Origin of the sequence: Bradyrhizobium lupini, from assembly GCF_040939785.1 — a bacterium.
In the GTDB taxonomy this organism is placed as follows: Bacteria; Pseudomonadota; Alphaproteobacteria; order Rhizobiales; family Xanthobacteraceae; genus Bradyrhizobium; species Bradyrhizobium canariense_D.
The window spans coordinates 3808961-3920701 of the sequence record NZ_CP162553.1 but is presented as its reverse complement, the minus strand read 5'-3'; the positions used below and the strand labels follow the sequence as shown (position 1 = coordinate 3920701).

General features: G+C 64.7%; 102 protein-coding genes, 2 tRNA genes and 11 pseudogenes (2 of these 115 only partly in view). 60 read left to right on the top strand and 55 right to left on the bottom strand.

Annotated elements, in window-relative coordinates:
* A pseudogene (locus tag AB3L03_RS18500) lies at positions 1-97 on the bottom strand (GDSL-type esterase/lipase family protein) (it extends 538 nt beyond the left edge of the window).
* A gap of 55 nt (positions 98-152) precedes the next feature.
* Between AB3L03_RS18500 and AB3L03_RS18495 the strand changes: the two are divergent.
* From AB3L03_RS18495 to AB3L03_RS18480, 4 genes are all read left to right on the top strand, one after another.
* Entirely contained in the window at positions 153-875 is a 723-nt protein-coding gene (locus tag AB3L03_RS18495) for an ABC transporter ATP-binding protein (protein WP_018459825.1), read from the top strand.
* A complete protein-coding gene (locus AB3L03_RS18490) occupies positions 872-3442 on the top strand; it encodes an ABC transporter permease (RefSeq protein WP_204512861.1) in 2571 nt (856 codons plus the stop codon). Before AB3L03_RS18495 ends, AB3L03_RS18490 begins: the two co-directional genes overlap by 4 nt.
* A 270-nt stretch (positions 3443-3712) precedes the next feature.
* Positions 3713-4504: a Bax inhibitor-1/YccA family protein gene (locus AB3L03_RS18485; RefSeq protein WP_007598855.1), complete on the top strand. Its 792-nt coding sequence runs from the start codon at positions 3713-3715 to the stop codon at positions 4502-4504.
* Between the two features lie 228 nt (positions 4505-4732).
* A complete protein-coding gene (locus AB3L03_RS18480) occupies positions 4733-5263 on the top strand; it encodes a GNAT family N-acetyltransferase (protein ID WP_018459823.1) in 531 nt (176 codons plus the stop codon).
* 92 nt (positions 5264-5355) lie between these two features.
* Here the strand turns inward: AB3L03_RS18480 and AB3L03_RS18475 are convergent, their stop codons facing one another.
* The 3 genes from AB3L03_RS18475 to acnA all read right to left on the bottom strand — a co-directional run bounded on the left by AB3L03_RS18475 (position 5356) and on the right by acnA (position 10048).
* Positions 5356-5724, bottom strand: coding sequence for a DUF2794 domain-containing protein (locus AB3L03_RS18475; protein ID WP_018459822.1), 369 nt, complete (start codon positions 5722-5724; stop codon positions 5356-5358).
* Between the two features lie 592 nt (positions 5725-6316).
* Positions 6317-7093, bottom strand: a complete 777-nt coding sequence (locus AB3L03_RS18470; RefSeq protein WP_085348698.1) for a thioredoxin family protein — start codon at positions 7091-7093, stop codon at positions 6317-6319.
* Between the two features lie 234 nt (positions 7094-7327).
* Positions 7328-10048, bottom strand: a complete 2721-nt coding sequence (acnA, locus tag AB3L03_RS18465; RefSeq protein ID WP_018459820.1) for an aconitate hydratase AcnA — start codon at positions 10046-10048, stop codon at positions 7328-7330.
* Between the two features lie 242 nt (positions 10049-10290).
* Between acnA and ccmA the strand changes: the two genes are divergently transcribed.
* The 5 genes from ccmA (at position 10291) to AB3L03_RS18440 (ending at position 13500) form a co-directional block, all read left to right on the top strand.
* A complete protein-coding gene (gene ccmA / locus AB3L03_RS18460) occupies positions 10291-10893 on the top strand; it encodes a heme ABC exporter ATP-binding protein CcmA (RefSeq protein WP_204512862.1) in 603 nt (200 codons plus the stop codon).
* Positions 10894-11163: 270 nt separating this feature from the next.
* The gene (ccmB, locus tag AB3L03_RS18455; RefSeq protein WP_204512863.1) at positions 11164-11832 is read left to right on the top strand and encodes a heme exporter protein CcmB; all 669 of its coding nucleotides are present in this window, start codon (positions 11164-11166) and stop codon (positions 11830-11832) included.
* Between the two features lie 76 nt (positions 11833-11908).
* On the top strand, positions 11909-12697 hold the full coding sequence (locus tag AB3L03_RS18450; RefSeq protein ID WP_018459817.1) for a heme ABC transporter permease: 789 nt from the start codon (positions 11909-11911) through the stop codon (positions 12695-12697).
* The gene (gene ccmD, locus AB3L03_RS18445; protein WP_018459816.1) at positions 12694-12879 is read left to right on the top strand and encodes a heme exporter protein CcmD; all 186 of its coding nucleotides are present in this window, start codon (positions 12694-12696) and stop codon (positions 12877-12879) included. The genes AB3L03_RS18450 and ccmD overlap by 4 nt, the downstream gene beginning before the upstream one ends.
* A 24-nt stretch (positions 12880-12903) precedes the next feature.
* On the top strand, positions 12904-13500 hold the full coding sequence (locus AB3L03_RS18440) for a DsbE family thiol:disulfide interchange protein (protein ID WP_204512864.1): 597 nt from the start codon (positions 12904-12906) through the stop codon (positions 13498-13500).
* Positions 13501-13688: 188 nt separating this feature from the next.
* Here the strand turns inward: AB3L03_RS18440 and AB3L03_RS18435 are convergent, their stop codons facing one another.
* Positions 13689-14291, bottom strand: a complete 603-nt coding sequence (locus AB3L03_RS18435; RefSeq protein WP_007598838.1) for a septation protein A — start codon at positions 14289-14291, stop codon at positions 13689-13691.
* Positions 14292-14294: 3 nt separating this feature from the next.
* Positions 14295-15242, bottom strand: coding sequence for a signal recognition particle-docking protein FtsY (ftsY, locus tag AB3L03_RS18430; RefSeq protein WP_204512865.1), 948 nt, complete (start codon positions 15240-15242; stop codon positions 14295-14297).
* Between the two features lie 60 nt (positions 15243-15302).
* Here ftsY and AB3L03_RS18425 point away from each other — a divergent pair, with 60 nt between their 5' ends.
* Positions 15303-16004, top strand: a complete 702-nt coding sequence (locus AB3L03_RS18425; protein WP_204512866.1) for an RluA family pseudouridine synthase — start codon at positions 15303-15305, stop codon at positions 16002-16004.
* Between the two features lie 131 nt (positions 16005-16135).
* Positions 16136-17245 carry a DUF2336 domain-containing protein gene (locus AB3L03_RS18420; RefSeq protein ID WP_204512867.1) on the top strand — a complete coding sequence of 370 codons (1110 nt, stop codon included), beginning with the start codon at positions 16136-16138 and terminating at the stop codon, positions 17243-17245.
* Positions 17246-17407: 162 nt separating this feature from the next.
* Here AB3L03_RS18420 and mtaB read toward each other — a convergent pair whose 3' ends face one another.
* Together mtaB and dapF are read right to left on the bottom strand one after the other, a co-directional pair.
* Entirely contained in the window at positions 17408-18661 is a 1254-nt protein-coding gene (gene mtaB / locus AB3L03_RS18415) for a tRNA (N(6)-L-threonylcarbamoyladenosine(37)-C(2))-methylthiotransferase MtaB (RefSeq protein ID WP_204512868.1), read from the bottom strand.
* A complete protein-coding gene (gene dapF, locus AB3L03_RS18410; protein ID WP_204512869.1) occupies positions 18661-19536 on the bottom strand; it encodes a diaminopimelate epimerase in 876 nt (291 codons plus the stop codon). The genes mtaB and dapF overlap by 1 nt, the downstream gene beginning before the upstream one ends.
* 220 nt (positions 19537-19756) lie before the next feature.
* Between dapF and AB3L03_RS18405 the strand changes: the two genes are divergently transcribed.
* Both AB3L03_RS18405 and AB3L03_RS18400 read left to right on the top strand, forming a co-directional pair.
* Positions 19757-20530, top strand: a complete 774-nt coding sequence (locus AB3L03_RS18405) for a GyrI-like domain-containing protein (protein ID WP_085354312.1) — start codon at positions 19757-19759, stop codon at positions 20528-20530.
* Between the two features lie 5 nt (positions 20531-20535).
* Positions 20536-21254 (top strand): annotated as a pseudogene (locus AB3L03_RS18400) (SIMPL domain-containing protein).
* Between the two features lie 88 nt (positions 21255-21342).
* Here AB3L03_RS18400 and AB3L03_RS18395 read toward each other — a convergent pair.
* Entirely contained in the window at positions 21343-22323 is a 981-nt protein-coding gene (locus tag AB3L03_RS18395; RefSeq protein ID WP_246776101.1) for an MBL fold metallo-hydrolase, read from the bottom strand.
* 412 nt (positions 22324-22735) lie between these two features.
* Between AB3L03_RS18395 and ffh the strand changes: the two genes are divergently transcribed.
* From ffh to AB3L03_RS18360, 7 genes and pseudogenes are all read left to right on the top strand, one after another.
* Positions 22736-24283 (top strand): signal recognition particle protein, encoded by a 1548-nt coding sequence (gene ffh / locus AB3L03_RS18390; RefSeq protein ID WP_018459806.1) that lies wholly within the window; start codon positions 22736-22738, stop codon positions 24281-24283.
* Between the two features lie 86 nt (positions 24284-24369).
* Entirely contained in the window at positions 24370-24702 is a 333-nt protein-coding gene (rpsP, locus tag AB3L03_RS18385; protein ID WP_007598827.1) for a 30S ribosomal protein S16, read from the top strand.
* A gap of 9 nt (positions 24703-24711) precedes the next feature.
* Positions 24712-25258, top strand: a pseudogene (gene rimM, locus AB3L03_RS18380) (ribosome maturation factor RimM).
* 118 nt (positions 25259-25376) lie between these two features.
* Positions 25377-26132, top strand: coding sequence for a tRNA (guanosine(37)-N1)-methyltransferase TrmD (gene trmD, locus AB3L03_RS18375; protein WP_018459804.1), 756 nt, complete (start codon positions 25377-25379; stop codon positions 26130-26132).
* Positions 26133-26242: 110 nt separating this feature from the next.
* On the top strand, positions 26243-26626 hold the full coding sequence (gene rplS / locus AB3L03_RS18370; protein ID WP_018459803.1) for a 50S ribosomal protein L19: 384 nt from the start codon (positions 26243-26245) through the stop codon (positions 26624-26626).
* A 323-nt stretch (positions 26627-26949) separates the two neighbouring features.
* Positions 26950-28356, top strand: coding sequence for a 3-isopropylmalate dehydratase large subunit (gene leuC / locus AB3L03_RS18365; protein WP_026233880.1), 1407 nt, complete (start codon positions 26950-26952; stop codon positions 28354-28356).
* A gap of 95 nt (positions 28357-28451) precedes the next feature.
* Positions 28452-28661, top strand: coding sequence for a hypothetical protein (locus tag AB3L03_RS18360; protein ID WP_368509014.1), 210 nt, complete (start codon positions 28452-28454; stop codon positions 28659-28661).
* Positions 28662-28783: 122 nt separating this feature from the next.
* Here AB3L03_RS18360 and AB3L03_RS18355 read toward each other — a convergent pair whose 3' ends face one another.
* The 3 genes and pseudogenes from AB3L03_RS18355 to AB3L03_RS18345 all read right to left on the bottom strand — a co-directional run bounded on the left by AB3L03_RS18355 (position 28784) and on the right by AB3L03_RS18345 (position 30108).
* Positions 28784-29350: a hypothetical protein gene (locus tag AB3L03_RS18355; protein WP_368509013.1), complete on the bottom strand. Its 567-nt coding sequence runs from the start codon at positions 29348-29350 to the stop codon at positions 28784-28786.
* Positions 29351-29509: 159 nt separating this feature from the next.
* On the bottom strand, positions 29510-29770 hold the full coding sequence (locus AB3L03_RS18350; protein ID WP_368509012.1) for a hypothetical protein: 261 nt from the start codon (positions 29768-29770) through the stop codon (positions 29510-29512).
* Between the two features lie 57 nt (positions 29771-29827).
* Positions 29828-30108, bottom strand: a pseudogene (locus tag AB3L03_RS18345) (hypothetical protein).
* Between the two features lie 154 nt (positions 30109-30262).
* Between AB3L03_RS18345 and AB3L03_RS18340 the strand changes: the two are divergent.
* The 4 genes from AB3L03_RS18340 to AB3L03_RS18325 all read left to right on the top strand — a co-directional run bounded on the left by AB3L03_RS18340 (position 30263) and on the right by AB3L03_RS18325 (position 32887).
* A complete protein-coding gene (locus tag AB3L03_RS18340) occupies positions 30263-30664 on the top strand; it encodes a metallopeptidase family protein (RefSeq protein ID WP_026233877.1) in 402 nt (133 codons plus the stop codon).
* Positions 30665-30771: 107 nt separating this feature from the next.
* Positions 30772-31377: a 3-isopropylmalate dehydratase small subunit gene (gene leuD, locus AB3L03_RS18335; RefSeq protein ID WP_018459795.1), complete on the top strand. Its 606-nt coding sequence runs from the start codon at positions 30772-30774 to the stop codon at positions 31375-31377.
* Between the two features lie 79 nt (positions 31378-31456).
* On the top strand, positions 31457-32242 hold the full coding sequence (locus AB3L03_RS18330) for a hypothetical protein (RefSeq protein ID WP_247475286.1): 786 nt from the start codon (positions 31457-31459) through the stop codon (positions 32240-32242).
* A 225-nt stretch (positions 32243-32467) separates the two neighbouring features.
* Positions 32468-32887 (top strand): hypothetical protein, encoded by a 420-nt coding sequence (locus tag AB3L03_RS18325; protein ID WP_368509011.1) that lies wholly within the window; start codon positions 32468-32470, stop codon positions 32885-32887.
* A 50-nt stretch (positions 32888-32937) separates the two neighbouring features.
* Here AB3L03_RS18325 and AB3L03_RS18320 read toward each other — a convergent pair whose 3' ends face one another.
* Together AB3L03_RS18320 and AB3L03_RS18315 are read right to left on the bottom strand one after the other, a co-directional pair.
* Positions 32938-34632 carry a caspase domain-containing protein gene (locus tag AB3L03_RS18320; RefSeq protein WP_368509010.1) on the bottom strand — a complete coding sequence of 565 codons (1695 nt, stop codon included), beginning with the start codon at positions 34630-34632 and terminating at the stop codon, positions 32938-32940.
* Between the two features lie 108 nt (positions 34633-34740).
* Complete coding sequence (locus AB3L03_RS18315) at positions 34741-35622, bottom strand: CoA ester lyase (protein ID WP_368509009.1); 882 nt, start codon at positions 35620-35622, stop codon at positions 34741-34743.
* Positions 35623-35732: 110 nt separating this feature from the next.
* Here AB3L03_RS18315 and AB3L03_RS18310 point away from each other — a divergent pair, with 110 nt between their 5' ends.
* Entirely contained in the window at positions 35733-36377 is a 645-nt protein-coding gene (locus AB3L03_RS18310) for a carbonic anhydrase (protein ID WP_018459791.1), read from the top strand.
* Positions 36378-36492: 115 nt separating this feature from the next.
* Here the strand turns inward: AB3L03_RS18310 and AB3L03_RS18305 are convergent, their stop codons facing one another.
* Positions 36493-37527 (bottom strand): aspartate-semialdehyde dehydrogenase, encoded by a 1035-nt coding sequence (locus tag AB3L03_RS18305; protein WP_018459790.1) that lies wholly within the window; start codon positions 37525-37527, stop codon positions 36493-36495.
* A gap of 116 nt (positions 37528-37643) precedes the next feature.
* Here AB3L03_RS18305 and AB3L03_RS18300 point away from each other — a divergent pair.
* Positions 37644-38431: pseudogene (locus AB3L03_RS18300) on the top strand (hypothetical protein).
* A 156-nt stretch (positions 38432-38587) separates the two neighbouring features.
* A complete protein-coding gene (locus AB3L03_RS18295; protein WP_368509008.1) occupies positions 38588-38974 on the top strand; it encodes a hypothetical protein in 387 nt (128 codons plus the stop codon).
* A gap of 148 nt (positions 38975-39122) precedes the next feature.
* On the opposite strand, the gene leuB is transcribed toward AB3L03_RS18295, so the two are convergent.
* The gene (gene leuB / locus AB3L03_RS18290; RefSeq protein WP_085348446.1) at positions 39123-40235 is read right to left on the bottom strand and encodes a 3-isopropylmalate dehydrogenase; all 1113 of its coding nucleotides are present in this window, start codon (positions 40233-40235) and stop codon (positions 39123-39125) included.
* Between the two features lie 132 nt (positions 40236-40367).
* On the opposite strand from leuB, the gene AB3L03_RS18285 reads away from it, so the two are divergent.
* Positions 40368-41552: a YbfB/YjiJ family MFS transporter gene (locus AB3L03_RS18285; protein WP_085357594.1), complete on the top strand. Its 1185-nt coding sequence runs from the start codon at positions 40368-40370 to the stop codon at positions 41550-41552.
* Positions 41553-41709: 157 nt separating this feature from the next.
* On the opposite strand, the gene AB3L03_RS18280 is transcribed toward AB3L03_RS18285, so the two are convergent.
* The 4 genes from AB3L03_RS18280 to AB3L03_RS18265 all read right to left on the bottom strand — a co-directional run bounded on the left by AB3L03_RS18280 (position 41710) and on the right by AB3L03_RS18265 (position 44935).
* Entirely contained in the window at positions 41710-42492 is a 783-nt protein-coding gene (locus tag AB3L03_RS18280) for a molybdopterin-dependent oxidoreductase (RefSeq protein WP_368509007.1), read from the bottom strand.
* Positions 42493-42506: 14 nt separating this feature from the next.
* Entirely contained in the window at positions 42507-43136 is a 630-nt protein-coding gene (locus tag AB3L03_RS18275) for a cytochrome b/b6 domain-containing protein (protein WP_018459784.1), read from the bottom strand.
* Between the two features lie 183 nt (positions 43137-43319).
* Complete coding sequence (locus AB3L03_RS18270) at positions 43320-43874, bottom strand: fasciclin domain-containing protein (protein WP_085357596.1); 555 nt, start codon at positions 43872-43874, stop codon at positions 43320-43322.
* Between the two features lie 299 nt (positions 43875-44173).
* A complete protein-coding gene (locus AB3L03_RS18265; protein ID WP_085357598.1) occupies positions 44174-44935 on the bottom strand; it encodes an SDR family oxidoreductase in 762 nt (253 codons plus the stop codon).
* A gap of 110 nt (positions 44936-45045) precedes the next feature.
* Between AB3L03_RS18265 and AB3L03_RS18260 the strand changes: the two genes are divergently transcribed.
* Positions 45046-46575, top strand: coding sequence for a malonyl-CoA synthase (locus AB3L03_RS18260; protein WP_368509006.1), 1530 nt, complete (start codon positions 45046-45048; stop codon positions 46573-46575).
* A gap of 126 nt (positions 46576-46701) precedes the next feature.
* On the opposite strand, the pseudogene AB3L03_RS18255 reads toward AB3L03_RS18260, so the two are convergent.
* Positions 46702-47563: pseudogene (locus tag AB3L03_RS18255) on the bottom strand (sulfite exporter TauE/SafE family protein).
* A 516-nt stretch (positions 47564-48079) separates the two neighbouring features.
* Here AB3L03_RS18255 and sdhC point away from each other — a divergent pair.
* The 10 genes and pseudogenes from sdhC (at position 48080) to AB3L03_RS18205 (ending at position 58085) form a co-directional block, all read left to right on the top strand.
* On the top strand, positions 48080-48478 hold the full coding sequence (gene sdhC / locus AB3L03_RS18250) for a succinate dehydrogenase, cytochrome b556 subunit (protein ID WP_018459778.1): 399 nt from the start codon (positions 48080-48082) through the stop codon (positions 48476-48478).
* The gene (gene sdhD / locus AB3L03_RS18245) at positions 48475-48891 is read left to right on the top strand and encodes a succinate dehydrogenase, hydrophobic membrane anchor protein (protein WP_007598776.1); all 417 of its coding nucleotides are present in this window, start codon (positions 48475-48477) and stop codon (positions 48889-48891) included. Before sdhC ends, sdhD begins: the two co-directional genes overlap by 4 nt.
* 4 nt (positions 48892-48895) lie before the next feature.
* Positions 48896-50730: pseudogene (gene sdhA, locus AB3L03_RS18240) on the top strand (succinate dehydrogenase flavoprotein subunit).
* A 42-nt stretch (positions 50731-50772) separates the two neighbouring features.
* Positions 50773-51555 (top strand): succinate dehydrogenase iron-sulfur subunit, encoded by a 783-nt coding sequence (locus AB3L03_RS18235; protein WP_018459776.1) that lies wholly within the window; start codon positions 50773-50775, stop codon positions 51553-51555.
* A 188-nt stretch (positions 51556-51743) separates the two neighbouring features.
* Positions 51744-53915 (top strand): ATP-binding protein, encoded by a 2172-nt coding sequence (locus AB3L03_RS18230; protein ID WP_368509005.1) that lies wholly within the window; start codon positions 51744-51746, stop codon positions 53913-53915.
* 53 nt (positions 53916-53968) lie between these two features.
* Complete coding sequence (locus AB3L03_RS18225) at positions 53969-55924, top strand: ABC transporter ATP-binding protein/permease (protein WP_368509004.1); 1956 nt, start codon at positions 53969-53971, stop codon at positions 55922-55924.
* A 127-nt stretch (positions 55925-56051) separates the two neighbouring features.
* Positions 56052-56876 carry an FkbM family methyltransferase gene (locus AB3L03_RS18220; protein WP_368509003.1) on the top strand — a complete coding sequence of 275 codons (825 nt, stop codon included), beginning with the start codon at positions 56052-56054 and terminating at the stop codon, positions 56874-56876.
* Positions 56877-56898: 22 nt separating this feature from the next.
* On the top strand, positions 56899-57285 hold the full coding sequence (locus AB3L03_RS18215) for a VOC family protein (protein WP_007598770.1): 387 nt from the start codon (positions 56899-56901) through the stop codon (positions 57283-57285).
* A gap of 72 nt (positions 57286-57357) precedes the next feature.
* The gene (locus tag AB3L03_RS18210) at positions 57358-57843 is read left to right on the top strand and encodes a pyridoxamine 5'-phosphate oxidase family protein (RefSeq protein WP_018459773.1); all 486 of its coding nucleotides are present in this window, start codon (positions 57358-57360) and stop codon (positions 57841-57843) included.
* Positions 57843-58085: a hypothetical protein gene (locus AB3L03_RS18205; RefSeq protein ID WP_018459772.1), complete on the top strand. Its 243-nt coding sequence runs from the start codon at positions 57843-57845 to the stop codon at positions 58083-58085. Before AB3L03_RS18210 ends, AB3L03_RS18205 begins: the two co-directional genes overlap by 1 nt.
* Before the next feature lie 156 nt (positions 58086-58241).
* On the opposite strand, the gene AB3L03_RS18200 is transcribed toward AB3L03_RS18205, so the two are convergent.
* A complete protein-coding gene (locus AB3L03_RS18200) occupies positions 58242-58814 on the bottom strand; it encodes a hypothetical protein (RefSeq protein WP_368509002.1) in 573 nt (190 codons plus the stop codon).
* A 533-nt stretch (positions 58815-59347) separates the two neighbouring features.
* Between AB3L03_RS18200 and AB3L03_RS18195 the strand changes: the two genes are divergently transcribed.
* Positions 59348-60460: an OmpA family protein gene (locus AB3L03_RS18195; RefSeq protein WP_018459770.1), complete on the top strand. Its 1113-nt coding sequence runs from the start codon at positions 59348-59350 to the stop codon at positions 60458-60460.
* Positions 60461-60603: 143 nt separating this feature from the next.
* On the opposite strand, the pseudogene argG reads toward AB3L03_RS18195, so the two are convergent.
* The 6 genes and pseudogenes from argG to AB3L03_RS18165 form a co-directional block, all read right to left on the bottom strand.
* Positions 60604-61940 (bottom strand): annotated as a pseudogene (gene argG, locus AB3L03_RS18190) (argininosuccinate synthase).
* A gap of 93 nt (positions 61941-62033) precedes the next feature.
* The gene (locus AB3L03_RS18185) at positions 62034-62810 is read right to left on the bottom strand and encodes a phosphatase PAP2 family protein (RefSeq protein ID WP_018459768.1); all 777 of its coding nucleotides are present in this window, start codon (positions 62808-62810) and stop codon (positions 62034-62036) included.
* A gap of 56 nt (positions 62811-62866) precedes the next feature.
* Positions 62867-63361 (bottom strand): hypothetical protein, encoded by a 495-nt coding sequence (locus AB3L03_RS18180; RefSeq protein ID WP_018459767.1) that lies wholly within the window; start codon positions 63359-63361, stop codon positions 62867-62869.
* 157 nt (positions 63362-63518) lie between these two features.
* Entirely contained in the window at positions 63519-64721 is a 1203-nt protein-coding gene (rlmN, locus tag AB3L03_RS18175) for a 23S rRNA (adenine(2503)-C(2))-methyltransferase RlmN (protein WP_018459766.1), read from the bottom strand.
* Positions 64722-64890: 169 nt separating this feature from the next.
* Positions 64891-65553: an invasion associated locus B family protein gene (locus AB3L03_RS18170; protein WP_018459765.1), complete on the bottom strand. Its 663-nt coding sequence runs from the start codon at positions 65551-65553 to the stop codon at positions 64891-64893.
* 117 nt (positions 65554-65670) lie between these two features.
* The gene (locus AB3L03_RS18165; protein ID WP_085354310.1) at positions 65671-66510 is read right to left on the bottom strand and encodes an SDR family oxidoreductase; all 840 of its coding nucleotides are present in this window, start codon (positions 66508-66510) and stop codon (positions 65671-65673) included.
* Between the two features lie 214 nt (positions 66511-66724).
* On the opposite strand from AB3L03_RS18165, the gene AB3L03_RS18160 reads away from it, so the two are divergent.
* From AB3L03_RS18160 to AB3L03_RS18150, 3 genes are all read left to right on the top strand, one after another.
* The gene (locus tag AB3L03_RS18160) at positions 66725-67699 is read left to right on the top strand and encodes an NADPH:quinone oxidoreductase family protein (protein ID WP_018459762.1); all 975 of its coding nucleotides are present in this window, start codon (positions 66725-66727) and stop codon (positions 67697-67699) included.
* 407 nt (positions 67700-68106) lie between these two features.
* The gene (locus AB3L03_RS18155) at positions 68107-68949 is read left to right on the top strand and encodes a hypothetical protein (RefSeq protein WP_085348513.1); all 843 of its coding nucleotides are present in this window, start codon (positions 68107-68109) and stop codon (positions 68947-68949) included.
* Between the two features lie 18 nt (positions 68950-68967).
* Positions 68968-70140: a TAXI family TRAP transporter solute-binding subunit gene (locus AB3L03_RS18150; RefSeq protein WP_204512884.1), complete on the top strand. Its 1173-nt coding sequence runs from the start codon at positions 68968-68970 to the stop codon at positions 70138-70140.
* 144 nt (positions 70141-70284) lie between these two features.
* On the opposite strand, the gene AB3L03_RS18145 is transcribed toward AB3L03_RS18150, so the two are convergent.
* Together AB3L03_RS18145 and AB3L03_RS18140 are read right to left on the bottom strand one after the other, a co-directional pair.
* Positions 70285-70674: a YkvA family protein gene (locus tag AB3L03_RS18145; RefSeq protein WP_018459760.1), complete on the bottom strand. Its 390-nt coding sequence runs from the start codon at positions 70672-70674 to the stop codon at positions 70285-70287.
* A 92-nt stretch (positions 70675-70766) separates the two neighbouring features.
* Entirely contained in the window at positions 70767-71069 is a 303-nt protein-coding gene (locus AB3L03_RS18140; protein ID WP_018459759.1) for a 4a-hydroxytetrahydrobiopterin dehydratase, read from the bottom strand.
* A gap of 154 nt (positions 71070-71223) precedes the next feature.
* On the opposite strand from AB3L03_RS18140, the gene AB3L03_RS18135 reads away from it, so the two are divergent.
* A complete protein-coding gene (locus tag AB3L03_RS18135; RefSeq protein ID WP_018459758.1) occupies positions 71224-72669 on the top strand; it encodes a TAXI family TRAP transporter solute-binding subunit in 1446 nt (481 codons plus the stop codon).
* A 103-nt stretch (positions 72670-72772) separates the two neighbouring features.
* Positions 72773-74314, top strand: coding sequence for an alkaline phosphatase (locus AB3L03_RS18130; RefSeq protein WP_368509001.1), 1542 nt, complete (start codon positions 72773-72775; stop codon positions 74312-74314).
* A 10-nt stretch (positions 74315-74324) separates the two neighbouring features.
* Here the strand turns inward: AB3L03_RS18130 and AB3L03_RS18125 are convergent, their stop codons facing one another.
* Complete coding sequence (locus tag AB3L03_RS18125; RefSeq protein WP_085359643.1) at positions 74325-74726, bottom strand: response regulator; 402 nt, start codon at positions 74724-74726, stop codon at positions 74325-74327.
* Positions 74727-74881: 155 nt separating this feature from the next.
* Between AB3L03_RS18125 and AB3L03_RS18120 the strand changes: the two genes are divergently transcribed.
* The 6 genes from AB3L03_RS18120 to AB3L03_RS18095 all read left to right on the top strand — a co-directional run bounded on the left by AB3L03_RS18120 (position 74882) and on the right by AB3L03_RS18095 (position 81573).
* Entirely contained in the window at positions 74882-75646 is a 765-nt protein-coding gene (locus tag AB3L03_RS18120; protein ID WP_085348517.1) for a Crp/Fnr family transcriptional regulator, read from the top strand.
* Positions 75647-75725: 79 nt separating this feature from the next.
* Positions 75726-76442 (top strand): prolipoprotein diacylglyceryl transferase, encoded by a 717-nt coding sequence (locus AB3L03_RS18115; protein ID WP_085348518.1) that lies wholly within the window; start codon positions 75726-75728, stop codon positions 76440-76442.
* Positions 76423-77853 (top strand): radical SAM protein, encoded by a 1431-nt coding sequence (locus AB3L03_RS18110; RefSeq protein WP_368509000.1) that lies wholly within the window; start codon positions 76423-76425, stop codon positions 77851-77853. Before AB3L03_RS18115 ends, AB3L03_RS18110 begins: the two co-directional genes overlap by 20 nt.
* Positions 77850-78119: a hypothetical protein gene (locus AB3L03_RS18105; protein WP_368508999.1), complete on the top strand. Its 270-nt coding sequence runs from the start codon at positions 77850-77852 to the stop codon at positions 78117-78119. The genes AB3L03_RS18110 and AB3L03_RS18105 overlap by 4 nt, the downstream gene beginning before the upstream one ends.
* A gap of 257 nt (positions 78120-78376) precedes the next feature.
* Positions 78377-80203, top strand: coding sequence for a translational GTPase TypA (typA, locus tag AB3L03_RS18100; protein ID WP_085348520.1), 1827 nt, complete (start codon positions 78377-78379; stop codon positions 80201-80203).
* Positions 80204-80328: 125 nt separating this feature from the next.
* Positions 80329-81573, top strand: coding sequence for an NAD(P)/FAD-dependent oxidoreductase (locus AB3L03_RS18095; RefSeq protein ID WP_085348536.1), 1245 nt, complete (start codon positions 80329-80331; stop codon positions 81571-81573).
* Positions 81574-81661: 88 nt separating this feature from the next.
* Here the strand turns inward: AB3L03_RS18095 and AB3L03_RS18090 are convergent, their stop codons facing one another.
* From AB3L03_RS18090 to AB3L03_RS18075, 4 genes are read right to left on the bottom strand one after another with little or no spacing between them, the layout of a single operon-like run.
* On the bottom strand, positions 81662-82069 hold the full coding sequence (locus AB3L03_RS18090) for a thiol-disulfide oxidoreductase DCC family protein (RefSeq protein WP_368508998.1): 408 nt from the start codon (positions 82067-82069) through the stop codon (positions 81662-81664).
* Positions 82069-83388 (bottom strand): SDR family oxidoreductase, encoded by a 1320-nt coding sequence (locus tag AB3L03_RS18085; RefSeq protein ID WP_368508997.1) that lies wholly within the window; start codon positions 83386-83388, stop codon positions 82069-82071. The genes AB3L03_RS18090 and AB3L03_RS18085 overlap by 1 nt, the downstream gene beginning before the upstream one ends.
* 8 nt (positions 83389-83396) lie before the next feature.
* Positions 83397-83864 carry a DUF2269 family protein gene (locus AB3L03_RS18080; RefSeq protein WP_368508996.1) on the bottom strand — a complete coding sequence of 156 codons (468 nt, stop codon included), beginning with the start codon at positions 83862-83864 and terminating at the stop codon, positions 83397-83399.
* Positions 83861-84760 (bottom strand): dienelactone hydrolase family protein, encoded by a 900-nt coding sequence (locus tag AB3L03_RS18075; RefSeq protein ID WP_368508995.1) that lies wholly within the window; start codon positions 84758-84760, stop codon positions 83861-83863. The genes AB3L03_RS18080 and AB3L03_RS18075 overlap by 4 nt, the downstream gene beginning before the upstream one ends.
* A gap of 263 nt (positions 84761-85023) precedes the next feature.
* On the opposite strand from AB3L03_RS18075, the gene AB3L03_RS18070 reads away from it, so the two are divergent.
* Positions 85024-85533, top strand: coding sequence for a GNAT family N-acetyltransferase (locus AB3L03_RS18070; RefSeq protein WP_007598725.1), 510 nt, complete (start codon positions 85024-85026; stop codon positions 85531-85533).
* Between the two features lie 175 nt (positions 85534-85708).
* Positions 85709-86245 carry an inorganic diphosphatase gene (gene ppa / locus AB3L03_RS18065; RefSeq protein WP_007604168.1) on the top strand — a complete coding sequence of 179 codons (537 nt, stop codon included), beginning with the start codon at positions 85709-85711 and terminating at the stop codon, positions 86243-86245.
* Positions 86246-86282: 37 nt separating this feature from the next.
* Here the strand turns inward: ppa and AB3L03_RS18060 are convergent, their stop codons facing one another.
* The 3 genes from AB3L03_RS18060 to AB3L03_RS18050 are packed head-to-tail and all read right to left on the bottom strand — an operon-like array spanning position 86283 to position 87833.
* Positions 86283-87167: a bifunctional methylenetetrahydrofolate dehydrogenase/methenyltetrahydrofolate cyclohydrolase gene (locus AB3L03_RS18060; protein ID WP_368508994.1), complete on the bottom strand. Its 885-nt coding sequence runs from the start codon at positions 87165-87167 to the stop codon at positions 86283-86285.
* A gap of 10 nt (positions 87168-87177) precedes the next feature.
* Positions 87178-87522: a DUF167 domain-containing protein gene (locus AB3L03_RS18055; protein WP_018459744.1), complete on the bottom strand. Its 345-nt coding sequence runs from the start codon at positions 87520-87522 to the stop codon at positions 87178-87180.
* 20 nt (positions 87523-87542) lie between these two features.
* Entirely contained in the window at positions 87543-87833 is a 291-nt protein-coding gene (locus AB3L03_RS18050; protein ID WP_368508993.1) for a YggT family protein, read from the bottom strand.
* Between the two features lie 204 nt (positions 87834-88037).
* Here AB3L03_RS18050 and AB3L03_RS18045 point away from each other — a divergent pair.
* Positions 88038-88113: transfer RNA gene (locus AB3L03_RS18045), tRNA-Ala, on the top strand.
* 108 nt (positions 88114-88221) lie between these two features.
* On the opposite strand, the pseudogene AB3L03_RS18040 reads toward AB3L03_RS18045, so the two are convergent.
* From AB3L03_RS18040 to AB3L03_RS18010, 7 genes and pseudogenes are all read right to left on the bottom strand, one after another.
* Positions 88222-89032 (bottom strand): annotated as a pseudogene (locus AB3L03_RS18040) (enoyl-CoA hydratase).
* 109 nt (positions 89033-89141) lie between these two features.
* A complete protein-coding gene (locus AB3L03_RS18035; protein WP_026233871.1) occupies positions 89142-89936 on the bottom strand; it encodes a glutamine amidotransferase in 795 nt (264 codons plus the stop codon).
* Positions 89937-90063: 127 nt separating this feature from the next.
* Entirely contained in the window at positions 90064-90843 is a 780-nt protein-coding gene (locus AB3L03_RS18030) for an SDR family oxidoreductase (RefSeq protein WP_026233870.1), read from the bottom strand.
* 231 nt (positions 90844-91074) lie between these two features.
* Entirely contained in the window at positions 91075-91563 is a 489-nt protein-coding gene (locus AB3L03_RS18025) for a TerB family tellurite resistance protein (protein WP_204512893.1), read from the bottom strand.
* Between the two features lie 287 nt (positions 91564-91850).
* Entirely contained in the window at positions 91851-93260 is a 1410-nt protein-coding gene (locus AB3L03_RS18020) for an adenylate/guanylate cyclase domain-containing protein (RefSeq protein ID WP_204512894.1), read from the bottom strand.
* A 50-nt stretch (positions 93261-93310) separates the two neighbouring features.
* Positions 93311-94678 (bottom strand): cytochrome P450, encoded by a 1368-nt coding sequence (locus AB3L03_RS18015; RefSeq protein WP_018459738.1) that lies wholly within the window; start codon positions 94676-94678, stop codon positions 93311-93313.
* Between the two features lie 34 nt (positions 94679-94712).
* Complete coding sequence (locus AB3L03_RS18010; protein WP_368508992.1) at positions 94713-96080, bottom strand: hydrolase; 1368 nt, start codon at positions 96078-96080, stop codon at positions 94713-94715.
* A 150-nt stretch (positions 96081-96230) separates the two neighbouring features.
* Here AB3L03_RS18010 and AB3L03_RS18005 point away from each other — a divergent pair, with 150 nt between their 5' ends.
* Complete coding sequence (locus AB3L03_RS18005; RefSeq protein ID WP_018459736.1) at positions 96231-97919, top strand: MFS transporter; 1689 nt, start codon at positions 96231-96233, stop codon at positions 97917-97919.
* Between the two features lie 24 nt (positions 97920-97943).
* On the opposite strand, the gene AB3L03_RS18000 is transcribed toward AB3L03_RS18005, so the two are convergent.
* Together AB3L03_RS18000 and AB3L03_RS17995 are read right to left on the bottom strand one after the other, a co-directional pair.
* Positions 97944-98156: a hypothetical protein gene (locus tag AB3L03_RS18000; RefSeq protein WP_085348531.1), complete on the bottom strand. Its 213-nt coding sequence runs from the start codon at positions 98154-98156 to the stop codon at positions 97944-97946.
* Between the two features lie 180 nt (positions 98157-98336).
* Positions 98337-98648, bottom strand: coding sequence for a hypothetical protein (locus tag AB3L03_RS17995; RefSeq protein WP_018459734.1), 312 nt, complete (start codon positions 98646-98648; stop codon positions 98337-98339).
* A 255-nt stretch (positions 98649-98903) separates the two neighbouring features.
* On the opposite strand from AB3L03_RS17995, the gene AB3L03_RS17990 reads away from it, so the two are divergent.
* Positions 98904-99950: a polysaccharide deacetylase family protein gene (locus AB3L03_RS17990; RefSeq protein ID WP_085348538.1), complete on the top strand. Its 1047-nt coding sequence runs from the start codon at positions 98904-98906 to the stop codon at positions 99948-99950.
* A 75-nt stretch (positions 99951-100025) separates the two neighbouring features.
* On the opposite strand, the gene AB3L03_RS17985 is transcribed toward AB3L03_RS17990, so the two are convergent.
* From AB3L03_RS17985 to AB3L03_RS17960, 6 genes and pseudogenes are all read right to left on the bottom strand, one after another.
* On the bottom strand, positions 100026-100409 hold the full coding sequence (locus AB3L03_RS17985; RefSeq protein WP_085348532.1) for a hypothetical protein: 384 nt from the start codon (positions 100407-100409) through the stop codon (positions 100026-100028).
* A 104-nt stretch (positions 100410-100513) separates the two neighbouring features.
* On the bottom strand, positions 100514-102898 hold the full coding sequence (locus AB3L03_RS17980) for a hypothetical protein (protein WP_368508991.1): 2385 nt from the start codon (positions 102896-102898) through the stop codon (positions 100514-100516).
* Positions 102899-103158: 260 nt separating this feature from the next.
* A tRNA-Thr gene (locus tag AB3L03_RS17975) sits at positions 103159-103234 on the bottom strand.
* 100 nt (positions 103235-103334) lie between these two features.
* Entirely contained in the window at positions 103335-105134 is a 1800-nt protein-coding gene (locus AB3L03_RS17970) for a heme biosynthesis HemY N-terminal domain-containing protein (protein WP_204512897.1), read from the bottom strand.
* Positions 105135-105170: 36 nt separating this feature from the next.
* Positions 105171-106448, bottom strand: coding sequence for a COG4223 family protein (locus AB3L03_RS17965; RefSeq protein WP_368508990.1), 1278 nt, complete (start codon positions 106446-106448; stop codon positions 105171-105173).
* Positions 106449-106517: 69 nt separating this feature from the next.
* Positions 106518-107265 (bottom strand): annotated as a pseudogene (locus tag AB3L03_RS17960) (uroporphyrinogen-III synthase).
* A 162-nt stretch (positions 107266-107427) separates the two neighbouring features.
* On the opposite strand from AB3L03_RS17960, the gene tsaD reads away from it, so the two are divergent.
* The 3 genes and pseudogenes from tsaD (at position 107428) to AB3L03_RS17945 (ending at position 109898) form a co-directional block, all read left to right on the top strand.
* Positions 107428-108501 carry a tRNA (adenosine(37)-N6)-threonylcarbamoyltransferase complex transferase subunit TsaD gene (gene tsaD / locus AB3L03_RS17955; RefSeq protein ID WP_018459700.1) on the top strand — a complete coding sequence of 358 codons (1074 nt, stop codon included), beginning with the start codon at positions 107428-107430 and terminating at the stop codon, positions 108499-108501.
* A gap of 2 nt (positions 108502-108503) precedes the next feature.
* Positions 108504-109482, top strand: a pseudogene (locus AB3L03_RS17950) (NAD(P)H-dependent glycerol-3-phosphate dehydrogenase).
* Positions 109483-109484: 2 nt separating this feature from the next.
* The gene (locus AB3L03_RS17945; protein ID WP_204512900.1) at positions 109485-109898 is read left to right on the top strand and encodes an EVE domain-containing protein; all 414 of its coding nucleotides are present in this window, start codon (positions 109485-109487) and stop codon (positions 109896-109898) included.
* An 81-nt stretch (positions 109899-109979) separates the two neighbouring features.
* Here the strand turns inward: AB3L03_RS17945 and AB3L03_RS17940 are convergent, their stop codons facing one another.
* Positions 109980-111074: an adenylate/guanylate cyclase domain-containing protein gene (locus AB3L03_RS17940; RefSeq protein ID WP_204514029.1), complete on the bottom strand. Its 1095-nt coding sequence runs from the start codon at positions 111072-111074 to the stop codon at positions 109980-109982.
* 101 nt (positions 111075-111175) lie between these two features.
* On the opposite strand from AB3L03_RS17940, the gene AB3L03_RS17935 reads away from it, so the two are divergent.
* Positions 111176-111631, top strand: coding sequence for an SRPBCC domain-containing protein (locus AB3L03_RS17935; protein WP_204512901.1), 456 nt, complete (start codon positions 111176-111178; stop codon positions 111629-111631).
* A gap of 11 nt (positions 111632-111642) precedes the next feature.
* Here AB3L03_RS17935 and AB3L03_RS17930 read toward each other — a convergent pair whose 3' ends face one another.
* Positions 111643-111741 carry the final stretch of a DNA topoisomerase IB gene (locus AB3L03_RS17930; RefSeq protein WP_018459695.1) on the bottom strand. The gene runs 1071 nt beyond the window's last position, so only the last 99 of its 1170 coding nucleotides appear in the window; its start codon lies off the right edge, out of view; it ends in the stop codon at positions 111643-111645.

The following is a 111741-nucleotide window of genomic DNA, read 5'->3' as shown; positions in this document are numbered from 1 at the left end:
AATCGCCGAGAACCACCAGCTTGATCGGTTTCGCCGCCTCAGCCCATGCCGGATTTGCGACGGTCATCAAAGCGAACATCAACACGGCTATGTGCATGAACAATCCGTAACGCCTCTCGACCGCGCGGGCGGAGTTGCCATATGACCGGACCATGGACACTCGCATCTCTTCCTCTTCGCTCGCCGACAGTTCGGCCGACACCATCGCCATCTCCAACGTCAATCTGTCATTGGGTACGGGCGCGGCACGCGTTCACATCCTCAAGGATATCAGCTTGCGCGTGGGCCGGAGCGAGACGATCGGCCTGATCGGCCCGTCAGGTTCGGGCAAATCCACGCTGCTGATGGTGATGGCGGGGCTGGAGCGTCCTGATAGCGGAGAGGTGGTGGTCAACGGCACGCCTTTCAATGCCCTCGACGAGGACGCACTGGCCCGCTTCCGCGGCCGCCAGGTCGGCATCGTCTTCCAGTCCTTCCATCTGATCCCGACCATGACCGCGCTGGAGAATGTCGCGGTGCCGCTCGAGCTTGCGGGCAATCCCGACGCCGCAAAGCGCGCGGCGCAGGAGCTGCAATCGGTCGGGCTCGGCGACCGTCTGCATCATTATCCGACCCAACTCTCCGGCGGCGAGCAGCAGCGCGTGGCGCTGGCCCGCGCACTGGCACCCGATCCAGCGATCCTCGTCGCCGACGAGCCGACCGGCAATCTCGACGAAGCCACGGGACAACAGATCGTCGACCTCCTGTTCAGCAAGCATGCCGAGCGCGGCATGACGCTGGTGCTGGTCACGCACGATTCTTCGCTCGCGCAGCGCTGCGATCGCGTGATCCGCCTCCGTTCGGGGCGCATCGACACGCAGTCGGCGCCGGCATGAGTGCTGCTGCCGCACCGTTTGCGAAGCCCAACGGCGTCGCGCTGTCGCTGCGTTACGCGCTGCGCGAATTGCGCGGCGGCCTGCGCGGCTTCTACGTCTTCATTGCCTGCATCGCGCTCGGCGTGATGGCCATCGCTGGCGTCGGCTCGGTCTCGGCGAGCCTGAGCGACGGCCTCGCCCGCGAAGGCCGTACGCTGCTCGGCGGCGACGTGTCGTTCGTCCTGTTTCAGCGCGAGGCGAAGCCGGAGGAAGTCGCCTTCCTGCGTTCGCGCGGCACCGTCTCGAGCGCCGCCACACTGCGCGGCATGGCGCGCTCGGCCGAGGGCAAGCTGGCCCTGGTCGAGATGAAGGCGGTCGACGACACCTATCCGATGCTGGGCCAGCTGACGCTGGCGCCGCCGCTGCCGATGTCCGAGTTGCTCGCGGAGCGCGACGGCGCGTTCGGCGCGGCCGCCGATCCGACACTGCTGGCGCGGCTGTTGCTCAAGACCGGCGATCGCGTCACCGTCGGGGCTGCGACGTTCCAGATCCGCAGCGCCGTCGAAGCCGAGCCCGACAAGCTCGCAGGCGGCATCGGCTTCGGCCCGCGCTTCCTGATCAGCGAAGCGGGCCTGCGCGCGACAGGGCTCGTCCAACCCGGCAGCCTGGTGCGCTGGGTCTATCGTGTGAAGCTGCCGGAGATCGCCAACAACGAGCGCGCCACCGACGCCTTCATCGCGGACGCCCGCAACGCCGCGCCGCAGGCCGGCTGGGAGGTCCGCAGCCGCTCCAATGCCTCGCCGCAGCTCGAGCGCAACATCAACCGCTTCACGCAGTTCCTGACGCTGGTCGGCCTCGCCGCGCTGCTGGTCGGCGGCGTCGGCGTTGCCAATGCCGTCAAGGCCCATATCGACCACAAGCTCGAGGTGATCGCGGCCTTCAAGGCCGTCGGGGCCACCGGGCGCGACGTGTTCGGCATCTATCTCGCCCAGGTTCTCCTGCTCGCCGCGATCGGCTCAGTGATCGGCCTCGCACTAGGCGCCGCCATGCCGTTCGCGATCGTCGGCCTATTCGGCAAGCTGCTGCCCCTGCCGGTGGTGCCGGCGGTGCATGCCGACGAGCTCGCGCTGTCGTTCGTCTACGGGCTGCTCACGGCGCTTGCCTTCGGCCTGTGGCCGCTCGGCCGGGTGCACGATGTGCCGGTGGCGGCGCTGTTCCGCGACACCATCAGCTCCGAATGGCATCGGCCACGCTGGAGCTATCTCGTCTTCATGGCCGTCGTGATCGCGCTGCTCATCGCGGTCGTGATCGGGCTGTCCTTCGACAAGCGCATCGCCGCGGTGTTCGTGGCCTCCTCCGTGGTCGTGTTCGCGCTGCTCCGCGGCGTTGCCGCCCTGCTGATGACCATCGCGCGGCGGCTGCCGCGCACGCGATGGCCGATGCTGCGACTTGCGATTGCCAACATCCACCGGCCGGGCGCGCTGACGCCCTCGGTCGTGCTGTCGCTCGGGCTCGGGCTCGCCGTGCTCGTCACCATCACCCAGATCGACGGCAATCTGCGCCGGCAGTTCCTGGCGGCGCTGCCCGAGCACGCGCCATCGTTCTTCTTCATCGACATTCCGAGCACGCAGGCCGAGCAGTTCGACACATACCTGCGCCAGATCGCCCCTGGCGCGAAAGTCGACGACGTGCCGATGCTGCGCGGACGGATCGTCGGAGCCCGTGGTGTCCGCGCCGAGGAGCTCAAGCCCAGCACCGATTCCGAGTGGGTGCTGCAGAGCGACCGCGGCCTGACCTATACCGCCGAGCTGCCGAAGGGCTCCAAGGTGGTCGAGGGCGAGTGGTGGAGCGCCGATTATTCCGGCCCGCCGCTGGTTTCGATGGAGAAGAAGATCGCGGACGGACTCGGCCTCAAGGTCGGCGACGAGGTCGTGGTCAATATCCTCGGCCGCGACATCCCCGCGAAGATCAGCAATCTGCGCAGCATCGACTGGCAGGGCCTCGGCATCAATTTCGTCCTCGTGTTCTCGCCGAACGCATTCAAGGGCGCGCCGCACACCCACATCGCGACGCTGACGGAAGCCGGCGGCGATGCGGCCGGCGACGGCAAGATCATCAAGGAGGTCGCTGACGCCTATCCGATGGTGACGAGCGTGCGCGTGCGCGAGGTGATGGAGACGGTCGGCTCGGTCGTGACCAACCTGGCGCTGGCGATCCGCGGCGCCAGCGCGGTGACCCTGATCTCGGCGATCCTGGTGCTCGGCGGCGCGCTCGCCGCCGGCCATCGCCACCGGGTCTACGATGCGGTGATCCTCAAGACCCTGGGCGCGACCCGGCTGCGGCTGCTCGGCGCCTATGCGCTCGAATACCTCCTGATCGGGCTTGCCACCGCGGTCTTCGGCGTTTTCGCCGGCAGCGTCGCGGCCTGGATGATCGTGACCCGGCTGATGACCCTCACTTTCGTCTGGCAGGGCGGCAGCGCAGCCGGCGTGGTCGCGGCTGCCTTGGTCGTCACGGTCGGCCTCGGGCTCGCCGGCACCCTGCTGGCGTTGAACAAAAAGCCCGCCACGGTGTTGCGGAATTTGTGACAAATGGTAGCGGGCGGCGGCACGGGAGCGAAATCGCACGATTCCAGCGATTAACCACGTCCGCTCGTCTGGATTGCAGGTAAGGGCGACATTCAGCCGCGCGTGGACGGTTGCAGCGAATGTGTTAGTTTCCCACATATCGAATGGGTTCGGAGCCCCGATTGTTAGCCAAAATTTAGTCGGCAGACATCGGTATCCGAGATAGAATTTGACGAACCGGCGGCATGGCGACCCTCATGCCGGACCGGACCAACCAACGGGAATTCGACCATGTCGGACCTAGACCGCAATTACGCTTCTCCTTTCGGCAGGGCCGCCGGGCGTGTTGACGCCGCGACGGTCGATGCCGGCCTGCGCGCCTACATGCTGCGCATCTACAACTACATGAGCATCGGCCTGGCCATCACCGGCCTTGCCGCCCTCGGCGTCTACATGGCCGCCGTGACGGACGTTCCGACCCCGGAAGCCGTGCGGGTCGGCAAGCTGTTCCTGACGCCGTTCGGCTACGCGATGTTCGTCAGCCCCCTGAAGTGGCTGTTCATGCTCGCGCCGCTCGCCATGGTGTTCGTGATCTCGGCAGGCATCAACCGGCTCGCTCCTTCGACCGCCCAGATCCTGTTCTGGGTGTTCGCGGCACTGATGGGCGTCTCGCTGTCCTCGATCTTCCTGGTGTTCACGCACACCTCGATCGTCCGGGTGTTCTTCATCACCGCGGCGACTTTCGGCGCGCTCAGCCTCTACGGTTACACCACCAAGCGTGACATGAGCGGAATGGGTTCGTTCCTGTTCATGGGCCTGATCGGCATCGTCATCGCGAGCCTGGTGAACCTGTTCCTGGCGAGCTCGGTGCTGCAGTTCGTCGTGTCGGTGGTCGGCGTGCTGGTGTTCGCGGGCCTCACCGCCTGGGATACCCAGCGGCTGAAGAACGACTACATCTACGGTTACGCTTCGGCCGGCGGTGACATCGCAGAGCGTGCGGCCATCACCGGCGCGCTGTCGCTGTACCTGAACTTCATCAACTTGTTCACGCTGCTCCTGCAGCTCCTCGGCCAGCGCGACTAAGCGCCAGCCCAGAGTGGACGACAGCAACCCCCGGCCGAGAGGCCGGGGTTTTTGTTTGGGGCGAGCCTCTCAACACCCACCGTCATTGCGAGCGCAGCGAAGCAATCCAGAGTCCCTCCGCTGGTGCATTTCTGGATTGCTTCGTCGCAAGGGCTCCTCGCAAGGACGGAGTATGAGGAAGCACGGTTGCCTCTTCCAGCCGCCCCGGGAAGGCTCTAATCTTGCGGCATGTCCGCACCCGATATCAGGCCCACCACCGAGGCCGACCTCCCCGCCATCACGGCCATCTATCGGCAGGCTGTCCGCGAGGGCACCGCGACGTTCGAGCTGGAGCCGCCCGACCTTGCCGAGATGACGCGCCGCTACCGCACGCTGATCGATGGCGGCTACCCCTATTTCGTCGCCATCCTCGACGGGCGCGTCGCCGGCTACGCCTATGCCGGTGCCTACCGGCCCCGCCCGGCCTACCGCTTCACGGTCGAGAACTCGATCTATCTCGATCCATCCTTCCACCGCCGCGGCATCGGGGCGCTCCTGCTGGAGCGGCTGATCGTCGAATGCGAGGCACGCGGCTTCCGTCAGATGATCGCGGTAATCGGGGATTCCACCAATGCCGGCTCGATCGGCGTGCACACCAGGGCCGGCTTCAAAATGATCGGCACGCATCCCAGCGTCGGGCTGAAATTCGGCCGCTGGCTGGACACGGTAATGATGCAGCGGAGCCTCGGCGAGGGCGCCAAGAGCGTGCCGGGGAAGTAAGGCCCGTAGCCCGGGTGAGCGAAGCGATACCCGGGAACGCTGCAAGCAAAGACCCGGATGTCGCTACGCTCGCCCGGGCTACTGGATCCCTGCTACACCACCGCCAATTTGCGATCGATCACCAGGAGCACGCGCTCCAGTTCGTGGCCGCGGCGCAGGATCAAGCCCGTCGCCGAGATCACGCTGTACATGCCCTGCTTGCGCGCGAGGCGCGGATCCTTCTCGATACGATAGATCGGCACTTCCGAGGCGCGGCGAAAGACCGAGAACACAGCGCGATCCCTGAGGAAGTCGATGGCATAGTCGCGCCACTCGCCTTCGGCAACCATCCGGCCGTAGAGATTGAGAATACGGTGCAGCTCGAGCCGGTTGAACGTCACGCGGCTCAGTTGCGCATTCGAAGCGGCGGGGCGCGCTGCCGCACGCTGTTCGCTCGGATCGGTGTCCTCCGACAGACTCATAGGCCGCCTCCTGTCGCATCAGCATGACCGCGTCCGCGAAGACCGTCCCTCGACCGCGGATCATGACGGTTGCATGATCGCGCCAACTGTTCCCCACCGCAAGGGCCCTTAGAAGGACCTTGGAATCGGAGCCAATCCGCCCACACGCAGCGGTGGAACTCTGTCGCGGCAAACCGTCACGGGATCGTTAGCAGGAATCATAGTGTCGCCGCTTTTCCGCCAAGCGACTGCCGCCCTGCGTTGCGAAAAGACCTATGTGCGTTGACCCGGTCCTTTCGGTTCCGGATTCCTCAGCCCCCAGCCCCCGGGGCCGTCAGGATCGGGTCTGTTCGCACGACAAGGAGGGCCAACGCGAGTTGGTCCTTTTTTGTTTGAGTCGATTTGTTTGGGTCGGGATGTTTCTGCCTCGACGGATATCTCAGCATCTCAGCAAAAACCCTTTCCCCTCATCCTGAGGAGCCGCGAAGCGGCGTCTCGAAGGATCGAGGCCGAGCTGCCTCAGCAGGGCCTGCATGGTTCGAGACGGCGCTGACGCGCCTCCTCACCATGAGGATTGAGAGTGTGCTTGAGTCGGACGATCTCGAAGTGCGCGTCAGTGCAGCGACGTGTACGCCGCGCCCAGCATCGGGCCCGGTCTCTCCCGGCTGCCGTCCTGGACATAGACCACGGCACCGTCGACGCCGTCACGCGTGAGGTTCTCGATCGGCACCGTCCAGCTTTCCGGGCGGCCGGTCCAGTCGCCGACCTTCAGCAGGTTGCGCACCACGTTGTGATAGATCACTTGCTGTCCGCGATTTTCGCCGCGGCTGATCGCGATCGGCACCGACTTCGCAATCGAGCAGATCCAGACCTCGCCGTGGGACGCCGTCGGCTCCTTGCTCGCGGCCACCGAGACGTTGATCTGCTTGCCCGCGAGCGACATCGTCACCGGCACGCTCATCACACCAGTGCCCGTCTCGGTTTTGCCGATGGCGCTTTCGATGCCGGTGCGGTCGCTGCCGACGACATGCGTGGAGCCGTTGACCACGACCTGCGGCGTGTAGACTTCGCGGTCGCCGCGCATGCGCGAATAGGCACGCTGCCGTGCAGAGAAGCGCGAATCGGCCAATGTGTCCTTCCAGCCGAGATAGTCCCAATAGTCGATCGGCATGCTCAGCGCGATGATCGAGGGATCGCGGGCGAGGTCGCCGATGATCTTGTCGGCCGGCGGGCAGGAGGAGCAGCCCTGCGAGGTAAACAATTCGACAACGGCGCGAGGATCAGCCTCGGCAGGGCGGATGACGGCGACGATTGCACAGAGACCAAGAGCTCCCGACCAGAGGGCACCGGACCAGCGTGAAACCAGATGAGAAGCCGTCATTGTTGTCATGTCGAACGCCGCACACCATTGCTCGTGAGAGGGAAATCTTACCGCCGGATGGTCACCGTAATCTTACGGGCCTCACACATTTGTTGTCCGTCCAAGAACCGTACAAGGGGAGGTTCTGTGCCGGGCGGGCCCATCTGAAGCCTGCCGCAAACGCGTGAAGGCGGCCTTGTGATAGGCCGCCTTCGTGTAACCTACTACTCACTTCGCAGTGAGCCACCGTTCACAAATCCGCGCTTACGCCGCGAGCTTGCGTAGCACGTAGTGCAGGATGCCGCCGTTGCGGTAGTATTCGAGTTCGTCCAGCGTATCGATGCGGCAGAGCAGCGAAACGCGCTGCAGCGAACCGTCGCCGGAGACAATCTCCGCGGTCAGCTTCTGGCGCGGCTTGAGGTCGCCAACGAGGCCGCGCAGCGTGACCTTCTCGTCGCCCTTCAGACCGAGCGACGACCAGGAGGTGCCGTCCTCGAAGGTCAGGGGCAGCACGCCCATACCGACCAAATTGGAGCGGTGGATGCGCTCGAAGCTCTGGCAGATCACGGCGCGCACGCCGAGCAGACGGGTGCCCTTCGCGGCCCAGTCGCGCGAGGAGCCGTTGCCGTATTCGGCGCCGGCGAACACCACCAGCGGCACCTGCTCCTGCTGGTATTTCATCGCGGCATCGTAGATCGACATCTGCTCGCCGTCGGGCCAGTGCTTGGTGAGACCGCCTTCCGGAATATTGCCGTCGGCGCCCTTCAGCATGAAGTTCTTGATGCGGATATTGGCGAAGGTGCCGCGCATCATGACTTCGTGGTTGCCGCGCCGCGTGCCGTACTGGTTGAAGTCGGCCGGACGCACCTGGTGCTCGCTGAGATATTTGCCGGCGGGCGAGGTGAGCTTGATCGAACCGGCCGGCGAGATGTGGTCGGTGGTGATCTTGTCGCCGAACATGGCGAGGATGCGGGCCTCGACGATGTCGGTGACCGGCTCCGGCTCCTTCTTCATGCCTTCGAAATAGGGCGGGTTCTGCACATAGGTCGAACTCATGTTCCAGCGATAGGTTTCGCTCTCGACCGTCTTGATCTTGCGCCAGTTGGTGTCGCCCTTGAACACGTCGGCATACTTCTTCTTGAAGATCGACGCGGTCACGAACTTCTTCATGAAGGCGTTGATCTCCTTGGTCGTCGGCCAGATGTCCTTGAGGTAAACCGGCTTGCCGTCCTTGCCTTCACCGAGCGGCTCGACGGCGAGGTTCTTGGTGACGGTGCCCGCGAGCGCGTGGGCGACCACGAGCGGCGGCGAAGCCAGATAGTTCGCCTGCACGTCCGGCGAGACGCGGCCTTCGAAGTTGCGATTGCCGGAGAGCACCGCAGCCGCGACGATGCCGTTGTCGTTGATCGACTTCGAGATCTCCTCGGGCAGCGGACCGGAATTACCGATGCAGGTGGTGCAGCCGAAACCGACCAGGTTGAAGCCGACCTTGTCGAGATCGGCCTGGAGACCGGAATCGGCGAGATAGGCCGCCACCACCTGGCTGCCCGGGGCGAGCGAGGTCTTCACCCACGGCTTTGCCTTGAGGCCCTTCGCGGCGGCGTTGCGCGCCAGAAGACCGGCGCCGATCAGCACGCTCGGGTTCGAGGTGTTGGTGCAGGAGGTGATCGCGGCGATCACGACGTCGCCATGGCCGATGTCGAAGTTCTTGCCGTCGACGGCGAAGCGCTTCCCCGGCTCCTCGGCCTTCTTGTATTCGCTGGCGAGCGCGAGCGAAAAGCCCTCGGCCACGGACGGCAGCGCAATGCGGCCTTCGGGGCGCTTCGGGCCGGCCATCGAGGGCACGACATCACCGAGGTCGAGCGTCAGCGTTTCCGTGAACACCGGATCGGGCGACTTGGCGGTACGGAACAGCCCTTGCGCCTTCGCATAGGCCTGCACCAGCGCGACGCGCGCCGAGGCGCGGCCGGAGGTCTTGAGATAATCCAGTGCGGCGGCATCGACCGGGAAGAAGCCGCAGGTCGCGCCATATTCGGGCGCCATGTTGGCGATGGTTGCCTTGTCTGCGACCGAGAGATGGTCGAGGCCGGGGCCGAAGAACTCCACGAACTTGCCGACGACGCCGAGCTTGCGCAGCATCTGCGTCACCGTCAGCACGAGGTCGGTCGCGGTGACGCCTTCCTTCATCGCGCCCTTCAGCTTGAAGCCGACGACGTTGGGCAGCAGCATCGACAGCGGCTGGCCGAGCATGCAGGCTTCCGCCTCGATGCCGCCGACACCCCAGCCGAGCACGGCAAGGCCGTTGACCATGGTGGTGTGGGAATCGGTGCCAACCAGCGAGTCGGGATACGCGACCTCGAAGGTGCCGGTCTTCTTGCCGACCGTCATCTTCTCCTTCTTGGTCCACACCGTCTGGGAGAGATATTCGAGATTGACCTGGTGGCAGATGCCGGTGCCGGGCGGCACGACGGAGAAGTTCGAGAACGCCTTCTGGCCCCATTTCAGGAACTCGTAGCGCTCCTGGTTCTGCTTGTATTCCTCGGTGACGTTCTTGCCGAAGGCCTTGTTGTCCCCGAAGAAGTTCACGATCACGGAGTGGTCGATGACGAGATCGACCGGCACCAGCGGATTGATCTTCTCGGCGTCGCCCCCGAGCTTCTGCATCGCGTTGCGCATCGCGGCGAGATCGACCACGGCGGGCACGCCGGTGAAGTCCTGCATCAGCACGCGCGCGGGGCGGAAGGCGATCTCATGCTCCAGCGACTTCTTGCGCAGCCACTTCGACACCGCGACGATGTCTTCCTTCTTGACCGAGCGGCCGTCCTCGTTGCGGAGCAGGTTCTCGAGCAAAACCTTCATCGAGTAGGGGAGTTTCGAAATTCCCTTCAGACCATTCTTCTCGGCCGTGGGCAGGCTGTAATAGACATAGGTCTTGGCGCCGACCTTGAGGGTCTTTTTGCATTTGAAGCTGTCGAGCGAGGTCATGTAGGAAATCCCAATTGTCAGTTATACCCGGCAGGGTATTTTAACACCGTCGGCGTAGGCAGGCTGAGTCACTTGCAGGGGCAGGTTGAGTTGCTGCATCAAGTAGTTCCGGGCTTATAGAAGCTTTCTAACCGCGCCGCCACAGCCACAATCGTGCCGCGGCAATCCGCGAGCCAAAAATTCCCATACGCTACCCCAAGTTTTCCTGAGGCCCGGCTTTGAGCGGATCGATACGAGGCAAGATGCAGCTTTCCGGACGCGGGGTCAGTTGCGTGCGGGGCGAGCGCGAGGTGTTTTCCGGGCTCGATTTCGAGGCCGGCTCCGGCGAAGCCGTGGCGGTCGTCGGCCGCAACGGATCGGGCAAGACCTCGCTGCTGCGGCTGATCGCGGGCCTGCTCATTCCGGCGGGCGGCACGATCGCGCTGGACGGGGGTGACGCCGAGCTGACGTTGCCGGAGCAATGCCACTATCTGGGTCATCGCGACGCCCTGAAGCCAGCCCTGAGCGTGGCGGAGAATCTGACGTTCTGGGCCGATTTTCTCGGCGGCGAGCGTTTCGACACCGGCAAGGGACTCGCGACCGTCGGGCTCGACCATGCCGCCGATCTGCCCGCCGCCTTCCTGTCCGCCGGCCAGCGCCGCCGGCTGTCGCTGGCCCGCCTGCTCACCGTCCGCCGCCCCGTCTGGCTGTTGGACGAGCCGACCACGGCGCTCGATGTCGCGGGACAGGACATGTTTTCCGGATTGATGCGCGGGCACTTGGCCCGCGGCGGCCTGATCGTCGCCGCCACCCATGCCCCGCTCGGGATCGATTCGCGGGAGCTGCGGATCGGGGGTGCGGCGTGATTCGGGTCGACCCTCAGGTTTCCAAGCGGCCGAACTCCGCCCTCTCCGTTCCCTCCCCCTTGTGGGGGAGGGTCAGGGAGGGGGTGCCACACGGCGCACTCTCTCGGTTCTCGCGTTCGGCAGGCGGGCGCTCCGTTGCTAGCGGCCCGCACCCAAGAACCATCTTCCTCGGGGCTACCCCCCTCCCCCGCCCTCCCCCACAAGGGGAGGGAGCGCAGCTCGCCCGGGGCAACCGGCCGACGCTGCCTCCTCACCTCTGGGAGCAGTGGCATGACCGCCCTGACTGCCCTCATCCGCCGGGATATCCGGATCGCGCTCCGCGTCGGGGGCGGGGCGTTGATTGGCGTGCTGTTCTTTCTGACCGTGGTGGTGCTGATGCCGTTTGCTGTGGGGCCGGACCTGGCACTGCTGTCGCGGCTCGGACCCGCCATCCTGTGGCTGGGGGCGCTGCTGGCGAGCCTGCTCACGCTGGACCGGCTGTTCATGGCCGACCACGAGGACGGCTCGCTCGACCTGATCACGATGAGCCGGACCCCGCTGGAACTCGCCTGCGCGTCGAAAGCGCTGGCGCATTGGCTGGCCGCCGGCCTGCCGCTGATCGTCGCAACCCCCGTGCTCGGCCTGCTGCTCAACCTCGACATGGTCGCAACCGGTGCTGTGGCGCTGACACTGCTCGCTGGCACCCCGGCGCTGACGTTTACGGGAATGATCGGTGCGGCGCTGGCGGTGACGCTGCATCGTGGCGGCTTGCTGATGGCCGTCCTGGTGCTGCCGCTGTCGATACCGGTGCTGATCTTCGGCGTCGCGGCCTCACAGGCGGCGATCGTCGGACCCATGACGTTCGGCGCGCCGTTCTCGATCCTGTGCGCACTATCGCTGGTCAGTCTCGTGATCGGCCCGTTCGCGGCTGCGGCGAGCCTGAAGCATGGATTGGATTGACCTTGACCCCGATCAACTTTCGCTGCGGACTTTCGTGCTGATTGCGTGAGCGCTTACCTGTGATTATCAGGATACCATGACGCTGATCGACCTCGCCAACCCCACACGGTTCCTCGCGCTGACGGCGCGGCTGCTGCCATGGCTTGCGGCCGCGACCATCATCCTGCTCGCGATCGGGCTCTATCAGTCTGCCACCGCACCCGACGACTATCAGCAGGGCGCGACGGTAAAGATCATGTTCATCCACGTGCCTAATGCCTGGCTGTCGATGTTCGTATGGGGCGTGATGAGCATTGCCTCGCTCGGCACGCTGGTGTGGCGGCATCCGCTTGCCGACGTCGCCGCCAAAGCGGCCGCCCCGATCGGCGCCAGCTTCACCTTCCTTGCGCTGCTCACGGGCTCGCTGTGGGGCCGGCCGATGTGGGGCACCTATTGGGAATGGGACGCGCGGCTGACCTCGGTGCTGATCCTGTTCCTGATGTATCTCGGCCTGATGGCGCTGTGGCGCGCGGTCGACGAGCCCTCCCGCGCGGCGCGCGCCGCCGCCGTGCTGACCCTAGTCGGCGCCATCAACCTGCCCATCATCAAGTTCTCGGTCGACTGGTGGAACACGCTGCACCAGCCGGCCTCGGTGATGCGGATGGGCGGCTCGTCGCTCGACAGATCGTTCCTGATTCCGTTGCTGGTGATGGCGGTCGCGTTTACCTTGCTGTTCGTCACGCTGCATCTGGCTGCGATGCGCAACGAGATTTTGCGACGGCGCGTGCGGTCCCTGCAGATGATGCAGGCGAGCCGTGTGGCGTTTGCAGAAGTCGGCACCGGCTCGCGTGAAGGCAGCACGTCAAAAGAAGCTGGGGCTGCATGATCATGTCGCTCGGTCCCTATGCGTCTTTCATCGTGACATCCTATGCCGCGGCGGCCCTTGTGGTCGTGATCCTGATCGGCTGGATCGTGCTCGATCATCGGAGTCAGACACAGCGCCTGCGCGAGCTCGAGCGCAGCGGCGTGACCCGCCGCTCCGGCCGTAGCGCGACGGATCGGCCATGAGAGATCGAGCATGAGAGATCAATCATGAGCGAGCAATCGACGTCCGCTCCGCCGCAGCGCCGCACCTTCCTGATGGTGCTGCCGCTGATCGCCTTCATCGGCTTGGCGTTGCTGTTCTGGTTCCGGCTCGGCAGCGGCGATCCCTCGCGAATCCCTTCCGCGCTGATCGGGCGCCCCGCGCCGCAGACCACGCTGCCGCCGCTCGAGGGATTGCAGGCCGACAACGCGCAGATCCCCGGCCTTGATCCCGCTGCGTTCAAGGGCAAGGTCAGCCTCGTCAATGTCTGGGCGTCCTGGTGCGTGCCGTGCCACGACGAGGCGCCGCTCCTGACCGAATTGGCAAAAGACAAACGCTTCCAGCTCGTCGGCATCAACTACAAGGATGCCGCCGACAATGCGCGGCGCTTCCTGGGGCGCTACGGCAACCCGTTCGGCCACGTCGGCGTCGATGCCAACGGCCGCGCCTCGATCGAATGGGGCGTCTATGGCGTGCCGGAGACCTTTGTCGTCGGTCGCGAAGGCACCATCGTCTACAAGCTGGTGGGACCGATCACGCCGGAGAATTTGCGGACGGTGCTGTTGCCGCAGATGGAGAAGGCGTTGAAGGCGGCGGGGAGCTAGCTCTGTCGTCAGTGTGAGCGAAGGACCCAACCCCAAACACCGCTGTCATGCCCCGGCTTGACCGGGGCATCCAGTACGCCGCGGCCTCTCCGTATCTCACAACCGTCTCTGGAATACTGGATCGCCCGGTCAAGCCGGGCGATGACAGTTGAGTGTGTGGCTGCAACCAGCAATGATGAGTTGAGAGCTCAACCCTTCCTCACGTCCCCCGCCTCGGCCTCGCTCGCTTCCAGCGACGCCGGCTCGAGGTGATAACGCTTGGTCAGCGGCATCTGGGCGATGGCGAAGATCATGGTGATCGGCGTGACGCCGAACACCTTGAAGTTGACCCAGAAGTCGGTGCTCTGGGTGCGCCAAACGATCTCGTTCAACACCGCCATGCCGGCGAAGAACAGCGCCCAGCGTAGCGTCAGGATGCGCCAGCCCTGCGGCGTCAAATTGAACATCTGGTCGAACATGACGGCAATGAAGGAGCGGCCGAACAACAGGCCGCCGCCGAGGATCGCAGCGAACAACGCGTAGATGATGGTCGGCTTGAGCTTGATGAAGGTCTCGTCATGCAGCACCAGGGTCAGCGTGCCGAACACCAGCACGATGACGCCTGTCACGATCGCCATGATCGGGATGTGGCGCGTCACCACATAGGAGGCGATCATCGCCGCAACGATCGCGACCATGAACGCGCCGGTCGCGGCGAACAGATTGAACTTCGCATTGACGAAGAAGAACACGAGCAGCGGGCCAAGCTCGGTGGCAAGCTTGAACAGCGGATGCGGCTGGGTCTTGTCCATTCTTCAGCTTTCGATTCCGGCAATGGCGCGGGCGAAATCACGCGCGGTGAACGGCGCGAGATCGTCGACGCCTTCGCCGACGCCGATGAAATGCACCGGCAGTTTGAATTTCTCCGCGAGCGCCACCAGGATGCCGCCGCGGGCGGTGCCGTCGAGCTTCGTCATCACGAGACCGGTGACCCCGGCGGTGCGATGGAAGGCCTCGACCTGCGACAGCGCGTTCTGGCCGACAGTGGCGTCCAGCACAAGCAGCACCGCATGCGGTGCAGTCGCGTCCACCTTGCGGATGACGCGCACGACCTTTTCGAGCTCGTTCATCAGCTCGGCCTTGTTCTGAAGCCGCCCGGCGGTGTCGATCAGGAGCACGTCGACGGCCTGCTCCTTCGCGGCCGTCAGCGCGTTGAAGGCGAGGCTCGCCGAATCCGAACCTTGCGCACCTGATATGACGGGCGTCCTGGTGCGCTCGCCCCAGACCTTGAGCTGTTCGATCGCCGCTGCGCGAAAGGTGTCGCCGGCCGCCAGCATCACCTTGCGGCCTTCGGATGCGAATTTTTGCGAGAGTTTCCCAATGGTGGTGGTCTTGCCGGAGCCGTTGACGCCGACCACGAGGATAACGAACGGCTTCTTGCCAGCGTCGATCTCCAGCGGCTTTGCCACCGCCGCCAGTACCTTCTCGACCTCGGTCGCGACGACGTCCTTGACCTCGTCCGCTGAGATAGCCTTGTCGTAGCGCCCGGTGCCGACCGCATCCGCGATCCGCACCGCGACGGAGGTGCCGAGGTCGGCGCGGAGCAGCACGTCCTCGATGTCGTCGAGCATGGCGCGGTCGAGCTTGCGCTTGGTGACGAGGTCGGCGACCGCGGTCCCGAGCGAGGACGAGGTGCGCTTCAGCCCGTCGGACAGGCGGCGCCACCAGCTCAGCTTGGGGGTCTCGGGGGTGGTATCGTTCATGGTGGCGGTGTGTTAGCCGTTCCGGCTCGCAAACGAAAGTCTTGACCGAAAGTCCTGCAATTGCTCGATGTTCCCGAATTGACGGCCGACGAAATCCTGGCGCGCGTGCTCCATCGCGACGGATTGATGCTGGTCATCGACAAGCCGGCCGGCCTGCCGGTGCATCGCGGACCCAAGGGCGGTGCCAATCTGGAAACCTCCTTTGAGGCGCTTCGTTTCGGCCTGCCGCGGCCGCCGGTGCTGGCCCACCGGCTGGACAAGGACACCTCCGGTTGCCTGGTGCTCGGCCGCCATCGCAAGGCGACGGCCTCGCTCGGCCTGCTGTTCAAGCATGGCAAGATCGGCAAGACCTACTGGACCATCGTCGAGGGCGGCCCCACCGAGGACGAAGGCACCATCGACATGCCCCTCGGCCGGCTCAATGCCGAGCGCGGCTGGTGGCAGAAGCCCGATCCCGAGGGCCAGAAGGCCATCACCAACTGGAAGGTGATGGGCCGGGGCGACGGCCTGACCTGGCTCGCCATGGAACCAGTGACCGGGCGGACCCATCAATTGCGGGTACATTCGTCCGCGACCGGCTGGCCGATCTTCGGCGATAACATCTACGGCAACGGCCCGCGCTTCGGCGAGCCGAAGCTGCACCTGCATTCCCGCGAGATCGTGGTACCGATCTCCCGCAACAAGGAGCCGGTCCGCGTGGTGGCGCCGGCCCCACCCCACATGCACGAGCGCCTCCGCGCCTGCGGGTGGAACGGGGAGTAGTGCTGTCAGCCCCTCATGGTGAGGAGCGCGAAGCGCTCCCTATAGTTTACGAAACGTTCAGTGCTCGTCTCTAATGATAGCGGTTGCTTAGAACAAGCTTCCGTCAATCTGCTCAGGACGAGCTGCGCGTCATGTCCACGGCCGAGTTATCGATCATCGACGAGGTCGAGTCCGCGCTTCGGACAGGCTCGGCGGAAAAGGGCCTGGCAACCGCCCGCCGCGTCACCGACCTGTTCCTGTCATCCGCCGGCAGTTTCGACAACGAGCAGATCGCACTGTTTGACGACGTGCTCGATCGCCTGATCGGCACCATCGAGCTCCGCGCCATCGGCGACATGGGCGCGCGCGTAGCGCTCGCCGAGATCAGCGCGCAGCTCGCGCCGATCGCGCAGGCGCCGCCATCGGTCATTCGCCGCCTCGCCAACAATGACGAAATCCGCATCGCTGGTCCCGTGCTGCAGGAATCCGCGCGCCTCGACGACGGCGCGCTGGTGCAGATCGCATCATCCAAGTCCGAGCCGCATCTGCTCGCGGTCGCCGGACGCTGGTGGCTGAAGGAGATCGTCACCGATGCATTGCTGGCGCGACGTTATCCCAGCGTCAGCCGGCGGCTCGCCGCCAATCCCGGCGCGCGCGTCTCCGGAAGCGGATTTGCCGTCATCGTCGGACAGGCGGAGGCGGATCCCGAGCTCGCTGTCAGCGTCGGCGTCCGCGTCGATTTGCCGTCAGACCTGCGCCGTCAATTGCTGCGCTCGGCGAGCGAGGCCGTGCGGACCCGCCTGTTGTCGCGCGCGCCGCCGCATCTGTTCGAGGAGATCCAGAGCGCGATCGCCGCAGTCACCGTCGGTGTCGAGCGCGAGATGTCGGGTGTCCGCGATTTCGAAGGCGCCAAGCGCGCCGTCGCAGGTCTCAGGGCGACCGGCCAGCTCAGCGAAGCGACGCTGCTCGGCTTCGCAACACAGCGCCGTTATGAAGAAGCGGTGGCCGCATTGGCGGCATTGTCGGGATCGACTGTCGAAGTCATCCGCCCGCTGATGCAAAGCCTGCGCGAGGACGGCCTGCTGGTGCCGTGCAAGGCGGCGCAGCTCAGCTGGGAAACCACCGCCGCCGTGCTCGAAAGCCGCTTTGCGAGCGGCGCGATGAAGCCGGCCGATATCGCAAGGGCTCAAAGCCATTACGCGCGCATGACCCCGGAGAATGCGCGGCGGACGCTGCGGTTCTGGCAGGTGCGGGCGTTGTAGTTTTTCCCTCTCCCCTTGTGGGAGAGGGTGGCTCGCCGCGCAGCGGCGAGACGGGTGAGGGGTCTCTCTCCGCGAGTCCACATTGAGTTGAGTACGCGGAAGCAACCCCTCATCCGGCGCTTCGCGCCACCTTCTCCCACAAGGGGAGAAGGGAAGGAAGCATCACACCGTCAGCCGCGCGCCATCACGACCGGCGATCCGCAGCGGCACGATGCGGCCCACACGCTCGCCCGCAATCGCCACCGGCAGATAATGCTCCGTCCGTCCCTGACCGTCGCTCTCGATCAGCACCTCACGCGTGGCGCCGATCTCGGCTTGCAGCCGCTGCAGGAGCGCGGTCTCACCGGCCGAGCGCAGCCGCTTCGCACGCTCCTTGATTGCACCGCCCGCCACCTGTGGCATCCGCGCGGCCGGCGTGCCGGGACGCGGCGAATAGGGGAAGACGTGGAGGAACGTCAGGCCGCATTGCTCGACCAGATCGAGCGAGCGCGAGAACATCTCCTCGGTCTCGGTCGGAAAGCCCGCGATGATGTCGGCCCCCAGCGCGATATCCGGCCGCAGCCGGCGGACCTGGTCGCAGAACGCGATGGCGTCGCCGCGCGTATGCCGCCGCTTCATGCGCTTCAAGATCATGTCGTCGCCGGACTGCAGCGACAGGTGCAGATGCGGCATCAGCCGCGAATCCTCAGCAATGGCATCTAACAGATCGCTGTCCGCCTCGATCGAATCGATAGAGGAGATGCGCAGGCGCCTCAGCTCCGGCACATGCCGCAAGATCTGCTTCGTCAGCATGCCGAGTTTTGGCGTGCCCGGCAGGTCAGTGCCGTAGCTGGTGAGGTCGACGCCGGTCAGCACGATCTCGGCATGGCCGCGCTCGGCCAATGCCCGGACCTGATCGACCACGGCGCCCATCGGCACCGAGCGCGAATTGCCGCGCCCGAACGGAATGATGCAGAAAGTGCAGCGATGGTCGCAGCCGTTTTGCACCTGCACGAACACGCGCGGCAGGCCGCTCGCAAAGCCGTCGATGAGATGCGGAGCCATCTCCTTCACCGCCATGATGTCGCTGACGGCGATTTTTTCGCTCGTACCGAGATCAAACGCCGCACGCGCCTCGCGCCATGCGGACGACCGCATCTTATCGTCATTGCCGACGACGCGATCGACCTCGGCCATCTCGGCGAACATGCCGCTTTGCGTCTGCGCCGCGCAACCGGTGACGACGATGCGCGCTCCCGGCCGCTCGCGCTTCAATTTGCGGATCGACTGCCTCGCCTGCGCCACCGCTTCGTTGGTGACGGCGCAGCTGTTGATGACGATGGCATCTGAAAGGCCCGCGCCCTCGGCCTCGCGGCGGATCACCTCGGCCTCGAAAGCATTGAGGCGGCATCCGAAGGTGACGATGTCGACGCTCATCACCCGACCGGCGCGAACAGCGCCGGATCGAAACGGCCTTCATATTCGAAGGTCGCCGTGCCCGTCATCAGCACGTGATCGTCGCGCTCGCGCCATTCGATCCCGAGCTTGCCGCCGGGCAGCGTGATCTCGACATTGCGCTCGGCGCGCTTCAGCCGCGCCGCCGCGACCGCCGTGGCACATGCGGCCGAGCCGCAGGCCCTGGTCAGGCCGGCGCCGCGCTCCCAGGTGCGGATCGTGATGTGCTGGGGATCGACGATATGGGCTAGCGTGATGTTGGCGCGCTCCGGGAAGATCGGATGGTTCTCCAGCAGCGGACCGAAACGCTCGAGGTCGTAGGCGTTGACGTCATCGACCCAGAAGATCGCATGCGGATTGCCCATGCTGACCACCGACGGCGAATGCAGGACCGGATTGTCGATCGGGCCGATCTGCAATTCGATGTAGCGGGTGTCACGAAATTCCTGGTCGAGCGGAATGTCCTGCCAGCCGAACTTCGGCGCGCCCATGTCCACCGTATAAAGATCCGGCGCCGGACCCTGCCAGGCATTGAGCAGGCCCGCGGCCGTCTCGAACGTTGCATTGGTCTGGCCGGTCTTTTCGAAGATGCGCCGCACGACGCAGCGCATGCCGTTGCCGCAGGCGCCGGCCTCGGAGCCGTCACTGTTGTAGATGCTGATGAACGCTTCGGTGCCGTCGAAGCGCGGCTTCTGCAGCACCATGAGTTGGTCGTAGGGCACGCCGCCTCGCGGCGATGCCACCGCGCGGGCATCGTCCGGGGTGACCTTTGAGGTGGAATCGCGCATGTCGACAACGACGATCTCGTTGCCGATGCCGTTCATCTTGGCAAATGCGTGGTTGGCCAGCGCGCTCATGAAAATTCCCGAATTTCGCCTGCCTTATATGGCGATCCTTGGCCCTCTTGGCCAGTGATTTGCCGACAAGAGCCAGGACGCTGCCATGACGCATCTGTCATGGGACGAATTCGGCGCTCGCGTGTTAGAACGGCGCAATTCGCGCGATCCGGGACATGCGGCCGGGCTAAGGCTTCGGGGACGTAAGGCCTTGGCGGATAAGCTATTGGGGAGAATAAAAATGTTCAGGTTTCGTCGTCTCGTTTTGGCCGCGCTGATCCCGGCAGCGGCCTTGTCGTTTAGTCTGTCCGCCACGCTGGCCCAAACGCCGAGCCCGGCACCGGCCGCATCAGCTAGCCCCTCGCCGGCCCCGTCGGCTTCGCCCGCCCCGGCCGCGAGCGCTGCCCCCGTGGCCACGCCCTCGCCGGCGGCCAGCGCCTCGCCAAGCCCTGCCACTTCCCCTGCAACCTCGCCCTCGCCCGCCGCAAGTGCCTCACCCAGCCCCGCCGCCCCGCCGCCCGCTGCGGCCGCGACGCCGGCTCCCGTGCAGACGGCCGATCCCTTCGGCCAGGAGACCACGCTCGAGCCCAAGAAGGTCGTGATGGTCAAGGGCACTGCCAATTGGGACTCGGCCTTCGACACGCTGATTGACGCCTTCAAGGCGCTGAACACGCTGTTGGACAAGCAGGGCATCAAGCACGCCGGCAATTCGATGATCGTCTACACCTCGACGGACGATACCGGCTTCACCTTCCTTGCCGAGATCCCGGTCGATCAGGACCCGAAGAACCTGCCCAAGGACATGAGCGTCGGCAAATCGCCGGAGGGCAAGGCGCTGAAATTCGTTCATCGCGGCTCCTACGACAACATGGACAACACCTATGAGGCGATCACCAATCACCTCGACGACAAGAAGCTGGAAGCCAAGGACACCTTCATCGAGGAATACCTCACCGATCCCCTGAAGACGGCGGAGGACAAGCTCGTGATCAATGTTTTCGTGCCGCTGAAGTGAGACCGATGAAAAAGCCTGCCATCCTTTTGACCTCCCTTGTTACGTCCTTTGCCGCCGCGCTGCTGGCAACGCCTGCGCTCGCCGACGATTTTCCGTCCGCGATTTCGGTGAGCGGCGAAGCCACGATCTCCGCCGCGCCTGATCTGGCGCAGATCGACGCCGGCGTCGCCAACGACGCCAAGTCTGCGAAGGAAGCCTCCGACGCCAACAACGCCGCGATGGGCAAGGTGCTGCTGGCCCTGAAGGGTGCAGGCATTGACGAGAAGGACTACCAGACCTCGCGGCTTTCGCTGCAGCCGCAATACGGCCAGAACAAATCCACCGGCGCCTCGCCCGTTGTCGGCTTCCGCGCCTCAAACCGCGTCACCGTGAAGATCCGCGACGTGACCAAGGTCGCCGCCATCATCGACACGCTGGTCGGCGCCGGCGCCAATGATATCGGCAACATCTCCTTCGAGGTTACGCAGGCCTCGAAACTGCTCGACGATGCCCGCGAGAAAGCTGTCGCAGACGCCCGCCGCAAAGCGGAGATCTACGCCAAGGCGACCGGCGTCACGCTGGGTGCACCGCTCAGCGTCTCCGAAGGCGGCGCCCCGATGCCGCTGTTCAAGGACGCATGGCCGCAGCTCCCATGGCCGTACCGCAGGCCGCGGTCGCGCCGGGCGAGGAAACGCTAGCGGTGACGGTGAATGTGAGCTGGGCGATCAAGGCGAAAGAGCAGTAGGGGCAGCTGCCGCTACAGACTCCATTGTCGTCCCGGCCGCAATTGCGCACTAGGCCGGGACGACAGCGGGTTCGAAGCGACGGCGAAGCTAGATCTCCACCACCTGCCCCGGCTTCATCGCCACAAATCTTTCCTGCGGAACCTTCGCGGCATCGAGCGCCTCGACCAGCGCTTTCGCCGGCGCATCGATTGCTTCATCGGTCAGCTGAAACGTGCCGTGGTGATGCCCGAGTGCGGCTTGCGCGCCGCAATCCGCGAGCGCCTTCACCGCGTCTTCCGGGTTCATGTGCTGGTCGTGCATGAACCAGCGCGGCTCATAGGCGCCGATCGGGAGGATCGCCAGGCGGAGCGGCCCGTGCCTCTCGGCGACGCGGCGGAAATGCCCGCCATCGCCGTAGCCGGAATCGCAGACGACGTAGATTTTCCCCGCAGGCGTCTCCAGCACGAAACTCGCCCACAGCGCCTTGTTGCGATCGAACATGCCGCGCGCCGACCAGTGCCGGGTCGGCACCAGGGTCACGGCGATACCGCCGCCGAGCTCGACGCGATCATGCCAGTCGAACGCTTCCACCTTGATCGTCGCATCGGTGCTGCGCATCGTGACGTCATTGCCGAGCGGGGTCACCACACGCGGCGCAAAATTCTTGGCGAGCCGCGACAGCGTCGCCATGTCGAGATGATCGTAATGGCCGTGCGAGACCAGCACGACATCGATCTTCGGCAGCTTGTCGAACGCAATGCCGGGATCGTTGTGCCGTTTCGGCCCGGCGAAGCTGACGGGCGAGACCCGCGTCGACCAGACGGGATCGACGAGAATATTGAGGCCGCCGGTCTGGATCAGCCAGCTGGCGTGGCCGACGAAAGAGAGCCGCACCTTGTCGCCGTGGACGCGGTCGGGCGGGGCGTCGGCATGGGGGCTCGGCGCCCAATCCGGCCAAGTCGCGCGCTGCCGCTTGCCGCCGAATTGCCAGCGCAGGACCTCACGAAGCGATTTCGGCGGCACGCCGTCCGGATCGAAGAAGTTCAGGCCGTCGAAATGGTCGGAGACCGGGCCGTCATAGGTTTTCATGCGGGACATCCAAAGGAGGGCACGCCGACCAATGCGCCAGCACCGGCGAGCAGTCCGAAAAGGCGGCGGCGGGTGATCGGCACGGAACTGGCTTCAAAGATGGTCGGAGGGGGAGGACATCACCGCTATATGGGCGGGGTCTGCGGAAAAGGAACCCGCCGCCGGAAAGTTCATCTTTTCAAGGCTTTGCCTTCCAAAGCAGCCCCGGCCACCCTAACTTTCCTTGACTTTCGGGCGTCAGCGGCGTTTAACCCCGGCACTTCTCGGAAAGGCTTTCTTTTCGACCCGCCGACTGGTCCCAGAGGCCAGAGGCCAACGCCCGACAGCGCGATGCGCCCTCGGGCGTGAAGGTGTTTGGATTTCTGCTCCCTCGCCCCGCGCTTGCGGGGAGAGGTGAAAAAGGACAACGGCATTGTTCGACAATCTGTCGGAACGGCTTGGCGGCATTCTCGATCGTCTGACGGGGCGCGGTGCGCTGACCGAAAAGGACGTCGACGCCGCGATGCGCGAAGTGCGCCGCGCACTGCTGGAAGCCGACGTCGCGTTAGAGGTGGTGCGCAGCTTCACCGAGCGGGTCCGCGAGCAGGCGATCGGCGCCACCGTCGTCAAGTCGGTGACGCCAGGCCAGATGGTGGTCAAGATCGTCCATGACGAGCTGATCAACACGCTCGGCGCCGAAAGCCAGACCATCGACATCAATTCCGTGCCGCCGGTGCCGATCATGATGGTCGGTCTGCAAGGCTCCGGCAAGACCACCACCACCGCAAAGCTCGCCCGTCGCATGGTCCAGCGCGACAAGCGCAAGGTGCTGATGGCGTCGCTCGACATCTACCGTCCCGCGGCGATGGAGCAGCTGGCCGTCCTGGGCCGCGATCTCGACATTCCGACGCTGCCGATCGTCGCCGGCCAGCAGCCGGCGCAGATCGCGAAGCGCGCGCTCGAGGCCGGCAAGCTCGGCGGCTACGACGTCGTGCTGCTCGACACTGCCGGCCGTACCACGCTCGACGAAGAGATGATGGCGGAAGCGGCAGCGATCAAAGCCGCCGCCAATCCGCATGAAGTGCTGCTGGTGGCGGACAGCCTCACCGGCCAGGACGCCGTCAATCTCGCTCGCGCCTTCGACGAGCGCGTCGGCCTCACCGGTATCGTGCTGACGCGCGTGGACGGCGACGGCCGCGGCGGCGCCGCGCTGTCGATGCGCGCGGTCACCGGCAAGCCGATCAAGCTGCTCGGCACCGGCGAAAAGACCGATGCGCTGGAGGATTTCCATCCTGATCGTATCGCCGGCCGCATCCTCGGCATGGGCGACGTGGTCTCGCTGGTCGAACGCGCTGCCGCCAACATCGATGCCGAAAAGGCCGCGCGCACCGCCGAGCGCATGCGCAAGGGTCAGTTCGACCTCAACGACATGCGCGAGCAGCTGTTGCAGATGGCCAATATGGGCGGCATCAGCGGCCTGATGGGCATGATGCCCGGCATCGCCAAGATGAAGAACCAGATCGCGGCCGCCGGCATCGACGACAAGATTTTGAAGCGCCAGGTCGCGGTGATTGATTCGATGACGCGCGACGAGCGCCGTCATCCCGATTTGCTCAAGGCCAGCCGCAAGAAGCGCATCGCCGCAGGTTCCGGCCAGAGCGTCGAGCAGGTCAACAAGCTGCTCAAGATGCACCGGAACATGGCCGATATGATGAAGGCCATGGGCTCCGGCAAGCGCGGTCCGCTCGCGGGCATAGCGCAGGCGATGGGCTTTGGCGGCGGCATGAAGCCGCCTTCGCCGGAAGAGATGAAGGCGCTGCAGGAGAAGATGCAGGGTGGCGGCGGACAGGGTCTGCCCAGCCTGCCGAAGGATCTACCTGCCGGGCTGCGCCAGGGTCTGCCGAACGTTCCGGGCCTGACCGGGCTGAGCGGCAAGCCGATGCTGCCGGGTCTCGGCGGTTTCCCTGGCAAGAAGAAATGAGGAATTCGTCGCGGGAGATCGCAGCGGTCTCGCGCAACGCGGAATACCAATCAACCGAACAAAACGTACTTTGAAGGAGAACTTAGATGTCCGTCGTTATCCGTCTCGCCCGCGCTGGCACCAAGAAGCGTCCCGTCTATCACGTCGTCGTCGCCGATTCGCGCTTTCCGCGCGATGGCCGCTTCATCGAGCGTCTCGGCTATTTCAACCCGCTGCTGCCGAAGGACAACGAGACCCGGCTGAAGCTCGACATGGACAAGGTGAAGGCCTGGCTCGCCAAGGGCGCGCAGCCGTCGGACCGTGTATCGCGCTTCCTCGACGCCGCCGGCGTCAAGAAGCGCGAAGTGCGCAACAACCCCGAGAAGGCCGTGCCGCGCAAGGAGCGCAAGGCGCAGGCCGAAGCCGCCGCGAAGGGTTAAGGCCAGATCATGCCGGCGCTGGTCTGCGTCGCGCGGATCGGCGCCGCGCATGGTGTGCGCGGCGCGGTCAAACTGTGGACCTTCACGGAAGATCCGTTTGCCGTGCGGAGCTACGGTCTGCTTTCGTCCAAGGACGGCAAGCGCCAGTTCGAGGTCGCGTCGGCGCGCGCGGCCAAGGATCATCTGGTTGCAACGTTCAAGGGCGTCACGACTCGCGATGAGGCCGAGCGCCTCAACGGCATCGAGCTCTACGTCGCGCGCGAAAAAGCTGCCCGCGACGGACGAGGGCGAATATTACCACACCGATCTGATCGGGCTCGCCGCCGTCACCATGGCCGGCGATGCGCTCGGCCGCGTGCTCGCGATCCACAATTTCGGCGCCGGTGACATCATCGAGATTGCGCCGCCCACAGGCACCACGATGCTGCTGCCGTTCACCGATGCGGTGGTGCCGGAGGTCGACATCGCCGGCGGCCGCGTCGTGATCGCGCTGCCGCAGGAGATCGCGGGCGAGGATCCCTCCCCGGGTCGTCCCGGCGAAGGCCGAGACCCATAACCACAGTGCCAGAATTTTTAGCTAAGCTGATCGCGCCAGCCGTCGCCAAACGAAGTGCGGTGGTTCTGGGTCCCGGATCTGCGCTCCGCTTGTCCGGGACGACAATAACTGAGATCCGATGACCAACCCCTCACCCTGGCGCGCGACGGTGCTGACGCTGTTTCCGGAGATGTTTCCGGGGCCGCTGGGCGTGAGCCTGGCCGGCCGGGCGCTGGCTGGCGGGCTCTGGGAGCTGGAGGCGCGGGACATCCGGGCCTCGGCCACCGACCGCCACCGCAGTGTCGATGACACCCCGGCCGGCGGCGGACCGGGCATGGTGCTTCGGGCCGATGTTCTGGCGGCCGCGATCGATGCCGCCGGGATCGGGCCGGACCGGCCGAAACTGCTGATGAGCCCGAGGGGTCGGCCATTGACCCAGGCCCGGGTTCTCGAACTCGCCAAGGGCCCGGGTCCTCTGATCGTCTGCGGGCGGTTCGAGGGGGTGGACCAGCGCGTGATCGACGGGCGGGGCCTGGAGGAGGTCTCGATTGGGGATTACGTCCTCTCCGGCGGCGAAATCGCGGCCTTGGCCCTGATCGACGCCTGTGTTCGGCTGCTTCCGGGCGTGATGGGCAAGGAGGCCTCGGGAACCGAGGAAAGCTTCTCGGACGGCCTGCTCGAATACCCCCAATACACCCGGCCGCAGCGGTTCGAGGGAACCCCGATTCCGGAGATCCTGACCTCCGGTGACCATGCCAAGGTCGCCAGCTGGCGGCGGGAGGAATCCGAGGCCCTGACCGCGGCCCGGCGACCGGATTTGTGGGCCCGGATCCCGAGCAAAGTCCCGAATCGGGGCGGACGCCAAAAAACGCCAAAAAACAAGACAGACGGGTGACAAACGCTCCGGCTTGCCTTATAGCAGCGGCCACATCCGCAATGGCTGGATAAACGAATTTCGCGCAGCCCCCGTTTTCCAAGGCTGGGCGCGCCGATGGAGATTTACCCATGAACCTGATCCAACAGCTCGAAAAAGAGCAATTCGACAAGCTCTCCGCCAACAAGGAGATTCCGGAATTCGGCCCCGGCGATACCGTGATCGTCAACGTGAAGGTCGTCGAAGGCGACCGCACCCGCGTGCAGGCCTATGAAGGCGTTTGCATCGGCCGTTCCGGCGGCGGTCTCAACGAGAGCTTCACGGTGCGCAAGATTTCGTACGGCGAAGGCGTGGAGCGCGTGTTCCCGGTGATGTCGCCGATGATCGACTCGATCAAGGTGGTGCGCCGCGGCAAGGTGCGTCGCGCCAAGCTCTATTATCTCCGCAACCTTCGCGGCAAGTCGGCCCGCATCGTCGAGAAGAAGCAGGACCGTCCGGCTGCCGTCAACGAGTAAGCTCCGCTTACAGGCGAGTTTCAAAAGCGCGGGGCCAACCCCGCGCTTTTTTTGTTGCGTCAGCCGTGCGCGTCAAAGCCCTCGCGATTCCGGTTCGGCCTGCTATATATTCTTGGAATGTTTCCAGATTTGACCAGCCTCTCGCCCGTCAAGCGCGTCGTCATCGACGATCGCTCGCGGCTGCCTGGCCGGTTCTTCGGACGCTTCGCGACCTCGGCAACGTCAGAGCTTACGCGCGCAGCCTAAAAGCTGCGCTGACGATTTTGTTGCCCGCGCGCTATCCGCGCAACCCGCTCTACACAACATTCCTGGAGCTGACGCTCATGTCCAAGCCGACCACATTGTACGACAAGATCTGGAACGACCATCTGGTGCACGAAGCCGAGGACGGCACCTGCCTGCTCTATATCGATCGCCATCTGGTGCACGAGGTCACTTCACCGCAGGCGTTCGAAGGCTTGCGCGCCACCGGACGCAAGGTGCGCGCGCCGGAGAAGACGCTGGCCGTCGTCGACCACAACGTGCCGACCACCGACCGCACCAAGCCGAACCCCGACCCTGAAAGCATCGAGCAGATCAAGGCACTGGCCGACAACGCCCGGGAATTCGGCATCGAATATTACGACGAGTTCGACAAGCGTCAGGGCGTCGTCCATGTCATCGGCCCCGAGCAGGGCTTTACGCTGCCCGGCACCACCATCGTCTGCGGTGACAGCCACACCTCGACGCATGGTGCGTTCGGCGCGCTCGCGCACGGCATCGGCACGTCGGAAGTCGAACATGTGCTGGCGACGCAGACGCTGATCCAGAAGAAGGCGAAGAACATGCGCGTCACTGTCGACGGCAAATTGCCGGATGGCGTAACGGGCAAGGACATCATCCTCGCCATCATCGGCGAGATCGGCACCGCGGGCGGTACCGGCTACGTGCTCGAATACGCCGGCGACGCGATCCGTGCGCTCAGCATGGAAGGCCGCATGACGGTCTGCAACATGTCGATCGAAGGCGGTGCACGCGCCGGACTGGTCGCGCCGGACCAGAAGGCGTTCGACTTCCTGCGCGGCCGCCCGAAGGCACCGAAGGGCGCCGACTGGGACGCGGCGATGCGTTACTGGGAGAAGCTGCGCTCGGACGAGGGCGCGCATTTCGACCACGAGCTGCGGCTCGATGCCGCGAAGCTGCCGCCGATCGTGACCTGGGGCACGAGCCCTGAAGACGTGATCTCGGTCACCGGCAGCGTGCCCGATCCCGACAAGATCGCGGACGAGGCCAAGCGCCTGTCGAAGCACCGCGCGCTGAAATACATGGGCCTGACCGCGGGGACGAAGATCACCGACATCAAGCTCGACCGCATCTTCATCGGCTCCTGCACCAACGGCCGGATCGAGGATCTGCGCGCCGCCGCCAAGATCGCGGAAGGCAAGCAGGTCGCAGGCGGCGTCAACGCCATGGTCGTGCCGGGCTCCGGCCTCGTGAAGGAGCAGGCCGAGGCTGAAGGTCTGGACAAGATCTTCATCAAGGCCGGCTTCGAATGGCGCGAGCCCGGTTGCTCGATGTGCCTCGCGATGAACCCCGACAAGCTGGCTCCGGAAGAGCGCTGCGCCTCGACCTCGAACCGCAACTTCGAGGGCCGCCAGGGCTTCAAGGGCCGCACCCATCTGGTGTCGCCGGCGATGGCCGCAGCCGCTGCGATCGCGGGTCACTTCGTCGACATCAGGGAGTGGCGGTAAGCTGCTCCCTGCAAATTGAGTGATTGCGGCAAACCGCCGTTAATCGGCAGCGCCGACACTGCGTCCTCGCGAGCGTTTCGCGAGGACACCAGCTCATGGCCAGCAAGCCTGAATATGTCGATCTGATCAGCGCGGCGACGCCCCAGCACCGGCGGCGCGCGGCACCGCTGCGCATGGTCGCCAAGCCCGAGGTCGAGGAGGCCTCGAAGCTCAGCCGCTGGCCGCCGGCGATGTTCAAGCAATGGAAGCTGGAGAACCTCACGCGCTGGACGTCGGCGACGTGGAAACTGAAGGATTGGATTTAGCCACATCCTCCGTCATGACCGGGCTTGTCCCGGCCATCCACGAACTTTCTGTACAAGCCCAATAACGTGGATGGCCGGGGCAAGCCCGGCCATGACGCGTGCGGAGCTAGCAGCAACTCACATCACCAATAGCGATACGGATGGTGCCAGCGATGCCAGCGGCAGACGCGGCGCGGGCCGTAATAGGTCCAGATGACCCGGCAGCGGCGCGGATGGCTGTAATAGGGATAGTAGCCGCCATAGTAGCGCCGGTGGAAATGGCGATGGCCGTAATAGGCGGGGCGATAGATGCCGTAGCGATGGAATCCGCCTCCGCCATAGTGGCGAACTCCGCCGTAGCGATAGCCGCCGCCATGAAAGGCGGGCGCGGCGCGGAAGCCACCCGCGTGGAAACCACCGCCGCGGAAGCCACCGATATGTCCTCCGCCACCGTGGAAGCCGCCTCCACCGTGGAAACCGCCGCCGCCATGAAAGCCGCCGCCATGTCCACCACCACCGCCACCGCCGCCGCCGTGGCGAACCTGGATCATGTCGTCACTTGCGGCCTTCGCCGCCGGCAACGCCGTCGGATTGATTGGAGACATCGCCTCGGCAGGACGCGTGGTCCCGGCCGACAGCATCAGCGTCGCGGCAGCCGCAATCCCGAACAAGCGCATCGGGCTTGCCCTGAGACCCAATATTCTCAGCATCGACTTCTCCCTGAATCTGGACAGCGGAGTTACGACGCTCGCTCCCGGCTCGCGTCATCCCTGTACATTGGCAGTCGCTCCCGAGATTAAATTACGGACAGCGACGTGAACCCATCATGAATGAACGGCATTCCGCGGAAGCGCCTGCAGGCTAGTGCATCACCGCCACGGTCCATACCCGAACACGAATGGCGCCGGCACGGCATAGGGATAGGGGCGGTAGAAGACCGGCCGCGCGTAATAATGCGGATCAGGACGCGGAGCGTAATGCATGATGTCGGGCCGCACATGTCGCCCTCCGTCGAACGCCGCGCGCCCTGCCGAGGCATCCGGCAGCTTCGTCACCCTATGCGCTGCGGAAGCGCGAGGCAGGCCTGCGGCAAGTCCGATAGCGACGGCCAACGCGATCCATCTCATCATGACGGCCTCTGCCTGCAACATGGCGCTTCATCGGCGCGCGACGGCATCGCGCTCGTATCAGCCCCGGCGCCAGTAGCAGCTCATATGCGGCACGATCACCGTGCCGCTCGGGCGATATTCCTGCACATAGGTGGCGTTGCACTCGCGGACCGCATCGGGACCGGGATTGTAGCGGGGATAGACGCCATCCGGACTGTAATAGGGCGTGACGCGCAGGCGCGCCGGGGCCGCTTGCGCGGCGGCGGCAGATCGTCTCGCGAGGCCGCTTGGGCCAGCCTGATCCCGGGAGCCGCGGTCTGGGCCTCCGCGCCAACGCAAAACTGCGAAAACAACCCCATGCACAGTAGCGTCAGCGCTGTTTTCGCTCGCATTTTTCTGCCCACCTGAACGTCCACTTCGAGGCCTACGCTCCCCGTTTTGACGGCGCTCGTCAACCTCGCCGCGCTTATAAAGCCGGATGCATCGCCGCGAAACCCACGCTATGAGAAGCCCATGTGGACGGAATTGAAAGCGCCCTCGCTGGCCGAGATGGAAGCGATGGCGCATGAAGTGTTCGAACGCCTGCCGGCGGAGTTTCGTAGGCTGTGCGAGGGCGTGATCATCCGCGTCGACGACTTCCCCACCGAGGAAGTCCTGGACGAGATGGCATGCGAGAGCGAGTTCGACCTGCTCGGCCTGTTCCAGGGCGTCGGCCTGCCGCAGCAGAGTTTTGCCGACGTGGCGCGGCTGCCCAACATGGTCTGGCTCTACCGCCGGCCGATCCTGGATTACTGGGCCGAGCACGACGAAAGCCTCGGCCATATCGTTCGCCACGTCCTGATCCACGAGATTGGCCATCATTTCGGCCTGTCGGACGACGATATGTCCGCGATCGAGGCTCAAGAGCCGGGTTGAGCAGAGAGGCCCGGTTAGGCAGACGAGATCTGCCGAATTCGGCCTAGGATTTCGGCCTCGATCGCGATAAATACCGGTTCCCTAGACCACCCCGGGAAAGCGCAACCATGGACAAGTTCACCACGCTGGAAGGCGTCGCGGCGCCGCTGAAGATCATCAATGTCGACACCGACATGATCATTCCGAAGCAGTACCTCAAGACCATCAAGCGCACCGGCCTTGGCAAGGGGCTCTTCTCCGAGCAGCGCTACAAGGACGACGGCAGCGAGAATCCGGATTTCGTCCTCAACCAGCCCGCCTATCGCAATGCGAAGGTGCTGGTTGCCGGCGACAATTTCGGCTGCGGCTCGAGCCGCGAGCACGCGCCCTGGGCGCTGCTCGACTTCGGCATCCGCTGCGTGATCTCGACCTCGTTCGGCGACATCTTCTACAACAACTGCTTCAAGAACGGCATTCTGCCGATCCGCGTGGCCCAGGAAGACCTCGACAAGCTGTTCGACGACGCCGAGCGCGGCGCCAACGCGACGCTGACGATCGACCTGCCGAACCAGGAGATCCGCGGTCCCGACGGCGGCAAGGTCAAGTTCGAGATCGACCCGTTCCGCAAGCACTGCCTGATCAACGGCCTCGACGACATCGGCCTGACGATGGAGAAGAAGGCCTCGATCGACACCTATGAGGACAAGCTCAAGCGCGAACGCGCCTGGGCCTGATCTCAAGTTTTGTTCAAGCCCCGGTGCTACAAGCGCCGGGGCTTTTTCTTTGTTCTGATTATCGCTTATAGCTTCGCCCATGCTGCCCGACATCGTCACCTTCTGGCATGGCCCGATGGACGCCCTGCGCCAGACCTGTCTGCGCTCGCAGCTGGCGGCCGGCCACAAGGTCACGGTCTACAGTTTCGACACCATTCCCGGCCTGCCCGCCGGTGTCGGCAACGCGGATGCCGAGGCGATCCTGCCGCATGCGTTCTCCGAACGATTGCGGCCGCCGCAGCCAGATGGAAGCTGGCGCGACTGGACCACGCTACAGTTCAGCGACTTCTTCCGCATGAAGCTGATGGCGAAGGACCTCGGCCTCTGGCTCGACGCCGACGTGCTGCTGCTCAGGCCCGTCGAGATCGATCCGGCAAAGCCCTATTTCGCGTGGGAGCGGCCGCGCCAGCTCGGCAACTCCGTGATTTACCTTCCACCTGAACACGGCATCGTTGCCGCTTTCGAAGAGCTGATGGAGCAGGAGGAGCTGACGCCGAACTGGCTGTCGCTGCGCCATCGCGTCACGTTTGCGATGCGCCGCCTGCGCGGCGGCTCGAACCGCCTCTCCGACATCCGCGTCGCGATCTTCGGGCCGGCGGCACTCACCGCGCTCGCGCGCCGCACCGGCGAGCTGCACTGCGCCTTGCCGAAGCAATCGTTCTACGCCGTGCATGCCGAGCCAAAACTGTTCTTCGATCCCTCGAGCTATCTCGGCCTCGTCACTGACCGCGACATCATCGGCCTGCATATCTCGCCCAAGGGCCGCGGCGGTGAGAAGCCGATCCCGGGCAGCCTGTATGCGTGGGCGGCGGAGCGGTTCGCATAATTTTCTCCGCTGTGCGGCGCTCTCGCGCCCGGACGCAGCGCAGCGCGAAGCGGTGCGTTGCTGAGCCGGGGCCCAGCGATGCGGCGAGATGGCTCCGGCTCTGCGAGCAGCGCTTCACGCTGCAGCGCGTCCGGGACACGAGAGCTGTCTTTGATCCAGCGCAACGCGCACCTGCACCATTGTGCCTAATCTCGCTCCAATTCCGTCGTTCGAATGGAGCTTCGCATGAGCACCGCAACCAGGCCTTATCCCATTGTCCAGGACCTCATCGAGTCCTTTGCAAGCTGGCTGAAGCATCGCCGCGAGCTGAACGAGATCCGGCAGCTCGACCGCGCCGATTTCGACCGGATCGCGCAAGACCTGCGGATCGCGCCTGACGATCTGGAATATCTGGTCCGTCACGGCAAGCACGCCGCCGACGAGCTGCCGAAGATGCTGGAGCAGCTCGGCATCAGCGCCGAAGGGCTCGGCCGCGCGCATCCGCTGCTGCTGCGCGACATGGAGCGGGTGTGCGCGCTTTGCAGCCACAAGGGCCAGTGCGATCGCGAGCTGGCCGACGGCACCGCCGCGGAGAACTATCTCGGCTTCTGCGCCAATGCCTCGACACTGGAGTCGCTCGACCGTGCGGATCACGCGCATCGCTAAGGCATTGCCCTTATCAAAGGATTAGTTTAGCGGCGGATGTCCCGCCGGTGCTAGATCACGCCCGTACGGGCACAAGCCTCGCGCCGGGCAAATCCTTTGACGAGCTTTCTGCAAACACGATAGCGCTCTTCCATGCTCGTCCCACTGACATTGCCTGACGGGCTCGGTTCGGCCGCGCGTTCCTTTTTGGCGGCACGAGGCTGCGAGGTTTTCTCGCGCTTGCTTGAAGCATCCTCCGGCGCTGGCACGAGCTTCCAGACAGGGCGGAGCTCTATGTTCGCCTTCTCAGTTGGATTTTCCTTGTTGACGGACGACAGCGTAAGGACGTTCTTGTCCATCCTGACGGTGACGGGTGTTCCGCTGATGGAAAATTTGTCGTTCACAATGTATTCGGCAAACGACCGGTACCCCGCCTCATCCTTCACCCACGATGCCTTTGTCGGCGGTCCCCAGAGGTAGTGTCCCTTGGCTAACCCGGTGGCAGAGACCTCCGTAACGATCAGCATGGCATAGCGTCCTTTGCCATTCGTCCATCCACGTTTGTTGGACCACACGCCGACAAATCTGGAGTTAGCATTGAGCGGATCATTCTGATCAGGCGATATAGCGTAGCTTGGCAGTTTGAGTTGCTGAGCTGCCGCGATGGCTGCAACTTTCTGGTTATCTTCGGGCGCAAATAGATTTCGGACGACGGTTTTTGCGTCCGGTTTCGGAGGGGCAGCTGGGGATGAGAGCACCGCAACTTCGTTGGCCTTGAAATTCTTCACCCGCTGGCGCGCTTCTGCGGCGTGGCTGCTGCGGGGGTACCTGGTCAGAAACTCCTCGTAGAGGCCTGCCACCGTGGACGTCTGGATAGCCAGCCAGAACTTCTCGTCCTCCGCGGCATCTGCAGGCGCGGGAGCCGACGCGACTGGCGCTTGAGCGCTCGCCACCGGAGCTCTCAGGTAAATCTCTTCCTTCGACAAAGAGCCGTATACGAAAGGCTGCTGCTCGCGTCTGGTGGCCGCCATCACGTCGTCACGAACACGACGAAACAGAAACGATATCTCCAGCCCCGGCGTTTCAATGTGGCGAAGGAGCGATGCCGTGAATGGGCTGTTCCGGCCATCCCCGTCGCTTGCCGTAGTACCGTCCCGGGCGGCGTACGCAATCAGAACGTTATCGGATGGCTCCGTCGGAGCGAGTCCGCGAGCCACGGCCCGGGTGCTCAGCGAGCGGCTCATCTTTGCGGCAAAAGGATTGTTGCGGCATGCGTCCAGTATCACAAGGCCCAACTTTCGTGCCTTCGAAACCTGAAGGCTCACCGAGCGCAGGCTGATGGCCTCGCTTTCGATGTCGGTATCGCTGCGCAGCTCTGCGCCGACCGGAATCAGCCAGTTCTCGCCGCTGACCTCCATGCCGTGTCCGGTATAGAAAACGACCGCAAGGTCTGCTCCCTCCGCAGAGCGGCCGAACTCGACGACAGACTTCCTCATCTCTTGCGCAGTCGCGTTCTTGACCTGGGTGACTTTGAAGTCGAGCCGCTCCAGCGCGCGGCCGATGTCGGCCGCATCGCGCGTCGGGTTCGGCAACTCGGGTACCTTCTCGTAGGCGCCGTTACCGATGACGAGCGCAACCCGAACCTGCTGCGCAAGCGCCGGCGTGGCGAATGAAAATGACGTAACGAGAAGGACTGCTAGAAAAAAAATGCGCATCAAATGCTTGCCCGGATCAATATCGAGCGTGAGGGTAGCATTGTCTTTCACCACCGCAACGGGAAAAGCCGGGATCGTGGTCGTTCAGAGAACCACGGCTCCCCGAGCATACCGGTGACCGCGTCAATGTTCGTTCGGCTTGAGCGCAACCGCGTGCCCTCAGCCCTTCCCCATCGCCGCAATCGCGTCCGCGATCTCGATCGTGCGCCGTGCCATGTCGGCGTGCAGGCGCTCCACCATGGCGCCGTCGAGACGGATCGCGCCGCGCGAGACGTTCTCCGGCAATCCGAACGCGGCGATGATCTTTCGCGCGCGCGCGACTTCCTCCTCCGGCGGGGTGAAGATCGCGTTGCAGGCTTCGATCTGCGAGGGGTGAATCAGCGTCTTGCCGTCGAAACCGAGATCGCGGCCTTGCGCGCATTCGGTGGCGAAACCATCGGAGTTGGCGATGTCGCTATAGGGGCCGTCGAGGATTTCGAGGCCATGGGCGCGCGTCGCCAGGATGCAATGGGAGATCATCGGGATCATCGCCGCGCGGCCCGGCAGCATCTTGATGCGCGTCTCGCGCGAGATGTCGTTGGGCCCGAACACGAAGCCTGACAGGCGCCGCGCTGGATCGCGCCCGGCGGCAGCGAGTTCCTCGGCATGCAGCACCGCGCGCGCGGTCTCGATCATGGCCCAGACCTTTACGGTCGGCGCCGCGCCGAGCTCGGCGAGACGGCGGCCGATCGTGTCGAGCTCCTCCACGCGTGAAACCTTTGGAACCAGGATGCCGTCGGGCGAGGCCTTCGCCGCCATCGCGACGTCGTCGGCCCACCAGGGCGTGTCGAGGCCGTTGGTCCGGATCAGGATCTCGCGCTTGCCGAACCCTTTGGCCGCGATCGCGGCCGCGATGCCATCGCGTGCCACTGCCTTGGCATCGGGCGCGACGGAGTCTTCCAGGTCGAGGATCAGGCCGTCGGCGGCGAGATTGCGCGCCTTTTCCAGCGCGCGGGGGTTGGAGCCGGGCATGAACAGATGGCTGCGGCGCGGGCGGGTCATGCAAGCGTTCCTTCCGGTTTCCTCATCTCATTCCGACCGAAGCCGATAGCATCTGGCCTGCCTATTCGAAAGGCTTGTTCGTCCCAGCGGTATATGATTAGGCATAGGCCATGACCACATTCCCAGAGCATTTGCTGGAAGGCTACAAGGCCTTCGCCACCCAGCGGCTGCCGACCGAGCAGACCCGCTACCGCGAGCTGTCGGTGAAGGGGCAGTTCCCTGAAGTGATGGTGATCGGCTGCTGCGACAGCCGCGTCTCGCCCGAAGTGATCTTCGACGTCGGGCCGGGCGAACTCTTCGTCGTCCGCAACATCGCCAATCTGGTGCCGGTGTATCAGCCCGACGGCAACGCGCATGGCGTCTCGGCGGCGCTGGAATATGCCGTGACGGTGCTGAAGGTGAAGCACATCGTGGTGCTCGGGCACGCCCAGTGCGGCGGCATCCGTGCTTTCGTCGACAAGATCGAGCCGCTCACGCCGGGCGACTTCATCGGCAAATGGATGCAGATGTTCATCAAGCCGGGGGAAGTGGTGGAGCAGCGCGACCACGAGACCATGGCGCAATTCGTCGAGCGCATCGAGAAGGCCGCGGTGTTCCGCAGCCTGGAAAACCTGATGACCTTCCCGTTCGTGCAGAAGGCGGTCGAGAGCGGCCAGATGCAGACCCACGGCGCCTATTTCGGCGTCGCGGAGGGATCACTGTTCGTGCTGGACAAGGCGGCGAAGGAATTCAGGAACGCGCGCGAGATGGCGTAGGTCCGCAGCTCTTGTGGGGTGGGCAAAGCGAAGCGTGCCCACCACTTTTATAGCAATTGTGGAGAGATGGTGGGCACGGCGCTTCGCGTCTTTGCCCACCCTACGGCAGCACGGCTTACGCCGCCTTCTTCTTCGCGCTGATCAGCTTGCGGTTGATCAGGACTTCCGCGATCTGGATCGCGTTGAGCGCGGCGCCCTTGCGTAGATTATCCGAGACGCACCACAGCACGAGACCGTTCTCCACCGTCGCGTCCTCGCGGATACGGCTGATATAGGTGGCGTCCTCGCCGGCGGCTTCATACGGCGTGGCGTAGCCGCCGGGCTCATGCTTGTCGATGACGAGACAACCCGGCGCCTTGCGCAGGATGTCGCGTGCTTCGTCCGCGCTGATCGGGTTCTCGAACTCGATGTTGACGGCCTCGGAATGGCCGACGAAAACTGGCACGCGCACGCAGGTCGCGGAGAGCTTGATCTTGGGATCAAGAATCTTCTTGGTCTCCGCCATCATCTTCCACTCTTCCTTGGTGTAGCCGTCCTCCATGAAGACGTCGATCTGGGGGATGACGTTGAAGGCGATGCGCGCCGGAAACTTGTTATTGATCAGCTCCTGGTTGGTGTAGACGGCCTTGGTCTGCGAGAACAGTTCGTCCATCGCGTCCTTGCCGGCGCCCGACACCGATTGATAGGTCGAGACCACGACGCGCTTGATCGTCGCCTTGTCGTGCAGGGGCTTGAGCGCGACCACGAGCTGCGCGGTCGAGCAGTTCGGGTTGGCGATGATGTTCTTCTTCTTGAAGCCCGCAGTCGCGTCCGCATTCACTTCCGGCACGATCAACGGCACGTCCGGATCCATGCGCCAGGCCGAGGAATTGTCGATCACGACCGTGCCGGCGGCGCCGATCTTCGGCGACCATTCCTTCGACACCTCGCCGCCGGCCGACATCAGGCAGATGTCGACGTCGGAGAAGTCGTAATGCTCCAGCGCTTTGACCTTCAGCGTGCGGTCGCCGTAGGAGACCTCGACGCCCATGCTGCGGCGTGACGCCAGGGCCACCACCTCGTCCGCAGGGAATTTGCGCTCGTCGAGGATGTTGAGCATTTCCCGTCCGACATTGCCGGTCGCGCCGACGACTGCGACTTTGTAACCCATCGTTCACTCTCCGACGAAAAAGCTCTTTCCTGAAGCTGAGGCTTAAACAGGAAGAGCAGCGCTTCTATGCGAGAACCGGCCTCAAGACAACGTTGGACCATGCCTTAGGGACGTGGATGCACTCGCCCGAGGCCAGCACGGCCGCAAACCCCACCCAGATCCATCTGGCGCTTGCAGCCTTCGCCGACGAGGTCGTCGGCACGCTGGCGCGCCTGTTCGCCTATGTGGGGATTTTGGTACTGTTTGCCATCCTCGGCCTTGCCGCACTCGGCCAGCTGCCCAACTTGCGCGACGATGATCCGGCGCTGAAGCCCGATTGGAGCGTGGCCGACCGGTCGCCTCCGGCCTTCGCCCTCAGCCGGCTGGATTCGTCAGAAAAAACAGCTTCTTACGCGATCTTCAGGCATCCCGAAGGCGGCCGCAGGGACGTGATGCGCTGGGCCAGCGAGGCAGACAGGACCGTGGCCGAGCTCGAGATTTACCGGGAAGGCGGCGAATTCGACGTGACGCGTCCGGCAACAATGGATCTGGCCGTCCGGATGGGACTGGGCACCGCGACCCCGCTGGAGCAAGCCGGCCTGATCGACACGAAATTCGGCCCCGTCGCCCTATTCCAGCCGACCGGTACGGCGGAGGGCGCGCGGGCCTGCCTCGGCTACCTCAAGCGCAGCGAGGAGCCGGCGCTCCAGATCTCCGGATTCTCCTGCCAGGGCGACAGCCTGCCTGCGCGGCGCGCCGCGATCGCCTGCACGCTGAACCGGCTAACGCTGCTGACCTCGGGCAACGAGCCGAAGCTGGCCGAATTGTTCGCCCATGCGGAGCTGAAGCGCCGCCCTGCGCGCCCCCGGGCGCGTCGGACTGGCTGCTCGGCGCCGCCAATGCGCAGTTGCGCGGCGCGCTCTGATCGACATCAAGCTCAAGTGGCTGTATCCATGCAACTTTTGCCGGCGCGCACGATTATTCAGCGCTGGTGTGACCCAATAGACCTAGTTGCAGCCGCCCCGGCCGGGTTAGTATGAGCGTGAAATTGATTGGCGGCTTGCCGCCTGAAGGGGACGTGATGAGCTCGAATTTCTCTGCCGCGAACAAACTGGCGATGTGGCTTGCGGCCGGCGCCGTGATTGCCATGTCCTCAGCCTTCGCGACACCCGCCTCGGCCGACACCAAGAAGCAGCGCTATGACAGCGGCCGTCACTATCACGGCCCGAGCGGCCCCAATGCGAGCTATCAGCAGGGCCGCACCCGCATCTATGTGAGCAAGCGCTCCTGGCTCGACGGCGGCACCGAGGTCAATCCGGGCGACCGCAAGTTCTCCGATTACGCCTTCCCGCCGGCAGTGGGCTATCCGACCTTCGCGCGCGAAAATCTCAACCGCCCGATCGATCGCCAGCCGCTGAGCACGCCGCAGGATGTTGGCGGCTATCCGCAGAATTTCCCGCTGTACTGAGGCGGACATATCGACCGAATCAAATGGCCGGGCTCGCGCCCGGCCATTTTTGTTTGTCGTGTAGCCCGGATGGAGCGAAGCGCAATCCGGGATTTTCGACACGCGGGAAGAACGCCGGATTTCGCTTCGCTCCATCCGGGCTACGGCTCTAAGCGTGCAGCTTCTGCAATTCCTTCAAGATCGCTTCGCCCATCTGCGTGGTCGAGGCGGCAGTGGTGCCTTCCGACTTGATGTCGGCGGTGCGCAGGCCGCTGGCCAGCACCGCGGCGATCGCGGCGTCGACCTTGTCGGCGAGCGCGCCCATGTCGAAGGAGTAGCGCAGCGCCATGCCGAAGGACGAGATCATCGCGATCGGATTGGCGAGGCCCTGGCCTGCGATATCAGGCGCCGAGCCGTGCACGGGCTCGTACAGCGCCTTGCGCTTCTTGCTCTTGACGTCGACCTCGCCGAGCGAGGCCGAGGGCAGCATGCCGAGCGATCCCGTCAACATCGCAGCAATGTCGGACAGCATGTCGCCGAACAGATTGTCGGTGACGATGACGTCGAACTGCTTCGGCCATTTCACCAGCATCATGCCGCCGGAATCGGCGAGCTGATGCTCGAGCGTGACGTCGGGATATTCGCGCTTGTGGACCTGGGTCATGACCTCATTCCAGAGCACGCCCGACTTCATGACGTTGCGCTTCTCCATCGACGTCACCTTGTTCTTGCGCTTCTTGGCAAGCTCGAAGGCGACGCGGCCGATGCGCTCGATCTCATAGGTGTCGTAGACTTGCGTATCGATGGCGCGCTTCTGGCCGTTGCCGAGATCGGTGATGGTCTTGGGCTCGCCGAAATAGACGCCGCCGGTGAGTTCGCGCACGATCATGATGTCGAGGCCCTCGACCGCCTCGCGCTTCAGGCTGGAGGCCTCCGCCAGCGCCGGGTAGCAGACCGCGGGACGGAGGTTGGCGAACAGACCGAGATCCTTGCGCAGGCGCAGCAGGCCGGCTTCGGGGCGCACCTCGTAGGGCACCGCGTCCCATTTGGGACCGCCGACCGCACCGAAGATGATGGCGTCGGCGTCCTTGGCCTTGGCCATGTCGCCTTCCGAGATCGACACCTTGTGCGCGTCATAGGCCGAACCGCCGACGAGGCCGGTGTCGGTCTCGAACTTGGCGATGCCCGCCGAATTGAGCCAGTCGATCAGCCGCTTCACCTCGCCCATCACCTCGGGGCCGATACCGTCGCCGGGAAGCAGCAGCAGTTTGTGGGTCGCCATGGTCGTTTCCTCTGAGGTCGATTTCGGCCGGAGTGCTAGAGCGGCGTTGCGTACTTGGCAAGACACCATTGCCGCTTCGGTTCTGTGCAAGGCGGGCAGGGCCTGCCACACTGCGCATGCCGGAGTACCCATTTGCACGCCCCTGAACGTCCCCCGCCCGACGCCCATCCCGCGCGGCTGATCCTGACCCTGTCGCTGGCTGCGACGGTCGGGCTGGGTATCGGCCGCTTCGCCTATTCGCTGGTGCTGCCCGACATGCGGGAGGACCTCGGCTGGTCCTACTCGGCGGCCGGTTTCATGAACACCATCAACGCCGTCGGCTACCTCGCGGGCGCGCTAGTGGCGTCCCGGCTGATCCAGCGGGTCGGCTGGTCGGCCGCGATCCGCGGCGGAACCCTGGCCTGCGTCGCGGCGCTCGCGACTTGCGCGCTGACCGGGAATTTCGTTGCGCTGAGCCTGGCCCGTCTCGTGCTGGGCGTTGGCGCCGCGGCCGGTTTCGTCGCCGGAGGCGCGCTGGCCGCTTCCATTGCGCAGTCACGCCCGGAGCGGGCCAATTTCCTGCTCAGCCTGTTCTATGCCGGGCCCGGCATTGGCATTCTCTCATCAGGACTGATCGCCCCGTTCACGCTGCAATATTTCGGGCCGGGCTCGTGGTGGATCGTGTGGTGGGCGATGACGCTGCTGTCCGTTGTCATGACCGTGCCGCTGTTCCTGGTCCGCATCGAGAGCGGCGTGCGTTTCTCGCAAGGCGGCCACGGCGCCTTCGCCATTTTTCCGGTGCTGATCTATCTCGCCGGCTACTTCCTCTTTGGCGCGGGCTACATCGCCTACATGACCTTCATGATCGCCTATGTGCGCGACGGCGGCGGCGGGGCCGCAGCGCAGGCCGCGTTCTGGAGCCTGATTGGCTTGAGCGCCTTCGTCACGCCGTGGGCCTGGCGCCGCGTGCTCGCGCTCGATCGCGGTGGTCTTGCCACCGCCATCATCCTCGGCACCAACGCGCTCGGCGCCGCCCTGCCGATGCTCGGGCATTCGCCGGCATGGCTCGCGGTCTCGGCGATCGTGTTCGGCGTCGCCTTCTTCGCCGTAGTCGGCTCGACCACCGCCTTCGTGCGCTTCAACTATCCGCCCGAGGTGTGGCCGACCGCGATCGCGGCGATGACGATCTCGTTCGGCGTCGGCCAGACGCTGGGCCCGATCGTGGTCGGCGCGATCACGGACGCGCTGGGGAGCTTGAGTTACGCGCTGAATGTGTCGGCGGCGCTGCTGGCGCTGGGCGCGGTTGCCGCGCTGTGCCAGCGGAAAGTGGAGCCTTAACCGGTGTCGTCCTGGCGAAAGCCAGGACCCATTACCCCACAGAGGAATTTGGCGAAGATTCGTGGTTGCTGGTCTTCGTCAAACTGAACCCTGGGGTAATGGGTCCTGGATCTGCGCTTCGCTTGTCCAGGACGACGGCAAGTGCAGGTCCGCGGAGTTAGCTCCCGCTGAACGAATTGTACCCCTGGTCTTCCCAATAGCCGCCCTTGTAGTCGTTGGTGACTTCCATCGACACCACGTATTTCGGGTTCTTGAAGCCGAGCTTGGTCGGCACGCGGATCTTCATCGGGAAGCCGTAGGCGCGCGGCAGGATTTCGCCGGCGTATTTGAACGTCATCTGGGTCTGCGGATGCAGCGCGGTGCGCATGTCCAGCGGAGAATTGTAGCCGTCCTTGTCGGCGCACTGGAACCAGACGTACTTCGCGCGCGTGTCGGCGCCGATCAGCTTGAGGAAGTCGCGCATGGGCGTTCCGGTCCAGCTGCCGATCGCGCTCCAGCCCTCGACGCAGATGTGACGCGTGATCTGCGTGACCTGCGGCAGCTTGTACAGCTCGGGAAGCGTCCACGACTTCTTGTTCTCGACGAGACCGCGGACTTCGAGCTTCCAGTCGGCACCGTCGACATCGGGCGCGTCGTCGAGATCGTAATAGGCGTTGAACGGAAACGGTTTTGTGATCGCGCTCTCGGGAAACGTCGGCGCCAGCGCGTCGGGATTGAAGATGAAATCCTGCACGGCATCGTTGAATTTCGAAACCGACTTCAGCATCTCCTCGGCGGAGGACGAGTCGATCACGTCGCAGCCGGTGAGCAGCGTCAGCGCCCCGAGGCTTGCGCTGCCCGCGATGAAGCGGCGGCGGCTGACCTCTGGCATCGTCTTGATGGAATCCTTGATCAGCAGCCGCTTGTCGACGCCCGGGATCAGGAATGAGCGCTTCGCCATGACTCTCTCTCCACTCAACGGCCGATGATCATCGCGCGCAGGCTCTTCGGCACCAGCAGCGCGAGTAAAACATGAATGACCAGGAAGGCGCAGATCGCGGCCATGCAGAAGAAATGGATGTAGCGCGCGGTCGGATAGTCGCCGAACAGGGACACGAGCCAGTGCAGTTGCACCGGTTTCCACATTCCCAGCCCCGACAGCACGATGATCACGCCGATCAATATGATGCCGGCATAGAGCACGCGCTGGACGTAATTGTAGACGGAGAGATCGGCATGGCCGAGCTTGAAGGTCAGCGCAGCCCTGACGTCGTGGAGCACGCCGGATGGGGTGATCGGCAGCAATTTTTTCCGGAAGCGGCCGGTGGCAAGGCCGGTGACGAGATAGGCAAGGCCGTTGATCATCAACAGCCACATCGCCGCAAAGTGCCAGAGCAGGCCGCCACCGAGCCAGCCGCCGAGCGTGTACTCGCGCGGAAAGCTGAAACCGAACAGCGGCGAGGCGTTGTAGATCTGCCAACCCGACAGGATCATCAGGATCATGGCGAAAGCGTTGATCCAGTGCATGACCCGGACCCAGGCCGGCTGGATCACTTTGGCCGGGGTGGCGCTGACCTGCTCGTCGGTCACAGTAAGGCTCGACATGGCGGTTCCGTCCTGAACATCGTCTGACAGCAATTATACGCCGATGCTTCCGCTTTCGTTACGCCCTGTTCGGCATCGAATCCATGTCGGCTGGCTATCGTGGTCACAATAAAGCGAGCCGGGTACCCCCGGCTCGCCATTTCGTCGCATCCGGTTCGGGGATGAAGCCGGACGGCGCGGTGTTTACGTCGCCGGCATCAGCACGGTGTCGACCACATGGATTACACCGTTCGACTGGTTGACATTGGAGATCGTCACCATCGAGGTACCGCCCTTGGCGTCGACGATCCAGACCTTGCCGTCCTGCTTCTTCACCGTCAGCTCCTCGCCTTCGGCGGTCTTCATCTTCTTGCCGTCGGTGAGGTCGGACGCCTCGAGCTTGCCGGGCACGACATGGTAGGTGAGGATCTTGGTCAGCGTCGCCTTGTTCTCGGGCTTCACCAGAGTGTCGACGGTGCCGGCCGGCAGCTTGCCGAAGGCGGCGTTGGTCGGCGCGAACACCGTGAACGGACCCTTGCCTTCCAGCGTCGGCACCAGGCCGGCCGCCTTCACCGCCGCCACCAGCGTGGTGTGGTCCTTCGAGTTGACCGCGTTCTGGACGATGTTCTTGGACGGGAACATCGCGGCGCCGCCGACCATGACGGTCTTTTCCTCGGCGCGGACGGGCGCGACGACGGTCGCGGTGATGGCCAGGGTACTGAACGCGGCAGCAGCGAGATAGGCAATACGCTTCGACATGGAGAGTCTCCCGATTGGATGGTGACCGGCGACTGCCGGCGTTCGAGTGGGCAACAACGGTGGCTGCGACCTGTGAGCGTGAAGCAGCAGCGCCGTCGTTGGCTCGAACTACGGGAGCGTTTGCGAAGCGGTTTCGAACAAAACTTCTTTGTGATGGGTGAAACTAAGTGCGTGGTTCTCCGTGGGGGGCGTCATTGCGAGGAGCGAAGCGACGAAGCGATCCAGGCTGCCACCGCGGATGCACCGCTGGATTGCTTCGCTTCGCTCGCAATGACGAGCCTCGACGATCTACCTGCCGCTCAATCCCTGTTGTGCGGCGTCTGGATAAACCCGCGATTATGCGTCGGGCTGATCAGCAGTTCATTGATGCAAACCCGCGCCGGCATGCTCGCGATGAACGCGATGGTGCGGCCGAGATCTTCGGATTGCAGCATCCTGGCCTGCTCCTCCTCGCTCGGTACCACCGGGCGCAGCTTCAGGATCGGGGTCGCCACCTCGCCCGGCATCAGGCAGCAGGCGCGCAAGCCGTTGACGCATTCGTCCATGTTGAAGGAATGCGTCAGCGCCAGCACCGCATGCTTGGTCGTGGTGTAGGCCGGGCCCGGCATTTTCGAGACGTGGCGGCCGGCCCAGGACGAGACGTTGATGATGGAGCCGTCCTGCTGCTTGCGCATCGTCGGCAGCACCGCGCGCATGCAATAGAGCACGCCGTTGAGATTGACCTGGACCAGCTGGTCCCAGCCCTCCAGTTCCATGTCCTTCCAGCTCCGCTTGGGGACATTGATGCCGGCATTGTTCACCAGCAGGTCGATCCGGCCATGCTTCGCGACGATTTGATCGGCCGCCTTCTGGGCCGCGGCGGCGACCGACACGTCCAGCGCGACGGCCTCGGCGGCCCCGCCCGCCCCGGTGATCTTCTCGACTACGGTATCCAGGGCGTCCTTGCGCCGGCCCGAGACCACCACCGTCCAGCCGTCGGCCGCTAGCGCCTCGGCGCCGGCCTCCCCGATCCCGCTGCCCCCGCCTGTCACCCAGGCCACGCGTTTCCCGTTTTTGGTCATGCAAACTGTCTCCGTTGCTTCATCGGGGCGGTTTTTGCTAATCCAGCCCTCGGTTTTGACCGGCCTCTGACGATCGTTGCGGTCAAGCCTTGCGGTCGAGGAAATCTTGCATGAACCAAGCTGCCAACGCCAATTTGTTTTCCCGCCTGTTCGACGGCCTCGACGATCCGAAGCGCCTCGCGATCGAGACGTATGACGGGGTCCGCATCAGCTATGGTGATCTGATCGCCCGTGCCGGACAGATGGCCAATGTACTGGTCGCGCGCGGCGTGAAGCCCGGCGACCGCGTTGCGGTGCAGGTCGAGAAGTCCGTGGCCAACGTCGTGCTGTATTTGGCCACGGTGCGGGCCGGCGCAGTCTATCTGCCGCTCAACACCGCCTATACGCTCAACGAGCTCGACTACTTCATCGGCGATGCCGAGCCCTCGCTGGTGGTCTGCGATCCCTCCAAGGCGGAGGGCCTCGCCCCCATCGCCGCCAAGGTGAAAGCAAAAGTCGAGACGCTCGGGCCGGACGGCAAGGGCTCGCTGACGGACGCCGCCGACAAGGCGAGCAGCGAATTCACCACGGTGCCGCGCGCAAACGACGATCTCGCCGCGATCCTCTACACGTCCGGCACCACCGGCCGCTCCAAGGGCGCGATGTTGACCCACGACAATCTGACGTCCAACTCGCTCTCGCTCGTCGGCTTCTGGCGCTTCACCGACAAGGACGTGCTGATCCACGCACTGCCGATCTACCACACCCACGGCCTGTTCGTGGCGACCAACGTGACGCTGTTCGCGCGGGCATCGATGATCTTCCTGCCGAAGCTCGACCCGGATCTGATCATCAAGCTGATGGCGCGTGCCACGGTGCTGATGGGGGTGCCGACGTTCTATACCCGTCTGCTCCAGAACGCTGCGCTGTCGCGCGAAACCACACAGCACATGCGGCTGTTCATCTCGGGCTCGGCGCCGCTGCTGGCCGAAACCCATCGCGAATGGTCGGCGCGCACGGGGCACGCGGTGCTCGAGCGCTACGGCATGACCGAGACCAACATGAACACGTCGAATCCCTATGACGGCGAGCGCGTGCCCGGCGCGGTCGGCTTTCCGCTCCCCGGCGTGTCCGTGCGCGTCACCGATCCTGAAACCGGCAAGGAGCTGCCGCGCGACGAGATCGGCATGATCGAGGTCAAGGGCCCGAACGTATTCAAGGGCTATTGGCGCATGCCGGAGAAGACCAAGGCGGAATTCCGCGACGACGGCTTCTTCATCACCGGCGACCTCGGCAAGATTGACGCCAAGGGTTACGTCCACATTCTCGGCCGCGGCAAGGATCTCGTCATCTCCGGCGGGTTCAATGTCTACCCGAAGGAAATCGAGAGCGAGATCGACGCCATGCCCGGCGTGATCGAATCCGCCGTGATCGGCGTGCCCCACGCCGATTTCGGCGAGGGCGTCACGGCGGTGCTGGTTTGCAACAAGGACGCGGATGTGACAGAGGCCGCGGTGCTGAAAGCGCTCGACGGCCGGCTGGCCAAGTTCAAGATGCCCAAGCGGGTATTCGTGGTCGACGAGCTGCCGCGCAACACCATGGGCAAGGTGCAGAAAAACGTGCTGCGGGATACGTACAAGGATCTTTACGCGAAGAAATAGGGGCTGTTGTTCGCAGAACTCTCGTCGTCATTGCGAGGAGCTCTTGCGACGAAGCAATCCAGACTGCCGCCGCGGAAGAACTCCTGGATTGCTTCGCTTCGCTCGCAATGACGGAATTTGCGGCGCCTACTGTCCGCCCAGCAAGCTCAGCACGAAACGGCTGCCGACGATGAACAGATAGCACCCGAACGCGACTTCCAGCGTCCGCTTCGACATTGCATGCGCAGCCTTCACACCGAGCGGTGCCGTCACAAGGCTCATTGGCATCACCAGGACCGCGCCGATCAGCGAGACGTAACCGAGCGCGAACGGGACCTGCAGGGCTGCAACGGCCGGGTAGCTCACCGCCGCAGGCCAACCGGCATAGATGTAGCCGAGCGCGCCGGGGATCGAGATCAAGACCGCGAGCGCCGACGATGTCGCCACTGCCTGGTGGATCGGGCGGCCGTAGAACGTCATCAGCAGGTTCGAGAACAGGCCACCGCCGATGCCCATCAACGTCGACAAAATGCCGACGCAGAAGCCGTAGATCTCGCATTAAGGGGCCCTTCGGCAGATCATCGCCGAGCTTCCAGCTCTCGCGCGCGAAGATCAGCCGTACCGCGGCCGACCAAGCGACGGCGACGAACACGATCTTGAACAGTCGCTCCGGCGCGTAACGCGCGACCACGCTGCCGGCGACGACGCCGATCAGGATCGGCAGCCACCAGACCCGGAGGATCGCAAGATCGACGGCGCCGCGCTTGTAATGCGCCTGGAACGAACGGATCGAGGTCGGAATGATGACGGCGAGCGAAGTGCCGATGCAGAGCGGCATGCGCACATCGAGCGGCACACCGGCGATGCGGAAGCACTCGTAGAACACCGGCACCAGAATCGCGCCGCCCCCGATGCCGAACACGCCGGCCAAGAATCCGGAGAGCGCGCCGGTTGCGATCAGCAGCAGCGCGAGCTCGGCGATCTCCTTGATATCAAGTCCTGCAATCACCCCTGATCTGCCCCGGCGATCGCAGCGGCTCCGAGACAAGCGTCCGGACTGGCTGCCCGGAAAGCTGTAGGCGAACTGATTTGTCGGGTCGACCGCCGCATCGCCGGTCTGGGGTGGGATGCAGGTTGCGCATATCCGCCCGTCTCGCGAAAAATCGGTGCGCTTGGCGGAAAATGGCGATTGCTCGCCGACCATCGCTGCCGGTTCGGTGACATGAATTGACTGGTTCGAACCCTGGGCGGCCCGCGGCAGCTTGGAGCCGTTCCAATAGTAATTTCAATGTGCCGCAGCTCTCCCGCAAGAGATGAATTTGTGTTCTGTCTTTAGACGGTGCGCCATCGCCCTGGTATACCAAGCGGACGATTGGCCTTGTTACATCAAGGGCCTAGAGCTGAACTCAAGTTCGGTTTATGGCGATTTGGTGATTGCGCAGGTGAAATCGACTCCGTAAATAGAGCCGACCTTTCGCGATCCCCGCGCGCCCCATGCTGGGCCGCAACAAAGCAATTGAAGCCCATGACCGCACGGATCGAACGACCGCTTTCGCCGCACATTCAGACCTACCGCTGGACCCTGACGATGGCGCTTTCCATCGTCCATCGCGCCACCGGAATTGCCCTCTACGCCGGAACGCTGCTGCTGGCCTGGTGGCTGATTGCGGCGGCCTCCGGCCCCGCCGCCTATAGCCACGTCCAGGCCTTCACCGGCAGCATCATCGGCCGCCTGATCGTGTTCGGCTACACTTGGGCGCTGATGCACCACATGCTCAGCGGCATCCGGCATTTCGTCTGGGACCTCGGCTACGGCTTCAAGGCCAATGAGCGCGAGGCCTTGACCTGGGGCGCCCTGATCGGCGGCATCGTGCTCACGGTCCTCATTTGGATCATCGCCTACGCGATCGGAGGCGGACGATGAGTTTCGACGAATCCCACGGCGCCCCGAAGGGCTCCTCCATGCGCACCCCGCTCGGCCGCGTGCGCAATCTCGGCGCGGCGCATTCGGGCACCTCCGATTTCTGGCGCCAGCGCATCACCGGCGTCGCCATGACGCTGCTGATGATCCCCGTGATCGTGATCGTGATGATGCTGCTCGGCCGCAACCAGGCCGGCGCCGCACAGATTCTCGGCTCGCTGCCGATCGCGGTGATCCTGCTGCTCTTCATCTTCGCCAGCGCCTGGCACATGAAGATCGGCATGCAGGTCGTGATCGAGGACTACATCCATAACGAGAAGCTGAAGCTCATCTCGATCATGCTCAACAACTTCTTCTCGTTCGCCGTGGCGCTCGCCTCGACCTACGCGATCCTGAAACTTTCCTCCGGAGTCTAAACCCATGGCCACAGAGACCAATGGCAAGGGCAACGGCGCTCCCGCCACCAACGGCAAAGCCTATCCGATCGAAGATCACACCTATGATGTCGTCGTGGTCGGCGCCGGCGGCGCGGGCCTGCGCGCCGTGGTCGGCTGCAGCGAAGCCGGTCTTCGTACCGCCTGCATCACCAAAGTGTTTCCGACCCGCTCGCACACCGTCGCGGCGCAGGGCGGCATCTCGGCGTCGCTCGGCAACATGCACAAGGACGACTGGCGCTGGCACATGTACGACACCGTGAAGGGGTCGGACTGGCTGGGCGACCAGGACGCGATCGAATACATGGTGCGCAACGCGCCCGAGGCGGTCTACGAGCTCGAGCATTGGGGCGTGCCGTTCTCGCGCACCGAAGACGGCAAGATCTACCAGCGCCCGTTCGGCGGCATGACCATGGACTACGGCAAGGGCCAGGCGCAGCGCACCTGCGCCGCCGCCGACCGCACCGGCCACGCCATGCTGCACACGATGTACGGCCAGTCGCTGCGTCACGCGGCCGAGTTCTTCATCGAGTTCTTTGCCATCGACCTGATCATGGACGACCAGGGCACCTGCCGCGGCGTTATCGCGCTCAAGCTCGATGACGGCACGCTGCACCGCTTCCGCGCCCAGACCGTGATCCTCGCCACCGGCGGCTATGGCCGCGCCTATGCATCCTGCACCTCGGCGCACACCTGCACCGGCGACGGCGGCGGCATGGTGCTGCGCGCTGGTCTGCCGATGCAGGACATGGAGTTCGTGCAGTTCCACCCGACCGGCATCTACGGTTCGGGCTGTCTCGTCACCGAAGGCGCGCGCGGCGAAGGCGGCTATCTCGTCAACTCCGAGGGCGAGCGCTTCATGGAGCGCTATGCGCCCTCCGCCAAGGATCTGGCCTCGCGTGACGTCGTCTCGCGCGCGATGACCATCGAGATTCGCGAAGGTCGCGGTGTCGGCAAGAAGAAGGACCACATCTTCCTTCATCTCGACCATCTCGATCCCGCGGTGCTGGCCGAACGCCTGCCGGGCATCTCGAATCCGCAAAGATCTTCGCCAATGTCGACGTGACGCGCGAGCCGATCCCAATTGTGCCGACCGTGCATTACAACATGGGCGGCATCCCGACGAACTATCACGGCGAAGTCCTGACCAAGAAGGACGGCGACGACAACGCCATCATCCCCGGCCTGATGGCGATCGGCGAGGCCGCCTGCGTCTCCGTGCACGGCGCCAACCGCCTCGGCTCCAACTCGCTGATCGACCTCGTCGTGTTCGGACGCGCCGCGGCGCTGCGCCTCGCCGAGAAGCTCACGCCGAACGCCAGCCAGCCGGAATTGCCGACGAATTCGTCCGACCTGGCGCTCGGCCGGCTCGACCACTACCGCTACGCCTCCGGCGGCACGCCGACCGCGAAGCTGCGCGAAGGCATGCAGCACGTCATGCAGAACAATTGCGCGGTGTTCCGCACCGGCGACATCCTGAGCGAAGGCCAGAACCTAATCGAGAAGGTCCATCGCGGCATCATCGACATCGCCGTATCCGACCGCTCGCTGGTGTGGAATTCCGACCTGATCGAGACGCTCGAATTCGACAATCTGATCTCGCAGGCGGTGGTGACGATGAACTCGGCCGCCAACCGCACCGAGAGCCGTGGCGCGCATGCCCGCGAGGACTTCTCCGAGCGCGACGACAAGAACTGGATGAAGCACACGCTGGCCTGGCTGGAAGATTCCGGCAAGGTCAAGATCGAGTACCGCCCCGTTCACGACTACACCATGACCAACGACGTCCAGTACATCCCGCCCAAAGCTCGCGTTTACTAAACGGCGCGCGTGTACTGAGCGAACAGCGAAAGCTTTATCGAAATGGTTGAATTCGCACTTCCGAAGAACTCCAAGATATCAGGCGGCAAGACCTGGCCGAAGCCCGCGGGCGCGACTGAGGTCCGTGAATTCCGCGTCTATCGCTGGAATCCGGACGACGGCAAGACTCCGAGCGTCGACACCTATTACGTCGACACTCATGATTGCGGGCCGATGGTGCTGGACGGCCTGATCTGGATCAAGAACAACATCGACCCGTCGCTGACCTTCCGCCGCTCCTGCCGCGAAGGCGTCTGCGGCTCCTGCGCGATGAACATCGACGGCCAGAACACCCTGGCCTGCACCCGCTCGATGCACGACGTGAAGGACGGCGCGGTGAAGATCAATCCGCTGCCGCACCAGCCTGTCGTGAAGGACCTCATCCCCGACCTCACCAATTTCTACGCGCAGTACGCTTCGGTCGAGCCGTGGCTGAAGACGACCTCGCCGACGCCGCAGAAGGAATGGAAGCAGAGCCACGAAGACCGCGAGAAGCTCGACGGCCTCTATGAATGCATCCTCTGCGCCTGCTGCTCGACCTCTTGCCCGAGCTATTGGTGGAACAGCGAGCGCTACCTCGGTCCCGCCGCGCTGCTCCAGGCCAACCGCTGGGTATCGGATTCGCGGGATGAGGCGACCGGCGAGCGGCTCGACAATCTCGAGGACCCGTTCCGCCTCTATCGCTGCCACACCATCATGAACTGCGCCAAGGCCTGCCCGAAGGGCCTCAACCCGGCGGAAGCCATCGCCGAGCTCAAGCTCAAGATGGTCGAGCGCCAGATCTAGGCGTCATTCATGCTGCGATCCCCGGCCGGCACGGCCGGGGCATTCTACGGCGGGCGCATCTTCCAGTAGATTTTACCTCAGCCCTACGCGGGCAAGCCGGCGGGTTGCAACCTCTGATTCCCGCCACAAGCCGCTTTCTTCCCGGCGCGAAATTCAAGTAAGCTCACCGGCGTGGGACCGGAGCGACCGTGCAGGGCGCACAACGCAATTCGCTGAGATTGCTGCAGTGGATGATGGCTGCGTCCCTGGCGCTGCCGATTGCGCTGTTCGCGATCGCCGCCTCGATCTCCTACACCTCGACGAAAGATATCGCCGACCGCGAGATCGAGCGCACCCTCGATGTCGCGCATGAGCATGCGCTCAAGGTGTTCGAGACCATCGACCGCAGCCTCGCCGAGATCAACGAGGTGGTGCGCGGCATGCCCGACGACATCATCCGCTCGCGCGAACCGGGCCTGCACCGCCGCCTGAAGCAACTGTCCGATTCGCTGCCGCAGCTCAAATCGGCCTGGATCTTCGATGCGGACGGAAAGTCGCTGGTCAACAGCCTGGCATCGCCGCCGCCGGCGCAGAGCTTTGCGGACCGTGATTACTTTGCCGCCCATGTCGACCAGACCATCGGCAGCTACATCGGCGTTCCCCTGACGCCGCGCCAGCCCTATCAGGGCGCGCGCTTCTTCGGGGTCAGCCGCCGCCGCGGCTCCGACGACGGCAGCTTCATCGGCGTGATCCAGGCCTCCGTCCTGCCGGAATATTTCGAGAGCTTTTATGCCCGGATCGGCTCCGACCCCGGCAGCTTCCTCGCCATGGGACGCACCGACGGCGTGGTGCTGGCGCATCTTCCGCGGCTGGATCGCGACCTCAGGCTCGATCCTAACGGGCCGGTCGGCCGCAGCATCGCAGCTCACCCCGAGCATGGCCTCATCACCATTGCCTGGCCATCGGACGAGGTCGAGCGCCGCATCGGCTACCGACGCATCGCCGAATACCCGATCTATGTCAGCGCGGGGTTGGAGACCTCGGCGATCCGCGCGCGCTGGTTCGCCACCATGGGCCAGCATCTGGTGTTCGGCATTCCCGCCACCGCGCTGCTGTTTCTGCTGCTGGCGTTCGCGTTCCGGCGCACCCAGCATCTCCAGGCCGAGGCCGCCGCGCGGCGCGAAGCCGAGGAGGCGCTCAAGCACAGCCAGCGCCTTGAGGCGCTCGGCCAGCTCACCGGCGGCGTCGCTCACGACTTCAACAACCTCCTGACCGTGATTCGCGCCTCGGTCGACCTGCTGAACCGGCCGCAGCTGAGCGAGGAGCGGCGCCAGCGCTACATCACCGCCATCGCGGACGCGGTCGGGCGCGCAGCCAAGCTGACATCGCAGCTGCTCGCCTTCGCGCGCCGCCAGACCTTGAAGCCGGAGGTGTTCGACGTCGGCGCGCGGTTGCAGTCGCTGCACGACATGCTCGCGACGCTGCTCGGACCCGCGATCGAAATCGCGATGCGGCTGCCGGCCGAGCCCTGCCTCGTCAATGCCGATGCAAGCCAGTTCGAGACGGCGTTGATCAACATGGCGACCAATGCGCGCGATGCCATGCACGGCAAGGGCAGGATCGTCTTCAACGTCGAGGCCGCAGCGACCATTGCGGACACGCGGGCTCCCGTCTCGGGCAGCCCTGATCTTTCAGGCGGCCATGACCTTGCTGGCAAACACGGTTTCGTCGGCATTGCCGTCAGCGACACCGGCATCGGCATTCCGGCTACGCGGCTCGAGCGCATCTTCGAACCGTTCTTCACCACCAAGCAGATCGGCCACGGCACCGGTCTCGGCCTGTCGCAGGTGTTCGGCTTTGCCCGGCAGTCCGGCGGCGAGGTGACAGTCACCAGCGAGGTCGGCCACGGCAGCACCTTCTCGCTCTACCTGCCGCGCGTGGCGCCGGATTTGCTGCCGCAGCGGCAGGCACCGAATACGGCCCCGGCCGTGGCCGGCAGCGGCATGTCGGTGCTGCTGGTCGAGGACAATATCGAACTCGCCAATTTCGCGGCCGACGGCCTCACCGAGCTCGGCTACAGCGTCACGCTGATCGACAACGCAACCGATGCACTCGCCGAGCTGGTCATGGATGCCGATCGCTTCGATGTCGTTTTCTCGGACATCGTGATGCCCGGCATGACCGGGCTCGATCTCGCGCAGGCGGTCCGCGACCGCGGCATCGGCGTGCCGGTCGTGCTGACCACCGGCTACAGCGAGGCGCTGTCCCAGGACGGCAAGGTCGATTTCGAGCTCGTGCAGAAGCCCTACGCGATCGATCAGCTATCGCGCGTGCTGCACCGGGTCGCGCGGCGCAGGGTGCGCGACGGCGCCGCCGAGTGAGCTGACGCCCGGAACCTACGGGAACCTTTTGATTTAGCTTGCGTTATCCGGCCATGCAAAAGCCGGTCAGAAAACGCGAATCGGGCAAGAAGCCGCCCATCGTCGAAATCATCGGCGAGACCGGCGGGGAAGTGGCTCCGCCGCCGCCCGAGCTGGTCGAGCCCGACCCGGAGCTGTCGCCTGAAGAGGCCGAGCAGGCCCGCAAGGACTATCTCCTCACCCGCTTCTGGATCAGCGCGCGCGGCTTCTGGGGCGGCAACGGCGACCGGCTTGCGTGGCTCTACTCCGTCGGCCTCGGCCTGCTGATCGTCCTCACCGTCGGCTTCCAATACGGCATCAATGTCTGGAATCGGGCGATCTTCGACGCGATCGAGAAGCGCGAGGCGTCCACCGTCTTCCATCTCACCGCGGTATTCTTCCCGCTCGCGATCGGCAGCATCGTGCTCGGCGTGGCACAAGTGTTCGCGCGCATGGGCATCCAGCGGCGCTGGCGGGCGTGGCTGACGGCAAGCGTGCTGACGCGCTGGCTTGGCAACGGCCGCTATTACCAGCTCAATCTCGTCAGCGGCGACCACAAGAATCCGGAATACCGGATCGCGGAGGATCTGCGCGTCGCGACCGATTCTCCGGTGGATTTTCTCGCCGGCGTGACGTCCGCGCTGCTGTCGGCCGTGACCTTCATCGTCGTGCTCTGGACCATCGGCGGCGCGCTCACCGTCACCCTTGCGGGATCGTCGGTGACCATTCCCGGCTTCCTGGTGATCGCCGCGATGCTCTATGCGGGAATCGCATCGGGCTCGATCCTGGTGATCGGCCGCCAATTCGTGCAGGTCTCCGAGGACAAGAACCAGGCTGAGGCCGATTTCCGCTACACGCTGACGCGCGTGCGCGAGAACGGCGAGAGCATCGCGCTGCTCGGCGGCGAGGAGGAGGAGCGCGACGGCATCGACCGCAATTTCACCAACGTGCTGCGGCAATGGGCGGGGCTCGCGGGTCAGCACATGCGCACCACGCTGGTGTCGCAGGGATCGAGCCTCGTTGCGCCGGTCGTGCCGCTTCTGCTGTGCGCGCCGAAATTCCTCGACGGCAGCATGACGCTGGGTCAGGTGATGCAGGCGGCTTCCGCCTTCACCATCGTGCAGAGCGCGTTCGGCTGGTTGGTCGACAATTATCCGCGGCTCGCCGACTGGAATGCCTGCGCTCGCCGCATCGCCTCGCTGATGATGTCGCTCGACGGCCTCGAGCGCGCCGAGCTGGGCGACGGCTTCGGCCGCATCAAGCGCGGCGAGACCAGCAATGACGCCATGCTGGAGCTGAAGGATCTCTCCGTCACGCTCGATGACGGCACCGCCGTGGTCGGCGAGACCGAGGTGGTGATCGAGCGTGGCGAGCGGCTGCTGGTGGCCGGCGAATCCGGCACCGGCAAGAGCACGCTGGTGCGCGCCATCGCCGGGCTCTGGCCATGGGGTGGCGGCAGCGTCAATTTCCATCCCGACCGGCGGCTGTTCATGCTGCCACAGCGACCCTACGTGCCGTCGGGCTCCTTGCGTCGTGCCGTCGCCTATCCCGGCGCGGAAGACGACTGGACGGTCGAGGAGATCGGCGAGGCCCTGCACAAGGTCGGCCTCGACCATCTCAAGGAGAAGATCGAGGAAGAAGCACCCTGGGACCAGACGCTGTCCGGCGGCGAGAAGCAGCGCCTCGCCTTCGCGCGGTTGTTGCTGCACAACCCGGATATCGTCGTGCTCGACGAGGCGACCTCGGCGCTCGACGAGAAGAGCCAGGACAAGATGATGAAGATGATCACCGACGAACTGCCGAAGGCCACCATCGTCAGCGTCGCGCATCGTGTCGAGCTGGAAGCCTTCCACAGCCGCAAGATCGTGCTGGAGCGCCGCAAGGGCGGCGCAAAACTCGTCAGCGATATCGACCTGATCCCGCGCAAGGGCAAGCGCAAGCTGCTCGGCCGCTTCCTGCGCCAGCGCAAGGCGCCGAAAAAGGCGGCGTGAGGGGCGGTCTCTTTTCTTCGTCCTCCCGGCGAAGGCCGGGACGACCCAGAGATTGTTGCCCGGATCGAGCGTTGGAGTCCCCGGCAAAACCGGCTATGCATGCGCCGCTTGCAACGAGGACTTTGACTTGGCGACCGATAATGCCCCTTCGTCCCCTCCGTTCGGCGCGTTTGCGCCGAACGCGGCGCAGGCCGCGATCATTCGCCTCGCGACACAATCGGGGCTGAAGCGCGGCGCGTTCCGGCCCTGGCTGTCGCGATTGGTGAACCTGCTGCGCGGTGGCCCCATCGACATGCAATACCAGGGCGCATCGTTCCGCTTCTATCACCAGGGCAGCGCCACCGAGCGCGGCGCGCTGTTCAATCCCGATTACAATCTCGACGAGCTCGACTTCCTGCGCCAGCACACCCCGGAGGGCGGCGTGTTCGTCGACGTCGGCGCCAATGTCGGCACCTTCGCGCTGGTGATGGCGCGACAGGTCGGGCCATCAGGCAAAGTGATCGCCATCGAGCCGCATCCGATGACGTTTGGACGGCTGTCGTTCAACCAGGCCGCGTCGAAAGCGACGCAGGTGCGCCTGGTGCAGGCGGCCGCCGGCGACAGCGACGGCGAGCTGATGATCGAGAGCGGCGGCGGCAATCTCGGTGCCACGCATGTCGTCACTGGCACGGCCAGCGCGGAGGCCATCAAGGTGCCCTCGCTGCGGTTGACGCGCATTCTCGGCGACGCCGGCGTCACCAAGGTGGACGCGCTGAAGATCGACGTCGAGGGCTTCGAGGATCGCGTTTTGATCGGCTTCTTCCGCGACGCGCCGCAATTGCTATGGCCGCGCGCGGTGGTAATCGAGCATTTGTCGCAAAAGGAATGGCGGGACGATTGTATCGCCGACATGGTCGCGCGCGGTTTCGTGGTTGCGCGCAAGACGCGGAGCAATACGTTCCTGTCGCGCTGACGACGAACAACGGAGGTTACGAATGATCGACCATATGGGCTTCCCGGTCTCCGACTATGAGCGCGCCAAGGCGTTCTACGCCAAGGCATTGGCGCCGCTCGGCTACAGCCTGATCATGGAGGTCACGCAGGAGCAGACCGGACACGATCCAGCCGCCGGCTTCGGCGCCGACGGCAAGCCGGATTTCTGGATCGGCGGCGAGGGCGCGCTGAACAAGCCGGTGCATGTCGCGATTCTGGCGAAGGACCGCGCCACGGTAGACGCGTTCTACAAGGCGGCGATTGCAGCGGGCGGGCGCGACAACGGGCCGCCGGGCATCCGGGCGCATTACCATCCGACCTATTACGGCGCCTTCGTGCTCGACCCTGATGGACACAACATCGAGGCGGTTTGCCACGCGCCGGAATAGATAAGTTCCATCCTTCGGCCGGAACCTCGTTCCGCGCGCGCCGTTGTCGTCCCTTGCAAGAAGGAGCACGACATGGCCAACGACAATGCCCGCGACGTCGACCGCGTATGGGATCTGATGAAGACGATCGGATTCGCGATGCTGGTGACGCGCGATGGCGACAAGCTCCGCGCGCGGCCGATGAGCGCCTATCTCGACCGCAACGCGAACACGATTTATTTCCTCACCGACGCGCGGCGTCACAAGGACGAGGAGATCGCGCGCAATCCGTCCATCAACCTGTCGTTCGCAGATGCCGGCAGCCAGAAATACGTGTCGCTGACGGGCACCGCAATGATCTCCAATGACCGTGCCAAGATCAAGGAGCTGTTCTCGACGCCGGCCAAGGCGTGGTGGGACTCTGCGGAAGATCCGAACATCCGCGTGCTCAAGGTCACGCCTGACGATGCCGAGTTCTGGGACTCGCCCGGCACCGTGATTTCCTATGTGAAGATGGCGGCCGCGGCGGTGACGAACACGCGCCCCGATCTCGGCGACAACCGCAAGGTCTCTATGTAATGCCGATCGAGCCGCCCGAGATACCGCCGTCGACGCCCGGTACGCCCACCGAACCGCCGCCGGGGATTCCGCCGAGCAATCCGCAGCCTGAAATCGCACCGCCGGTGCGCGAGCCCGGCTCGCCAGCGCCGCCCGACGAATTGCCGGGCCGCATGCCTGAAGAGATTCCATCACGCGGACCGAACGGACCGCTCACGCCGAATCCCGCGACGGATGCAAGTCCGCCGCGGGATCGCGCATGAGGCGACGCATCACATCCGAGGCAATTGCAACCTGCGTCTGAATGCGCAATGAACGTCACCATAGTGAGGTGATTTGCGTGCAGAAATAAATCGGGCCGCGTCCGCTTCGTCCGCCACAATCCGGCCTAACGCGTAGCTGTTCATCCGAACACTTCGTCAAAGAACCTTCCGGGGAAGTTCACCACATGACCAACCTTCGTTTCGTGCTGCTTGCCACCACGGCTCTGACCGCGATGCAATTCGCAAGCTCCGCATCGCATGCACAAGGCGCGCCGCCGCTTGTCGTCGCGCAGGCGCAGCCACAAGAGACCGGCCCTGACGGAAAACCGAAGCAGCCGCCGAAGGGACCACCAGCGGCCGCGCCGCCTGCGGCGCCCGCGCGCCCGGCCGCACCGCCGCCCGCAGCTGCACCTCCCCATCCGCCGGCAGCGCCTCCGCCGGCTGCGGCACCGCCGCGCCCAGCAGCGCCGCCACCGCCCCCGCCACCACCTGCGGCCCGTCCGGCACCGCCGCCGCCCCCACCGCCGCCCGCCGCCCCGAAGCAACCTGCGCCGCCCCCGGCTGCGGCTCCGCAACAGCACGCGCCGACACCGCCGCCTCCGGCACCGCCTGCCGCGCGCCCGGCGCCCACGCCGCCAGCGCCGCCACCCGCCGCGGCTCCGCAGCAGCACGCACCCACGCCTCCGCCGCCCGCGGCTCACCCGACACCACCGCCGCCGCCTGCAGCAACTCCTCCAGGGACGCCCAGCGCCGGCGCCCACGGCAACACCGTCGCCTGCGCCGGCCGCTCCGACCGCGCGACCGGGTGCACCCGCTCCGGCTGCACCTTCAGCCACACCGTCACCGACGGCGACTCCTGCGCCGACCGCGACGCCGGCTCCAGGCAGCACGCCGGGCACGCCGCCGACTGGCCGCCCCGGTACGCCGCCCCCCGGCGGACGTCCTGGTGCGCCCCCGGCTGCAGGGTCACCTGCTCCAGGCGCCACGCCCGCGCCGACGGCCACGCCGACCCCCGGTGGCACTCCGACGCCGCCGCCCGGCCGTCCAGGTTCGCCTCCTGCGCCTGGTGCAACTCCGGCTCCGACAACGACGCCGGCCCCCGGTGGCGCCGTGACACCGCCCCCTGGACGCCAGGGTGGTGCGCCTCCTGCTGGCGCACCCGCTGCTGGTGCGCCCGCTGCCGGAGCTCCGCCGACCCAGCCGCAGGCAGGCGCCCCGCCCCGGCCGCCGGCTCCCCCGCCGGCGCCGCTGCACCGAGCACCGTGCCGGGCTCTGCGGCTGCGACCCCGCCGCCCAACAGGGCGCAATACGCGGCGCCCACGGTTGCGCCGGCGTTCCGCGCCGCGCCCACGACGACCACGCCCCTGCCGCCACCGCCGCGTCCGCCGCAGCGTGACCTGACGCCGCTCGCGATCGGTGCAGGTGTCGTCGCCGGTGCCGTGATCGGCGCCACCATCGCCGACTACCGCAACCAGCGCCGCGAGTCGGTCGAAGGCGGCCGCACCGTCTACACCGAGCCGGACCGCATCATCATCCGCGATCCGGGTGGGCAGACCTACGTCCGCGGCAACGATCTCTATCGCTTCCGCTATGGCGCCCGCGACATCCGCACCGAAACTGTCGGCGCCGATACCCGCACCGTGGTGATCCGTCCCGACGGCAGCGAGATCATTACCGTTGTAGGTCAGGACGGTCGGCTGCTGCGGCGAATCCGCAGGGACCCGGCCGGGCGCGAGCTCGTCATCATCGACAACAGCTACCGCGATCCTCAGTCGGTCGGCGGTTTCTATGTCGACGCGCCGCCGCCCGTCGTCAACATGCCCTACGATCGCTATATCGTCGACGCCCAGGAGGCCTCGCCGGACGTGATCTACGAGACGATGGTGGCGCCGCCGGTGCAGCGGATCAACCGTCGCTACACGCTCGACGAGATCCGCTACAGCCCGAATGTTCGCATGCAAATGCCGAGCATCGACCTCAACACGATCAACTTCGAGACCGGATCGTGGACCATCCCACCGGACCAGGCGGCGAAGCTGCAGTCGATCGCGGACGGTCTCAACCGTGCGATCCAGGCCAACCCGCGCGTGGTGTTCCTGATCGAAGGTCACACCGACGCGGTCGGCAACGACGTCGACAATTTGTCATTGTCGGACCGTCGTGCGCAGTCCGCGGCCGAATTGCTGACCCAGCAATTCGGTGTGCCGTCTGAAAACCTGACGTCGCAAGGCTATGGCGAGCAGTACCTGAAGGAGCAGACGCAAGGACCGAGCGCGATCAACCGGCGCGTCACCGTCCGCAACATCACGCCGTTGCTCAACGGCGGCCAGGCCTCGCTGCCGCCGCCCCCGCCCGGCACCGCGCCGCCGCGCTGAGGCGACACACAAATGCAAAATGGCCGGGAGCAATCCCGGCCATTTTTGTTTCGTAGCCCGATGGAGCGAAGCGTAATCCGGGTTCTATCGGCTTAGTTAGAGAATCCCGGATTTCGCTGCGCTCCATTCGGGCTACGGGCGCGTCAGCCCTTGTCGCTCTCCAGCCGGAAGATCTGCGAGCCTTCACTGCCCGACAACAGACCCGTGTCGCTGTAGAGCTTGAGCTTGGCGCGGGTATCGTTGATGTCGAGGTTGCGCATGGTGAGCTGACCAATGCGATCGGCCGGCGTGAACGCCGCGTCCTCGACCTTCTCCATGCTGAGCCGCTCCGGCGCATAGGTGAGGTTCGGGCTTTCGGTGTTGAGGATCGAGTAGTCGTTGCCACGGCGCAGCTCGAGCGAGACCTCGCCGGTGACGGCGCGCGCGACCCAGCGCTGCGCGGTCTCGCGCAACATCAGGGCCTGCGAATCGAACCAGCGGCCCTGGTAGAGCAGGCGTCCGAGGCGCATGCCGCTGATGCGGTACTGCTCGATGGTGTCTTCGTTGTGGATGCCGGTGACGAGGCGCTCATAGGCGATGTGCAGCAGCGCCATGCCGGGCGCTTCATAGATGCCGCGGCTCTTGGCCTCGATGATGCGGTTCTCGATCTGGTCGCTCATGCCGAGGCCGTGGCGGCCGCCGATGGCGTTAGCTTCGAGGAACAGCGCGACGGGATCAGAGAAGGTCTGGCCGTTCAGCGCGACCGGCTGGCCTTCCTCGAAACGCACCACAACCTTCTCGGCCTTGACGTTGCAGTCGTCACGCCAGAACGGCACGCCCATGATCGGGTTGACGATCTTGATGCCGCTGTCGAGACTTTCAAGATCCTTGGCCTCGTGCGTCGCGCCGAGCAGATTGCTGTCGGTCGAATACGCCTTCTCGGCGCTCATCTTGTAGGCAAAGCCCTGCGCCGTCATGAACGCCGACATCTCGGCGCGGCCGCCGAGCTCGTCAATGAACTGCTGGTCGAGCCAGGGCTTGTAGATGCGCAGGCCCGGATTGGTCAGGAGGCCGTAGCGATAGAAGCGCTCGATGTCGTTGCCCTTGAAGGTCGAGCCGTCGCCCCAGATGTTGACGCCGTCCTCCTTCATCGCCGCGACCAGCATCGTGCCGGTGACGGCGCGCCCGAGCGGCGTGGTGTTGAAATAGGTGATGCCGCCGGTCGAGATATGAAAGGCGCCGGACTGGATCGCGGCGATGCCTTCGTGGACGAGCTGCTTGCGGCAATCGACCAGCAGCGCTTTCTCCGCGCCGAACTCCATCGCCTTGCGCGGGATCTCGTTGTAATCGGCCTCATCCGGCTGGCCGAGATTGGCGGTATAGGCGTAGCAGCGCGCGCCCTTCTGCTTCATCCAGAGCAGCGCCGCGCTGGTATCGAGGCCGCCCGAAAAAGCGATGCCGACTTTCTCCCCTTGGGCAGGCTTTTCAGGATCGTGGTCATGGGGCTTCCAATCGGTCTCGAAGGGCTGATGTCGTTTCACGGGTTGACCGCGCGAATATCAAATTTCGCGGGGCTCGGCACCCCTTTAATGGCTCAAACTGACGGCTCGGCACCCGTCTTGCGTCCGAACAGGCGCTGGCGGAGCCGGTAAGCGGGCATGTTCAGCCGAGTCAGGGCGGCATCGACCGCCTCGTCGGAAAACCGGGTCCGCGGCCAGCGGTAAATCAGCGCGTAGGCAAACCAGATCACGACGAAGGTGACGAGGCCGGCGATCGACACGTCGGTGAAGAAATGGCCACCAAAGGCCATCCGCAGCCCGCTGGTCACGAGGCCGAACACCACGGCTCCGGCATAAGCGAGCGGTCGCCACGCCGGCGGTGCCAGTGCGGCCGGCGCCAGCGTCCAGAACGCGGTCGCGCCCTCGCCCGAGAAGAACGAGCAGTTGCGCGCGCAGCCCCCGCGCGGATCCCACCACGGCACGAATTGCTGGTCGCCGGCGAACTGCGTCACCACCACCGGGCGCGGCCGGCCCCAATAGGACTTGAAGGCGAGATTGGTGAGGATGCCGGCCGACATGATGATCGTGACCAGCAGGAAGACGATCGCGCGACCGGATACCATCAGCGGGCGGTCGGGCCGGACCATCTTGACCACGAGCGCGATCAGCGCAGGCAGCACGAACGCCCAGGCGACCCACATCGCGGCGTCGCGCGCGAAGCCGGCCCAACCGTTCAGCTTGAGCGGAAACGTTTTCGTCTCAGGGTCGAAGAACAGCGCGGCGAGCTTGAGATCAAGCTCGGGATAGAGGCCGAAAACGACGCCGATCACGAGCCACAGCGCCAGGGCGATGAAGAGTCCAGTCCGGTTCATGGCGCGCGGTTTAGCCCAGTGGGAAAGGGATGAAAACCCCGTGACAAGTCAGAAAGTCACCGCGCATCCGGCCGCGAATTCGACGGCAGCGGCGGAGGCGGCTGGCGCGCAGGCGGCGGATTGCGCCAAGCGCCGGCATTGCGGCCGGCGATCAGCCAGTAGACGACGCCGGCGACGATGCCCGCGCCGGTCATGATCTCCAGATGCCGCCGCACAATGCCTTCGAATTGCAGCGTGTCGGAATGAAACGGGACCAGGCCGAGATAGCAGGCGAGCCCCACGACGCCTCCGCCCACGGCATAGGCGAGCGCGCTGCGGATGTAGAGCGCCTCGGTGATCGCCACGATCACCGCCGCCGGCACCAGCGCAAAGCCCGAGACGAAGATGAAGCCGAACCCGAGCAGGATATCGATCGTGCCCTGATCGACGGGACCGGCGCCGAGATCGGCGAACTCCGGAAACAACAGCGCGACGACAACGATCATGCCGCCGACGAAACAGGCGGCGAGGAAGCCGATGAAGATGACGACGAGGCGGCCGATCAGGGACATGATGGGAACGAATTGGTGACTGACGGCGTCGCCACATCCACAATCGTCATGCCCGGGCTTGACCCGGGCATCCACGACTTGCTCTCTCGTGGCTCGACGTGGATGGCCGGGTCAAGCCCGGCCATGACGGGCGTTGAGAGCGTCGCCATCATCAATATCAATCCGTCATCGCCATGGCCCGCAGCGTCTGGCGTTCACGGGCCGAGAGCTTTTCCGTCTCCGACTTGAGCTGGCCGCAGGCGGCGAGGATGTCGCGGCCGCGCGGAGTGCGCACCGGCGAGGAATAGCCGGCGTTGAAGACGTATTCGGAGAATTTTTCGATCTGGTCCCAGTCCGAGCACTCATAGGCGGTGCCGGGCCAGGGGTTGAACGGGATCAGATTGATCTTGGCGTGAATGCCCTTGAGCATCTTCACCAGCAGCTTGGCATCGTCGAGCGAATCGTTGACGCCCTTGAGCATCACATATTCGAAGGTGATGCGGCGCGCGTTCGAGGCGCCGGGATAGTCGCGGCAGGCCTGCAGCAATTCCTTGATCGGATATTTGCGGTTGAGCGGCACCAGCTCGTTACGCAGCTCGTCGCGCACCGCATGCAGCGAGATCGCGAGCATCACTCCAATCTCCTCGCCCGCGCGCACGATATTCGGGACCACACCCGAGGTCGACAGCGTGATGCGGCGGCGGGAGATGCCGATGCCTTCGTTGTCGCCGACGATCAGCAGCGCGTCGCGCACCGCGTCGAAATTGTAGAGCGGCTCGCCCATGCCCATCATCACAATGTTGGTGACGCGGCGCGTACCGTCTTCGCGATCGGCCCAATCATTCAGACGATCGCGCGCCACCATCACCTGTCCGACGATCTCCCCGGCGGTGAGATTGCGCACCAGGCGCTGCGTGCCGGTGTGGCAGAACGAGCAGTTCAGCGTGCAGCCGACCTGGGAGGACACACACAACGTGCCGCGATCGGTTTCGGGGATGTAGACGCACTCGACTTCATGCGCCCGCTCGACATTGTCGCCGCTCGGCAGCCGCAGCAGCCATTTGCGGGTGCCGTCGTTGGAGATCTGCTCGGCCACGACTTCGGGCCGGTCGACGGTAAAATGTTGCGCGAGCTCGGCACGAATGCCCTTCGAGACCGACGTCATCTCTTCGAAATTCTGGGCGCCACGGAAATACATCCAGTGCCACAGCTGCTGCACGCGCATCTTGCGCTGCGCCGGTGCAACGCCGATCTCGCCGAGGCGATCGGCAAGCTCGGTGCGCGACAGGCCGATCAGCGAGGGCCTCGCCGGCGGCACATAGGTCTCGAGCGGAGTCTTCTCCACCAGTGTTGCGTTGTGCGGCTCGGTCGTCGGTTGCATGGAATGGCCTGATTTAGGTGGTCGTTCTGGGATGGTCCAAAGGACTAAACCCGGAACCTCGAGATTCCGAGTTCGATGCTACGCATCGCCCCGGAATGACGGGAGAAAATCTGGAACGCGCCCTATATAGCAACCGGAACGGCCGATTGCGACCTTATCGACCGCAGGCTTAACGCCTGCAATCCTGCGCGATCTTGTCGAGCGCCTGGGCAAGGCCCTTCAGCGAAAAGGTGTCGGTGGTCTCGGTTCCCTTGGACGACATGCCCTTGACCACGAGATCGGCGGATTTGCGCATGGCCTCGACCATCCGCTCTTCCTCGGCCGCGTTCTTGATCCAGAGACCGTCGCCCTGCGAGTACATGGCGAAAGCGGCGCCGCCCACCTCGACCGAGGATTCAGAGCCCGGCTTCAGCGCATAGCCGATCATGACCGAGACTTCGTTGTTGACCTTCTCCGCCGGGCGGGTGGAGACGAAGGCATAGGCAGGATCGCGCGGCCGATTCGGCGGGTTGGTCTTCGACGACGACGGCTTGGCCAGCGCGAAGCAGACCTTTTTGCCGTTGGGCGCGGCCGAATAGGCGCCCCAGGTGCCGAACTGACCGATCAGGGTTGGCTCCGCGCCGCCGGCAACCGCCGCGTGCGGGGCCGCCGGCTTGCTCTCGGGCTTTGCAGCCGTCTTTCCGGTCGTATTGGCCGCCGGCGCGGCCGGTTTCGGCGCGGCCTCTTTCGGTGCAGTCTTGGGCGCAGGCTGCGCCGTCTGCGCCCGCGCGGAATCGATGATTCCACAGGCCGCCACGCCCGTCATCAAAGCTAAAATCAGCACCCGCCACATGCTGGAGTGGTTCCCTCAATATTGTGACTGGAAGATGGCCCGGTCGCGCATTGTCCCCGGGGCAGGGATAGCCGGGAAAGTCCAATTTGGGAAGGCAGTTAGCGAAGGTCGCGGCGACTAGGCCCTGGATCGCGCCGCGCGTTGTTCCGCCCATTGCGCATCGGTCCAGCGCAACAAATCCTCGGCGCCGGAGCTGCGCAAATGCGCGCCACCGTCGATCACCACCATCTCGCCGTTGATGTAGCCGGCACGGTCGGAGACCAGGAAGCTGGCGAGGTCGGCAAGCTCGGGGTGCTCGCCGGCGCGTCCCATCGGGTTGCGCGCGGCCCACCCTTCGTCGCGACCCTCGGGGCGGAGCTGGCCCGAGGCGCCGGCGGTCGGGAACGGTCCCGGCGCGATCGCGACGGTGCGGATTCCCTTCGGGCCCCATTCCACGGCGAGACTTTTGGTCATCGCCAACACGGCCGACTTCGCCATCGCCGACGGCACGGTGAAGGCGCGACCGGTGATGGTCGAGGTCGAGAGGATCGAGAGCACGACGCCGCCATGCTTGCCGTCGATCCAGCGCTTGCCGGCGGCAAGCGTGCAATACATCGCACCATGCAGGGTCGGCGCGAGAATCGCATCCGCGGCGCGGAATGAGAGATGCTCACTCTGCGCGATGAAAGTCGCAGCCGCATTGTTGACGAGAATATCGAGCGGCGCCCCGCGCCAGATCGCGTCCATCATGCTCTCGACGGCGGTGCCGTCGCGGATATCGCAGGCGATCGTGGTGACCTTGCCGCCGGTCTCTTCGCGCATCTTGCTCGCCGCCGCCTCGAGCCGATCGAGCTTGCGGCCGCAGATCACGAGCTCGGCGCCGAGCGCGAGGAAACGGTGCGCCATTGCAGCACCGAGGCCCGAACCGCCGCCGGTGACGAGGATGCGCTTGTCCTTGAGCAGGCCTGTTTCAAACATGGTTTGAATCCTTCTTGTTTCGTCGTTGCGCGCGCAGCGGGAAACCGTACCGCGGAAATAGGCTTCGCTACGCTCCCAATGACGGGAGGATAGGCTCCTGCGTTCCAACTGACAAAGAAACCGGATTGTCGCCCGCACCTAAATCCGGCAGAAACGGGCAAACTATAAATCTACTCGAAACGCCCAGTACTTCACTTCTCAAGAAGGTGCCGCCATGAAAGCCATCCTCTGCTCGCAATATTGCCAGCCCGACGATCTCGTTCTGGCCGACGTGCCGGATCCGGTGGCCGGTCCCGGCGAAGCCGTGATCGCGATCAAGGCTGCGGCGCTGAACTTCTTCGACATCCTGATGATTCAAGGCAAGTACCAGATCAAGCCGCCATTCCCGTTCTCGCCGGCCGCCGAAGTGGCTGGGGTGATCGAGAGCATCGGTCCCGGCGTGACTGATCTGAAGATCGGCGATCGCGTCGTCGCCTCCTGCGGCCACAACGGCGCGCGCGAAAAGATCGCGCTGCCGGCGGCATCGATCGTGAAGATCCCCGACAATCTCGATTATGACCGCGCGGCCGGCATCATCATCATCTACGGCACCGCGCTGCATGCGCTGGAAGATCGCGCGAGCCCGAAGCCGGGCGAGACGCTCGCGGTGCTCGGCGCCGCCGGCGGCACCGGACTTGCCGCGTGCGAGCTCGGCAAGCTGATGGGCCTGAAGGTGATCGCCTGCGCCTCGTCGGACGAGAAGCTCGAATTCGCGAAGGCGCACGGCGCAGAACTCGCGCTCAATTACGGCAAGGAAGATTTGAAGGAAGGCCTGCGAAAGCTTACGGGCGGCAAGGGCGTCGACATCATCTTCGATCCGGTTGGTGGCACCTATGCCGAGCAGGCCCTGCGCTCGATTGCCTGGGAAGGCCGCTTCCTCGTGATCGGCTTCGCCGCCGGCGACATTCCGAAGATGCCGCTGAACCTCGCGCTGCTGAAAGGCTGCGACATCCGCGGCGTGTTCTGGGGCGCATGGACCCGACTCAACCCGGAAAAGAACCGCGCCAATCTCGAGAAGCTCGTGAAGTGGACAGCGGAAGGAAAGATCTCCTCGCATGTCGATCGCGTCTTCCCGCTGGCGCAGACGGCGGATGCGCTCAAGGTGCTCGCCGGACGCCAGGCGATGGGCAAAGTGATCCTGCATCCGTGAGGCTATGCGGCGCGACGTGTGTCGGTACGGCCGCTCGCCACGAGCTCAACTGTCATCGCCCGGCTTGACCGGGCGACCAGTACTCCGAGACGTCAGTCATTGAATCGAGAAGCCGCGGCGTACTGGTTTCCCGCCTTCGCGGGGAATGACCGCGAGCGCGGGACAGGCAGTGTCCGCGCCGCCGCCGGGTCAATCCCCGTCAACCATTGTCGACAAAATTGCGGGGCATTCCTCCGCCTCGCCTCAATCAAACCCAAATATCTCCCGATTCGCGCAAGCCGCCGACGTTTTTTGGGCTGATTCAGACGGCGATTTACCGGCTCCAGTTTGCGGGGCATTTCTGGACAACAACAAAAAGACTGAAGCCGGGATGCCCCAGCGTTGCGTTAGTAGTGGGGAGCATCACCATGGAGACGACGGCGTACCGCCCGTCCACGGAATCGAGATCGTTCGATTCCGATCAAGCTGCATCACATCCGGCCGTCGCGTCCTATATCCGTGCGCGCGCCGCGCGGCTCGATCTGTCACCGGAAGATCCAATTCCACTGTTCCTGTCCGATCCGCTCGGTGTGCCGGAGTCAGGCGAATATACGGCGCGGGCGTTGGGTCCCCGGCTCAGAATTGTCCCGCGTGTTCTCGCGGCGGTTCTCATCGCATCCACGCTGGCCGTTGCGGCCGCGCTGTATCAGCCCAGTCTCCGCAATCTCTTCGCCGCCGACGCTGCCGGCCCGACGGGTGCCGAGCTGGACCAGGCCATGGCGTCGGCCAACGTGCCGGACAGGCCTCAGACCGCGTACAAGGACCCGGCGCGCTTGAGCAACACAAGGCTGGCGAGCGCTGACGCGCAGGATCTCCCCGCAGCCTCAGCTCCGAGCCGCGAAGCGATTGCGACTGCCTATCAAACCGCGCTGCAAGCCCAGGCGCCCGGGCCAGTCGCGGCGCCGCCTGCGCCCCCACCGCCCGCTAAGACGCTCGATGCCGACACACTGGCTGGGCTGATGGCGCGCGCGAACGGTCTGTTGGCGGTCGGCGACATTGCCGCGGCGCGCCTGCTGCTCGAACGGGCCGCCAATGCACAGGATGCAACGGCTGCATTTCTGCTCGCGCAAACCTATGACCCGGCGGTGCTGGGCACGAGCGACGCGCGGCGCGTTGCTGCCGACGCGACCGCCGCGCGCGACTGGTACCAAAAGGCCGCAGGCCTTGGATCGGCGGAGGCGCGGCAACGCCTCGCCCAGCTTCAGAACTAGAACTCTTTAGGGGATATCATGCGTAACGCTTTGAGAATGGCGCTTGCCGCCATCATGATGATCTATGCTTTCGCGGCACGCGCGGAGCAGACCGAATATGATCCGGCCAAGGTCTCTGACAGCCTGAAAGCCATCTTCCAGTTCGGTTCGACCTCGACCAAGCAGTCGCTGAACGCCAACACCGTGACGTTGATCACCGGCACGATCGGCGGCACCTATGTGCAATTCGGCGCCGACCTCGCCTCCGTGCTCGACGACGGCAACAGGATTCGTGTGTTGCCAATCGTCGGCCGAGGTTCGGTGCAGAGCGTTGCCGACATCCTGTTCCTGCAAGGCGTCGATCTCGGAATCGTCCGCGCGGATACGCTCGACTATCTCGAGCGCAAAGGTTTTGCCAAGGACATCAAGAAGCAATTCACCTATGTGACGAAGCTCTACAACGAAGAGATGCAGGTGATCGCGCCAAAATCGGTCGCGACACTCAAGGATCTGGAAGGCAAAACTGTAAGCGTCGATCTGCCCAACGGCGGCACCTTCGTCACCGCGCTCACCGTGTTCGAGCGGCTCGGGATCAAGGCGAAATTCGTTTATGTCGAGCAGCGCATCGCGATGGAGAAACTGAAGGCCGGCGAGATCGACGCCGTCATCGTGGTCGGCGGCAAACCGTACAAGTCCGTTTCGACCTTCGGCAATGACGGCCGCTTCCACCTTGCGACCGTGGATTATGCAAAGCCCCTCCAGAGCGACTATCTGCCGGCGACGCTGACCGCCAAGGACTATCCGAACCTGGTCAAGGAGGGCGAGAGCGTGGACACCATCGCGGTGCCGGCGGTGCTCGCGGCCTACAACTGGGCGCCCAACACCGAGCGCTACCGCAAGCTTGCACTGTACGTGGACGCGTTCTTCACGAAATTCCCGACGCTGCAGAACCCGCCCTTCCATCCCAAGTGGAAGGAGGTCTCGCTCGCGGCGCCCCTGGCGGGCTGGAACAGATTGCCGGTGGCGCAGCAATGGCTCGACCGCCACGGCGTCGAACCGGTGACGCGGCAACGCTTCGAGGCGTTCCTGCGACAGAGCCCCTCGGCCGCAAAAGTGTCCGACGCGGACAAGGAAACGCTGTTCAAGCAATTCCAGGCGTGGGACGCCGAAAAGGCCCAGGCCCAGGCCCAGGCGCAGGCGGAGAAGAAGTAGCGAGCAGTCATCCACACATACAGCTGTCATCGCCCGCGAAGGCGGCGATCCAGCATTCCGAGACGGTTATGGTTCAATCGGTGGGCCGCGGCGTGCTGGATTCCGCACCTTCGCGAGGAATGACAGCGGAGTATGCGACGACAGCTATTGCGCGGCTTCCGGCTCCACCTCATCCACCCCGCGCTTCAGCGCGGCGCGGGCGGCTTCGCGATGCTCGTTCGTGATGTGGCTGGCAACCATGCGGATCGCGGTGGCGAGTACGGCGGCGTCATCGGTGAAGCCGAGGATCGGCATCACGTCGGGAACGAAATCAAACGGCAGGATGAAATAGGCGATCGCCCCGAGCAGCGAGGCCTGGACATGGCGCGGCGTCTGTCGGTCGAAGGCGCAGTAATAGGCGGCGAGCAGATCCTCCGCGAACGGCAGATGCGCGGCGACACGCTTCAGCTTGCGCCAGAAGCGGCGGCGCACGCTCTCACGATCTTCCGCGAGCCGGTCGGCGGGCTCGAAACCGACGCTGTGTTCGGCAGCCATGTTCGACAAACTCCCCGTTCCAGCCTGGGGTGGCAGATCGCCGCATCCCGTGCTGATCACAAGATGGGGACGCGGCCTTCCCCTGCAAGACGTCAGCCTGGTGTCAGCTTGGCGATGGCGTTCATCGCCTTGGCGAGCTCGATGTCGAGCGCGGTGACGCCGCCGGCGTCATGGGTCGACAGCACCACCTCCACCGTCTTGTAGACATTGCGCCATTCGGGGTGGTGGTCCATCTTCTCGGCGACCAGTGCCGCGCGGGTCATGAAGCCGAACGCCTCGTTGAAATCCTTGAAGACAAAGGTTTTCCCGATCGCCTCGCGTCCTTGAGCCTCGGTCCAGCCAGGTAGTTCGCCCAGCGCCTGCCTGCGTGCCTCCGCCGAGAGCCGTTCTGTCATCCTCGCCTCCGTCCTTTCAGGGGAACTTTACCCTAACACCGCACTGACGCCCCGGGTTCATACGGGATTGGACCCCATCCGCTAACCATGACGGAGATGTAACCCTGCCGGACAAGAAATTTGCTACATTTGCAGGCGTAAACCGCCGGCCAAGATGAAACTGAGCCTCAAGCGAATGTTCGGGAGATCGATGACCGGGGGATTGGACCTGGCCGAAGCGCCCACCCCGCCCTCGCCGCGATCATCGGCGCGGAAGACGGCGCTCGTGACTCTCGCGCTGGTGCTCGCGATCGTTGGCGCGCTCGCCGGCGGCTATTACTTTGCCATGCGGCCGGTGACGCTGAAGATCGCGGTCGGCCCCGCCAACAGCGATGACGTCAAGGTCGTGCAGGCACTGACCCAGGCCTTCGCGCAGCATAAGAGTTCTGTGCGATTGCGCCCGATCCAGACCGACGGCGCCACCGCCAGCGCCAATCTGCTCGCGGAAGGCAAGGCCGATCTTGCCATTGTGCGCGGCGACGTCGACGTACCGAAGAACGCGCAAGCGGTTGCGACCCTGCGCAAGAACGTCGTGGCGCTATGGTCCGTGTCCGGCAAGGGCAAGAAGAAGGGCGCGAAGATCACCAAGATCGCGCAGCTCGCCGGACATCGGGTCGGCGTGGTCGGCCGCACCCAGGCCAACGTCAATTTGCTCAAGGTGATCCTGCAGCAATACGGTGTCGATCCCGCCAAGGTCGAGATCGTGCAATACCCGGCAACCGAAGCCGTCGAAGCGATCAAGGCGCAGAGGGCTGATGCCTATCTCGCGGCCGGTCCCGTCAACAGCAAGATCACGGCGGAGGCGATCGCCGCTTCCACCAAGGATTTCGGCACGCCGACCTTTCTCGCGATCGATTCCGCGGATGCGATCGCCCAGAACCATCCGGTCTATGAAGCGGCCGAGATTCCCGCGGGCACTTACGGCGGCTCGCCCGATCGTCCCGATGACGAGGTCAAGACCATCAGCTTCTCGCACCACATCGTGGCGCGCAAAGCAGTGTCCGAAACCACCATCGCGGCGTTCACGCGCCAGCTTTTCTCCGTACGCCAGCAATTGGTGACGGAATTCCCGCTGGCGGCGAAGATCGAAACGCCCGACACCGACAAGGATGCGGTGATTCCCGTGCATCCCGGCGCCGCCGCTTTCGTCGACGGCGAAGAAAAGACCTTCCTCGACAGATACAGCGATTACATCTGGTGGACCCTGATGGCGCTCTCGGCCATGGGCTCGATCGGCGCCTGGTTTGCGGGCTATCTGAAGAAGGACGAGCGCGACAACAACAGCCATCTGCGCGAGCGGCTGCTCGACATGATCACCGCCGCTCGAAAGAGCGAAACGACCGAAGATCTCGATCAGATGCAGACCGAGGCCGACGAGATCCTGCGCGACACGCTGCGCTGCTACGACCACGGCGCGATCGAGGAAGGTGCGCTCACCGCCTTCAACATCGCGCTCGACCAGTTCCATGCGGCGGTTGCCGACCGCAAGGCGGTGCTGTTCAGCCTGCCGCAGAACCTGCAGCGCGCCGGTGCCCAATTCCGGGCCGCTGGCAACGCGTAAGCGCTCGCGCGTTATCGCCGCGTCACATTGTCTCAATATAGCGTCTGCTTCACCATGGCGACCGCCCTGGGCGATCGCCTCACGCGATATCGAGACCGTCTTCATGAACATCAAATTCTCCCGCCGCCGTTTCCTGACGACCAGCGCCGGCGCGCTCGGCGCGGTCGGAATGCCCCATCTCTCCCGCGCGGCCGACCGGCCGGCGGTGACCCATGGCGTGCAGTCGGGCGACGTCACCGTCGACAGCGGCGTGGTCTGGGCGCGCACCGACCGGCCCGCACAGATGCTGGTCGAGGTGGCGACGACGGAGTCGTTCAGGGATGCCCGCGCGCTGCCGCCGATCGCGGCGCTGCCCGACAGCGACTTCACCGCGAAGATGCTGATCGAAAACCTGCCGGGCGGACAGGACATTTTTTACCGCGTCCGCTTCCGCGATCTTTCGCACACCGCGGTGGAGGGCGAGCCGGTGACCGGCCGCTTCCGCACCGCACCCGCCGACCGTCGCGACGTCAGCTTCGTCTGGGGCGGCGACGTCGCAGGACAAGGCTGGGGCATCAACCCTGATGACGGCGGCATGTTCACCTTCTCGGCGATGCGCAAGCACCGTCCGGATTTCTTCCTGCACTCCGGTGACACCATCTATGCCGACGGCCCTATCCAGTCCGAGGTGAAGCTCGCGGACGGCAAGATCTGGAAGAACGTCACGATTCCCGAGAAGGCCAAGGTCGCCGAGACGCTGGACGAGTACCGCGCCGCGCACAAATACAATTTCACCGACGACAATCTTCGCGCCTTCAATGCCGAAGTGCCGATCTTCGTGCAGTGGGACGACCATGAGGTGACCAACAACTGGTCGCTGTCGAAGGAGCTGCCGGCGACCTACAAGGAGCGCGACATCGCACTGCTTGCGGCCCGCGCAAGCCGTGCCTTCCACGAGATGTATCCGATGCGCGAGAGCATCGTCGAGCCCGGCCGCGTCTATCGCCAGATCTCCTATGGTCCCCATCTCGACGTGTTCGTGCTCGACGAGCGCAGCTATCGCGGCCCGAACGGCCCCAACCTCGAAACCGTTTACGGCCCGGCCAGCTATTTCCTCGGCCCGGACCAGATCGCCTGGCTCAAGCGCGGCCTGTTGAATTCTCGCGCGACCTGGAAGGTGATCGCCTCCGACATGCCGCTCAGCCTCGTCGTGTCAGATACGGCAAAGGGCGGATCGGAAGCCATTGCGCAGGGCGACGGCCCGGTGCGCGGCCGCGAGTTCGAGATCGCCGACATTCTGCGTTTCATCAAGATGGCGCCGATCAGCAACACCGTATGGCTGACCGCGGACGTGCATTACGCCGCCGCGCATTATTACGATCCGAACAAGGCGCAATTCCAGGATTTCGAGCCGTTCTGGGAGTTCGTGTCGGGGCCGCTTCACGCGGGCACATTCGGTCCGAACGCGCTCGACAATACGTTTGGGCCGGAGGTGCGTTTCGTCAAGGCGCCCGGGAAAGACAACCAGAACCTGCCGCCGTCCGCCGGCATGCAGTTCTTCGGTCACGTCAAGATCGACGGCGCCTCCGGCCAGATGACGGTGACCTTGCGCGACCGCGCCGACGTCGCGCTGTGGTTGACCACGCTCGATCCGAAGCCGGCCTGACGCCGTATCGCTAGTTCGCCGCGCGGACCTGGAGCGCCGCCTCCAGCGCGTCGCTCGAACACGGCTTCTGCAATCGCGGCTGGCCGGCGAATTCGGGCGGGATGCGCGCGTCAGCGCCGTAGCCGGTGACGAACACAAAGGGAATTTTCAGCGCCGCGAGCCGTTCGGCGACCGCAAAGCTGTTCTCGCGACTCAAACCGACGTCGAGCAAGGCGAATTCGGGGGCGTGCGCCGCGATTGCGGCCAGCGCCTGCGCGACTGAACCTACCGTGCGCACGCTCTTCACGCCAAATCCGAGCAGGCGATCCTCGAAGTCGATCGCGATGATCGGATCGTCCTCGACGATGAGGACATCGGCGGGACAGTTCGAATCATCGGAAACGGCGGGTGCCATCATCGTAACTTGGAGCATGAGGTTTCTCTGACTGGGATACCGCGTCACGACGCCTGTACCCGGCGCGGAGGTTCCCGGAACGAAACCACCACATCACAGTTGTTAGGTCTGTCTACTTGTGCACACAGGACCTCGTCGGAACTCGCTAATGTGGAGGCGGATGGAAGTTTAGGATGGACGCGCGGACCAGCAACGCCACCGAGATCGATAGCCGGCCGACCAACAATCTGCTGCGGCGCTTGAGCCCGGCCGACTTCGCGCTGCTCGCACCGCACATTACCGTCGACACGGCCGGGGCGAGCGAGCTGCTCTACAATCCCGGCGACGACGTCCAGGTCGTCCATTTCCCCTGCGGACCGTCGCTCGCGACTTTCCTCGTTCCCAATGAGGACGGCCGTGACGTCGAGACCATCCTGGTCGGCCGCGAAGGCGCGGTGGGCGGCATCGTCAGCGAGGGTTATCTGCCGGCCTATACCCGGATCTGCGTGAAATTCGGCGGGCCGTTTGCGCGAATTCATGTCAGCAAGCTGGAGGCTGCCAAGCAGCGCTCGCCCTCGTTGCGCCATGTCTTCGCTCGCTACGCCGACTGCATGCTGGCTCAGATCTTCCAGTCCACCGCCTGCAACGCCATTCACTCGATCGAGCAGCGCACCGCCAAATGGATGCTGGCGGCGATGGAGCGGACCGGCGACGAGAGCAGCGTGCCTCTGACGCACGAGCAGCTCGCGACACTGCTCGGCGTCGGCCGCAGCTATGCCAGCCGCGTGCTCCAGTCGTTCAAGGCGGAGGGCGTGCTCGACACGCGACGCGGATCGATCCTGGTCCGCAACCGCGAGGGCCTGCGCCTGCGCTCCTGCCTGTGCAACGAGGCCGTGAAGATGCACTTCGAGGAGGTGCTGCGCGGCGTCTATCCGACCGAGGAGAGGCAGGCCGGCTAGCCGCCTGACTCGCTCCTCTTGGGGGATAAGAAGCGGCCGCACTATCCCGCCGCGGGGGAACCTGGGCTAATGTCCCCGCATGAGCGGGGCTTTCCTTCACACTCTCTTCGACATCGCGGCGTGGCTGGCTGCGGCCGTGGCGCTCTACTGGCTGTCGCGACAGGGCTTGCGGTTTCCGGCGCAATCCTTCGAGCGGTCCTACCTCGCCGCTTTGGTGTTCGGTGCGGGCCTTGGCGCCTATCTGTTCGGCTCCGCGAATCTGTGGCTGTCCGGCCAGAGCGGCATCGCGCGCTCCGTGGAAGGAGCGCTGGTCGGCGGCATCGCGGCGATCGAGCTCTACAAAAGGTCCGCAGGGATCACGGTCCGAACCGGCGCCCGTTTTGCGCTGCCGCTGGCGCTCGGCATCGCGATCGGCCGGCTCGGCTGCTATTTCGCGGGCCTCGACGATTTCACCTACGGCACGCCGACGGCATGGCCCTGGGGTCATGATTTCGGCGACGGCATCCCGCGCCATCCCGTGCAGCTCTACGAAAGCGCCGCGATGGGGGCGTTCGCGCTGCTCTACGTGGTGGCCGTCTTGAACCGGAGCGCGTTTGTGATCACCAATGGTTTCTACCTCGTCCTCGTCTATTATGGCGCACAGCGCTTCCTGTGGGAATTCCTCAAGCCCTACGGCACGCTGCTCGGCCCCTTCACGCTGTTTCACCTGCTGTCCCTGTCCATTCTGCTCTACGCCGTCGTCATGCTGGCGAGGGCGCCCAAAGCGAGACCCATGCATGAACGCGCCGTTGCGTAAGTCGCGCCCCTATATCTTCTGGGGCCAGACCCAATCTCTCTGCGAGACCTGCCTGAAGCTGGTGCCGGCCAAGATCCAGATCCTCGACAACGAGGTTTGGTACCAGAAGCGCTGCAAGGAGCATGGCGTCCAGTCCACGCTTGTGTCGACGGACGCCGCCTATTGGCGCCTGTGCAAGGATTTCATCAAGCCGGGCGACCGGCCGCTGGCCTTTCAACGGCATACCGAATTCGGCTGCCCCTATGATTGCGGCCTGTGCCCCGACCACGAGCAGCATTCCTGCCTCGCGCTGATCGAGATCACCGAGCATTGCAATCTGACCTGCCCGGTGTGCTTTGCCGATTCCTCGCCGGCGCGGACCAGCTTCACGCCGCTGGCCAAGGTCGAGCGAATGCTGGACGCGCTGGTCGCGAGCGAGGGCGAGCCTGATTTGGTGCAGATCTCCGGCGGCGAGCCGACGCTGCATCCCGACTTCTTCGCGATCCTCGATGCGGTGCGCGCCCGCCCGATCCGCCATGTCATGATCAACACCAACGGCCTGCGTATCGCCCGCGAAAAGGATTTCGTGGCGCGGCTCGCCGAGAACAAGCGCGGGCTCGAGGTCTATCTCCAGTTCGACTCGCTCGAACGCGACGCTTTGATCAATCTGCGCGGCGCGGATTTGCGCAAGATCCGTCAGCAGGCGCTGGAGAATCTCGAGCATTACGGCGTATCGACCACGCTGGTGGCGACCATCAAGCGCGGTGTCAACGATGCCGAGATCGGCGACATCGTCCGCCACGCGCTGACCTGGAAGTGCGTTCGCGGCGTCACGCTGCAGCCGGTGCAGGACGCCGGCCGCAACGAAAATTTCGACAAGAACACCGATCGCATCATGCTGTCCGAGATACGCAAGCGCGTGGTCGAAACCGGCGTGTTCGGCGACAAGGACATGATCCCGCTGCCCTGCAATCCCGAAAGCATCTCGATCGGTTACGGCCTGCGCAACGGCGAGAAAGTGCTGCCGCTGACCTCGCTGATCCCGCAGGAGCAACTCGTCGCATTGTTGCCCAATACGATAAGCCCGGAGAAGCATCCGGCGCTGAGGGAGAAATTCATCGATCTGTTCTCGCTGTCCTCGGGACCGCTGAACACGAGCGAGCGCGTCTGCGAATTGCTGTGCTGCCTGCCGAGCTTCGAGGTCCCGCAGGGTATCACTTACGAGAACGTATTCCGCGTCACCATCGTGCAGTTTCTCGACCGCTTCAATTTCTGCGTCGGCAACGTCAAGCGCAGCTGCATCCATTTCGTCACCGAGAACGGCGCGATCATCCCGTTCGACACCTACAATCTGTTCTACCGAAACGGAAAGATCGACGGCATCCGCGCCGAACTGGCGGCGCAGTCAACCGAAGGAGTCTTGCAGGCATGAGCATCAGCGACACGCCGCCGCCAGCCCCTCCGGGACCGCTTCCTGGACCGCCGAACAAGCGCGGCGGCTGCCTGACCGCGATCATGGCGATCTTCGGGATCCTCATGCTGCTACCCGGTGCCTGCGCATTGCTGTTCGGCGGAATGTCGGTGATCGAGGGCGGCCGGATGGGTTCCGACGTGGCACCGCTGGTGTTCGTAGGCCTGGTCGTGGGGCTGGGCGGGGTCGCCCTGATCTGGGCCGCGATCAAGGGCCGGCGCGGCTGAGCCCGGCTTTTCGCCTAACCCCCGGGAATTCCCGGACAAAATTCAATCAACCAACGGCCAAAGAACACATTGTTTTTTGGCGGTTTTTTGCCTATATTGCGCCGCAACGCGTAGGGTGCCCGGTCGATATGCCGGGCTTTCCCTTTTGGGCGGAAAGCGCCCCGTTTCCAGTCTTCAAGCGTTGTTTCGAGAAGAGGTCCCGGTCTGACCGGCGAGATCGCGCTTAACCCATTGTCCGACCGCAAAGAAGCCCACTCATGAATCTTCGCAACATCGCCATCATCGCCCACGTCGACCACGGCAAGACGACCCTGGTCGACCGCCTCCTTCAGCAATCCGGCACCTATCGCGAGAACCAGAAGGTGACTGAGCGCGCCATGGACTCCAACGATCTGGAGCGCGAGCGCGGCATCACCATTCTGGCCAAGGCGGCCTCGGTGCAGTGGAAGGACACCCGCATCAACATCGTCGATACCCCAGGCCACGCCGATTTCGGCGGCGAGGTCGAGCGCATCCTCAACATGGTGGACGGCGCGCTGGTGCTGGTCGACGCCGCCGAGGGGCCGCTGCCGCAGACCAAATTCGTGGTCTCCAAGGCGCTCAAGGTCGGTTTGAAGCCGATCGTCGTGATCAACAAGGTTGACCGTCCCGACGCGCGGGCAACCGAAGTCATCAACGAGGTGTTCGACCTGTTCGCGGCGCTCGACGCCAGCGAGGAGCAGCTCGACTTCCCGATCCTCTACGGGTCGGCCAAGCAAGGCTGGATGGCCGAGAGCCCGGACGGGTCGCAGGAAGCCGGCATGCAGCCGCTGTTCGACCTGATCGTGCGCCATGTCGCGCCGCCGACCGTCGAGGAAGGCCCGTTCCGCATGATCGGCACCATTCTGGAAGCCAACCCCTATCTCGGCCGCATCATCACCGGCCGTATTTCCTCAGGCTCGATCAAGCCGAACCAGGCCGTGAAGGTGCTGGGCGCCGACGGCAAGATGATCGAGCAGGGCCGCATCACCAAGATCCTCGCCTTCCGCGGCATCGAGCGCACTCCTCTCGACGAAGCCGAGGCAGGCGACATCGTCGCCATCGCCGGCCTGACCAAGGGCACCGTCGCCGACACCTTCTGCGATCCGTCGGTCGACACCCCGCTGGTGGCGCAGCCGATCGACCCCCCGACCGTGTCGATGTCCTTCATCGTCAACAACTCGCCGCTCGCCGGCACCGAAGGCGACAAGGTCACCAGCCGCATGATCCGCGACCGCCTGCTGCGCGAGTCCGAGGGCAACGTTGCGCTGCGGGTCGTCGAAGCCTCTGACAAGGACGCAATGGAAGTTTCAGGCCGTGGCGAATTGCAGCTCGCGATCCTGATCGAGACCATGCGCCGCGAGGGCTTCGAGCTTTCGGTGTCGCGTCCGCGTGTCGTATTTCAGAAGGACGAGGCCACCGGCGCCACCCTCGAGCCGATCGAGGAAGTCGTCATCGACGTCGACGAGGAGCATTCCGGTGTCGTCGTGCAGAAGATGAGCGAGCGCAAGTCCGAGCTGATCGAGATGAAGCCGTCCGGCGGCAACCGTCTGCGGCTGGTGTTCTACGCGCCGACCCGCGGCCTGATCGGCTACCAGGGCGAGCTGCTCACCGATACCCGCGGCACCGCGATCATGAACCGTCTGTTCCACGGCTACGCGCCGTACAAGGGCGAGATCCAGGGCCGCCGCAACGGCGTGCTGATCTCCAACGACCAGGGCGAAGCGGTGGCTTACGCCATGTTCAAGCTGGAAGATCGCGGCCCGATGATGATCGAGCCGGGCTGGAAGGTCTACAAGGGCATGATCGTCGGCGAGCATACCCGCGACAACGACCTCGAGATCAACGTGCTCAAGGGCAAGCAGCTCACCAACATCCGAACCACGTCGAAGGACGAAGCGGTGCGCCTGACCCCGCCGATCCGCATGACGCTGGAAAAGGCGCTGGCCTATATCGAGGACGACGAGCTGGTGGAGATCACGCCGAAGTCGATCCGCCTGCGCAAGCGGCACCTCGACCCGAACGAGCGCAAGCGCGCGGAAAAATCCAAGGAAGCGGTGGCTTAAGGCCACTCGGACACACGACGAATGCGTCATGGCCGGGCTTGTCCCGGCCATCCACGTCTTCGATACTGGTGTCAATGACGTGGATGCCCGGGACAAGCCCGGGCATGACGATGAAATTGACCGCTATGTCCCTCCCCTCCTCCGTCGACGTCGCGATCATCGGTGCGGGCGCCGCCGGCCTCGGCGCGGCGCATGCGCTGGCAGGCTCCGGCCTCTCCGTGATCGTGCTCGAGGCGCGTAACCGGCTCGGTGGCCGGGCCTGGACGGTGCAGGCCTCGCCCGAAGTCACCTTCGACGTCGGCTGCGGTTGGCTGCATTCGGCGGACAACAACTCCTTCGTCGCGATTGCAAAGCAGCTCGATTTCGAGGTCAACAAGGACCTCCCGCCCTGGCGCGAGCGCGCCTATGGCGACGCGTTTCCGAAAGCCGAGCGCGATGATTTCATGCACGCCATGGACGCCTTCTATCAGCGGCTGTGGGAGACCGCCCAGAAGGGCCAGGATGTCCCCGCGAGCTTCAGCCTGGAGCCCGGCAATCGCTGGAACCCCATGATCGACGCGATCTCGACCTACATTAACGGCTGCGAACTGAAGGACATGTCGACGCTGGACTGGGACGCCTACGAGGACAGCGACCTCAACTGGCGCGTCCGCCGCGGCTACGGCGCGCTGATCGCGGCCTATGGCGCGCCCTGCCTGGTGGCGCTGAACTGCAACGTCACGCTGATCGATCATTCCGGCCAGCGCATCCGCATCGAGACATCGCAGGGCACGCTGACCGCGGACAAGGTGATCGTCACCGTGCCGACCAATCTGATCGCCAATGAGGCGATCCGCTTCTCGCCACCTCTCCCCGCCAAGGTCGACGCCGCGGCCGGCCTGCCGCTCGGTGTCGATGACAAGGTGACGCTGGCGCTCGACGATGCCGAAGCCTTCCCGAAGGAAGGTAATTTGCGCGGCGCCACGATGCGCACTGACATGGGCACCTATCATATCCGCCCGTTCGGCCAGCCCTGCATCGAAGGCTTTTTCGGCGGCAGCTTTGCACGCGAACTGGAAGACGCGGGCGACGGCGCCATTGCCGCCCAAAGCATCGAGGAGATCGCAGGCTTCCTCGGCAACGACATCAGGCGAAAGCTGAAGCCGCTCTACGAGTCGCGCTGGGCCCACGACCCCTTCGCGAGAGGCTCCTACTCGCACGCCCTGCCCGGCCACGCCGGTGACCGCGCCGTGCTGGCGGCACCGACCGATGGGCGGCTGTTCTTTGCGGGAGAAGCGACGTCGCCGAACTTTTTCTCGACGGCGCATGGGGCGCGGGACTCAGGGGAGCGGGCGGCGAGGGAAGTGCTGGGCGTTCTGGGCAAACCGTAACCGCACGCTCGTCATTGCGAGCGCAGCGAAGCAATCCAGAATCTTTCCGCAGCGACACGGATCGCTTCGCTGCGCTCGCAATGACGAATTACTCGATCATTCGTGCTCGCAAATCGGCGTCAGGCACGAAGCACGCATCGTACTTGCCAAATATGCGGTAACGGTTGCGCGCAATGAGGCTATACACCGGGTCGCGCAACGCTTTCGGGACGGCAAACAACGCACGCACCCAGCCCCAGCCGGGAAGCTGCGACAGCACCGTCAGCGCAGCGTCCGACTTCATGAACACCTCGCCGCCGTGAATGACGGCATTGGTGTCGGGATCAGCGGGATCGATGCCGAACGTGCGCGCGAGCCGGGCGCCATAGTCGGACTGGATCGGCGTGAAGCGAAACCTCTTCCCCGTGTCGCGCGCGGCGACGAAGCGGACCCAGCGCGAGCAAAAAATGCAGACGCCGTCGAAGAGGATCACGTCGTCGTCAGGCCATTTTGGCATCAGCGATTGTCCAACATCAAAAGCGCAACAAGCATCAGCACGATCGCCGGCCCCGTCTTCACCAGTGCGCCGAGCGGCTCGATCCAAAGGTCCGGCGTCAGGATCGCGGCACCCAACATATAGCCCAGCGAAGCCAGGATGCCTGCAACGAGCCCGAGCGCAGCGGTGCGACGGAACGCGATCAACACGCCGATGCTCATATCCATCAGGCTGGTGGCGATGGTGATGGGATCGACGAGCGCCGAGGGAAAGTTGTGCGCACTCAGGATGCCAGCAGCGGCGCGATAGGACACGAACAGCGCGATGAAACCGGAGACGCACCAGAACGCGACAAGGCTCGCGAAGATCAGCGTCTTCACCAAAAACAGCCGCGCGAACCATTTGTCCTGGATCGTGGCGGGGTGGCGCCCGACCGTCTGAGCCAGTGATTTCGGCACGATGCCCGTGGCGGCGATCCACGCCGAGGGATCGCCGGTGACGCCGCGGCGCAGCTCGGCGATGGCCGTGGAGCGCATCGGCGGTATCCAGCCGAGATAGTTGGCGACATCGCCGCCTTTCGCGCCGAGATCGAGCACGAAGGACGGCATCGCGACGCGCGACCAGCCGGCCGTACCGAACGCGATACGGAACTGCTTGATGACGCCAGCCATTGTAATCGGTTCGACCTGCATCAGGTCCCAGTTCACGGCCTTCACCGATGCGTCGTCGATATCGCGCGCGGCAAGCCAGGCAATGGTGGCGGAAATATCCTCGACAGCAACGGGCTGGAACGGCGTCGCCATCTCCTTCTCCGGCAGGTCGAGCGGGGAGGCCGCAAGCGTGCGGAGCATCGCGCTGCCGCCATAGGCCGACGGCGCGACCACGAAACCGGGCCGCAGGATGGCGTGGGGAGTGCCGGAAGCCGCGATCAAACGTTCGGCCTCACGCTTCGTCGTTGCGAACGCGGTTCGATCCTCGCCGGCGGTCCCGGGAATCGAGATGTGCACAAACCGGATCGCACGGCCGCTGCCGCCAATCGCCTGAAGCAATCGTATGACGAGATCGCGATGCACCGCGTTGGTATCGCTGCCGGGGCCGTCCTGGAGCACGCCGAGGCAGTTCACGACGACATCGACCGCGTGCTCACCAAGGAGGCGCGTCAGAGCCGCCGCATCGAGGGAGAGGATCGGCAGCTCGATGGCCAGCGCGCTCATCTTCTGCGCCACCGACAGGCTGCGCGCCACCCCGATCACGCGAAATCCATGCGCGCGAAGATCGTCGGTGACGTAGCGGCCGATCAGGCCGGAGGCGCCGAGCACGAGAATGGTTCGCTGGCTCATGACCTTCCTCAAAACGGTTTTGCGATCATCAGCCAGAGGATCAGCATCGTGGCCCCGAAGCCGGGGAAACCGAACGCGAACCAGCGGCGAAACAGGACGAAATAGCGCTCCGGAAGCGCGCCACGCTGCTCGGCGGCCTTCCGCGCGAGATCGCGCATCTCGATCTGCATGAAGATCACGGGGATCCAGAACAAGCCAGCAATTGCATAGAGCGCAAGGGAGGCGAGCAGCCAGCGCTCGGCGACCGACGTTGCCGAGAGCATCATCAGCAGGCCGCCCGTGACCGGCTGGAGGATCACGGCGGACAACGTGAAGATCGCGTCGGCGATCACGACTACCGAAGCGGTGCGCGCGATGAACGCCACGTCGTTCGTGCTATGTGCCATCAGCATGAAGAAGGCAATGCCGGTTCCGGTGCCGAGGATGACGATAGCTCCGAGCACGTGCAGATATTTGATGAGGAAATACAGCGTCATGGCTTCTTGGTCACCACGGGCTTGGGCAGGCTCAACCCACGCGCAAGCTCGGCACTCGCGGCTTTGACGCCTGCCTCGGTTTCGATCATCCAGTGGCCCTCGCTACCGACGGCCGGCGTCGTTCGGAAGTCGACCTTGCCACCGCCGCCGCGAAACGCATCGACCAACGCAAGCGAAAATGCCGGTGCAAAGTAGCTGTCATTGGCGGCAACGAGCCATGTGATGGGGATGCGCGCGGCCTTGCCGAATTCAGCCGCCGCGGCGAGAAGCGTATGCGGCGCGCAGATCCGGTTCGGCTCGTCATTGGCATGGCCGCCGCGGCCCGGCGCAATGGCGATGATGGCGGAGATCGCCTTCGGATCGGCATTCGCGAGCGCCAGCGCGCCCCAACCGCCGGCGGAATGGCCGATCACGATCGCGGCGTCCTTGCGGATAAAATCCTGCTTTCGCAAATAGTCCAGCGCGAGCGCGATTTCGTCGGCCGTTGCGCGGCCCGAGCGCGCGTAGTCCGCCTCGTCGCAGCCGCCCTGGTCCTCGACATAGCGGCCACCGGTCGCACCATGGCCGAGCCGTTCGGGCACCAGCACGGCGAAGCCGCGCGCGATGAGGAATGCCGTGAGTGCGCGATATTCCGGCTGTGGCGTTTGCGCGCGCCGCAAGCCATTTTGCGTCGAAGCATGCGCGATCACCGCAAGCCGGAACGGGCCGGCACCCGGCGGGCGAAACAGCTGGGCATGAGCGGAGATGTCGGTATCCGGCGACGGCACGCGCCATTGCTGACGGCGAAACGGATCGCCCTCCGCTCCGGACGAACCAAACGTGACCTGAGCGCACACGGGCGGCGCGGTCAGCAAGGCCAACAGAGCCAGGAGCACGAGAATGTTGAGGAGCCGCATGAATGGCCGGAGGCGAGAAACTGCGACGGTCACACTAGTAGGAACAGATCAATATCGGCAGACTTTCTGCGTTGCCGTTGCCGTTCATTCGTTGCCGCAAAGCAGTATTGCACCGGCGCAGAGCACCCCGGTGCCATTCAGATCGGCGTCTTGTCTTTTTTCGGTACAACATGGTTCAAATACTGATGCAGAAAGTCCACACGTTAACCGATAATTAACGATAGGTCTTGCCGCCGGCGCGGCGACTTGGTTTGATCACGTCCATGAGCACAACCCTGATCGAGGTCCGGCCGGCCAAAGCCGCAGATGCAACTGCGGTGGCGTCCACCCATGACGAAGCCTGGCGCTCCGCCTATCAGGGCATCATTCCCGGCGCCGAACTGGAGAAGTTGATCAACCGCCGCGGTCCGCAATGGTGGGACAGCGCGATCCGCAAGGGCAGCCGCGTCAGCGTGCTGGTGTTCGGCGACAAGATCGCAGGCTACGCCAATTACGGCCGCAACCGCGCCCGCAGCCTGCATTTCGACGGTGAGGTCTACGAACTCTATCTGCGTCCCGAATTCCAGGGCCTGGGCTTTGGTCGCCGCCTGTTCACCGCGGCCCGCCGCGACCTGATGCAGAGCGGCCTGAAGAGCATGGTGGTGTGGGCGCTCTCGGACAACGATCCGGCCACCGAGTTCTACCGCGCCTTGGGCGGCCGCATGGTGGCGCGGTCCTCGGAGCGTTTCGGGCCGAAGTCGCTCGACAAGGTTGCCTTCGCTTGGACCAATTGAGCTGCTGAAGTCCCGCCGGCAGCGTTTTCCTTCCGTCGATACCGCTGCCTTGAGCCGGTGATCGCCGGAGTCATTATTTCACAAAAACGCGATGGATCAGCGGGCCAAGCCCGCGTATGACAGCGCCAAAATCGCTGCCGGGTGCGATTTAACCTCGGCAACAACGGAGCCTTGAATGCGTATCGATGCGGTCTCGATCGGGAAAAACGTCCCTCACGACGTCAACGTCATCATCGAAGTCCCCGTGGGCGGCGAACCGATCAAGTACGAGATGGACAAGGAAGCCGGCACGCTGGTGGTTGACCGCTTCCTCTACACGCCGATGCGTTACCCCGGGAACTACGGCTTCATTCCGCACACGCTGTCCGACGACGGCGATCCCTGCGACGTCCTCATCATCAACACCCGCGCCATCATTCCCGGCGCGGTCATGAGCGTGCGCCCGGTCGGCGTGCTGTTCATGGAAGACGAAGCCGGCGGCGACGAGAAGATTCTTGCGGTGCCGTCGTCGAAGCTGACGCAGCGCTATGACAAGGTGAAATCGTATTCCGACCTGCCGGACATCACGCTCCAGCAGATCCAGCACTTCTTCGAGCACTACAAGGATCTCGAACCCGGCAAGTGGGTGAAGATCCTGCGCTGGGGCGGCCCCGAAGATGCGCACAAGCTGATCCTCGAAGGCATCGATCGCGAGAAAAAGAAGAAGGCCTGAGCTCTGCTCCCTCGCCCCGCTTGCGGGGCGAGGTGAACTACACCGCCGGCTTCCGCAGCCCTGCAATCGCGCAGGCCGCGCGCAACGTGTTCACGAGCAGGCAGGCGACTGTCATCTGACCGACGCCGCCCGGTACCGGCGTGATGGCGCCAGCCACGGCGAGCGCTTCCTGATAGGCAACATCGCCGACGAGACGCGTCTTGCCGTCGTTCCTCGGAATCCGGTTGATGCCGACGTCGATCACGGTCGCCCCCGGCTTCAGCCAGTCGCCGCGCACCATCTCGGACTTTCCGACGGCGGCATAGACGAGGTCTGCGCGCCTCACGAGCCCGGGCAGGTCACGCGAGCGCGAATGCGCGATGGTCACCGTGGCGTTCTCGTTCAGCAACAGCTGCACCAGCGGTCGGCCGACGAGGTTGGAGCGGCCGATGACGATGGCGTTCATGCCTTCAAGCGAAGCATGCACGCTCTTGGTCAAAATGATGCAGCCGAGCGGCGTGCAGGGCGACAGCGCCTCGAAACCGCCGGCGAGGCGGCCGGCATTGTTCGGATGCAGCCCGTCGACATCCTTGCCGGGGTCGATGGCATTGACGACCGCCGCGGTATTGAGGCCCTTGGGCAGCGGTAGTTGCACCAGAATACCGTGCACGGCGGGATCGCGGTTGAGTTTTGCGACCAGCGCCAGGAGATCTGCTTGCGAGACGTCGGCCGGCAGCTTGTGCTCGAACGAGGCCATGCCGGCGGCCTGGGTCTGGGTGTGTTTCGACCGGACATAGACCTCGCTCGCCGGGTCGCTTCCGACCAGGACCACCGCAAGGCCCGGAACCAGATTGTGCTCGCGCTTGACGCGTGCGACCTCGTCGGCGACGCGGGCGCGAAGTTCTGCGGCGGTGACTTTTCCGTCGATGATCTTGGCGGTCATGTCAGTTCCCTCAGTCTGTCGATTTGGCTGATGCGAGCTGGCGCAGGGCTTCGCCGAGCCGCGCCGGATCGCCGTCGACCGCGATCTGCTTCAGCCGCGAGGTCGCTCCCGACAGGAGTTTGACGCTGGCCTTGGGCACGCCCAACGATTTCGCCAGCAGCACCAGAACGGCCTTGTTGGCCTCGCCGCCATCTGCGATAGCGCGCACTCGCACCTTGAGCACGCTGCGGCCATCGGAGAGCTGCTCGATCCCGTCGATGTCGTCGCGGACGCCGCGCGGCGTCACCCGCAGCGCGATGCTGATACCTGCGGCCCCGTAACGCCAAGGTTCCTTGATGACAAGGTTCTTTGGCAACCCAGGGCGCTCCAGCTTGCTTAGATCACGTTCGGGTAGATGTAATACAGGATCACCCGCTCGATGAACATGATGAGCAGGATCAGGATGATCGGCGAGATGTCGAGGCCGCCGAGGCTGGGCAGGAAATTGCAGATCGGAGCCAGGACCGGCTCGGTGATTCGGTACAGGAACTCCGCCACCGCCGAAACGAACTGGTTGCGGGTGTTCACGACGTTGAAGGCGATCAGCCAGGACAGGATCGCGGACGCGATCAGCAGCCAGACGTAGAGGTCGAGCACGATGATGACGATGTCGAGAACGGCACGCATGGCTTTTGAAGACTCTGACTTTTGAAAATTCTGGCTGCGGTCGGGATTGACGCCTGCTGCTAGATATCGGTTCCCCCCGGTCCAAACAAGGGAAGTCGGTGCCGGGATGGCTAAAACCGGGTTACACCCGTCCTTGACTTGACCTTGGCGGGGACTTAAATGGCGCCCGGTTGTCGGCCGCATTGACCAGAGCGGCCTACAAAAGGGGCCATAGCTCAGCTGGGAGAGCGCGTCGTTCGCAATGACGAGGTCGGCGGTTCGATCCCGCCTGGCTCCACCACGCTTCGCCCTTCGGGCTACGCGTGGCGCAGCCGCGCGGAGCTCGAGGGGCGAAGCGTAGTGTCCGGCGTAGCCCGCAGGGCGAAGACGGACTGCCCCTTAAGCTTCCCTACTTCCCCGTAAACCTTGGCGGCCGCTTCTCCATGAAGCTCGCGACTCCTCCCGGAAATCGCTGCCGTTCAGCGCCACCATCATGTCCCGATTGGCTTCGATCGTCGCCTCCGCCAGCGTCTGGAACGGCACCTCGTAGAGCTGCCGCTTGATCACGGCCATCGCGCTCGGCGAGACGAAATCGGCGAGGTCGCGCGCATAGGCATAGGTCTCCTCGCGCAGCTTCTCGGGCGAGCAGAGCCGATTCACCAGCCCCATCCGCAGCGCCTCGTCCTCGAAACGCGGCGCGCCGAGAGCAACAGATCCATCGCGTTGGCGTGGCCGACGATTCGCGGCAGCATCCAGCTGATGCCGTGCTCGGCGATCAGACCACGCCGGGCGAAGGCGGTGGTGAACACGGTGTTGTCGGCGGCAAAGCGCAGGTCGCAATAGAGCGCGTGGACGAGGCCGATGCCGGCGGTCGCTCCATTGAGCATGGCGATGACAGGCTTTCCGATCGACGGGTAGAAGCCATAGCGCGTCTGCCAGTCCGGCCGCCGGTTCATGTCGAAGGGCGGCAGGTTCGACGCGCGCCTGACATCATCGGGGTCGAGCCCCTTCAATGCGTCCATGTCGGCACCGGCGCAGAAGGCGCGGCCCGCGCCGGTGATCACGATGACGCGGACATTGTCATCGGCGCTCGATGCTTCCATCGCATGGCGCACGTCGCGCTCCATGATCGGCGTCCACGCATTCATGCGATCGGGACGGTTGAGCGTGATGGTCGCGACCTTGTCGCTGACCTCATAGAGAATGTGTTCGTAAGCCATGGTGCTCTCCCTTTGTTTGCCGGCGCAGTTTCGCGCGCGCTCGTTGACATGAGCCTAGCATATCAAGGGATGAGACAAGGGCTTGTGCCAACGGCCTGGGAGGGCGCGATCACTCGGCGGCTTGCGCCAGCAACGGTCGACGCGCCAGCCAGCCGTCGATGAATTGATCAAGCCAGGCCCGTTCCGCGGCATCGTAGACGGCACGGTCCGCGAAGTGATGATGCCGCTGCCGCGCGCCGGGCGCGCTGAGACCGTCATAGCCGCGCGTGGTCCAGCAATGCATCATGGCGTAGGTCACGTCAGGATGAAACTGCACGCCGAAAGCGTTGCCGGTGCGGAACGCCTGCACCGGAAAATCATCGCCTTCGGCAAGCAGTTCAGCGCCAACCGGCAGCTCGAAGCCTTCGCGATGCCAGTGATAGACCCGTGCCGGCCAATTCGGGCAGAGCCCGTGTCCCGCGGGTGTCGGGCGGATCGGGTAGTAGCCGATCTGGGTCAGCGCATCGGCATGCGGCGCGACGCGGGCTCCTAACTGCTTCGCGAGCATCTGCGCGCCGAGGCAGATGCCGAGGAACGGCCGCTGTTCGCGGAGCGGAATTTCGATCCAGTCGATCTCGCGGCGGATGTAGTCGTCGGGATCATTGGCGCTCATCGGACCGCCGAAGACCACAGCGCCGGCATGCTGGTCGAGGGTCTCAGGCAGCGGATCGCCGAGGCGGGGACGGCGGATGTCGAGGCGGTGGCCAAGGGCGCGCAGCGCATTGCCGACGCGGCCGGGCGTCGAGGATTCCTGATGCAGGATGATCAGAACCGGCAACCGGGTTTCGAAGGCGGCGACATCAGGCGTCCTTCTGGGGAAGGGCACCACATCTGCGCCACCAAATCTGTCCGTCCGGAACGACATGGTCTTTGCGACTGCTATCGGTTCTGACCGCCAGCATAACTAAGCGATCGTTAATTTCGTGTGAGTTTGCGCACACACACTCCCGATAGAAAGCAAGCTCCGGGCCACGACCGACCGAGAGCTCCCTCTAGCGTCTTTGTCTCTGAAACCGGCTGGTGGCGGACAGGATGAAGCCGCGCGGGAAGAAGCGCAGCGCGAATGGCACAATCTTGATGCCCAGACCGGGGAGCACGGCCCGCTTGTTGGCCATCAGGCCGCGATAGGCCTGTCGTGCGACCTCAGCGGCAGGAACATTGAGAAGGGCCGTATCATGTCCGGACCCAACGCCGGCGCGCGCCTGGAATTCGGTGGGCACCGGGCCCGGGCAAAGTACGGTGACGCGAACGCCGTGCGGTGCAAGCTCCGCCCGCAAGGCCTCGGTGAAGGAAATGACATAGGCCTTGGACGCGTAATAGACCGCCATGCCGGGGCCGGGCAGATAGCCGGCGACCGATCCGACGTTGAGGAGGCCACCCTTGTTCCTGATCAGCTGATCGGCAAAGCGCAGCGACAGATCCGTCAGAGCCCGGACATTGACATCCACTATGCCGACCTGCTCGACCCGGTCGCGCTCAATTGCGTCGCCGAACACGCCGAAGCCGGCATTGTTGACGAGATGATCGAGCTCGACGCCTTCGGCAGCGAGTGCGGCGGCGATCTTCTCGCCGGCATCCGCATCCTCAAGATCGCAGGCGATCACGATCGGCTTTTTGCCACCCTTGGCAGCGAGCTCGTTTGCGAGCGCCTCGAGCCGGTCCGCGCGTCGCGCCGTCAGCGCAAGACGGTGTCCGTTCGCGGCGAACACACGCGCTAGCTCCGTGCCGATGCCCGCCGAGGCACCGGTGATCAACGTTACCCGCTCAGTCACGATCAAGATCTCTTGAATTGAAGTTTTTTTGGCGCCGCAATGCTGGAACGAGAGCATAGGCCGTGCGCGACAGGCAAGCGGCGTCCACCGCATAGCCACCTGAGCGGGAAACGGGGGAAGCAGGAAAACCCCGTTTTTACAGGGGAAAACCGGAACCCGGGCAGCCCCGAGGCTACATTAAAGTTTCGTCATGTGGTCCGCACAACCGCCAATTGGCGGTATTGGCAATGATCACCCACCGACCGCGCTGTTCTTGACCTGACCACCGGCACGATCTGCGACCGCGTGCTTCAGGTCGATCCGGTCGCGTTGCGAAATCCCGAGCAGGTCGGAGGCACGCCAGACCACATTATCCTCGAACTCGGTAACCTGGCCATCGGCATAGACCAGCTCCCACATCATCTGGACGACCCGCTTGCGGCCCTCTTCGTCGAGCGAGCGCATCATGATGCTGGTGAAGTGATAGAGGTCGACCGCCTCGCCCTCGACCTCCGTCGCATCCGCGATCAGACGATCCGCGGTGCCGCGATCGAGCCCAAAGTGGCTTTCGATCAGGCTGTGCAATTTGCGCTGCTCGGCAGCCGTCGGCTGGCCGTCCAGCGAGATCACGTGAACCAGCAGCGCGGTCGCCGCCAGCCGGTAATCACTGTCACCGAAAGCACGGTCCTGGGCATGGGGAGCAACAATGTCGGCGATGAATTGGCGCAGGCCGTCGAGCATAAGATCCTACCGAAATCGATGAAGCCGCGGAGCGCGACCGCTACCAGCATTATATGAGTAGGAAATTCAACCGGCGCAACGTGCGTCAGTTCCGCGCGTCGCATTACGTTTCGGCAATCTGAGTCTGTGATTTTGGAGTAGGGCAAGGCAAGTGCGCACATGTGGTCCCGGCGAAGGCCGGGACCCATAACCACAGGCTGCGGTTTGGCGAAGGCTTTGGCAACGACCATCCAGCCTGTTTCGGAAATCACGCGGTATGGTCCCGGCCTTCGCCGGGACGACACCAGTCACGGTATCTCGTACACCACCATCTTGTCGGCGATGCCGCGCAGTGCGGCCTGCTTCTGGATCGGCCTGATTTCGCGCTGCTTGAGGACTTCGGCAACCGCCGGCGCATCCAGCACCGGGCCGGTGATGTGAATCTCCTGCGCGGTCGAGAGGCTCTGCACGCGGGCGGCGATGTTGACGGTCTGGCCGAAATAATCCTGCCGCTCGTTCAGCATCACCGCGAGGCACGGACCTTCGTGGATGCCGATCTTGACGATGAGATCGGCAGTACCGCGCTTTTTGTTGAGCTCGTCCATCGCCGCGCGCATCCGCAAACCCGCTGCGATCGCATGCTCGGGACGGACGAAGGTCGCCATCACGGCGTCGCCGATGGTCTTCACCACCGCGCCTTTCTCGGAGGAGATGATCTCGAGCAGCGCATGGAAATGCGCGCGCACGAGGTCGAAGGCGGCAAGATCGCCGACGCGCTCATAGAGCGCGGTCGATCCCTTCAGATCGGTGAACAGGAAGGTCAGCGAGGTGATCTGGAGCCGCTGGTCGAGACTGAGATTGTCCGCCTTGAACACATCACGAAACGTCTGGTTCGACAGCATCCGCTTGGCGGTCAGGAACGGCTTGCGCTTGCCGATGAGGTGATGGAGCGCCTCGGCCGCGATGAACACCGACGGCAGCACGCGTACGCCGGCCTGGTTCTCCAGCGACAGCCGCAGCGGGCCCGGCCGCATGGTCGTGGTTCCCGTCGGCGCCTGCACCCTGTTGTACATGATGGCGAGCTGCTGACGGTCCTTGGTGGGCTCGCCCTGCACGTCGATGAAATGCGCCGCGTGCGTCACCGGTTCGAAGATGATGATGAAATCGTCCGGCAGTTGCAGCGACATGGTCGCCTTCTCGCCGGCCGGGAGCTCCATCGTGTCCAGCGTCACCTCGTTGGCGAGCGTCGCAAACGATTCCTTGTTGAAGTCGACGCCGGAACTCCAGAACACCTGCTTGAAGTACTCCCACACCGGAAGCGTATCGGGATCATGCGCCGCAATGCGCCGGACACGTGAATTGACGGTGAAGGAGACTTCGACCTGATCATCGACGGAGGCCTTGTAGCCGCAGGCGCACAGCGCACAATGATAATCGTCTGGCTTGAGCGCCTTCAGGGTCGAGTGCGCACCCAACACGCCGCCGCAGCCCGGGCACAGCACATTCCAGCCCAGATCGAACAGGCCGAGCCGCGCCGAATGCAGGAATGCCGAGATCGCGTGCTCTTCATCGAGACCGTGCTGCTTCGCGAAATCGAGTACATTGACGCGGTTGAGCTCGTGATCTTCGCCGTCCTCGATGAGGCGCGCGATCGCGTCGACCACTTTCGCATCGGCGGTCTGCTTCAGAACGGAAAACTGGGCCTGGATATCGCTCATGGCGCAACTCTATCTGGAGTGGATCACGCCGTCGGCCAGGCGAACGCCTGTCACCGACGCGTGATGCGGAACAGCGGCGACCGGTCCGGCTGGGTCGTGACGACGCCGAGCGGAATGACAGGGCTGGTATCGGCAAGCTCGACACGGAACGCACCGATCAGCCGGGCCAGCGCCAGCACGGATTCGGCTTGCGCGAAGGGGGCGCCGACGCAGACGCGCGGACCCGCGCCAAAGGGCAGATACGCAAATCGATCGGGCGCTTCCGTGGACATGAAGCGTTTTGGAATGAACGCGTTCGGCTGATCCCACAGCTTCTCGTGCCGGTGCAGCAGCCACGGTGCGATCATGATGATGTCGCCCTTGCCGATGGCGACGCCGGCCGCGTTGTCCTTCTCGCGCGCGGCCCGGGCGATCAGGAAGGCCGGCGGATAAAGCCGCATGGTCTCCTCGATCACGGCGCGGGTGAACTTCTGCCGATCGATGTCGGCCATGCTGTCGAGGTGCTCGCCGCGGGTCTCGGAGGCGATCTCCTCCTGCGTATCGGGATCGAGCGCGAGCAGATAGAGCGCCCAGAACAGCGCGGTCGCCGTGGTCTCGTGACCCGCGAGGATCATAGTCGCGACTTCGTCGACCAGTTGTTCGTCCGAAAAGCCCTTGCCGGTTTCAGGGTCACGCGCCTCGTCCATGAGATCGAAAAGATCGCGCGGCGGCGCGCCGTCTTTCTTGCCCATCTCACGCCGCTCGGCGATCAGCATCGCGACGAATTCGGTCCAGCGCTTGCGGAAACGGGCGCGGGCAAAATCCATCGGACTCGGCCAGGACAGCGGCAGCACCATGTCGAGCAAGTACGGCCGTCCGAGTCGGGCTCCATACTCCATGACGAAGTTGCGCAAGGTCAGACCATGCCGGTCCATGCCGAACGAGAACATGGTGCGGCCGGCGATCTCCAGCGTCATGCGCTGCATGATCTCGCGCAGATCGACCGGCTCGCTCGTTCGCCCGTCGAGCTTTGCGATGGTCTCGTCGAGCACCGCCGTCATGTGCGGAACGAGATTTGCTGTCGCACGCGGCGTGAACGCCGGCGCGAGGGTGCGGCGCTGAAACGTCCACGAATGGCCCTCCGCAATCAGAAGACCGTCGCCGAGCACGGGACGAAGCATGCGGATGCCCGCCGGAGTACGCGAATAATTCTCGTAATTGCTGAGCAGGACATGCCGGATCGCATCCGGCCGGTTCAGGATGAAGCTGTTGCGGAAGAAGAAGCGGCCTTCAATGACGTCTTCCTCATAGGCGCGCTGCCCCCAGGTCGCGATCATATTCCGCTTGATCACGGCAAGCCGGCCGAGGAACGACATGTCGTCGGGCGCTCGCGGCGGCGTCGGAGGGACGATGGGCCGACGCACGCTGGCGATGTTCATGGCTCTCTCCCGGAGGGGTGGCGCAGGCAGTTAGCTAGTAAGTCAGCTCGGCAATCGCAATCCTGTTCTCGGAGGCAGGCCAGGCGCGTGCCACAATTCGTTCTTCGTTGAATTCGGCCACGATGTTACGCCCGACCTCGCCGGCCGGAAGGCGCAGTGTTGCTGTCGAATCCGTGGGCACACCCGATTTGACGTCCGCCGGCTCCTTGCCGTCGAGCAGCACCACGTCCCGCGGCAGGCCGAAATAGCCGCGCGGACGCGACATGATCACGACGGCCCCGGCGTCCTTGTCCGCGGGACCGAGCGGGCGCGCGGCGCGCAGGTGAACGACGTCGGACGAGCGCGGGAAGGGCGAGCGGTAGATGTGCGTCGTCGGCGCATCCGGCGCTGCGAGGGCGAATTCGAGCGACCAGGAAGGTTCGACCTGCGCCGGTCCCCAGCGGCCGTCGGCACCGGTCTTCGCGCTGTGCACGGCGCTGCCCTTGCGCTCACCGGTTTCAGGATCAACCCGAAAGATATCGACGGTTGCACCGGCCACCGGCCGATTGGTCGGCGCACCGCCCGGTGTGCCCGTCACGAGGCCGCTCAGCCTGACGCTCTGCTCCGGCACAATCGAGATTCGCGCGGGCTCGCGGCCGGCAATGAACTTATAGATCTCGCGGAAGGCTCGGGGGTGAAACGCCACCTCGCGATGATCGAGTGCGCCCAGCACGAGGTTGGTGGCCCCCTTCAACTCCGGACCTTCGACGCTGACGCCGGTCGGCGTGCCGGGCTTGCCGATGAAGCGGCCATCGGCCTGCGCGTATTTGTCCATGCCGTCGCTGCGCAAGGTCAGGAAGGCAACACCCGGCGTCACCTCACTCTCGCCCTCGTTCAGGCCGAGCAGGAACGCGCCGCGGCCGTTGAACTCGCTGTTGGGCTGGTCGTCAGTCGCGAACACGCCGTGATTGGGCGTGCCGCACAGCACGGCGTGGCTGACATCGCCGGCGCCGCCGTTCTTGATGACGTTGCGGATGGCATAGCCGCCGCGCGAGCTGCCGACCAGCGCCACGCGGGCGGCGCCGGTGCTGCGCTTCAATTCGGCTATGGCGGCGGCGAGCTCGCGGCGCTGGTCCTCGGTCGAGGAGCGGCCCGCCTGCTCGACCTTGTCGTCACTTCGCGCATTGGGATCGTTGAAATTGATCGCATGCATGCGATCGCGCGCAATGCCGTTGGATTCCATCCGCCACAAGGTCGTCATCCAGAGCGCGTCGTAGTCGCCATTGCCGTGGACGAACAGGATTGGCGGCACCTCGCTCGGCGCAGTGGGTGCGGATTGAGCCAATGCGCCCGTGCGCAAGCTCGCAATTGCGAAGGGCACGCTGCCGGCACCTTGCAAGATCATCCGTCGTGACAGCTTCATCTGTTCCTCCCCGGCAAAAGCATCTCTGTGCACCGCTTATACCGGCCTAACCACTGGACAGCGAAGGACTTTCGCGGGCATCACTGAACTTGCCGAAATCGCCCAAAGACCACGCCGACGCCACTTCTGCCAGCCCATTTGGAAGGGGATATGACCGAGCAGACGAACCGTCAGAAAATTGACGCCGACGGCATCATGGCGCCGCTACGGTACACCGTGTTCCGGCGCATCTGGCTCGCCAGCCTGCTCTCCAATCTCGGCCTGCTGATCCAGGGCGTGGGCGCCGCCTGGGCGATGACGCAGATGGCGGCCTCGGCGGACAAGGTGGCGCTGGTACAGACCGCCCTGATGCTGCCGATCATGCTGATCTCGATGCCGGCGGGCGCCATCGCCGACATGTATGACCGCCGTATCGTCACCCTGATCGCGCTCATGATCGCGCTGACTGGCGCGACCGCACTCACGGTCCTGGCCTGGCTCAACTTCATTTCCCCGGAAACGCTGCTCGCCTTCTGCTTCGTGGTCGGCAGCGGCAACGCACTGTTCGGTCCGGCCTGGCAGTCCTCGGTCAGCGAGCAGGTGCCGCCCGATGCACTGCCGTCAGCCGTCGCGCTGAACGGCATCAGCTACAACATCGCCCGCAGCTTCGGCCCTGCGGTCGGCGGTGTCATCGTCGCCGCACTCGGTGCTGTCGCGGCGTTCGCGTGTAACGCGATCCTCTATTTGCCGCTGTTGGTGGTGCTGCTGCTCTGGCGGCGCAACACCGAACCCTCGCGCCTGCCGCGGGAGAAGCTCAACCGCGCCATGGTATCGGGCTTCCGCTACATCACCAATTCGCCGCCGATCAAGATCGTGCTGTTGCGCACGCTGGTGATGGGCCTGATTGGCGGTGCCATCATGGCGTTGATGCCGCTGGTCGCACGTGATCTGCTGCATGGCGGCGCGCAAACCTACGGCATCATGCTCGGCGCCTTCGGAATGGGCGCTGTGATCGGCGCGCTCAACATCCACGAATTGCGCAAGCGCATGAGCGGCGAAGCCGCGATCCGCGCCTGCACCATCTCGATGGCGTTTGCGATGGCCGCTCTCGCCGTGAGCACCGAGCCGGTGCTGACCGCGGCTGCGCTGGTGCTCGCCGGCGCGGTCTGGATGGCCGCCATCGCGCTGTTCAATATCGGCGTGCAGCTCTCGGCGCCGCGCTGGGTCGCCGGCCGCTCGCTCGCGGCGTTTCAGGCTTCGATTTCCGGCGGCATCGCGATCGGCGCCTGGGGTTGGGGCCATCTCACCGACTATGCCGGCGTCGAGGTAGCGCTGCTGACGGCCGCCGGCCTGATGCTGATCTCGCCGGTGCTCGGGATCTGGCTCACGATGCCGCGCGTCGGCGCCCGCAACGAAGACGCCGATCTGCTGGCCGATCCGGAAGTCAAACTGTCGCTCACGGCGCGCAGCGGGCCGCTGGTGGTCGAGATCGAATACCGCGTCGCCCAAGAGAACGCCCGCGCCTTTCACAACGTGATGCAGGACGTGCAGCTCTCTCGCCAGCGCAACGGCGCCTATGGCTGGTCGATCGCGCGCGACATCGCCGATCCCGAATTGTGGACCGAGCGCTATCATTGCCCGACCTGGCTCGACTATCTGCGCCAGCGCAACCGCTCGACCCAGTCCGAACGCGCGCTGCATCAGGAGGCGATCGATTTCCACATCGGCCCGGATCCGGTGCGGATCCGCCGCATGCTCGAGCGTCCGTTCGGCTCAGTGCGCTGGAAAGAGGAGACGCCGGACCAGGCAGCAAGTGAGGTGCTGCCCGTGGTCGCCACTGCGGCGGGAAGCAGCACTTAGGTTTTGCGAGTCCGTAGCGACGTCTTACTGCCCGTGATCCGTCAGCACCTTGTCGCAGCCCTTGGTGAGCCGCGTACGGTTCTGCTTGAGGCAGGCGAGCACGGCGCCATCGCCATTGTTCATCACCGGACGGCAGAAGCGCGTGACGTCGCGCGCGCAGGCGTCGTGACCGGGCTGCTGCGCTGACGCAGCCGATGCAAACAGGATCAATGGAATGATGCAAAGAAATCTGGTCATCGCGTAATGCCTCTTACCCGGAAGATGTGCGGGCGAAGCTAGAGCGACGATCCCGAAGCCGCAACGGCTTTATTGGCAGACGGGCTTGCGCCGCCGCGGCGCTCCGGCATCACGCCGGGGCACATCGCGAGGGGAGCTAACCGACGCAACGACGCTATCGTTGCTGTTACTGATCGACTCTTATTGACTGTCCTGGGCGTCAGCGACCTTGCGTGACGCGCCGCCCTTGGCGAGATCCTTGTCCATCACCGCACGGCAACCGGCGCTCAGATCCGAACGATGCTTCATCATGCACGCCGTGATCTTCGGGATGTTCGGGATTTCCGACGAGCACAGGCGGAAAGCGTCGCCGGTGCACTGCTGCTGCGCTTCGGACGAGAAGGCGAAGCTCGAGCCGGTCGAGGCGATCGAGAGGATGGCGGCAAAGCCCAGAGCCAGGCTGACGTCGCGGATCTTGCTACTTAAGGACTTGATGTTCAGCGAGTTGGTCATTTGAAGCTCCCATTGGCACCGCGGAAGCGGGCCCGCCGTTGTTGATGGGATTGACCATGCTCCAGCAAAACAGTTCCGACTGTGATGACGGTCACGGGAGGCTCACCCTCTGTGACCTCGGTCACGCTGGCGCACCTCGCTGAAATTCCTCCATATCCGCTGTCGTGTTGGTGTCACGTTAACTGTTCCTTCGCATTAATGGCTCGTCGAGCGGGAAATTCCGCCGGTTTGGTTGCGTAATTGGAAAGAATGGCGATGCGTAATGCGTTGGGCCTGATGCTGGCCAGTGTAGTTGCGGCGGTCGTGATTGCCGCCGGCGGTTGGTTTTATTATTCCTCGCGCGCCGACCAGGCCGCTCCCAAGACGATTGCCGCCCGTGCCGCCGATCCATTGCCGGCACAGGCGAAGCTCGCCGCCAAGGACGACGTCGCGATCACGGCCGCGATTGCGGCCAAGCCGGCGGCAGCCGCCCCGGCGCCCGCACCCGCGCCGATGCCGGTTCAGCAGAAATCGACCTGCGCCAATCCCAACGCGCTCGGCGTCTCCCGCGTGGTCGAGATCGACACCACCGGCGGTCCGGGCTTCGGTTTCGATCATTTCAAGCAGTTCGACTTCCTCACCGACAAGGAGGTCGTGCTGACGTTCGACGACGGCCCCTGGCCGGTCAACACGCCCGCCGTACTGAAGGCGCTCGCGGACGAATGCGCCAAGGGCCTGTTCTTCTCGGTCGGCAAGCATGCGACCTACCACCCGGAGATCCTGCGCCAGGTGCTGGCCCAGGGCCATACGGTCGGCACGCACACCTGGTCGCACGTCAATCTGAACGGCAAGAAGATGACCGAGCAGATGGCCAAGGACGAGGTCGAAAAGGGCATTAGCGCGGTGAAATACGCGCTCGGCACCAACCCGGCGCCGTTCTTCCGCTTCCCGCAGCTCCAGCACAATCCGGCGATCGTGAGCTATTTCGGCACCCGAAACGTCGCGATGTTCTCGACCGATATCGACTCCTTCGATTTCAGGAAGGGCGCCACGCCGGAGAAGATCATCGAGACCGTGATGACCAGGCTCGACAAGCTCGGCAAGGGCATCATCCTGATGCACGACTTCCAGAAGCACACCGGCGAAGCCATGCCCGCGCTGCTCGCGCGGCTGAAGGCCGGCGGCTACAAGATCGTGCAGATGAAGGCCAAGACGACCCTCCAGTCGCTGCCGGAATATGACGAGGCGCTGCTGAAGGACCTAAAGGTGCCGACCTCGAGCGCGCGTCCGATCGGGAGCGTGGTGCAGACGGTTTCGCAGTAACGCGCCCGATCAGATTCAAAACTCTCGCGTGATGGCCGGGCTTGTCCCGGCCATATCCTTTTGAGAGCGGGCATCTTACCAGTAGATGCCATGGCGATGCAGCTCGCTGATGATGCGGCCTTCGGTCCAGCTGCGCTTGTGCTTCGGCTTGTCTGCCTTGGCCGTTGTCTTCGCGGCGGGTTGCGTCGTCGTCGCGGGCGCTGAGGCCGTCGTGGTCGTGGGTGTGGCAACCGCCGCGGGCGCATTGAGCGACACCGCCGGCGGGCGATCGAGATATTTCGGAGCTTCGGCGGCAGGCGCTGCTTCGCTCACCTGCGTCGGCGCGGCGGCAAGCGCCGGCGCCGTTTGCTGAACCGAAGCCGGCTCGCTCACCGCGGACAGCGACAGGCTGCGCGGGCCTCCGGCCTGGGCAGAGGCAGAGACCAGCACCATGGCGGTCACCAGAATGATCTTGCGCATATGAAATCTCCCCGTGTTTGGCGTGAGCTGGACACTGGGGGAGCCGCGCTCGGGGTAATGTGACGCGAATCACGCCGGCGGCATCCCTCGCATCTGTTGATTGGCTAGCGGCGAACACTCAGCTCCCGGATCGCAAAACCGAGGTCGCGGGGATCGCCCGGAAAATGCGTGACGGCATTGGTGTCCAGCTCGACCACGAGCGTTTCGTCGCCTGCAAACTGATCCAGCGGAAATGACAACGGGCCCGCAGGCACGACGCCTTTGTAGATCTCACGCCCATTGATCTTGACCAGGAACTCGTTTCCGCAGATCGGCATGGGCCACAATTCGAGCTTCAACGTGCGCGCCGGCATCACAGGCTTGTTCGGAATCTCGAGACGCGCGCTCGGTGATGCCCATTGCAGCGCACCCCCTGGGGTGATTTCCTTGCCGAAAAGACCGCGCGTTGCGATCCCCGGCGGGGCTTCCGTGCCGACCTCAAGCTCATTGCGCTGCCCATCCATGAATTCGCGCGAAGACCGGTCTGTGGCCACGGATATCAGCCGCTGCCCCGGATTGGCAGTGAGCCGCCCGGACGCCACCAGACAGTCGAACTTTTCAAAACCTTCGGGAAAATACGGCCGCCCCGCCGTGTCGGGCCAGGACATGATTCGCGGCGCCGCCCAGGGCACCCGAAGCTCCGCTGCGAGCCGGCGCAACAAATTGTGCATCATCGGATTCGCAACATCGATGACGAGTGCGTTGCAGCTCTTGATGTCCGCCGACAAGCGATTGTAGTCCCAGTCGAGAGACGTCGCCTTTTGCGCGTTGACCTGCGCGGCGGCGGTCGGAAGCCCCGGAAGACTCGCGCCCACCGCTTGCATCACCAGCAGCGGCCGCAACATGCCAAGGCCGAGGTGAACAGCTACGACGACGACAACGGCGGCGACGGCGCCCGGATTCCACCGATTCGCAGCCAAGGGAACCAAGCGCGCCAAGGGAGCAATGACAAGCGTGAAGAGCATCGGCGTCGCCATGGCCAGGCCCTTGCCCGCGGCCCAACCATGACCGGCCGCGAGAATGGCAATCGGCATGAGGCATCCGGCAAGGCTGCCTGCCAGGAGCCGCGCGACGCTTCCGTCCGGCTCGGCGCGCCAGATCGTCCACGCGGTTCTTGCGATGCCCCTCAACAGCACGAACAGAAAGCCATAGAGCAGCAATTTCCACGCAACCGCCACCGCGGCGGGCCAACCCGCCGACGGCAGCACCGCATAGAGGCCGAGACCCGCAAGCGCGGATTCGACGGGCAATGAGAACCAGGCGTTCGCCAGTTCTCCGATACGATTGTCGGGGCTGCCGATGACATCGAGAAAGTTCGCGTCACTGCCGAACAGGTAGCGCTGATAGTATTTCCACCAGTCGGGCGGGTTGATCGCTGCATGACTCAGCTGGCGGACGACATAGGCAACCGTGCCGGACCAGAGCGGGATGCACGCGAACAGCGATATTCCCACACCTGCCGCCAGGCCTGACGCAGCCACGGGCAAGGCCTTGCGCGAGGCGCGATGCCAGCAGCCCATCGCGGCCGCAACCGCCGCGGCGAGACCGTAGATCGTCAGCGATTCCGGATAGAGAAAGAACGCGCCTGTCATCAACGCCGCAACGACCGCTCCCAACCGCATGATCGAGCTGGGCATTTGCCCAAAGCGATTGCGATCGAAGGCGAACGCCACGAATGCGAGCAGAAGCAGGAAGATCGGCTGCGTCGCAAGTTGAGACCAGGCGTTGATATCGAAGACGTACTGTTCGAAGAAGCCGATCGTGAGCGCGACGGCGCACGCAAACGCCAGCCAGCGCCGCATCGAGAGCGCGTTGACAAAGACGAACAGCGCGGCAAACAGCATGTTGAGCTGCATGCCGACCATATACGGATAGGCGCAATCGACGACATCGCCGCGACTGATAGCGGCGATTGCCGCATGGATCATCGACACGGCGCCGCGATAGTCGACGAACTTCAGTGCCATCACTGAAATTGGATTGGAGTTCGACTCGTCCGCGCCCTGGATGGCCAGGGTTGCGTAGTCGAGCACGCGATACGAGACCGACGATCCCACGTACAACATATGATCGTAGACGTTGGCCTGGAAAACGCGGAAGCGCGCGCCTCCGGTCCAGCCGGGAGCAAGACACACCATCGCAATAGCCGCGATCGCTATCGCCATCGCGAGCCATCGTCCGGGCGATGGCTCAGGCCGCCGACGCAGCGCCGGGAAGCGTATTGCAGCGGCAATGACAAGACCGGCGATTGCCATCGCAGGCAACGTCACCCACGGAGCGACGCCGGAGAGATACAGGACCGCGGTTCCTGCGGCGAGGAGGCCGAAGCCAAGCGGCGGCGCGAGCGCCCAGCGCACAGCAAACTGGTCCGACGGCAGAAGCAGGGAGAACGGAAGACCAATGGCGCCGGACGTCAGCGCGACGAGCCCAACCACCAGGATATCATGCATGCTGCCTCGCGCCGCCGCGTTGCCTGTAGTTTCGGCCGTCCGGACGCGCTGTCAATCCAAGGCAAATGACCAAAGCGCGCGACACGCGGGCCGCGAAGCATTTGGCTCGTCAGCTTCATGCACTATGATCTGGGATATTTCGACCTGGAGCAGAAAACCCTGCAACGTCTCGACAACGAGGCTGTCACCCATGTCTTAGGTACGTTCCGTTCTTGGGTACGTTCCGTTACCCATGTCTTCGGGCCGGACAATCAAGGCGCTGGTGCCGCAAGAGGGATTCGAACCCCCGACCCCGTCATTACGAATGACGTGCTCTACCAACTGAGCTATTGCGGCGAACCATGCCGGGGCCCGCGCGAGGCCGGTCCCGTTACGCGCGCTCCTGATATCGGGCATGGCCCGAATTGGCAAGGTGGAGCCGGCTCCCATATGCCGCTCACCCGCCCCAGCGAGACCAGAATCCGCGCCAGCCGCCGGCCTGGGCCTTTGCGTGGTCCCTGGGCGTGCCGATTTGTTCCGTAAATTCATCGCTCGGGCCCTCGTCGTCGATACCGGGATCATCCGGGGCGCGGACGATCGGGATGACGGCGGGAATAGGTGCTTGTCCAGGTTTGCCGAGGTCGGCGCGGGTCCGGAACACCGGCGTTGCCGCCGCGGACGATGATTCGGCGATCTCAGGGGCCGGTTTGAGCGGCTCGGCAGGCGTGACGACCGGCTCTTCCTTGACGGTTTCTTTGGCGGTCTCCTCGACGGCTTCCTTTAAGATTTCCTGGGCTTCAAGGGGCGGCGAATTGTCCTGCGGAGCGGGCACCGGATCCGGCGCCATGACAGCCGGTTCCACCGGGCTCTCGCTCGGGGCCGTCGTCACCCGCTTCGGCGGCGGAGCCGCCAGCATCGCCTCCTCGAAGGCCGAGGATTCGATCATGGCGCCTTTGTCGGAAGGAAGACTCGCGACTGGCGTTTGCCACTGGAAGGCGTCAAGACGGCCGGTGACCGGGGAAACCGGACGCCAGCGGTCGCTGACATAACCGTCCGCAGTCCAGGCCGGATCATGGCGGGCGCGCACCGCGCGCAAGGTCCAGGCGCGGGCCCGGCCGCCGTCACCATGCTCGGTCCGCTCGATCTCGGCCATCAGCAACGCCACGCGCTGGGTGGGATCGTTGACGTAAGGCGCCAGCACCGCGCGCGCACGGGCAAACTCGGACGCATCGATCGCGGCGCGCGCGATCGCCAGCTGGCCCTCGATATAGCCAGCCTTGTCGGCAGAAATCTTGGCCGCAAGCGTCTCGACCCGCTGCAGGCGCTGCCGCGCGGAATCGCCGAGCTTCACATGCGCATAGGCATCCGCAAGATCAGGATGCGGATTGGCGAGCCAGGCGGTTTCCACCAGCTTCATGGCGCGGCGCACCTGATGCGCCTCGCTCTCGAATTTTGCAGCGAGCACTGCGGCCGGAACCAGGGTCGGCGCGAGCTTGACCGCCTGCATCACGCTCTCGCGCGCGACGTCGCGGTCCATTGTTTCCAATTCCAGCGCGCGGGCGGCGAGCAGCACGCCGCGCTGGCGGCGATAGGCCTGCTTGTCGATCAGGCCCGCGGACAGATTCGAATCGAGGATCGCGAGCGCGCCGCTCCAGTCGCCGCGCGCGCAGCGGAAGCCGAGCACCGCATGCGAGGCCCAGGTCGAGGACGGCGACAGCTTGATCGCTTCCTCGGCGATCATCACGGCGCCGACCGCATCGTCGGCGCGCTGCGCCTCGATGAACAGGCCGCGCAGGCCGAGCAGGCGCGTGTCCTCGCGCTCGGCCATGGCACGGAAGACGCGCTGGGCCTCGTCGCGATTGCCCTCGAGCTGCGCCGATTGCGCATGCAAGAGAAGCGCGAGCGGATCGTTTGCAGCCAGCCGCCGCGCGGTATCGGCGTGGCGACGGGCAAGCGCGGTGTCGCCATGGCCGATCGCAAGCAGGCCGTGGGTGATGGCGTGGCGGCCGCGAGCATGGCGCTTTTCGTGACGACGGCGGCGCAGACGCCCCGGAGCGCGCCAGGCCATCGTCAGCAGGCTCCAGACCAGCACGACTGCCGCGGCAAAGAGACCAAGCAAGAACACGAAGCGGGGAAGCGTCGTTGTGGCGCGGAAAGCGCCCGCAGTCAGGACGAGGTCGCCGGGCTGATCGGCAACCCAGGCCGCGCCGGCCGCCGCCAGTGCGATCAGAACGAGGAAGAGGACGATGCGAAGCATGACGATCCCTATACGCGGTGATTGTTGCGCGAACCTTTATTGACCAGGCTTGACGAGATCCGCCATGGCGGCGTCGGCGAATTTGCGTGACGCGGCGAGCGCGGCGTCACGGGCATCGGTCTTGTCGAGCCAGGCTTGCGCCGGTGCACGATCGGCCTCGGGCAGCGTCTTCAACTCGCGCCGCGCCTCGCCGAAATCGTTGCGCAACGCAGCCGCCGTCACCCGCGCGACGATCGCGCCGCGATCGTTGCCGACCCCGTCGGTACGCTCGATGCGGACGAGTTTCGACGCCCCCGCCTGAAGGCGCTCGACGATTCCGGTGCCGCTGGCCGGAGCTTCCGCCCGCGGCGACAATTTTGGCACGATGTTGAGGAGCTCGCGACTCAAGGCGACCGGCGTCGGAATGCCTGACGACGCAAAGGTGTCGAGCGGCTTCAGCATCTCCGGCTTTGCTGCCAGCGACCGCGCGGCGGCGAGCTGCGACTCGTAGGCATCGCCGTGGCGAACGGCGACGTCGAGCAGGGCCGCCGCCACCACATGGCGCAGCGGCTTGTCGTCCATCGTCTTCGCGTCGGCGATCTTCTCGCTTTGCTGTGCGAGTTCCGCACGTTCGGTCTTGCTTGCACGCTCGAGCTGAGCGAGGCGGTCGTTGAGAGCGGCAAGATCGGGCGCGGCAGCGCGCGGCGCCGATGTCGCGTCGTTCAGGGCGCTGGCAGTCTTGTCGGATTGTGCGCGCAGATTGGCGATCTCGCTGCGCAGGCTCGTTGCGGATTTCTCCAGCGCATCGATCCGCGCCACCATGGCCGGATCGGCGGCCGGCTTGCCCGCCTTGGCTTCGACCGCGGCCACGCGCCCGCTCAGCGCCTCGACGGTTGCGCCCGTCACTTGCGGAGCAGCCGGCGGCGCCTGCACGGCAGGCCAGCCCAGCATCCAGCCGACCGCGATCACGATTGCGGCTGCGACGGCGCCGGAGAACGGAGCGATAACCCAGGGTGAAATCGACGGCGATACCGACGCGGACGCAACGGAAGACTCTTCTTCGGCAGGTTCGGGCTGCGGCGCGGTAATAGCTTCTTCGGACCTTACCTCTTGAGACTTTTCCTCTTGAGACTTTTCCTCTTGAGACTTTTCCTCTTCAGATTTGGCTTGCTCATGCGCGGCCTGTTCGGTCGCTGCCCCAGCCTCAGGCTCGCCCGTCACCTGCTGCGGCTGGGTCGAGACTTCCGTCGCCTCGAGGTCGATGGTGGGCGGGATGCGCTTGGCGCGGCCGGACTCGGGAGCCAATCCTGCGTCTTCAGGCTTGTCGTCGGCCATCGTGACGGTTCCTCACACTTACCTGCCCTGAACGAACGGACCCGATTGCGTCGGATTCGGCCCGACCTCTTACGCCAAACGGGTGCGCAAAGCACGCTCCAAGGTGTCAAATAAGGCATTTTCGTCCGGCGTCGCCGCAACCAGAGACCTGCGAGGCACCGGCCTCGCGCAGTACGCCGGCGACCGGCTCGGACAGGCAGCACTGCGGGATCGCCAGAGCCGAGATTTCGACACCTTCCGCCCGCGCGGCCTCCAGGAAAGCCCGCGCGCTGCGCCGGGAGTAGTGCAGCACCGCCTCGATCCCATGGGCGGCAAAGCCTTCACAGACATCGCGCGGCAACAGCTTGACTGGCGCCATGCGATAGGTCGTCTGCGTGATGACGATGAAGCCTTCGGCGCCCAGCTCCCCGCCGAGGTCGCGCGACAGATCCGCGCCCGCGAGATAGAGCAACGTGCTCTTTTTCTTCAGCCGCTTGTCGCGCGCGCTCTGCATCACCTTGTCGCGCAGGGCAGCGGCATCGCCACCGGCGACGATCACCTCGGCAAAACCGGCATCGCGCCCGGCGGCAGCCGTGTGCTCGCCGACCGCGAACAGCGGCAGCTGCAGGAGACCAAGGTCCGGTAATTGCGATGCGACGCCACGGATCGCATTGGCCGATGTGACAATGACGGCGCTGTAGCTCGTTTCACTCTCGTCATGGAAGGCGACCGGCTCGAACTTGAGCACCGGCGCGAGCAGCACCACATGACCCCGTGCACGCAGATTTTCCGACGTCGCCTCATTGTCGGGATGCGGCCGTGTGACAAGAATGGACATCGCTTGTGTTCCCGAACCACGTGGCGGTGGCGCTTTCACGAGGAACGGCAGCGCGTGACGATTGCGTTGGCCGACCCCGGAATGCTACCGGACGTACCAGAACTCTGCTTTGCGGATGAGCGCAAGGGGCGGGAAGGGCGCAAATTGGATAACAATTCGCCAATGCTGGTACTGGGCATCGAAACCACCTGCGACGAGACCGCCGCGGCGGTGATCGAGCGTGCGCCTGACGGCAGCGGCAAGATCCTGTCCAATATCGTGTGGTCGCAGGTCGAGGAGCATGCCCGTTTCGGCGGCGTGGTACCGGAGATCGCGGCCCGCGCCCATGTCGACCTGCTCGACGGCATCATCGACCGCGCCATGACTGAGGCCGGCATCGACTTCGCCCAGCTCGACGGTGTCGCGGCCGCCGCGGGCCCGGGACTGATCGGCGGCGTCATCGTCGGGCTCACCACCGCGAAGGCGATCGCGATGGTGCACGACACGCCGCTGGTCGCGGTGAACCATCTGGAAGCGCATGCGCTGACACCGCGCCTGACCGACGCACTCGAATTTCCCTATTGCCTGTTTCTCGCCTCGGGCGGCCATACCCAGATCGTTGCCGTCACCGGCGTCGGACAGTATGTGCGGCTCGGCACCACCGTCGACGATGCGATCGGCGAAGCCTTCGACAAGGTGGCGAAGATGCTGGGGCTGCCCTATCCGGGCGGCCCGCAGGTCGAGCGCGCGGCAGCCAACGGCGATGCCGCGCGATTTGCGTTTCCGCGGCCGCTGCAGGGACGCCCCGACGCCAACTTCTCACTCTCGGGATTGAAGACAGCGGTGCGCAACGAAGCAAGCCGGTTGGCCGAGATCACACCGCAGGACGTCAACGATCTCTGCGCGAGCTTCCAGGCCGCCGTGCTCGACTCCACCGCCGACCGGCTGAGCGTCGGCCTGAAACTCTTCCGCGAGCAGTTCGGTGCACCGCGTGCGCTGGTGGCGGCCGGCGGTGTCGCCGCCAATCAGGCGATCCGCGGCGCGCTGCATGACGTTGCGAGGAAAGCCGGAACACAATTGATCATGCCGCCGCCGGCGCTCTGCACCGACAATGGTGCAATGATCGCCTGGGCCGGCGCGGAACGTCTCGCGCTCGGCATGACCGACACGATGGAAGCACAGCCTCGCGCGCGCTGGCTGCTCGATGCGAACGCGACGGCACCGGCCGGATACGGCAAGACACGCGCGGGATTCTAGCAATGACAGCGTTCCGATCTGTCGCGGTGATCGGCGCGGGCGCCTGGGGCACGGCGCTGGCGATGGTGGCGGCGCGGGCCGGACGGAACGTGACGCTGTGTGCGCGCAATTCCGAGCACGCGACGCGAATCGCATCGAGCCGCGACAATCCGCGGCTGCCGGGCGTGCGGCTTGCGCCGGAGATCATCGTCACGAGCGACCTGGCCCTCGCCGCACGCGCGGACATGCTGCTGATCGCAGTGCCCGCGCAGCATCTGCGCGGTGCTGTCAACATGCTCGCCTCGCACCTGGAAAAGCCGGTGCCGATCATTGCCTGCGCCAAGGGCATCGAGCACGGCACCCATAAATTCATGACCGACGTGATCGCCGAGGCCGCGCCTCGCGCAGCCGGCGATCCTGTCGGGCCCGAGCTTTGCCGACGATGTCGCGCGTGGCCTGCCGACGGCGGTGACGCTGGCCGCAAAGGACGACGCCTTGGCGAGCCACCTGGTGCAGGCGCTGGGCTCGCCGACGTTCCGGCCCTATCACTCCACCGATGTCCGCGGCGTCGAGATCGGCGGCGCCGCCAAGAACGTGCTGGCGATCGCGGTCGGCATCGCGGTCGGGCGCAAGCTCGGCGCTTCCGCCCAGGCCGCACTTACCACCCGCGCCTTTGCCGAGCTGACACGCCTCGGCCGCGCGCTCGGCGCACGCAGCGAAACACTCACGGGCTTGTCTGGCCTCGGCGATCTGATCCTGACCTGCTCGAGCCCACAATCGCGCAATTTTGCGCTCGGCCTGTCGCTTGGCCGCAGCGAGCAGCCGCCCGCCGGCAAGCTTGCCGAAGGCGAATTCACCGCGCCGGTACTGATCGAGCTCGCGGCTTCGCAAAAAATCGAAATGCCAGTATCGGAAGCCGTCGCATCGATCCTGACCGGCAGAAGCACGATCGACGCCGCGATCTCGGGGCTCATGACGCGACCTTTCAAGGCGGAGGAATGAACATGGCGTACTGGCTGGTGAAATCCGAACCATCGGTGTGGTCCTGGGACCAGCAGGTGGCGAAAGGCGCCAAGGGCGAAGCCTGGACCGGCGTGCGCAATTACACCGCGCGCCAGAACCTCGTCGCCATGAAGAAGGGCGACAAGGCGTTCTTCTATCATTCCAACGAGGGCAAGGAGATCGTCGGCATCGCGGAGATTATCAAGGAAGCCTACCCCGATCCGACCGACAAGACCGAGAAATTCGTCTGCGTCGACATCAAGGCCGACAAGCCCTTGAAGACACCGGTGTCGATGGCCGCGATCAAGGCCGAGAAGAAGCTCGCCGACATGGCCCTGGTGAAATATTCGCGCCTCTCGGTGCAGCCGGTGACGGCCGAGGAATGGAAGCTCGTCTGCAAGATGGGCGGGATGTAGGCTTAGGTGCTGTAGCCCGGATGAGCGAAGCGATATCCAGGACTACTGCTGCTATCCCGCATGTCGCTACGCTCATGCGGGCTACGACATCGGAGCTTGTTTCTCCGGCAGCGCAAACACCTCGCATGGCGAGGCGATGCCCCGCAGCGAATGCGATCCGAGCGCGATCAGAGGCATGTCGGTCTCGGCGGCGAGCGCGCCCGACACCAGCACGGTTCTGCCGAGCGGCTTGCACAATCCTTCGAGCCGGCTGGCGAGATTGACGGCGGGACCGATCGCGGTGAAATCCAGCCGATTGGCGGCACCGATATTACCCCATAGCATCTCGCCGAGATGCAGCGCCGCGCCGAACGCGAGCGGCGGCAGACCTTGAGCACGGCGCTCCGCGTTGAGATACACCATCCCGGCTTCGGCTGCGCGCGCGGCACGCAGAGTTGCATCGGACGCTTGGCGCGGTGACGGCCCGACCACCGGAAAGATCGCGAGCACACCGTCGCCGATGAATTTCAGCACCTCGCCGCCGAAGGCGTGGACCGCGCCGGCGATGCGATCGAACCAGGCATCGAGCGCCGCGATGACCTCGGCAGGCGGATTGGTTTCCGATAGGAGCGTGAAGTTGCGCAAATCGGCATAGAGCAGCGCGGCCTGTATGGTCTCGCCGAGGTCGCGCCGCAGGGGTGCCGCCAGCACCCGCTCCGCACTGCGCTTGCCGAGATAGGCATCCAGCGTCGCGCGCAACGTTGCACGCGCGGCAAGTACGGCAAGGGGTGTAGCGGCAAAGCGCGCGGCCTGGCGCAATTGCTCGGTCTCGTCCGCGGTGAACGGACGCGGCCCGATCCAGCCGAGCAACGGCCCGTCGGGCCGTCCGACCAAATCTTCGTGCACTTCACCCTCCGCGATGTCGCGCAGCCAGCGGCGGCCGGCATCGTTGGGCGGGTCGGGCGCGAGGCCGCCTGGTGCGAAGCCGAGCGCTTCGATCACCCGGCCGTTCTCCGCGCGCCACAACCAGGTCCGTTTCGCGATCAGCGGATGTGGCACCTCCAGCGTCAGGCTGCCCGCCGCAAGCGGCACGCCATCGGCGACCAGATGTGCGCCAAGGTCCGCGAGCAGGCGGTCGGCGCCGGCGCTATCGGCGGCGGCATCGACAAGCCAGGCGAGTGTCGGCGAGAGGTGCATGGCCCGATCATGACGAAGGCAGGCGGTCTTTGTCACGGGCAATCCTTGACGGGCCGCTCGAGCGCCGCCATGTCCCAGTGTCAGCCCATGGGTGATCGTCGATGACCGAACCGTTCATAGTGCGACGCGAGACCCAGATCGCGGCCCCACGCGCCACCGTTTTCGCCTACCTGACCGACCCCGAGAAGATTTTGAGCTGGATGGGTTCCGACGCGACCACGGAGCCACATCCCGGCGGGCTGTATCTGCTCAAAGGCATCGGCCCCCGCGGCGGCGTTGCCCGCGGCGCATTCCGCGAAGTCGTGCCGGTGCATCGGCTCGCCTACACGTTTGGATGGGAGGGCGGCCAGGAAGTGCCGCCCGGCTCAAGCCTGATCGAGATCGACCTGATCGAACGCGACGGCGGCACATTGCTGCGCATGACCCATAGCGGGCTGCCGACCGAGGAACAGGCGGCCGCCCACGCGACGGGATGGGCGCACTATCTGGGACGGCTCACGGCGGCAGCCGCGGGCGGCGATCCCGGTCCCGACAACGGCGTTTCCAACAACGCGTAACGACGCCGAGGTCAGACCGCCGCGGTCGCCACCACCTGCTGCAAAAGCTGCTCGCGCCTGGCCTGCGAGCGCTGGCCCTTCATGGTCGCGGCGAAGCGTTCCAGGATGCC

Excerpts from the sequence above, each read along its gene's own strand:
- AB3L03_RS17990 (WP_085348538.1), top strand. The coding sequence starts at position 98,904 with ATGCGTAATGCGTTGGGCCTGATGCTGGCCAGTGTAGTTGCGGCGGTC.
- AB3L03_RS17935 (WP_204512901.1), top strand. The coding sequence starts at position 111,176 with ATGACCGAACCGTTCATAGTGCGACGCGAGACCCAGATCGCGGCCCCA.
- AB3L03_RS18405 (WP_085354312.1), top strand. The coding sequence starts at position 19,757 with ATGTTCAGGTTTCGTCGTCTCGTTTTGGCCGCGCTGATCCCGGCAGCG.
- AB3L03_RS18170 (WP_018459765.1), bottom strand. The coding sequence starts at position 65,553 with ATGTGGCGGGTGCTGATTTTAGCTTTGATGACGGGCGTGGCGGCCTGT.
- AB3L03_RS17965 (WP_368508990.1), bottom strand. The coding sequence starts at position 106,448 with ATGGCCGACGACAAGCCTGAAGACGCAGGATTGGCTCCCGAGTCCGGC.
- AB3L03_RS18025 (WP_204512893.1), bottom strand. The coding sequence starts at position 91,563 with ATGCTCGACGGCCTGCGCCAATTCATCGCCGACATTGTTGCTCCCCAT.
- AB3L03_RS18215 (WP_007598770.1), top strand. The coding sequence starts at position 56,899 with ATGATCGACCATATGGGCTTCCCGGTCTCCGACTATGAGCGCGCCAAG.
- AB3L03_RS18110 (WP_368509000.1), top strand. The coding sequence starts at position 76,423 with ATGAACGCGCCGTTGCGTAAGTCGCGCCCCTATATCTTCTGGGGCCAG.
- AB3L03_RS18035 (WP_026233871.1), bottom strand. The coding sequence starts at position 89,936 with ATGTCGTTCCGGACGGACAGATTTGGTGGCGCAGATGTGGTGCCCTTC.
- AB3L03_RS18325 (WP_368509011.1), top strand. The coding sequence starts at position 32,468 with ATGAGCACCGCAACCAGGCCTTATCCCATTGTCCAGGACCTCATCGAG.
- ccmD (WP_018459816.1), top strand. The coding sequence starts at position 12,694 with ATGATCATGTCGCTCGGTCCCTATGCGTCTTTCATCGTGACATCCTAT.
- typA (WP_085348520.1), top strand. The coding sequence starts at position 78,377 with ATGAATCTTCGCAACATCGCCATCATCGCCCACGTCGACCACGGCAAG.
- AB3L03_RS17985 (WP_085348532.1), bottom strand. The coding sequence starts at position 100,409 with ATGCGCAAGATCATTCTGGTGACCGCCATGGTGCTGGTCTCTGCCTCT.
- sdhC (WP_018459778.1), top strand. The coding sequence starts at position 48,080 with ATGACCGCACGGATCGAACGACCGCTTTCGCCGCACATTCAGACCTAC.
- AB3L03_RS18470 (WP_085348698.1), bottom strand. The coding sequence starts at position 7,093 with ATGACAACAATGACGGCTTCTCATCTGGTTTCACGCTGGTCCGGTGCC.
- AB3L03_RS17970 (WP_204512897.1), bottom strand. The coding sequence starts at position 105,134 with ATGCTTCGCATCGTCCTCTTCCTCGTTCTGATCGCACTGGCGGCGGCC.
- ccmA (WP_204512862.1), top strand. The coding sequence starts at position 10,291 with ATGCAGCTTTCCGGACGCGGGGTCAGTTGCGTGCGGGGCGAGCGCGAG.
- AB3L03_RS18205 (WP_018459772.1), top strand. The coding sequence starts at position 57,843 with ATGCCGATCGAGCCGCCCGAGATACCGCCGTCGACGCCCGGTACGCCC.
- AB3L03_RS18490 (WP_204512861.1), top strand. The coding sequence starts at position 872 with ATGAGTGCTGCTGCCGCACCGTTTGCGAAGCCCAACGGCGTCGCGCTG.
- sdhD (WP_007598776.1), top strand. The coding sequence starts at position 48,475 with ATGAGTTTCGACGAATCCCACGGCGCCCCGAAGGGCTCCTCCATGCGC.
- AB3L03_RS18350 (WP_368509012.1), bottom strand. The coding sequence starts at position 29,770 with ATGATGAGATGGATCGCGTTGGCCGTCGCTATCGGACTTGCCGCAGGC.
- AB3L03_RS18145 (WP_018459760.1), bottom strand. The coding sequence starts at position 70,674 with ATGGCTGCCGAACACAGCGTCGGTTTCGAGCCCGCCGACCGGCTCGCG.
- AB3L03_RS18275 (WP_018459784.1), bottom strand. The coding sequence starts at position 43,136 with ATGTCGAGCCTTACTGTGACCGACGAGCAGGTCAGCGCCACCCCGGCC.
- AB3L03_RS18225 (WP_368509004.1), top strand. The coding sequence starts at position 53,969 with ATGCAAAAGCCGGTCAGAAAACGCGAATCGGGCAAGAAGCCGCCCATC.
- AB3L03_RS18270 (WP_085357596.1), bottom strand. The coding sequence starts at position 43,874 with ATGTCGAAGCGTATTGCCTATCTCGCTGCTGCCGCGTTCAGTACCCTG.
- ppa (WP_007604168.1), top strand. The coding sequence starts at position 85,709 with ATGCGTATCGATGCGGTCTCGATCGGGAAAAACGTCCCTCACGACGTC.
- AB3L03_RS18340 (WP_026233877.1), top strand. The coding sequence starts at position 30,263 with ATGTGGACGGAATTGAAAGCGCCCTCGCTGGCCGAGATGGAAGCGATG.
- AB3L03_RS18085 (WP_368508997.1), bottom strand. The coding sequence starts at position 83,388 with ATGAGCCAGCGAACCATTCTCGTGCTCGGCGCCTCCGGCCTGATCGGC.
- rplS (WP_018459803.1), top strand. The coding sequence starts at position 26,243 with ATGAACCTGATCCAACAGCTCGAAAAAGAGCAATTCGACAAGCTCTCC.
- AB3L03_RS18435 (WP_007598838.1), bottom strand. The coding sequence starts at position 14,291 with ATGGACAAGACCCAGCCGCATCCGCTGTTCAAGCTTGCCACCGAGCTT.
- AB3L03_RS18450 (WP_018459817.1), top strand. The coding sequence starts at position 11,909 with ATGACGCTGATCGACCTCGCCAACCCCACACGGTTCCTCGCGCTGACG.
- ftsY (WP_204512865.1), bottom strand. The coding sequence starts at position 15,242 with ATGAACGATACCACCCCCGAGACCCCCAAGCTGAGCTGGTGGCGCCGC.
- AB3L03_RS18095 (WP_085348536.1), top strand. The coding sequence starts at position 80,329 with ATGTCCCTCCCCTCCTCCGTCGACGTCGCGATCATCGGTGCGGGCGCC.
- AB3L03_RS18305 (WP_018459790.1), bottom strand. The coding sequence starts at position 37,527 with ATGGGTTACAAAGTCGCAGTCGTCGGCGCGACCGGCAATGTCGGACGG.
- rlmN (WP_018459766.1), bottom strand. The coding sequence starts at position 64,721 with ATGCAACCGACGACCGAGCCGCACAACGCAACACTGGTGGAGAAGACT.
- AB3L03_RS18090 (WP_368508998.1), bottom strand. The coding sequence starts at position 82,069 with ATGCCAAAATGGCCTGACGACGACGTGATCCTCTTCGACGGCGTCTGC.
- rpsP (WP_007598827.1), top strand. The coding sequence starts at position 24,370 with ATGTCCGTCGTTATCCGTCTCGCCCGCGCTGGCACCAAGAAGCGTCCC.
- AB3L03_RS18130 (WP_368509001.1), top strand. The coding sequence starts at position 72,773 with ATGAACATCAAATTCTCCCGCCGCCGTTTCCTGACGACCAGCGCCGGC.
- AB3L03_RS18020 (WP_204512894.1), bottom strand. The coding sequence starts at position 93,260 with ATGAGCGATATCCAGGCCCAGTTTTCCGTTCTGAAGCAGACCGCCGAT.
- AB3L03_RS18105 (WP_368508999.1), top strand. The coding sequence starts at position 77,850 with ATGAGCATCAGCGACACGCCGCCGCCAGCCCCTCCGGGACCGCTTCCT.
- AB3L03_RS18330 (WP_247475286.1), top strand. The coding sequence starts at position 31,457 with ATGCTGCCCGACATCGTCACCTTCTGGCATGGCCCGATGGACGCCCTG.
- tsaD (WP_018459700.1), top strand. The coding sequence starts at position 107,428 with ATGCTGGTACTGGGCATCGAAACCACCTGCGACGAGACCGCCGCGGCG.
- AB3L03_RS18015 (WP_018459738.1), bottom strand. The coding sequence starts at position 94,678 with ATGAACATCGCCAGCGTGCGTCGGCCCATCGTCCCTCCGACGCCGCCG.
- AB3L03_RS18010 (WP_368508992.1), bottom strand. The coding sequence starts at position 96,080 with ATGAAGCTGTCACGACGGATGATCTTGCAAGGTGCCGGCAGCGTGCCC.
- AB3L03_RS18185 (WP_018459768.1), bottom strand. The coding sequence starts at position 62,810 with ATGAACCGGACTGGACTCTTCATCGCCCTGGCGCTGTGGCTCGTGATC.
- AB3L03_RS18160 (WP_018459762.1), top strand. The coding sequence starts at position 66,725 with ATGAAAGCCATCCTCTGCTCGCAATATTGCCAGCCCGACGATCTCGTT.
- AB3L03_RS18395 (WP_246776101.1), bottom strand. The coding sequence starts at position 22,323 with ATGAAAACCTATGACGGCCCGGTCTCCGACCATTTCGACGGCCTGAAC.
- AB3L03_RS18140 (WP_018459759.1), bottom strand. The coding sequence starts at position 71,069 with ATGACAGAACGGCTCTCGGCGGAGGCACGCAGGCAGGCGCTGGGCGAA.
- AB3L03_RS18265 (WP_085357598.1), bottom strand. The coding sequence starts at position 44,935 with ATGACCAAAAACGGGAAACGCGTGGCCTGGGTGACAGGCGGGGGCAGC.
- AB3L03_RS18060 (WP_368508994.1), bottom strand. The coding sequence starts at position 87,167 with ATGACCGCCAAGATCATCGACGGAAAAGTCACCGCCGCAGAACTTCGC.
- AB3L03_RS17980 (WP_368508991.1), bottom strand. The coding sequence starts at position 102,898 with ATGCATGATATCCTGGTGGTTGGGCTCGTCGCGCTGACGTCCGGCGCC.
- AB3L03_RS18080 (WP_368508996.1), bottom strand. The coding sequence starts at position 83,864 with ATGACGCTGTATTTCCTCATCAAATATCTGCACGTGCTCGGAGCTATC.
- AB3L03_RS18135 (WP_018459758.1), top strand. The coding sequence starts at position 71,224 with ATGAAACTGAGCCTCAAGCGAATGTTCGGGAGATCGATGACCGGGGGA.
- AB3L03_RS18475 (WP_018459822.1), bottom strand. The coding sequence starts at position 5,724 with ATGAGTCTGTCGGAGGACACCGATCCGAGCGAACAGCGTGCGGCAGCG.
- AB3L03_RS18280 (WP_368509007.1), bottom strand. The coding sequence starts at position 42,492 with ATGGCGAAGCGCTCATTCCTGATCCCGGGCGTCGACAAGCGGCTGCTG.
- AB3L03_RS18485 (WP_007598855.1), top strand. The coding sequence starts at position 3,713 with ATGTCGGACCTAGACCGCAATTACGCTTCTCCTTTCGGCAGGGCCGCC.
- leuB (WP_085348446.1), bottom strand. The coding sequence starts at position 40,235 with ATGGCGACCCACAAACTGCTGCTGCTTCCCGGCGACGGTATCGGCCCC.
- AB3L03_RS18420 (WP_204512867.1), top strand. The coding sequence starts at position 16,136 with ATGTCCACGGCCGAGTTATCGATCATCGACGAGGTCGAGTCCGCGCTT.
- AB3L03_RS18260 (WP_368509006.1), top strand. The coding sequence starts at position 45,046 with ATGAACCAAGCTGCCAACGCCAATTTGTTTTCCCGCCTGTTCGACGGC.
- AB3L03_RS18155 (WP_085348513.1), top strand. The coding sequence starts at position 68,107 with ATGGAGACGACGGCGTACCGCCCGTCCACGGAATCGAGATCGTTCGAT.
- AB3L03_RS18070 (WP_007598725.1), top strand. The coding sequence starts at position 85,024 with ATGAGCACAACCCTGATCGAGGTCCGGCCGGCCAAAGCCGCAGATGCA.
- AB3L03_RS18495 (WP_018459825.1), top strand. The coding sequence starts at position 153 with ATGGACACTCGCATCTCTTCCTCTTCGCTCGCCGACAGTTCGGCCGAC.
- dapF (WP_204512869.1), bottom strand. The coding sequence starts at position 19,536 with ATGAGCGCGCTGGCCAACCACGCATTTGCCAAGATGAACGGCATCGGC.
- AB3L03_RS18315 (WP_368509009.1), bottom strand. The coding sequence starts at position 35,622 with ATGACCCGCCCGCGCCGCAGCCATCTGTTCATGCCCGGCTCCAACCCC.
- AB3L03_RS18115 (WP_085348518.1), top strand. The coding sequence starts at position 75,726 with ATGAGCGGGGCTTTCCTTCACACTCTCTTCGACATCGCGGCGTGGCTG.
- AB3L03_RS18210 (WP_018459773.1), top strand. The coding sequence starts at position 57,358 with ATGGCCAACGACAATGCCCGCGACGTCGACCGCGTATGGGATCTGATG.
- AB3L03_RS18310 (WP_018459791.1), top strand. The coding sequence starts at position 35,733 with ATGACCACATTCCCAGAGCATTTGCTGGAAGGCTACAAGGCCTTCGCC.
- AB3L03_RS18165 (WP_085354310.1), bottom strand. The coding sequence starts at position 66,510 with ATGTTTGAAACAGGCCTGCTCAAGGACAAGCGCATCCTCGTCACCGGC.
- AB3L03_RS18005 (WP_018459736.1), top strand. The coding sequence starts at position 96,231 with ATGACCGAGCAGACGAACCGTCAGAAAATTGACGCCGACGGCATCATG.
- acnA (WP_018459820.1), bottom strand. The coding sequence starts at position 10,048 with ATGACCTCGCTCGACAGCTTCAAATGCAAAAAGACCCTCAAGGTCGGC.
- ccmB (WP_204512863.1), top strand. The coding sequence starts at position 11,164 with ATGACCGCCCTGACTGCCCTCATCCGCCGGGATATCCGGATCGCGCTC.
- AB3L03_RS18050 (WP_368508993.1), bottom strand. The coding sequence starts at position 87,833 with ATGCGTGCCGTTCTCGACATCGTCATCATCGTGCTCGACCTCTACGTC.
- AB3L03_RS18075 (WP_368508995.1), bottom strand. The coding sequence starts at position 84,760 with ATGCGGCTCCTCAACATTCTCGTGCTCCTGGCTCTGTTGGCCTTGCTG.
- AB3L03_RS17945 (WP_204512900.1), top strand. The coding sequence starts at position 109,485 with ATGGCGTACTGGCTGGTGAAATCCGAACCATCGGTGTGGTCCTGGGAC.
- AB3L03_RS17995 (WP_018459734.1), bottom strand. The coding sequence starts at position 98,648 with ATGACCAACTCGCTGAACATCAAGTCCTTAAGTAGCAAGATCCGCGAC.
- leuD (WP_018459795.1), top strand. The coding sequence starts at position 30,772 with ATGGACAAGTTCACCACGCTGGAAGGCGTCGCGGCGCCGCTGAAGATC.
- AB3L03_RS18295 (WP_368509008.1), top strand. The coding sequence starts at position 38,588 with ATGAGCTCGAATTTCTCTGCCGCGAACAAACTGGCGATGTGGCTTGCG.
- AB3L03_RS18120 (WP_085348517.1), top strand. The coding sequence starts at position 74,882 with ATGGACGCGCGGACCAGCAACGCCACCGAGATCGATAGCCGGCCGACC.
- AB3L03_RS18480 (WP_018459823.1), top strand. The coding sequence starts at position 4,733 with ATGTCCGCACCCGATATCAGGCCCACCACCGAGGCCGACCTCCCCGCC.
- AB3L03_RS17940 (WP_204514029.1), bottom strand. The coding sequence starts at position 111,074 with ATGCACCTCTCGCCGACACTCGCCTGGCTTGTCGATGCCGCCGCCGAT.
- AB3L03_RS18125 (WP_085359643.1), bottom strand. The coding sequence starts at position 74,726 with ATGCTCCAAGTTACGATGATGGCACCCGCCGTTTCCGATGATTCGAAC.
- AB3L03_RS18235 (WP_018459776.1), top strand. The coding sequence starts at position 50,773 with ATGGTTGAATTCGCACTTCCGAAGAACTCCAAGATATCAGGCGGCAAG.
- AB3L03_RS18000 (WP_085348531.1), bottom strand. The coding sequence starts at position 98,156 with ATGACCAGATTTCTTTGCATCATTCCATTGATCCTGTTTGCATCGGCT.
- AB3L03_RS18150 (WP_204512884.1), top strand. The coding sequence starts at position 68,968 with ATGCGTAACGCTTTGAGAATGGCGCTTGCCGCCATCATGATGATCTAT.
- AB3L03_RS18360 (WP_368509014.1), top strand. The coding sequence starts at position 28,452 with ATGGCCAGCAAGCCTGAATATGTCGATCTGATCAGCGCGGCGACGCCC.
- mtaB (WP_204512868.1), bottom strand. The coding sequence starts at position 18,661 with ATGAGCGTCGACATCGTCACCTTCGGATGCCGCCTCAATGCTTTCGAG.
- AB3L03_RS18355 (WP_368509013.1), bottom strand. The coding sequence starts at position 29,350 with ATGCTGAGAATATTGGGTCTCAGGGCAAGCCCGATGCGCTTGTTCGGG.
- leuC (WP_026233880.1), top strand. The coding sequence starts at position 26,950 with ATGTCCAAGCCGACCACATTGTACGACAAGATCTGGAACGACCATCTG.
- AB3L03_RS18440 (WP_204512864.1), top strand. The coding sequence starts at position 12,904 with ATGAGCGAGCAATCGACGTCCGCTCCGCCGCAGCGCCGCACCTTCCTG.
- trmD (WP_018459804.1), top strand. The coding sequence starts at position 25,377 with ATGACCAACCCCTCACCCTGGCGCGCGACGGTGCTGACGCTGTTTCCG.
- AB3L03_RS18180 (WP_018459767.1), bottom strand. The coding sequence starts at position 63,361 with ATGTCCCTGATCGGCCGCCTCGTCGTCATCTTCATCGGCTTCCTCGCC.